102 protein-coding genes, 2 tRNA genes, 3 rRNA genes and 1 pseudogene (2 of these 108 cut by a window edge) are annotated in these 115,093 nt (G+C 60.3%); 33 read left to right on the top strand and 75 right to left on the bottom strand.

What is annotated here, in order from left to right:
* Both C4J91_RS22590 and C4J91_RS22595 read right to left on the bottom strand, forming a co-directional pair.
* Positions 1-369, bottom strand: the 5' end (the start) of a protein-coding gene (locus tag C4J91_RS22590; RefSeq protein WP_124364325.1) for a cell wall metabolism sensor histidine kinase WalK. Its footprint begins 951 nt before the window's first position; only the first 369 of its 1,320 coding nucleotides appear in the window; it begins with the start codon at positions 367-369; its stop codon lies beyond the left edge, outside the window.
* Positions 366-1,076, bottom strand: a complete 711-nt coding sequence (locus tag C4J91_RS22595) for a response regulator (protein WP_124364326.1) — start codon at positions 1,074-1,076, stop codon at positions 366-368. Before C4J91_RS22595 ends, C4J91_RS22590 begins: the two co-directional genes overlap by 4 nt.
* Before the next feature lie 164 nt (positions 1,077-1,240).
* Here C4J91_RS22595 and C4J91_RS22600 point away from each other — a divergent pair, with 164 nt between their 5' ends.
* The 6 genes from C4J91_RS22600 to C4J91_RS22625 all read left to right on the top strand — a co-directional run bounded on the left by C4J91_RS22600 (position 1,241) and on the right by C4J91_RS22625 (position 7,687).
* Positions 1,241-2,029, top strand: a complete 789-nt coding sequence (locus C4J91_RS22600; protein WP_124364327.1) for a VacJ family lipoprotein — start codon at positions 1,241-1,243, stop codon at positions 2,027-2,029.
* A 129-nt stretch (positions 2,030-2,158) separates the two neighbouring features.
* Positions 2,159-2,365, top strand: a complete 207-nt coding sequence (locus tag C4J91_RS22605) for a hypothetical protein (protein ID WP_124364328.1) — start codon at positions 2,159-2,161, stop codon at positions 2,363-2,365.
* Between the two features lie 113 nt (positions 2,366-2,478).
* Positions 2,479-4,371, top strand: a complete 1,893-nt coding sequence (locus C4J91_RS22610; RefSeq protein WP_124364329.1) for an alkaline phosphatase D family protein — start codon at positions 2,479-2,481, stop codon at positions 4,369-4,371.
* Between the two features lie 117 nt (positions 4,372-4,488).
* Positions 4,489-5,502 carry a diguanylate cyclase domain-containing protein gene (locus C4J91_RS22615; protein WP_124364330.1) on the top strand — a complete coding sequence of 338 codons (1,014 nt, stop codon included), beginning with the start codon at positions 4,489-4,491 and terminating at the stop codon, positions 5,500-5,502.
* 105 nt (positions 5,503-5,607) lie between these two features.
* The gene (locus C4J91_RS22620) at positions 5,608-6,858 is read left to right on the top strand and encodes an aspartate aminotransferase family protein (protein WP_124364331.1); all 1,251 of its coding nucleotides are present in this window, start codon (positions 5,608-5,610) and stop codon (positions 6,856-6,858) included.
* 112 nt (positions 6,859-6,970) lie between these two features.
* Positions 6,971-7,687, top strand: coding sequence for a hypothetical protein (locus tag C4J91_RS22625; protein WP_124364332.1), 717 nt, complete (start codon positions 6,971-6,973; stop codon positions 7,685-7,687).
* A 9-nt stretch (positions 7,688-7,696) separates the two neighbouring features.
* Here the strand turns inward: C4J91_RS22625 and C4J91_RS22630 are convergent, their stop codons facing one another.
* The 15 genes from C4J91_RS22630 to hmpA form a co-directional block, all read right to left on the bottom strand.
* Positions 7,697-8,818: an aminotransferase class V-fold PLP-dependent enzyme gene (locus C4J91_RS22630; protein WP_124364333.1), complete on the bottom strand. Its 1,122-nt coding sequence runs from the start codon at positions 8,816-8,818 to the stop codon at positions 7,697-7,699.
* 1 nt (position 8,819) lies between these two features.
* On the bottom strand, positions 8,820-10,022 hold the full coding sequence (locus C4J91_RS22635; protein WP_124364334.1) for an MFS transporter: 1,203 nt from the start codon (positions 10,020-10,022) through the stop codon (positions 8,820-8,822).
* On the bottom strand, positions 10,022-11,272 hold the full coding sequence (locus C4J91_RS22640) for an ATP-grasp domain-containing protein (protein WP_124364335.1): 1,251 nt from the start codon (positions 11,270-11,272) through the stop codon (positions 10,022-10,024). The genes C4J91_RS22635 and C4J91_RS22640 overlap by 1 nt, the downstream gene beginning before the upstream one ends.
* Positions 11,273-11,285: 13 nt before the next feature.
* A complete protein-coding gene (locus C4J91_RS22645; RefSeq protein WP_124364336.1) occupies positions 11,286-12,257 on the bottom strand; it encodes a proline dehydrogenase family protein in 972 nt (323 codons plus the stop codon).
* 4 nt (positions 12,258-12,261) lie between these two features.
* A complete protein-coding gene (locus tag C4J91_RS22650; RefSeq protein ID WP_124364337.1) occupies positions 12,262-13,326 on the bottom strand; it encodes a fatty acid desaturase family protein in 1,065 nt (354 codons plus the stop codon).
* 251 nt (positions 13,327-13,577) lie between these two features.
* A complete protein-coding gene (locus C4J91_RS22655) occupies positions 13,578-14,291 on the bottom strand; it encodes a helix-turn-helix transcriptional regulator (protein ID WP_124364338.1) in 714 nt (237 codons plus the stop codon).
* A gap of 197 nt (positions 14,292-14,488) precedes the next feature.
* On the bottom strand, positions 14,489-15,574 hold the full coding sequence (locus C4J91_RS22660) for a pyridoxal phosphate-dependent aminotransferase (protein ID WP_124364339.1): 1,086 nt from the start codon (positions 15,572-15,574) through the stop codon (positions 14,489-14,491).
* A 414-nt stretch (positions 15,575-15,988) separates the two neighbouring features.
* A complete protein-coding gene (queC, locus tag C4J91_RS22665) occupies positions 15,989-16,687 on the bottom strand; it encodes a 7-cyano-7-deazaguanine synthase QueC (RefSeq protein WP_124364340.1) in 699 nt (232 codons plus the stop codon).
* A 101-nt stretch (positions 16,688-16,788) separates the two neighbouring features.
* Positions 16,789-17,676, bottom strand: a complete 888-nt coding sequence (gene cyoE, locus C4J91_RS22670) for a heme o synthase (protein WP_124364341.1) — start codon at positions 17,674-17,676, stop codon at positions 16,789-16,791.
* 11 nt (positions 17,677-17,687) lie between these two features.
* Complete coding sequence (cyoD, locus tag C4J91_RS22675) at positions 17,688-18,023, bottom strand: cytochrome o ubiquinol oxidase subunit IV (RefSeq protein ID WP_003194051.1); 336 nt, start codon at positions 18,021-18,023, stop codon at positions 17,688-17,690.
* A complete protein-coding gene (locus C4J91_RS22680) occupies positions 18,023-18,649 on the bottom strand; it encodes a cytochrome o ubiquinol oxidase subunit III (RefSeq protein ID WP_057723999.1) in 627 nt (208 codons plus the stop codon). Before C4J91_RS22680 ends, cyoD begins: the two co-directional genes overlap by 1 nt.
* A 3-nt stretch (positions 18,650-18,652) precedes the next feature.
* Positions 18,653-20,671, bottom strand: coding sequence for a cytochrome o ubiquinol oxidase subunit I (cyoB, locus tag C4J91_RS22685; RefSeq protein ID WP_124364342.1), 2,019 nt, complete (start codon positions 20,669-20,671; stop codon positions 18,653-18,655).
* A 3-nt stretch (positions 20,672-20,674) separates the two neighbouring features.
* Complete coding sequence (cyoA, locus tag C4J91_RS22690; RefSeq protein ID WP_124359764.1) at positions 20,675-21,616, bottom strand: ubiquinol oxidase subunit II; 942 nt, start codon at positions 21,614-21,616, stop codon at positions 20,675-20,677.
* A 791-nt stretch (positions 21,617-22,407) separates the two neighbouring features.
* The gene (locus C4J91_RS22700; RefSeq protein ID WP_124364343.1) at positions 22,408-22,914 is read right to left on the bottom strand and encodes a disulfide bond formation protein B; all 507 of its coding nucleotides are present in this window, start codon (positions 22,912-22,914) and stop codon (positions 22,408-22,410) included.
* 223 nt (positions 22,915-23,137) lie between these two features.
* The gene (hmpA, locus tag C4J91_RS22705; protein ID WP_124364344.1) at positions 23,138-24,319 is read right to left on the bottom strand and encodes an NO-inducible flavohemoprotein; all 1,182 of its coding nucleotides are present in this window, start codon (positions 24,317-24,319) and stop codon (positions 23,138-23,140) included.
* A 147-nt stretch (positions 24,320-24,466) separates the two neighbouring features.
* Here hmpA and norR point away from each other — a divergent pair, with 147 nt between their 5' ends.
* On the top strand, positions 24,467-26,011 hold the full coding sequence (gene norR / locus C4J91_RS22710; protein WP_124364345.1) for a nitric oxide reductase transcriptional regulator NorR: 1,545 nt from the start codon (positions 24,467-24,469) through the stop codon (positions 26,009-26,011).
* Positions 26,012-26,105: 94 nt separating this feature from the next.
* Here the strand turns inward: norR and C4J91_RS22715 are convergent, their stop codons facing one another.
* Complete coding sequence (locus C4J91_RS22715; RefSeq protein WP_124364346.1) at positions 26,106-27,008, bottom strand: DMT family transporter; 903 nt, start codon at positions 27,006-27,008, stop codon at positions 26,106-26,108.
* 136 nt (positions 27,009-27,144) lie between these two features.
* Between C4J91_RS22715 and C4J91_RS22720 the strand changes: the two genes are divergently transcribed.
* On the top strand, positions 27,145-28,020 hold the full coding sequence (locus tag C4J91_RS22720) for a helix-turn-helix domain-containing protein (protein WP_124365207.1): 876 nt from the start codon (positions 27,145-27,147) through the stop codon (positions 28,018-28,020).
* On the opposite strand, the gene C4J91_RS22725 is transcribed toward C4J91_RS22720, so the two are convergent.
* From C4J91_RS22725 to C4J91_RS22755, 7 genes are all read right to left on the bottom strand, one after another.
* The gene (locus tag C4J91_RS22725) at positions 28,017-30,518 is read right to left on the bottom strand and encodes a LuxR C-terminal-related transcriptional regulator (protein ID WP_124364347.1); all 2,502 of its coding nucleotides are present in this window, start codon (positions 30,516-30,518) and stop codon (positions 28,017-28,019) included. The two genes, C4J91_RS22720 and C4J91_RS22725, sit on opposite strands and share 4 nt — an antisense overlap.
* A 246-nt stretch (positions 30,519-30,764) precedes the next feature.
* A complete protein-coding gene (locus C4J91_RS22730) occupies positions 30,765-32,123 on the bottom strand; it encodes a DUF1329 domain-containing protein (RefSeq protein WP_124364348.1) in 1,359 nt (452 codons plus the stop codon).
* A 25-nt stretch (positions 32,124-32,148) separates the two neighbouring features.
* A complete protein-coding gene (locus C4J91_RS22735; RefSeq protein WP_124364349.1) occupies positions 32,149-33,930 on the bottom strand; it encodes a DUF1302 domain-containing protein in 1,782 nt (593 codons plus the stop codon).
* A gap of 483 nt (positions 33,931-34,413) precedes the next feature.
* Complete coding sequence (locus tag C4J91_RS22740; RefSeq protein WP_124364350.1) at positions 34,414-35,325, bottom strand: SDR family oxidoreductase; 912 nt, start codon at positions 35,323-35,325, stop codon at positions 34,414-34,416.
* A 130-nt stretch (positions 35,326-35,455) separates the two neighbouring features.
* Positions 35,456-36,358 (bottom strand): alpha/beta fold hydrolase, encoded by a 903-nt coding sequence (locus C4J91_RS22745; protein ID WP_124364351.1) that lies wholly within the window; start codon positions 36,356-36,358, stop codon positions 35,456-35,458.
* Complete coding sequence (locus C4J91_RS22750) at positions 36,358-37,140, bottom strand: class II aldolase/adducin family protein (protein ID WP_124364352.1); 783 nt, start codon at positions 37,138-37,140, stop codon at positions 36,358-36,360. Before C4J91_RS22750 ends, C4J91_RS22745 begins: the two co-directional genes overlap by 1 nt.
* A 189-nt stretch (positions 37,141-37,329) precedes the next feature.
* Positions 37,330-37,785, bottom strand: a complete 456-nt coding sequence (locus C4J91_RS22755) for a flavodoxin (protein WP_124364353.1) — start codon at positions 37,783-37,785, stop codon at positions 37,330-37,332.
* 129 nt (positions 37,786-37,914) lie between these two features.
* Here C4J91_RS22755 and C4J91_RS22760 point away from each other — a divergent pair, with 129 nt between their 5' ends.
* Together C4J91_RS22760 and C4J91_RS22765 are read left to right on the top strand one after the other, a co-directional pair.
* Positions 37,915-38,382 carry a PAS domain-containing protein gene (locus tag C4J91_RS22760; protein WP_124364354.1) on the top strand — a complete coding sequence of 156 codons (468 nt, stop codon included), beginning with the start codon at positions 37,915-37,917 and terminating at the stop codon, positions 38,380-38,382.
* Between the two features lie 57 nt (positions 38,383-38,439).
* Complete coding sequence (locus tag C4J91_RS22765) at positions 38,440-39,045, top strand: hypothetical protein (RefSeq protein WP_124364355.1); 606 nt, start codon at positions 38,440-38,442, stop codon at positions 39,043-39,045.
* 2 nt (positions 39,046-39,047) lie between these two features.
* Here C4J91_RS22765 and C4J91_RS22770 read toward each other — a convergent pair whose 3' ends face one another.
* Positions 39,048-40,007: a MerR family transcriptional regulator gene (locus C4J91_RS22770; protein ID WP_124364356.1), complete on the bottom strand. Its 960-nt coding sequence runs from the start codon at positions 40,005-40,007 to the stop codon at positions 39,048-39,050.
* A gap of 211 nt (positions 40,008-40,218) precedes the next feature.
* On the opposite strand from C4J91_RS22770, the gene C4J91_RS22775 reads away from it, so the two are divergent.
* The 6 genes from C4J91_RS22775 (at position 40,219) to C4J91_RS22800 (ending at position 43,212) form a co-directional block, all read left to right on the top strand.
* A complete protein-coding gene (locus C4J91_RS22775; RefSeq protein ID WP_124364357.1) occupies positions 40,219-40,776 on the top strand; it encodes an antibiotic biosynthesis monooxygenase in 558 nt (185 codons plus the stop codon).
* Between the two features lie 57 nt (positions 40,777-40,833).
* On the top strand, positions 40,834-41,544 hold the full coding sequence (folM, locus tag C4J91_RS22780; protein WP_124364358.1) for a dihydromonapterin reductase: 711 nt from the start codon (positions 40,834-40,836) through the stop codon (positions 41,542-41,544).
* A 19-nt stretch (positions 41,545-41,563) separates the two neighbouring features.
* Positions 41,564-42,124: a GTP cyclohydrolase I FolE gene (folE, locus tag C4J91_RS22785; protein ID WP_124364359.1), complete on the top strand. Its 561-nt coding sequence runs from the start codon at positions 41,564-41,566 to the stop codon at positions 42,122-42,124.
* A 2-nt stretch (positions 42,125-42,126) separates the two neighbouring features.
* A complete protein-coding gene (gene folX, locus C4J91_RS22790; RefSeq protein WP_003194073.1) occupies positions 42,127-42,498 on the top strand; it encodes a dihydroneopterin triphosphate 2'-epimerase in 372 nt (123 codons plus the stop codon).
* A gap of 83 nt (positions 42,499-42,581) precedes the next feature.
* The gene (locus C4J91_RS22795) at positions 42,582-42,878 is read left to right on the top strand and encodes a DUF1244 domain-containing protein (protein ID WP_124364360.1); all 297 of its coding nucleotides are present in this window, start codon (positions 42,582-42,584) and stop codon (positions 42,876-42,878) included.
* Positions 42,871-43,212 (top strand): HopJ type III effector protein, encoded by a 342-nt coding sequence (locus C4J91_RS22800; protein WP_124364361.1) that lies wholly within the window; start codon positions 42,871-42,873, stop codon positions 43,210-43,212. The genes C4J91_RS22795 and C4J91_RS22800 overlap by 8 nt, the downstream gene beginning before the upstream one ends.
* A gap of 125 nt (positions 43,213-43,337) precedes the next feature.
* On the opposite strand, the gene trxB is transcribed toward C4J91_RS22800, so the two are convergent.
* Positions 43,338-44,300 carry a thioredoxin-disulfide reductase gene (gene trxB, locus C4J91_RS22805; protein ID WP_124364362.1) on the bottom strand — a complete coding sequence of 321 codons (963 nt, stop codon included), beginning with the start codon at positions 44,298-44,300 and terminating at the stop codon, positions 43,338-43,340.
* A gap of 294 nt (positions 44,301-44,594) precedes the next feature.
* Here trxB and cysZ point away from each other — a divergent pair, with 294 nt between their 5' ends.
* The gene (cysZ, locus tag C4J91_RS22815; protein WP_124364363.1) at positions 44,595-45,359 is read left to right on the top strand and encodes a sulfate transporter CysZ; all 765 of its coding nucleotides are present in this window, start codon (positions 44,595-44,597) and stop codon (positions 45,357-45,359) included.
* Between the two features lie 54 nt (positions 45,360-45,413).
* Entirely contained in the window at positions 45,414-46,616 is a 1,203-nt protein-coding gene (locus C4J91_RS22820; RefSeq protein WP_124364364.1) for a glycosyltransferase family 1 protein, read from the top strand.
* On the opposite strand, the gene C4J91_RS22825 is transcribed toward C4J91_RS22820, so the two are convergent.
* The 7 genes from C4J91_RS22825 to rplU form a co-directional block, all read right to left on the bottom strand.
* Positions 46,585-47,688 (bottom strand): NADH:flavin oxidoreductase, encoded by a 1,104-nt coding sequence (locus C4J91_RS22825; protein ID WP_124364365.1) that lies wholly within the window; start codon positions 47,686-47,688, stop codon positions 46,585-46,587. The two genes, C4J91_RS22820 and C4J91_RS22825, sit on opposite strands and share 32 nt — an antisense overlap.
* A gap of 218 nt (positions 47,689-47,906) precedes the next feature.
* Entirely contained in the window at positions 47,907-48,389 is a 483-nt protein-coding gene (locus tag C4J91_RS22830; RefSeq protein ID WP_124364366.1) for a glutathione peroxidase, read from the bottom strand.
* Between the two features lie 102 nt (positions 48,390-48,491).
* On the bottom strand, positions 48,492-48,956 hold the full coding sequence (locus tag C4J91_RS22835) for a CreA family protein (protein WP_124364367.1): 465 nt from the start codon (positions 48,954-48,956) through the stop codon (positions 48,492-48,494).
* A 15-nt stretch (positions 48,957-48,971) separates the two neighbouring features.
* Positions 48,972-50,090, bottom strand: a complete 1,119-nt coding sequence (gene proB, locus C4J91_RS22840) for a glutamate 5-kinase (protein ID WP_124365208.1) — start codon at positions 50,088-50,090, stop codon at positions 48,972-48,974.
* 110 nt (positions 50,091-50,200) lie between these two features.
* Entirely contained in the window at positions 50,201-51,424 is a 1,224-nt protein-coding gene (gene cgtA / locus C4J91_RS22845) for an Obg family GTPase CgtA (protein WP_124364368.1), read from the bottom strand.
* Positions 51,425-51,617: 193 nt separating this feature from the next.
* Positions 51,618-51,875: a 50S ribosomal protein L27 gene (gene rpmA, locus C4J91_RS22850; protein WP_003176049.1), complete on the bottom strand. Its 258-nt coding sequence runs from the start codon at positions 51,873-51,875 to the stop codon at positions 51,618-51,620.
* A gap of 34 nt (positions 51,876-51,909) precedes the next feature.
* Positions 51,910-52,224: a 50S ribosomal protein L21 gene (gene rplU / locus C4J91_RS22855; RefSeq protein WP_003176051.1), complete on the bottom strand. Its 315-nt coding sequence runs from the start codon at positions 52,222-52,224 to the stop codon at positions 51,910-51,912.
* A gap of 239 nt (positions 52,225-52,463) precedes the next feature.
* Here rplU and C4J91_RS22860 point away from each other — a divergent pair, with 239 nt between their 5' ends.
* The 3 genes from C4J91_RS22860 to C4J91_RS22870 all read left to right on the top strand — a co-directional run bounded on the left by C4J91_RS22860 (position 52,464) and on the right by C4J91_RS22870 (position 54,379).
* Positions 52,464-53,432 carry a polyprenyl synthetase family protein gene (locus C4J91_RS22860; RefSeq protein ID WP_124364369.1) on the top strand — a complete coding sequence of 323 codons (969 nt, stop codon included), beginning with the start codon at positions 52,464-52,466 and terminating at the stop codon, positions 53,430-53,432.
* A 188-nt stretch (positions 53,433-53,620) separates the two neighbouring features.
* Complete coding sequence (locus tag C4J91_RS22865; RefSeq protein ID WP_017254008.1) at positions 53,621-53,962, top strand: zinc ribbon domain-containing protein YjdM; 342 nt, start codon at positions 53,621-53,623, stop codon at positions 53,960-53,962.
* Positions 53,963-54,121: 159 nt separating this feature from the next.
* Complete coding sequence (locus C4J91_RS22870; protein WP_003194088.1) at positions 54,122-54,379, top strand: hypothetical protein; 258 nt, start codon at positions 54,122-54,124, stop codon at positions 54,377-54,379.
* A gap of 99 nt (positions 54,380-54,478) precedes the next feature.
* Here C4J91_RS22870 and C4J91_RS22875 read toward each other — a convergent pair whose 3' ends face one another.
* Positions 54,479-55,096: an FKBP-type peptidyl-prolyl cis-trans isomerase gene (locus C4J91_RS22875; protein WP_124364370.1), complete on the bottom strand. Its 618-nt coding sequence runs from the start codon at positions 55,094-55,096 to the stop codon at positions 54,479-54,481.
* A 435-nt stretch (positions 55,097-55,531) separates the two neighbouring features.
* Here C4J91_RS22875 and C4J91_RS28215 point away from each other — a divergent pair.
* Both C4J91_RS28215 and C4J91_RS28220 read left to right on the top strand, forming a co-directional pair.
* Positions 55,532-56,413, top strand: a pseudogene (locus C4J91_RS28215) (methyl-accepting chemotaxis protein); the annotation flags it as partial.
* Between the two features lie 198 nt (positions 56,414-56,611).
* On the top strand, positions 56,612-57,316 hold the full coding sequence (locus tag C4J91_RS28220) for a methyl-accepting chemotaxis protein (RefSeq protein WP_372237510.1): 705 nt from the start codon (positions 56,612-56,614) through the stop codon (positions 57,314-57,316).
* A gap of 627 nt (positions 57,317-57,943) precedes the next feature.
* On the opposite strand, the gene C4J91_RS22885 is transcribed toward C4J91_RS28220, so the two are convergent.
* The 4 genes from C4J91_RS22885 to C4J91_RS22900 are packed head-to-tail and all read right to left on the bottom strand — an operon-like array spanning position 57,944 to position 62,042.
* A complete protein-coding gene (locus tag C4J91_RS22885) occupies positions 57,944-58,312 on the bottom strand; it encodes a glyoxalase superfamily protein (protein WP_124364372.1) in 369 nt (122 codons plus the stop codon).
* Between the two features lie 29 nt (positions 58,313-58,341).
* A complete protein-coding gene (locus C4J91_RS22890; protein ID WP_124364373.1) occupies positions 58,342-59,805 on the bottom strand; it encodes an amidohydrolase family protein in 1,464 nt (487 codons plus the stop codon).
* A gap of 1 nt (position 59,806) precedes the next feature.
* On the bottom strand, positions 59,807-60,667 hold the full coding sequence (locus tag C4J91_RS22895) for a MurR/RpiR family transcriptional regulator (protein ID WP_124364374.1): 861 nt from the start codon (positions 60,665-60,667) through the stop codon (positions 59,807-59,809).
* Positions 60,668-60,692: 25 nt separating this feature from the next.
* Entirely contained in the window at positions 60,693-62,042 is a 1,350-nt protein-coding gene (locus C4J91_RS22900; protein ID WP_256681621.1) for a gluconate:H+ symporter, read from the bottom strand.
* A 245-nt stretch (positions 62,043-62,287) separates the two neighbouring features.
* Between C4J91_RS22900 and C4J91_RS22905 the strand changes: the two genes are divergently transcribed.
* On the top strand, positions 62,288-62,662 hold the full coding sequence (locus C4J91_RS22905; protein WP_124364376.1) for a lysozyme inhibitor LprI family protein: 375 nt from the start codon (positions 62,288-62,290) through the stop codon (positions 62,660-62,662).
* 2 nt (positions 62,663-62,664) lie between these two features.
* Here C4J91_RS22905 and C4J91_RS22910 read toward each other — a convergent pair whose 3' ends face one another.
* The 4 genes from C4J91_RS22910 to C4J91_RS22925 form a co-directional block, all read right to left on the bottom strand.
* Positions 62,665-64,110, bottom strand: a complete 1,446-nt coding sequence (locus C4J91_RS22910) for a SulP family inorganic anion transporter (RefSeq protein ID WP_124364377.1) — start codon at positions 64,108-64,110, stop codon at positions 62,665-62,667.
* 197 nt (positions 64,111-64,307) lie between these two features.
* A complete protein-coding gene (locus C4J91_RS22915) occupies positions 64,308-65,201 on the bottom strand; it encodes an NAD-dependent epimerase/dehydratase family protein (protein ID WP_124364378.1) in 894 nt (297 codons plus the stop codon).
* Between the two features lie 103 nt (positions 65,202-65,304).
* Positions 65,305-66,201 carry a LysR family transcriptional regulator gene (locus C4J91_RS22920; protein WP_124364379.1) on the bottom strand — a complete coding sequence of 299 codons (897 nt, stop codon included), beginning with the start codon at positions 66,199-66,201 and terminating at the stop codon, positions 65,305-65,307.
* A 29-nt stretch (positions 66,202-66,230) separates the two neighbouring features.
* On the bottom strand, positions 66,231-66,998 hold the full coding sequence (locus tag C4J91_RS22925) for a sulfite exporter TauE/SafE family protein (RefSeq protein WP_124364380.1): 768 nt from the start codon (positions 66,996-66,998) through the stop codon (positions 66,231-66,233).
* 93 nt (positions 66,999-67,091) lie between these two features.
* Here C4J91_RS22925 and C4J91_RS22930 point away from each other — a divergent pair, with 93 nt between their 5' ends.
* On the top strand, positions 67,092-67,988 hold the full coding sequence (locus tag C4J91_RS22930; RefSeq protein ID WP_124364381.1) for a LysR substrate-binding domain-containing protein: 897 nt from the start codon (positions 67,092-67,094) through the stop codon (positions 67,986-67,988).
* Here the strand turns inward: C4J91_RS22930 and C4J91_RS22935 are convergent.
* Positions 67,934-69,343, bottom strand: a complete 1,410-nt coding sequence (locus tag C4J91_RS22935) for an amino acid permease (RefSeq protein ID WP_124364382.1) — start codon at positions 69,341-69,343, stop codon at positions 67,934-67,936. The genes C4J91_RS22930 and C4J91_RS22935 overlap by 55 nt on opposite strands.
* Positions 69,344-69,498: 155 nt before the next feature.
* A complete protein-coding gene (kynU, locus tag C4J91_RS22940; protein WP_124364383.1) occupies positions 69,499-70,749 on the bottom strand; it encodes a kynureninase in 1,251 nt (416 codons plus the stop codon).
* Between the two features lie 143 nt (positions 70,750-70,892).
* On the opposite strand from kynU, the gene C4J91_RS22945 reads away from it, so the two are divergent.
* The gene (locus C4J91_RS22945; RefSeq protein ID WP_124364384.1) at positions 70,893-71,366 is read left to right on the top strand and encodes an Lrp/AsnC family transcriptional regulator; all 474 of its coding nucleotides are present in this window, start codon (positions 70,893-70,895) and stop codon (positions 71,364-71,366) included.
* Between the two features lie 124 nt (positions 71,367-71,490).
* On the opposite strand, the gene catA is transcribed toward C4J91_RS22945, so the two are convergent.
* From catA to C4J91_RS22960, 3 genes are read right to left on the bottom strand one after another with little or no spacing between them, the layout of a single operon-like run.
* Positions 71,491-72,420 (bottom strand): catechol 1,2-dioxygenase, encoded by a 930-nt coding sequence (catA, locus tag C4J91_RS22950; RefSeq protein WP_124364385.1) that lies wholly within the window; start codon positions 72,418-72,420, stop codon positions 71,491-71,493.
* 41 nt (positions 72,421-72,461) lie between these two features.
* Complete coding sequence (gene catC / locus C4J91_RS22955; protein WP_124364386.1) at positions 72,462-72,752, bottom strand: muconolactone Delta-isomerase; 291 nt, start codon at positions 72,750-72,752, stop codon at positions 72,462-72,464.
* A 12-nt stretch (positions 72,753-72,764) separates the two neighbouring features.
* Entirely contained in the window at positions 72,765-73,892 is a 1,128-nt protein-coding gene (locus C4J91_RS22960; protein ID WP_124364387.1) for a muconate cycloisomerase family protein, read from the bottom strand.
* 114 nt (positions 73,893-74,006) lie between these two features.
* On the opposite strand from C4J91_RS22960, the gene C4J91_RS22965 reads away from it, so the two are divergent.
* Complete coding sequence (locus tag C4J91_RS22965) at positions 74,007-74,882, top strand: LysR family transcriptional regulator (RefSeq protein WP_124364388.1); 876 nt, start codon at positions 74,007-74,009, stop codon at positions 74,880-74,882.
* Between the two features lie 132 nt (positions 74,883-75,014).
* Here the strand turns inward: C4J91_RS22965 and C4J91_RS22970 are convergent, their stop codons facing one another.
* Positions 75,015-76,007: a helix-turn-helix domain-containing protein gene (locus tag C4J91_RS22970; protein WP_124364389.1), complete on the bottom strand. Its 993-nt coding sequence runs from the start codon at positions 76,005-76,007 to the stop codon at positions 75,015-75,017.
* Positions 76,008-76,318: 311 nt separating this feature from the next.
* Here C4J91_RS22970 and antA point away from each other — a divergent pair, with 311 nt between their 5' ends.
* The 4 genes from antA (at position 76,319) to C4J91_RS22990 (ending at position 80,830) form a co-directional block, all read left to right on the top strand.
* Positions 76,319-77,710, top strand: coding sequence for an anthranilate 1,2-dioxygenase large subunit (gene antA / locus C4J91_RS22975; RefSeq protein ID WP_124364390.1), 1,392 nt, complete (start codon positions 76,319-76,321; stop codon positions 77,708-77,710).
* Complete coding sequence (gene antB / locus C4J91_RS22980) at positions 77,710-78,201, top strand: anthranilate 1,2-dioxygenase small subunit (protein WP_124364391.1); 492 nt, start codon at positions 77,710-77,712, stop codon at positions 78,199-78,201. The genes antA and antB overlap by 1 nt, the downstream gene beginning before the upstream one ends.
* Positions 78,202-78,350: 149 nt before the next feature.
* Positions 78,351-79,358 carry an anthranilate 1,2-dioxygenase electron transfer component AntC gene (gene antC / locus C4J91_RS22985; RefSeq protein ID WP_124364392.1) on the top strand — a complete coding sequence of 336 codons (1,008 nt, stop codon included), beginning with the start codon at positions 78,351-78,353 and terminating at the stop codon, positions 79,356-79,358.
* A 71-nt stretch (positions 79,359-79,429) separates the two neighbouring features.
* On the top strand, positions 79,430-80,830 hold the full coding sequence (locus tag C4J91_RS22990; protein ID WP_124364393.1) for an amino acid permease: 1,401 nt from the start codon (positions 79,430-79,432) through the stop codon (positions 80,828-80,830).
* 105 nt (positions 80,831-80,935) lie between these two features.
* On the opposite strand, the gene kynA is transcribed toward C4J91_RS22990, so the two are convergent.
* Together kynA and kynB are read right to left on the bottom strand one after the other, a co-directional pair.
* Positions 80,936-81,808, bottom strand: coding sequence for a tryptophan 2,3-dioxygenase (gene kynA / locus C4J91_RS22995; protein WP_124364394.1), 873 nt, complete (start codon positions 81,806-81,808; stop codon positions 80,936-80,938).
* Complete coding sequence (kynB, locus tag C4J91_RS23000) at positions 81,805-82,455, bottom strand: arylformamidase (protein WP_124364395.1); 651 nt, start codon at positions 82,453-82,455, stop codon at positions 81,805-81,807. Before kynB ends, kynA begins: the two co-directional genes overlap by 4 nt.
* 362 nt (positions 82,456-82,817) lie before the next feature.
* On the opposite strand from kynB, the gene C4J91_RS23005 reads away from it, so the two are divergent.
* Positions 82,818-83,162 (top strand): cupin domain-containing protein, encoded by a 345-nt coding sequence (locus C4J91_RS23005; RefSeq protein WP_124364396.1) that lies wholly within the window; start codon positions 82,818-82,820, stop codon positions 83,160-83,162.
* Between the two features lie 62 nt (positions 83,163-83,224).
* On the opposite strand, the gene C4J91_RS27645 is transcribed toward C4J91_RS23005, so the two are convergent.
* The 4 genes from C4J91_RS27645 to C4J91_RS23020 all read right to left on the bottom strand — a co-directional run bounded on the left by C4J91_RS27645 (position 83,225) and on the right by C4J91_RS23020 (position 86,698).
* Positions 83,225-83,398, bottom strand: a complete 174-nt coding sequence (locus C4J91_RS27645) for a hypothetical protein (RefSeq protein WP_164484565.1) — start codon at positions 83,396-83,398, stop codon at positions 83,225-83,227.
* 39 nt (positions 83,399-83,437) lie between these two features.
* Positions 83,438-83,959 (bottom strand): GNAT family N-acetyltransferase, encoded by a 522-nt coding sequence (locus tag C4J91_RS23010; RefSeq protein ID WP_164484566.1) that lies wholly within the window; start codon positions 83,957-83,959, stop codon positions 83,438-83,440.
* 318 nt (positions 83,960-84,277) lie between these two features.
* The gene (mmsB, locus tag C4J91_RS23015; protein WP_124364398.1) at positions 84,278-85,165 is read right to left on the bottom strand and encodes a 3-hydroxyisobutyrate dehydrogenase; all 888 of its coding nucleotides are present in this window, start codon (positions 85,163-85,165) and stop codon (positions 84,278-84,280) included.
* Positions 85,166-85,180: 15 nt separating this feature from the next.
* Entirely contained in the window at positions 85,181-86,698 is a 1,518-nt protein-coding gene (locus C4J91_RS23020) for a CoA-acylating methylmalonate-semialdehyde dehydrogenase (RefSeq protein WP_124364399.1), read from the bottom strand.
* A 125-nt stretch (positions 86,699-86,823) separates the two neighbouring features.
* Between C4J91_RS23020 and C4J91_RS23025 the strand changes: the two genes are divergently transcribed.
* Positions 86,824-87,771, top strand: coding sequence for a LysR family transcriptional regulator (locus C4J91_RS23025; protein ID WP_124364400.1), 948 nt, complete (start codon positions 86,824-86,826; stop codon positions 87,769-87,771).
* 147 nt (positions 87,772-87,918) lie between these two features.
* Here C4J91_RS23025 and C4J91_RS23030 read toward each other — a convergent pair whose 3' ends face one another.
* From C4J91_RS23030 to mrcB, 20 genes are all read right to left on the bottom strand, one after another.
* Entirely contained in the window at positions 87,919-88,410 is a 492-nt protein-coding gene (locus tag C4J91_RS23030) for an OmpA family protein (RefSeq protein ID WP_124364401.1), read from the bottom strand.
* A 4-nt stretch (positions 88,411-88,414) separates the two neighbouring features.
* A complete protein-coding gene (locus tag C4J91_RS23035; protein ID WP_124364402.1) occupies positions 88,415-89,677 on the bottom strand; it encodes a diguanylate cyclase domain-containing protein in 1,263 nt (420 codons plus the stop codon).
* Complete coding sequence (locus C4J91_RS23040) at positions 89,674-90,240, bottom strand: YfiR family protein (RefSeq protein ID WP_124364403.1); 567 nt, start codon at positions 90,238-90,240, stop codon at positions 89,674-89,676. The genes C4J91_RS23035 and C4J91_RS23040 overlap by 4 nt, the downstream gene beginning before the upstream one ends.
* A 142-nt stretch (positions 90,241-90,382) precedes the next feature.
* Positions 90,383-92,452, bottom strand: coding sequence for an exodeoxyribonuclease V subunit alpha (gene recD, locus C4J91_RS23045; RefSeq protein WP_124364404.1), 2,070 nt, complete (start codon positions 92,450-92,452; stop codon positions 90,383-90,385).
* Positions 92,449-96,120 carry an exodeoxyribonuclease V subunit beta gene (recB, locus tag C4J91_RS23050; RefSeq protein WP_124364405.1) on the bottom strand — a complete coding sequence of 1,224 codons (3,672 nt, stop codon included), beginning with the start codon at positions 96,118-96,120 and terminating at the stop codon, positions 92,449-92,451. Before recB ends, recD begins: the two co-directional genes overlap by 4 nt.
* Entirely contained in the window at positions 96,117-99,569 is a 3,453-nt protein-coding gene (gene recC, locus C4J91_RS23055) for an exodeoxyribonuclease V subunit gamma (protein WP_124364406.1), read from the bottom strand. The genes recB and recC overlap by 4 nt, the downstream gene beginning before the upstream one ends.
* Before the next feature lie 135 nt (positions 99,570-99,704).
* Positions 99,705-99,820: ribosomal RNA gene (rrf, locus tag C4J91_RS23060) — 5S ribosomal RNA — on the bottom strand.
* Between the two features lie 171 nt (positions 99,821-99,991).
* Positions 99,992-102,883 (bottom strand): 23S ribosomal RNA (locus C4J91_RS23065).
* 249 nt (positions 102,884-103,132) lie between these two features.
* A tRNA-Ala gene (locus C4J91_RS23070) sits at positions 103,133-103,208 on the bottom strand.
* Between the two features lie 30 nt (positions 103,209-103,238).
* Positions 103,239-103,315 (bottom strand) — tRNA-Ile (locus C4J91_RS23075).
* 82 nt (positions 103,316-103,397) lie between these two features.
* Positions 103,398-104,934: ribosomal RNA gene (locus C4J91_RS23080) — 16S ribosomal RNA — on the bottom strand.
* The 16S, 23S and 5S rRNA genes sit together here with 2 tRNA genes alongside, the layout of an rRNA operon.
* A gap of 489 nt (positions 104,935-105,423) precedes the next feature.
* Positions 105,424-106,044: a protein-methionine-sulfoxide reductase heme-binding subunit MsrQ gene (msrQ, locus tag C4J91_RS23090; protein WP_124364407.1), complete on the bottom strand. Its 621-nt coding sequence runs from the start codon at positions 106,042-106,044 to the stop codon at positions 105,424-105,426.
* Positions 106,044-107,057: a protein-methionine-sulfoxide reductase catalytic subunit MsrP gene (gene msrP / locus C4J91_RS23095; RefSeq protein WP_124364408.1), complete on the bottom strand. Its 1,014-nt coding sequence runs from the start codon at positions 107,055-107,057 to the stop codon at positions 106,044-106,046. The genes msrQ and msrP overlap by 1 nt, the downstream gene beginning before the upstream one ends.
* Before the next feature lie 63 nt (positions 107,058-107,120).
* Positions 107,121-107,978: a CDP-diacylglycerol--serine O-phosphatidyltransferase gene (gene pssA, locus C4J91_RS23100; RefSeq protein WP_124364409.1), complete on the bottom strand. Its 858-nt coding sequence runs from the start codon at positions 107,976-107,978 to the stop codon at positions 107,121-107,123.
* A 146-nt stretch (positions 107,979-108,124) separates the two neighbouring features.
* Positions 108,125-109,141, bottom strand: a complete 1,017-nt coding sequence (gene ilvC / locus C4J91_RS23105) for a ketol-acid reductoisomerase (protein WP_003212125.1) — start codon at positions 109,139-109,141, stop codon at positions 108,125-108,127.
* 46 nt (positions 109,142-109,187) lie between these two features.
* Positions 109,188-109,679 (bottom strand): acetolactate synthase small subunit, encoded by a 492-nt coding sequence (gene ilvN, locus C4J91_RS23110; protein ID WP_003176102.1) that lies wholly within the window; start codon positions 109,677-109,679, stop codon positions 109,188-109,190.
* A 2-nt stretch (positions 109,680-109,681) separates the two neighbouring features.
* Complete coding sequence (locus C4J91_RS23115) at positions 109,682-111,406, bottom strand: acetolactate synthase 3 large subunit (RefSeq protein ID WP_124364410.1); 1,725 nt, start codon at positions 111,404-111,406, stop codon at positions 109,682-109,684.
* Between the two features lie 431 nt (positions 111,407-111,837).
* Positions 111,838-112,167 carry a YqcC family protein gene (locus tag C4J91_RS23120; protein WP_124364411.1) on the bottom strand — a complete coding sequence of 110 codons (330 nt, stop codon included), beginning with the start codon at positions 112,165-112,167 and terminating at the stop codon, positions 111,838-111,840.
* Positions 112,167-112,901 carry a M48 family metallopeptidase gene (locus tag C4J91_RS23125; RefSeq protein ID WP_124364412.1) on the bottom strand — a complete coding sequence of 245 codons (735 nt, stop codon included), beginning with the start codon at positions 112,899-112,901 and terminating at the stop codon, positions 112,167-112,169. The genes C4J91_RS23120 and C4J91_RS23125 overlap by 1 nt, the downstream gene beginning before the upstream one ends.
* Before the next feature lie 16 nt (positions 112,902-112,917).
* A protein-coding gene (gene mrcB, locus C4J91_RS23130) for a penicillin-binding protein 1B (RefSeq protein WP_124364413.1) crosses the window boundary here: on the bottom strand, positions 112,918-115,093 show its 3' portion. It continues 149 nt past the right edge of the window; only the last 2,176 of its 2,325 coding nucleotides appear in the window; the start codon falls outside the window, past its right edge — the gene reads right to left on this strand; the stop codon is at positions 112,918-112,920.

A 115,093-nucleotide genomic window follows, 5' to 3' on the forward strand; every position in this document is an offset into this window, starting at 1 on the left:
AGGTTCATAGGCCTCCATGGGGCGCGTCGGGCCTTCAAGCAGGTGCTTGAACACCTGCTCGCCCGTGTTGAAATCCGGGTCAGCCAGCACCGGCAGATTAAACGCCGCCCGCTGCGCCGCCCACGTCACCCTGAAGGACCCATCCCCTATCACCTGGGCAAGTCGCGCTCGCTGCGCCGGTTCGGACGCCTCGATCACGCGCACCACCACCGCCACTTTTTCCAGCAGGCCGGTTTCAGCCAACGGCGGCCTGGCCCATACCCCCGCCAGTTGCACGAACAAGGCATTGAATCCCAGCGCGGTGATCATTGCGACCAGCACGGTCAGCGCGATCCAGCGCGCCACCGTGTCGCGCGGACGCTGGATCATGAACGGGTCACGCTGGCGGTGAATTGATAGCCGCCATTGCGCACGGTGCGGATCATCGCCGGGCGCTTGGTATCGAATTCCAGCTTGCGGCGCAGGCGGCTCACCTGCACGTCGATGCTGCGGTCAAAGGCATCATGGCTATGGCCGCGCGCCAGGTTCAACAACTGTTCACGGGTGAGCACGCGTTGCGGGTGTTCGAGAAACACCAGCAGCAGATCGAACTCGCCGGACGACAGCGGAATCATCACCTGGTCGGGCGAGCGCAACTCGCGGCGCATAACGTCCAGTTGCCAGCCGGCAAAACGGATCAGCGGGCGCGCGGCCTCCCCCATCGGCGGCCGGCTTTCACCCGCCCGGCGCAATACCGCACGCACCCTGGCGAGCAGTTCGCGGGCATCGAAGGGTTTGCTCAGGTAATCGTCGGCGCCCATTTCCAGGCCCACCACGCGGTCGCTGAGTTCACCCATGGCCGTGAGCATGATCACCGGCGTAGCGTATTGCTGGCGCAGGCGCTGGCACAGCAGCAGGCCGTTGTCGCCGGGGAGCATCAGGTCGAGGATAATCAGGTCGGCAGGCTGGCGCTCCATGGCGGCCCACAGCTCAGCGCCACTGGCCGCGGTCTCTACCGAATAGCCATGGCGCAGGAAAAATTTCTTCAGCAGGGCGAGGACTTCAAGGTCATCGTCGACGATTAACAGGTTGCTCACCGGCAGGCTTCACTGGACTGGGTCAAGGCGCCATCTAAAACTATTCGACGCGCTCCGTCATATATTTCAATCGTGCAATAAAGCGTCAGCAACGCAATAAAGCAGACATCTTTGCGCAAGGCGGCAATGCCAGCATCGGCCTCCCTTTTGCGGAGACTGTGCCCATGCACGCGTTGACCAACCCACGGCACCTGGCCCGCCACGCCGTGCTGTTACTGACTGTGTCTTACCTGGCGGGCTGTGCGAGCCCTCCACCCGTGACACCCACCACCCGCTGCGCGCAGGTGAACAATCCGGTGTATGACCCTGCCGAACCGGTCAACCGCGGGGTATTTGCGTTCAACCGTGCTGTGGATAACTACGCCCTGGCGCCTGTGGCGCGCGGTTACCGTTACCTGCCGGAATTTTTCCAGGCGGGTGTGCATAACTTCGCGAGCAACTTCAGTGAGCCGCAGGTATTTATCAACGACCTGCTGCAAGGCAACCCGCGGCGTTCGGTCAACACCCTGGGGCGCTTCGCCGTGAACACCACGGTGGGCGTGGTGGGGCTGTTCGATGTGTCGGATCGCCTGGGCATCCCACGCCATACAGCCGACTTCGGCCAGACATTCGGCGTATGGGGCGTGGGCAATGGCCCCATTGTCGAACTGCCACTGCTGGGCACCCACAACAGCCGGGATGCGGCGGGCAAAGTCTTGAGCTTCCTGGTTTCGCCATTGGGCGACAGCGATACGGTGCAGACCCTGGGCACCATCAGCCTGGTCGGCGGTACTGTCGACACCCGCGCATCGCTGTTGCCGCTCACCGACAGCCTGCAAAAACTCCCGGACTACTACAGCGCGTTGCGTAATGTGGTGGCGGAACATCGCGCGGCCTTTGTGCGGGAGGGCGAGGAAGGCGCGACATCTGCGGGAATGGACAACTGCGCTAACCGCCCTGCGGATGACTTCTGAAGACGCTCTTCAGCCACAGTCATATCTTGCAGCAGTGCGTTTATAGCAGCCTCGCTTCTGCCGCGATTAAGGTTGGCCTACTTCGCTCCGATGGGCGAAGTCATCCTCTCCTGATAGAAGGAAACATCCATGGTCAGCGGAATCAACCCCTCACTGGGCAGCTTTCAATACCCACCTCTGCAACAGGATGATGCAGAGCCCCAGCGTAGGAAACGCAGCACCGACACCACACACATGCAGCTCAATGCCGCCGAGCCTGAAGGCATGGCGAACAATGACCGAAGCAAAAACAGAGGCGGCGGGCTCGACAGCCTGGGTCGAGGCAACCTCCTTTAACTAGCCGTGTACGAAGGGCAGTGCACGGCCCTTCGTACATCCCTCCTTAACAAAACCATCACATTCACTCGCTTAAACTCGCCGGTTCAATCCAGCCTGGGGCCACTGCCTGCATGCCGCACTCCGACACACTGCCCGCCGTATTAGCCGGCCCACTGCTGCGACGTCTCGAAGCTCGGCGCCTGGTGTTGTGGCTGGTAGGAAGTCGAGCACTGGCACTGACGCTGAAGCTGCACCTGCCGGCGCAAACACTGGAAATCGCCCTGGACCAGTGCCAGGTGGTACCCGTGGGGCGCCAAGCGTTTATTCATTTGATCGATGTGGCGCTGGACGAAGCGCTGCCTTTGGACGTGGAGATCAGCTACGACCTGCTGTTTGACGACACCGGCATCGCCGACTGGGCACCGCACCTGCTGTACGCGAATGCTCAATACCCCAGTTTCGTGTTGCATAGCCGTATCCATCAGTTGGTGCACGGCTCATGCCGCAAACCCCATCACAGTGCCGACGAAGGATTGCTGTGCGTCGACCGTCTGCTGGCCGAGGCCAAAACCCCGGCCGAACGTCCGGCCCTGTTGATGATGAGCGGCGATCAGGTCTATGCCGACGATGTCGCCGGGCCGATGCTGCGGGCGATTCATGGGTTGATAGCACGGCTGGGCCTGTTCGATGAATACCTCGAAGGCGCTGTGGTCGATGACAGCGCCAGCCTCTATGGGCATCCGGCCAGTTATTATCACCGTGCCGATTTACTGCCGGCCTTGGACAGCAACGAGACCTTGCGCGAGCGCTTCTTTGGCGGCGTGAAAAAGCCGATTTTCACCAGCAGCACCGCCGACAACCATCTGGTGACCTTTGCCGAAGTCATCGCGATGTACCTGCTGGTGTGGTCGCCCACGCCCTGGGCGCTGACCACGCTTCAGGGCCCACCACTGAGCCTGGAACGACAGCAGCGCTACGCCCGCGAAAAGGTCCAGATCGAGCGATTCCGCGACAGCCTGCCCGGTGCCGCGCGGGTATTTGCCCACCTGTCGACCTTGATGATCTTTGACGACCATGACATCACCGACGACTGGAACCTCAGCGCCCAATGGGAAGAAACCGCCTACGGCCACCCCTTCTCCAAACGCATCATCGGCAACGCCCTGCTGGCCTACCTGTTATGCCAGGGCTGGGGCAACCAGCCGGATGCGTTTGTCGAACTGGTGAGCCAGACCCAAGCGTTGATCACCCAGGTCCAGGCCAACCACCTGGACGCAGCCGCGCAGGACGAATTACTCGAGGCGCTGCGTAAATTCCAACACTGGCACTACGTACTGCCTACCACCCCCGCGTTGGTGGTGCTCGACACCCGCACCCGACGCTGGCGCAGCGAGTTCACCCTCAAGCAACCTTCCGGCCTGCTGGATTGGGAAGCCCTGAGCGAATTGCAGCAGGAGCTGCTCGACCACCCTTCGGCCATCATCGTCTCGCCTGCACCGGTTTTCGGCGTGAAGCTGATCGAGACCGTGCAAAAGGTATTCAGCTGGTGCGGTTACCCGCTGCTGGTAGACGCTGAAAACTGGATGGCCCATCGCGGCGCCGCCCAGGTGATTCTCAACATCTTCCGCCATTCCCGCACACCGGGTAACTACGTGATTCTGTCGGGCGACGTGCATTATTCGTTCGTCTACGAAGTGTTGATCCGCCACCGAAACGGTGGCCCCAGGATCTGGCAAATCACCAGCAGCGGCATCAAGAACGAATTCCCACCACGCCTGCTCGAATGGTTCGACCGTCTCAACCGCTGGCTCTACTCCCCACGCTCGCCGCTGAACTGGTTTACCCGGCGCCGCACCATGCAGGTGGTACCGCACATTCCGGAACATGCCGAAGCCGGCGAGCGGCTATGGAATTCAGCCGGGATCGGCCAAGTGTTTTTCAATGGGCAGGGCCAGCCCGAGGCGATTTACCAGCACAACGCGGATGGCAAACCTCGGACGGAAATGATTGCGCCACGCCCCTGAAACAGTCCGCCTGCCCTATTCAAAGCCCGCCAACCACGCTGTACAGTAGCGTCAGCCACGGAGTATCGGCGTCAACGACAGCTGGCCTTGAAAGCCCGCTCATGCAGGAAGCGTGTAATGGACGATACAGCCGACACCGAACCGCTGCGTAATGACCTTGCCGATATCAGCACCGACATGTTGCATGCCATCATGGAACTGGTCAGCGACGGGATATGGGATTGGAATGCCAATACCGGGTTCGTCTACCGCAATCCCGGCTGGTACGAAATGCTTGGCTATCCGCGTCACTCCCTGGAAAACAGCGTATTCACCTGGGAAAGCGTGATCCATCCCGAGGATTATCCCCATGTGATGGCCGGATTTGATGACTATGTCTGCCAACGCGCGCCCCAGTACCGAGCCGAATACCGCTGTCGAAAACACGACGGCACGTTCCTCTGGATCGAGGACCGTGGCTACATCATTGCGCGCAATCCCGACACTTCGGTAGCGCGCATGGTGGGCGCACACCGCGATATACATGCACGCAAATGCTCGATTGAACGTCTTCAAAAGCGTAACCGCTCCCTTGAGACCTTGGTGCTCGAGCGCACCCTTGAATTGTCGCGCGTCAATCAGCAGTTGCAATTGCAACTGGTCGAAAACCGCTCCCTGGCCGAACGGGATGCCCTGACGCGCATCGCCAACCGTTATCGCCTGGAAAAAGTGATGCTCCAGGAATGCGACCGCGCCGAGCGCTTTCGCTTGCCATTGGCGCTGGTGGCTATGGATATCGATGACTTCAAGCCGATCAATGACCGATACGGCCATGGCGTAGGCGACCAGACGCTGATCCAGGTAGTGGAAGGCCTGGAAACCTGCGTACGTGCCGGTAATTTGCTGGCCCGCTGGGGCGGCGATGAATTTATGCTGGTCTTGCCCAACAGCTCTCTGCAGACGGCGAAGGAACAGGCCGAACGTGTGCGCCACACAATCCAGAACCTGTTCGCCGCCGCTGATCCCAAGATAACCCTGAGCCTGGGCGTGGTGGAACGGCGGGTGGGGGAGTCACCGGCAGCCCTGATGGCGCGCGCCGATCAGGCGTTATATCGATCCAAGGCGGCGGGGAAGAATGGAGTCTCGGAATGAATGATCCCGACTTTTAATAATGACCCGGCGACTTTATTTCGTTTGCGGCAGAGGCGCTCACGCAGCTTAGATAAACCGAGCCCATTACTGCCGAGTCAACGATTCATGAGCCGCGAAACGATCAGCCAATCGATTTCCATCGTCCACCCCATCAACCTCAGCCATGGAAAAAACGCTGAGGTCTGGGACACCGCAGGTAAGCGCTATATCGATTTTATCGGCGGCATCGGCGTACTCAACCTAGGCCATTGTCACCCGGCCGTGGTGGACGCGATTCGTGAGCAGGCGACCAGACTCACCCACTACGCGTTCAACGCCGCGCCGCACATGCCCTACATCGATTTGATGGAGCGCCTGACCGCGTTTATTCCGGTGAGCTATCCAGTCAGCGGCATGCTCACCAACAGCGGCGCTGAGGCCGCGGAAAATGCCTTGAAGATTGTGCGCGGCGCCACTGGCCGCACGGCGGTGATTGCTTTTGACGGCGCGTTTCATGGGCGCACCCTGGCCACCCTCAACCTCAATGGCAAGGTCGCGCCGTACAAGCAAAAAGTCGGCGTACTGCCCGGCCCGGTGTATCACCTGCCCTACCCCAGCGCCGACAACGGCGTCACCTGTGCCGAAGCGCTGAAGGCCATGGACCGTCTGTTCAGTGTGGAAATCGACGTCAACGATGTAGCCTGTTTCATCATTGAACCGGTACAAGGCGAAGGCGGTTTCCTCGCCCTGGATACCGAATTCGCCCAGGCCCTGCGCCGTTTTTGTGACGAGAACAACATCCTGTTGATCGCCGACGAAATCCAGTCCGGTTTCGGTCGCACCGGGCAGCGATTCGCCTTCTCGAGCCTGGGCATTGAACCTGACCTGATCCTGCTCGGCAAAAGCATCGCTGGCGGTGTGCCGCTGGGGGCGGTGGTGGGACGCAAGGCATTGATGGACAACCTGCCCAAGGGCGGTCTGGGGGGTACCTATTCCGGCAATCCCATCGCCTGCGCCGCCGCGTTGGCAACCCTCGATGTGATGACCGATGAACACCTGCAGGTATGGGGCTCCCGCCAGGAGGAGGCGATCGTGCGACGTTACCAAGCGTGGCGCGCACAGCACCTGTCGCCGTATCTGGGCCGCCTCACCGGTGTCGGCGCGATGCGCGGCATTGAACTGGCGCATGCCGACGGCACGCCCGCCGCCAAGCAACTGACCCAATTGCTGAGCCTGGCGCGGGCTGCCGGCCTGCTGCTGATGCCCAGCGGCAAGTCACGGCATATCATCCGCTTGCTGGCACCGCTGACCATCGAGCCGGCCGTGCTCGAGGAAGGCCTGGATAAGCTCGAAGCGTGCCTCAAGCAGCTGGACTGATTGCATACGTTCGCTGAGCCGTCTGACGCAGGCGCCTTGACCTGACTCCCCGGCCCCCTGAAAATGCCCGACGCTTTTTTGTCTCTCCGTTTACTGAAGTAGTGAAATTTCAATGTCCGATGCGTACACCGCTGAATCCGCCGAAGCCTCCGTCGTCGTCTCGCACGCCAAAGCCGAGTATGAAAACGCCATCAATCTTTCACAGCATGTGCCAGCGGCCAAGATCATCAGCGAAATGGTGCTGGACGCGTTTCACACTTCCAAGGAAAGCGACCAGATCCGCGAGTTGCGCGTGGCCATTCGTCAGGCCCATGACGCCTTCGACGATGACAAAGCCTACGACCTCATGGGCCAGCTCAAGCAATTGAAGGACGCCGAAGCCGCCGACAACGCTGCCCTGGAAGACCTGAGCAGCAAGTTCTCCATCAGCCGCCTGCTGTCCAGCTTCAAGGACGACCCCGAATTCCAAGAGCTGGTCTACGGCCTGGCCCTCAAGGTGCTGAACCAGTCGCACCAGGCCATCAGCAACCCGAGCGCCGGCAAGGGCAAGGCTGCACGCGCCAAGAAGGACGCCGAGGTGTTTGTGATCAGCAAGGATGGCATCAGCGTCACTCTGCCGCTGCGCACACCGCGTTCCAAGCTCAATGTGGACCGCGAAGCGCTGGAGTTCCTGGGCCTTACCTTTGTAGGTGAAGGCAACGAGGCGGAGCTGGAAAGTGACACCTTCGTTGATAACAGCGGCGTGGAGCAGCCGGTCACGCGCAAGAGCATTGTGACCGCACTGCAACAGCAAAGCGCTTTTGACGGTTACTCCATCGCCGCCCAGTAAGCGCCGAAGCTATAGGCTGCGCAGGATGACCAGCGCCTGCTCGACTTGGGCGAGGGTGATATGCCGGCCCACCGAGGCACGCACGAAGTGGCTGACGCCCAGGTCCTTGAGCAGCAACGGGGTATGGGCGGCAGTGCCTGCCCAGAGGTTGAGCCCCAACGCGCGGGCTTGGTCGACAAATGCCTTGGCCGGCACGTTGTGTGGCACGAACGAGACAATCCCGGTCTGTTCGAACTGGTCACACATCAGCGTTAACTGCGGCAGGCGCCGCAACGCCTGCGCCAGCAGCGCATAGGGCTCCGTGCTCACCTGCCCGCCGCCTACTTGCAGGTATTCCTGCACCGCCGTGTGCAAACCCACCAGGGCCGAAAGGCTCTTTTCTGCGATCTCCAGCACCCGAGCGCCGGACGCATCCACCTGGTTGACCTGACCATCGGTGCTGGCGGCGTGCAGGTCTGCAAAATTCAGCTGCAATTGGCTCAGCAGGCGTGGCGACACATAAGCAATCCCGCTGCCACGGGGCCCGCAGAGAAACTTGCGCCCCGCGCCTGTCAATAAATCACAGTGCATATCACGCACATCCAGCGGCAACTGCCCCAGCGATTGGCACGCATCCACCACATACAGTGCGTTCGAACCCTTGAGCAGCGCACCCAGCGCTTCCACCGGATTGATCACCCCGCAGCACGACGGCAGGTGCGACACGCTGACAAGAAACACATCGTCGTCCAGATGACGCCGCACCCAATCCAGGTCCAGCGGGCTGGTGGCCGTGGTTGGAATCACTTCAACGCGAATCTCACGCGAGAGCTTGAGGTAGTTGAAAAAGATCAGGTTCGCGGCGTATTCCGAGGTCGACACCCACACCCGCTTACCTCGGGGAAATTGTAGCTTGCCGAGAATGCTGGTCCAGGCCTCGGTGGCGCTGCTGAAAAAGCCAATCTGCGCAGGCTCTGCATTCAACAGCTTGGCCACCAGGTGGTACAGGTCGACGTTGAGCAACGCCTCGTAGGCCAGCTCGGTTTCATAGCTGCCCATTTGCGCTTCAGTGGCGGTAAAACCCTGGATCGCATTCAGCGTGGCCGGTGACATCAGGCCCGCACCGGCGGTGTTCAAATGAATCCTGTTCATTTCATGCTTCCTTGTTCCACAAGACAGCCGAGCCTTTCATCACGCCTACCGCCACCGCGAACAGCAGCAATATCGTGCCCGCCAGCAGCCACGGCGAAGGCAGCGAGGGCTGTGACACCAGCATGAACGCCAGCGAAGGCGTGATCATTACGCCAATGTTCACCCCCGCCGAGTAATAGCCGAGGTTGCGGTCCACGGTGTGACGGCTGGAGATACTGCTGACGTAATGGGTGATGCCGGGAAAGATGATCATCTCGCCCAGGCTCCAGAGCACCGTAGCCACCAGCAACAACGCGCCGACCTGGCTGAAGCCCATCAGGAAAAACCCCACGCCGGCTACCAGAAACCCGGCCACCAGCGAGCGGCTGCTCGACAGGTGCGACATACGTTGGTTGATCGGCACTTCGAACAGAATCACCAGCAGTGCGTTGATGAAAAAGATGATCCCGACGTAGTACGCCGGCAACTCGGTGTAATTGATGATGTAGGCCGACAGAAACGTCGGCGGCAGCGCATAGGCCACGTGCACCGGCAATGCCGCCAGCAAAATCACCAGCAAGCGCGAGCGCTCGTGCACTGCGCTCTCCGGCAAGCCGTTGCCCTTGCTGACGACGGCAGCCCCTTGCACCACCGGCACCGCTCGCCCGAACCGCAGGCAGGCAACGAAGGCCACCAGGGACAACGCCGCGTTGAGGTAGAACACCGCGTCGGCGTTACTCAAGAAAATCAGGCTGCCCAACAGCGGCCCGATCGCCATGCCGATGTTGATCGCCAAACGGTTGCAAGAGAACGCCACTTTGCGCGATTCGCTGCTGCTGTGGGTGACCGTTTCGGAGAACGTCGCCGGCGTGAATGCCTCGTAGCAGGCCCCCCACAGAAACGACAGCACAAACAGCAGCGCCGTGTTATCCACCGACGGAATGATCAGCAGCAGCAGCGCGTTAAGCAGCAACGAGCCGAGGATCACCCGATTGGCGGAAAACCGCTTGATCACCCCGCCGATGATCAAGTCCACAAACAGTGCGCCCGCGCCATAAACGCCCACCAGCAACCCTGCGGTTGCCGCCGACACGGCGTGCTGATGAATCAGGTACGCCGCATAGAAAGGGAACGCCATGGTGCCCATGCGGAACACCAGGGTGATCAGGAACAGCAACTGCAAGCGAGCGTTGAGCCCGCGCAACGCGCGATAAGTGCCTATCATCAGCGAATCACATAGACGTTGTCTTTGTACTGGCGGATCTGCTCGTAATCCTGGTCGATAGTGCCCTGGCTATCCGATACCAGAAACACCCGCAGCGGGCTGCTGAGCAGGTCCACGGTCTTTTTCATCAGCTTGCCGGCCTTGTATTTGACGCTTAGCTTATGCACCGAAGGCAACGCCTCGATCCGGTGAATGGCCGATTCATTGAAGCCGGTGACCTCGCCTTGCAGCGTGGTGTCGGTGTTGATGACACAGGCCTCCTTGAGCTTGTGGTAGCGCTTGCCGGCGTAGTTGGCCTTGAACGCCTCACCGTCGCAGTACGCCAGGTAGGTGAGCTGCGCCTGGTTGCCGCCCAGGCTGATGTCATGGAACCTTGGTTCCATGTTGCCGTTCAGGCGAGCACCGACTTCCACCAGCGCGGGGCCGGCTTCGGTGAGGATCACTTCCGAATGAGCCGGGCCGTTATCGATACCCAGCGCCTTGAGCGCCTTCACGATGTAGTCCACCAGCACGTTGGCCTCGGCGCTGTCCGGGGCAATCAGCACGTCACGGTCGTAGATGTTCTTGCCGCCGCTGATTTCACGCTTCACATAGCGCCAGATCCCGCACACGTAAGTCTGCCCATCCCGGCTGACGGTATCGACGATGTACTCCGGGCCCTTGAGGTAGGACTGGCAGAGAATTTCCGTGTTGGGCAGGCCGAAGATATCCGGGTTGGACACCACCTCTTCACAGGCGCGCTTGACGTCCTCGAGGTTGTGGCAGATCGAAACCCCGTCGGTAGATGCCGAACTCAGCGGTTTGATCACGCAGGGAAACACCTGACCGGCCTCGACCCAGGCCAACAGCTCGGCGGGGTCCGAGGATTTGATCTGGCGTGCGGTCAACAGGCCTGCGGCGGCGACTTTGTTGATCATTTCAAACTTGTCGCGGCGAGCGCGTGAGCCTGCACTGCCGTTGGAGGTGGACAGTTGCAACTGTTCACTCAAGTAATCGGCGAATGGCACGCCCGGCTCCTGGCCGGCAATGACGGCGACTACGTTGAACTCACGCAAGCGTCGCACTATATCCTCGGCGTTGTCGTTGAGTGCCAGGTTGTGCTCGAACTCAGACAGGTTCGGCCCGAGCATGCTTGGCATCAGCTCGGGAGTACTCTGTACATGGATCAGGCTGAAACCGGCATCCCGGAAATACTGCGGCAGGAAATTACCGCTCGAGTAGACATCCACCAATGCGACGTACTGCTTCATAAGAATGTCCTTTTCAGTAATGAGTGGCGGTTTCAGAGGCCCGTGGCGAAGCCACGTCATCCAGCGCCAGGAAAATGTTCTGCGGGAACTCAGCCACACGGTGCAACAGGTGCAAGTACCAGTTGGTGCCGTAAACCGCCGACACCCGGGCCTTGACCTGGCCCTGGTCTTTTACCGCCTTGATCAGCTCAGGGCGCACGCCGTGGAGCATCTCCAGCTCACCTCGGTCAGCGATGTGGCTGGTGAGGATTTCTTCAATCAGCAGCGGGTCCTGGGTGGCGAAAGCAAACTGCCCGCGGCCACCATTGATCCGGTCCAGCAGCCCCAGGTAACGCTCGTTGAGCGCCTCGCCACGGGGCAAAGCAATGGCGGCAGGCTCAGCATAGACGCCTTTGACCAGGCGCACTTTGCAGCCGGTTTCCAGCACCGCTCCCAGGTCATCCGGGGTTCGGTTCAACTGCGCCTGAAGGGTGATGCCCACGTTGGGAAAACGCCCGCTCAGGTGCAGGAAGATCTCGAGGATCGAATCCGTCCATTGGGAGCGCTCCATGCTGATGATCACGCCGACATCCTTATCGGCTGCATGGGCCAGGATCTTCGAGCAGTTCTCGACTGCCAGCTCGCGGGAAATGATGGTACCGACGTTCGACAAATCGAACCCCAACTGAGGAGGTTCACCGAGCTTGGGATGCTGGGCGATCAAGTCGATCAGCTGCAGGTATTCATCGGTTGCCGTGGTCACCTCGGCCAGCGTCGTCGCTTCCTCGCCGACGAACTCGACACCGGTGCGATAGCCTTTGGCCAACAGGGCCCCAAGCTTGTCGAGCATCTCCAGGCGATCTTCGGAAATGATGTAGCGAAGCGCCGCAGGTCGCAGGAAATCACGCAGCGTCTCGCTCTCCAGGAACAAGTCACGGTAGGTCTTGTTCGCCGCCAGTTTCTTCAGGGCCAGGGTTGCCAGCAGGCTGTTATCTGTCGTGTTCATGGCATTAAACCCCGTAGGACTGGTTGAGCATGCGACGTGCGAAACTCGAATCGTCGGTGTGGTTGGCGATCTTGTGGGCGCGGAATTTGGCCGCGTAACTGAGCAGGGTTTCCTTGTGGCGGCTATGTCGGTCACGGGTAAAAATCCCCGCCCACAGGTTGTCCCAGCGTGCGTACTCGGGGTGCGACATCAGCAGTTTATGGGCCTTGCGCATGTTCCAGTGGGGAATCGACGGGTGCAGGTGGTGCACAAGGTGGTAGTTATCGTCGTGGCGGCCGAAAAAGAAGTTTTCCAGCGCGTTGCCTTTACGGTTACGGGTCAGCAGCAGCTTTTCGCTTTCAACGGCGGGCAACGGATAGTGCTCGGCCAGCTCGATGATCCAGCCCACAGCCACGGCGGCCGTGAACAGCGGCACGAACCAGAACAGCACCAGTTCAACCGCAAGGCCAAACCAGGCAACCACTGCAAAAATCACTGCCCAGTAGGCCCACATCAGCACGCGTTCCTTGCGGATGCGTGCGTCCTGGCCCTGGAGCCGGTCCTTGACGATGTACTTGATGTATTGAAGGGTGCGGTAACCCGATAACGCCATCACCACGTTCTTCAGGAAGAACTCGCGCTCGCTTTGCTGGAGGTCGTACAGGCCGCACTTGAGATGGAAATTGTAGTCCGGGTCTTTTTCCGGGTGCCCCAGGTGCACATGGTGGTTTTTGACGTGCGAGGTGCTGTAGGACTGGTAAAGATGGAAGATCAGGTACCCCGAGAGAAAGGTACCGGCAAACCAGTTGATCGCCCGGTTTTTCGCCAACAGTTTGTGACTTGACTCGTGCAACACGTTCGCCAGGGCACGTTGAGTGGTGCCGATGAGAAACAGCGAAACGGGATAAAACCAATAGCTGACGCCCACGGACAGATAAATGGCAAAGGCGATGATTGAATAATCCTTACCCAGTGCGATGGCCCAATGGTAGTTATCTTTCTTGCACAGGTGCTTGAGCATCCCGAAGGTTTCACGGGAAATACCCGCAGCGTTTTGGCCACCTGGCTCTTTGTTTTTATCGACCAGCATAATCACTCCATAATTAAGCGGCACGCTGCAACACGCCTATCGCCTAGAGCGACGATGATTTTTTGGGATGTTGCGGCTCTTGTTTTTTTTTGCCTGAGCTAAACTCATTGGCTGCAAAAAAACTAAAGCACCGCTTGAAAGTGAACAAGCTGCCCTTTTAGACAGGTAGCGCCAAATCACACGCGCACGCGCACGCCCGCCGGTAATAAATCATCGGCGGGCGTGGCAATGGAAAAAGAAGTACCGGCGAATCAGGCCTGTTCGCGGATATAGCCCAGCTGCAAGGCTTTGCGAATGGCGGACTTGCCGTTGGGCACATTCAGCTTGCTGAAGATATTCTTCATATGGAACTTGACCGTACGCGGGCTCATTGAGACCAGAAGCGCTATTTCGTTATAGGTCTTGCCCTGACTGGTCCAGGACAACACCTGCGTTTCCCGAGGTGTCAGCACGGTTTCCGGTACAACCGGCGGGAGCACGGTGGTGCTTTCCAACGCCTCGTCGTAAACCGAGACCAGCAGCATCTGCAGTTCACTTTTGTTGGCCAGCACTCGCTCGCGAAACTGTTGATGTTCGCCAAAGCTGCAGAGGTTGAGGATGGAATAGAAGCCCCGGTTACCATGCACGATAAAACTGGCGCCCTCGCCGACGGGGGCACAGGGCCCTGGCACCGGGACCGCGTCTGCAGCGGGCGCAAGGATGTTTTCATCGCTCCAGAAAAACGGTTTTATGCGGCGTTTGGATAAGGACAGCAATTGACCGCGTTGGTAAAAGTCATCTGCAGCGTCACCACGGTCCAGCGCGTCGGGGTAGTTAGTGATGATTTCCGCTTCATCCAGCGTCGGCCCACACTGATAGACCTCGAAATGCCCGAGGCCGCGTCGGCTCAGCTCAACATCGAGCAATTGGCGCACATCGGCGGGCTGCATGAGCGTATTGTTATTGGCTTGACCATCGCTTCGCATGACTATCGTCCCTGATGAGTGACAACGGGTGAGGTTAGCGACCTGACCGGAGTGCTTCAATCCGTAAGCTTCCGATCAAAATCGACCTACACCGTAGGAAAATTCCTCTATATCAGGGAAAGAATGAAACATGCCTACCAACCTTGTCCAGTGCTTCCAGCGCTGAGCCGACCGCGAGCAGGCGCAGCAGTGTCTGGTCAGGCTATCTGTGTCGCAAACACCTCGCGAAACCGCTGCATTTGCTGCTTATTGCCTACCGTCACCCGCACCCACTGCGGCCAATCCTTCCAGACGCGTCCTACCAGCACATTCTGTGCAGCCAGGCGGGCAACCACCTGCTCTGCCGGCTGCTTCACGTCGATCATGAAGCAATTGCTCTGGGAAGCCGTGCAGCTATAGCCCCGGCCCTTCAGCCAAGCGATGGTCTCCTCACGCACATCGGCATTGAGCGCCTTGCGCTGGCCCAGTAGCTTGACGTCTTCCAGGCTGGCATGGGCACCCAGCAGGCTGGCACCGCCCGGGACATTGTCGCCGCCAAACACCGCGAGGCGCTCCAGCAGCGAGGGATGGCCGATCGCCAAACCGAGGCGCGCACCGGCCATGCCGTAAATTTTCGAGAAGGTGCGCAGTACCAGCAGATCGTCATGGTCCTTGATCCAACTCACGCAACTGGGGGCGTCGCAGAAGTCGATATAGGCTTCGTCCACCACCAGCACGCTGCCTTTGGGTTTGTTCTCCAGCGCCTGGCGGATAGCCTCGGTCGGCGTCAGGGTGCCGGTCGGGTTATTGGGGTTGCACAGGTACAGCATGCCGGCCTGGGGATCAGCCGCGAGCATCGCCGGTACATCATGGGCATGCTGGGCATCGAGGCTGACTTCGTGTACCGGCGCCTTGTTTGATTCGGCCGCCTGGCGCGGAACTTCATAGGACGGCGCGGCCATCACCAGGCCACGGGTTGGGTGGGTGAATGCCAACACGGCATAGCGCAACGCGGCCATGGAGCCGGCAAACACCGCCACGTTGTCTTCGCTGATGCCTTGCTGTTGGGCAAACAGCGCAGCCAGCGCGTACATGTGCGGGTAGGGATAACGCCCGGCTGCCGCAATACCACGCTGCATCGCCTCAAGCGCCGCTTTCGACGGCCCATAAGGGCTTTCGTTGTAGTTGAGCAATACATCGTCAGAGGCCGCCGGCGCAGGGCTTGCGACTGCCCAATCGAGATGCCCGAGCACAGGCAAGGCCGCGCCCAGGGCGAGAAGGGATCGACGACTGACGCTGACCATGGTGACTACTCCTTGTAGGCGGACGGGGGATTCGTACGGGTCATACAAAGAGTATGACGAGGAAAATGTCGCCCGATTTAGCACCACCGGGTTAGCCGCCGTTACCGCAGCAACGGATATGTACTCGCTCTGATTCAGCATCCTGGTCGGCTGTCAGGCCGCCATCGGGAGCAAGCCCCCTCCCACATTTGGAACGCGGGGTGTCAGTTAGCGAGGCTTCGACTCCTGAGCCGCCACAGGTTCAGGGCCCTACCGCGAAACTTATGTGGGAGGGGCGGTGCGACGATTCGACTTGCTCCCGATGGCGGTGTGTCAGTTACACAGGCATTCACTGACACTGCCTCATCGGGGCTTGCCCCCTCCCACATTTTGATCGTCCTCTATCAGGTAGACCTCACCTGGCCCTGGATCGAATTACTTCAACTGTAACTTGTGCTTCAGGCTCTGCATCACATCCGCCTTGTTTTGCAGATATTCATTCAGGCCCCGGGCGCGCAGGTTGCACGCATCACACTCGCCACAGCCGGTGCCAATGACGCCGTTGTAGCAGGTCAGTGTCTGCTCGCGCACCAGCTCCAGTTGCCCGTGGTAATCGGCCAGGGCCCAGGTCTCGGCCTTGTTCAGCCACATCAACGGGGTGTCGAGACGCACGTCGTATTCCATGCCCAGCTTGAGGGCCTGGTTCAGTGCCTTGACGAACTCGTCACGGCAATCCGGATATCCCGAGAAGTCGGTTTCGCATACGCCGGTGATGACGGTCTCAGCCTTCACTTGATAGGCGTAGATCGCGGCCAGGGTCAGGAACAGGATATTGCGGCCCGGCACGAAGGTGCTCGGCAGGCTTTCGCCTGAGCTGTTCACGGTCGGCACCGGAATGTTGTCACGGGTGAGGCTGCTGATCGCCAGTTCATTGAGCAGCGACACGTCCATCACTTTGTGCACGGTGGCGCCCAATTGCTTGGCCAACTTCTGGGCCACTTCGATTTCCGCCACATGGCGCTGACCATAATCGAAGGTGATGCAGTGCACTTCGTCATACAGCTTCAGCGCCTGGATCAGGCAGGTGGTCGAATCCTGCCCGCCACTGAACACCATCACGGCTTTTTTAATCATTGCTTTGCTTCCTGCCTTCGAAGAATGGGGAATAGTTTAAAGGCCACTCAATAAAAAACCCCGCGCTCTTTCGAAGGCGGGGCTTTTCACTGCCAGACCACTCAGGGCGCGTACGTCAGCAACAGCTCTTTCGGCACTTGGAAATCCAGGGACATCATCACGCTGAGCGCGGTGATGGTGAAGATCGAGAACACGAACAGCTTGCGCGCCCAGACGGTGTCATCCACCGCCTTGTAGCCGGTCCAGGCCATGTACAACCAGTACATGCCCATGGCCGCGGCGACGGCGAGGTAGCTCATGCCGGCGTAGCCACTGAAGGTCAACATCAGGGTCGCCACGAGGAAGGCCAGGATGTAGAGCAGAATGTGTTTCTTGGCCACCTGGATGCCACGCTTGACCGGCAGAACCGGAATCGACGCAGCCAGGTAGTCATTGAAGCGGAAAATCGCGATGGCGTAGGAATGCGGCATCTGCCACAGGCTGAACATCACCAGCAGCACCAGCGCGGCCATGTCGAAGCTATTGGTTACAGCCACATAACCAATCACCGGCGGCATCGCCCCCGACAGACTGCCCACGAGCGTGCCGTGTACCGACTTGCGCTTGAGGTAGAGGCTGTAGAGGCCGACGTAGATGACAAAACCGATCACGGCAAACAGCGCCGCCAGCGGGTTGGCCACCTTGTACAACAACACCACGCCCGCAACACCCAGGACGGTCGCGAAAATCAGTGCCAGCTTCAGGGAGATAAGGCCCTGGACCAGCACGCGATTCTTGGTGCGCTCCATCTTGACGTCGATGTCACGGTCGATGCAGTTGTTGAACACGCATCCGGAAGCTACCACCAGGGACGTGCCGATCATTGCAGCCAGGAAGATGGCCAGATCGACATGTCCCTTGGAGGCCAGGAAGAAACCGCCCGCCACAGAAAGCACGTTACCGAAAATGATCCCCGGTTTGGTGATTTGGATAAAGTGCTTAAGCGACATCGGGTTTTACCTCACTTCGCCATCATGTAGGTGTGGATGCTGAACATGATCCACAGCGACAGACCAACCAGCAGAACGATCACCAGGCCTGCGAACACGAACGCAATCACGTTCTCGCGCTGCTCTTTGGAACGATCCAGGTGCAGGAAGTACACTAGGTGAACCAGGACCTGAATCACCGCGAACGCCAACACGATCATCAAGGTGATCGACTTCGGCAGGGTTGGGTACATCACCAGGCCGAACGGGATCAGGGTCAGGATGACCGACAGGATAAAGCCGATGGCGTAAGACTTTACGCTGCCGTGGCTTGAATCGTGGCTGTCATGGGAGTGTGCATTAGCCATTACAGAGTCCCCATCAAGTAAACGACGGTGAATACGCAGATCCAGACCACGTCCAGGAAGTGCCAGAACAGGCTCAGGCAGCTCAGGCGGGTCTTGTTGGTGTTGGTCAGGCCGTGTTTATTGACCTGATACATCATCACCGCCATCCACAGCAGGCCGGCGGATACGTGCAGACCGTGGGTACCGACCAGCGTGAAGAACGCCGACAGGAAACCGGAACGGTGCGGGCCGTAGCCTTCGGAGATCAGCAGGTGGAACTCGTTGATCTCCATGCCGATGAAGCCCAGGCCGAACAGGAAGGTCAGCGCCAACCAGCTCAGCACGCCTTTCTTGTTGCCCTTGTAGAAGGCCAACATGGCGAAGCCGTAGGTGATCGAACTGAACAACAGCAAGGCGGTTTCGCCGAGCACGTAAGGCAGTTCGAAGATGTCGTGGCCCGACGGGCCACCCGCTACGTTGTTTACCAGTACCGCGTACACCGCGAAGATCGACGCAAACAAGATGCAGTCGGTCATCAGGTAGAGCCAGAAACCGAAGACGGTTATTGGCCCCGAGTCGTGGTGATGGTCATCGTGCCCATGGTCATCGACATGGGCGTGTCCAGCATTGGTCACTAAGTTCGACATGGTTTAAGCCTGTTCCAACGAGGTTTCTACACGGTTGGCCGGGATCTTCTTCTCGGCTACCAGGCGAGCGTGCTGCTCGGCTTCGATGCGTTCGATCGTTTCGACCGGCACCATGTAGCCTTGATCATCACGGGCAGCGTGAATGATGAAGTAACCGATAGTGCCCACCAGGCTCGCGATTGCCAGCCACCAGATGTGCCAGATCATCGCGAAACCGAACACGGTCAACAGCGCACCCATCACCACGCCAGTGGCGGTGTTGTTTGGCATGTGGATCGGCTCGTAGTGCTTGGGTTGCTGGTACGCAGTACCGTCTTCCTTGGCTTCGGTGAACGCATCGATGGTGTTCGCGGTAGGAATCACGGCGAAGTTGTAGAACGGCGGTGGCGACGAGGTCGACCATTCCAGGGTGTGGCCATTCCATGGGTCGCCCGATTCGCACAGGTTCTGCTTGCGATCACGCACGCTGACATACAGCTGGATCAGCTGGCAGGCGATGCCCACAGCGATCATCACCGCACCGAACATGGCGACGTACAGGTACGGCACCCACTCAGGGTTGGTGGTAGCGTTCAGACGACGGGTCATGCCCATGAAGCCCAGTGCATAGAGCGGCATGAACGCGACGAAGAAGCCCGAGATCCAGAACCAGAATGCAGCCTTGCCCCAACCTTCGTGCAGCTTGAAGCCGAACGCTTTCGGGAAGTAGAAGCTGAAACCAGCGATGTAGCCGAATACCGCACCACCGATGATCACGTTGTGGAAGTGAGCGATCACGAACAGGCTGTTGTGCAGCACGAAGTCAGCACCCGGGATGGCCAGCAGTACGCCGGTCATGCCGCCGATGGCGAAGGTGACCATGAAGCCCAGGGTCCACAGGACCTGGCTGGTCATGCGCAGACGACCGTGGTAGATGGTGAACAGCCAGTTGAATAGCTTCACCCCCGTCGGGATGGAAATCAGCATCGTCGCCAGGCCGAAGAAGGCGTTGACGCTGGCCCCCGAACCCATGGTGAAGAAGTGGTGCAGCCACACCATGAAGCCCAGTACCGAAATCGCGCCCGATGCATAAACCATCGAGTGGTGACCGAACAGGCGCTTGCCGGTAAAGGTCGAGATCACTTCGGAGAAGATACCGAACGCTGGCAGGATCAGGATGTACACCTCAGGGTGCCCCCATGCCCAGAACAGGTTCACGTACATCATTGGATTGCCACCAAGTTCATTGGTGAAAATGTGGAAATCCAGGTAACGGTCAAGCGACAGCAGCGCCATGGTAGCGGCCAGGATCGGGAACGAAGCCACGATCAGCACGTTTGCCCAGGTGCAGGTCCAGGTGAAGATCGGCATGTCCATCAGTTTCATGCCAGGGGCGCGCATTTTCAGCACGGTGGCCAGAAAGTTGACCCCCGTCAATGTCGTCCCGAGTCCTGATAACTGTAGCGCCCAGATGTAGTAGTCCACACCCACGCCCGGACTGTATTGCAGGCCCGACAATGGCGGATACGCAACCCAACCGGTCTTGGCGAATTCGCCGACGCCCAGGGACACGTTGATCAGCACAACGCCGGATACCAGCAGCCAGAAGCTCAGGGAGTTCAGGAACGGGTAGGCAACGTCACGCGCACCGATCTGCAGCGGCAAGGCCAGGTTCATCAAGCCGGTGAAGAATGGCATCGCCATGAAGATGATCATGATCACACCGTGGGCGGTGAAGATCTGGTCATAGTGTTCAGGTGGCAGGTAGCCAGGCGAACCCTCGGTGGCCATGGCCAACTGGGTACGCATCATGATGGCGTCGGCAAAACCACGCAGCAGCATGACCATGGCAACGATGACGTACATGACGCCGATTTTCTTGTGGTCAACCGAGGTCAGCCACTCGGTCCACAGGTAGGTCCACTTCTTGAAGTACGTGATACCCGCAAACAGTGCCAGACCACCCAGCGCGATCATGGCGATGGTAATCATCACAATCGGCTCGTGGAATGGGACCGCGTCCCAACTTAATTTACCAAACATCGTTTACTCCTCTGCCCCAGCAGTTGAATGCGCGCCTGTGTCAGAACCTTCAACCACGGCCACTTCTTTCTTCTCGTGCTTGACCGGCTTGCCTGGCTTCATACCTTCGTACTTGTCGACGATTTTCTGAAACAGGTTCGGCTCAAACGCGGAGTACAGGGCGACAGGGTTGTTCTGGCTTGGTTTGGTCAGGGCGTCGTATTCAGCTTGATCAAGCTGTTTAGGTGCGGCCTTGACTTCGGCTACCCAGGCGTCAAATTCTTCCTGGCTCGTCGAGATCGCTTTGAATTTCATGCCGGTGAAGCCAGCGCCGCTGTAGTTGGCGGAGATGCCTTCCATTTCAGCTTTCTGGTTGGCGATCAGGTGCAGCTTGGTCTGCATGCCTGCCATCGCGTAGATCTGGCCGCCCAGGGCTGGGATGAAAAACGAGTTCATCACGGCGTCGGAGGTGATCTTGAAGTTAAGCGGAGTGTGCTCCGGGAACCGGATCTGGTTCACAGTGGCGATACCCAGGTCCGGGTAGATGAACAGCCACTTCCAGTCCAGCGCGACCACTTCGATGTTGATCGGCTTGACGTCGGATTCCAGCGGACGGTACGGGTCCAGTGCATGGGTGGACTTGTAGGTCACATAACCCAGGGCAATGATGATGAGGATCGGGACCAGCCACACCGCGATTTCGATCTTGGTGGAGTGCGACCACTTCGGCGCGTAGGTAGCGCTGGTGTTGGACGCGCGGTATTTCCAGGCGAAGGCGAAGGTCATGATGATCACAGGGATCACGACCAGCAGCATCAGCAGGGTGGCGGTGATGATCAGGTTTCGTTCATCCAGACCGACCTGTCCTTTTGGGTCGAGCAAGGTCCACTTGCAGCCTCCCAGCATTAACATCATGCCAAGCAGCGGCAAAAAGCCTAGTAATCGGGGGTACCTGTTTTTACTCATCTCACGACCTCTAAAGCAGCTTGCGCAATGCAGTTGGGTTTTGATCGCCAACACTTCACCCTGCCAAGGGTTGGCATTTCTCTTCGATTGAATAAGAGCCTGCCCGTTACGTCATAGCTGTACGTCGCACGGACCTGCGGTGAGTTCTTATTCGATTTCGTGGCTAAAGGCCTTGTTACAGACCAATTCCATTTGGTGCGGAAAGTTGAAAGGCTGCCGGAACCTGGGATCGCACAGAGCCTTCCATCTGCTCCTCGACCGCTCCAATGCTCAAATATTGAACAGCACCGGACATTCAGTGCGGGCGATTGTAGTTAGCTAGCGATGTATAAACCATGTCTGATAAAGAAATAATTTTTATCGATTACAGCAATAATACTTCACCATTCCTGCAAGGGTTCGCGATGTTATCGCGTTCAATTCTCAACAAAAACCACAAAAATTGCGCTGTTATTGGGCAGATTGCCACTCCCCTTACGCTGTGTAAGGGCATGGCAAACGTGGCAAAGTCCCCATAAAACAAGGCATTTGCAGAGCGCTCATGGGCTCAAACCTCACGCGCCCGGCGGTGTCTTTCAAACCACGAATTGACAGCACGTTTTGTGCCCCGGATGCAAATTCAGCGGCCGGTTCGGCCATTCAGAAATGCCCTGCGACAGCCTCCGTGTGACAACATGTCGCACGCTGCGCGCACTATTCATTGCCGCTCGTCACGGCTCTTTCACAAATCCCTACACACAAAAACGCCCCAGCCTTCACTCAAGGAGACCGGGGCGTTTTAGTGAACGGGTTCAGGCTTTGGGGTGACGATTACGATAGATGCACAGGGGCACCAGGATTGCCGTCAGCACGAACGCGACCAACGCCCATTGCGCCAGGGACAGGCCGAGGATCGGCGGATAGGGCGTGCTGCAGAAACCATCGACCTGAAAGCCCAGGGGAAACACTTTGGCCAGGGGCAGGTCATCGACGATCGGCTGCAGCACATCGATGCCGCAGCTGACCTGAGGGAAGAACTGGGTGTACACATGATGACCGGCAGCGGCCACACCGCCCAGGGCGCTGAGGACCACCAGCCCTTCAAAGAACGTGACCGCACCCTTGCTGCGCATGGCAGCGCCGAGGAAGGCGAAGATCGCGATCAACAGCAAGGCATAGCGTTGCAGGATGCACAGCGGGCACGGCGCTTCGCCCAGCACCACTTGCATGTACAGCGCTCCGCCGATCAGCGCCAGGCAGATGATGCCCAGCAACACCAGAAAGCGCCGCTCCCTGCCCAAACGCAATTCGTCACTCATCTCTGGTTTCCTTTGTCTGTTTGCCCAATGGCAACAAGTTTACACACAGGCACCCGTTAAAACAGAGAGGGGTTAACAACGGATTAATCAGGAAAAATGAAGAGCTAAATGTGGGAGGGGGCTTGCTCCCGATAGCGGTGGATCAGTCAGCTTATCTGTCACTGACATACCGCTATCGGGAGCAAGCCCCCTCCCACATTGGTTCACTGTTGCTGTGAAGAACTTACTCCAGCGACGCAGCCGGGCCGAAGAATTCGTAGCGGCTTTGTTTCTCGGGCACACCCAGGGCCTTGAGGTGGCGCTTGATCGCCGCCATGAAGCCTTTAGGCCCCAGGAAGTACGCATCGATGTCGCGCCCCTCGGGCAGCCACGCCGCCAGTTGTTCCTGATTCAACAGGCCGACCTTGTCCGCCGCCGGGCTTACGCCGTCATCCTCGGCATAGCAGTAGAAGCGCTTGAGCTGCGGGTGCCTGGCGGCCAGCGCGTCTACCCAGTCACGGAACGCATGCACCCCGCCGTTACGCGCGCAGTGGATGAAATGCACGGGGCGCTCGGTGGCCAGGGCCGCTTCGAGCATCGGCAGGGTTGGGGTAATGCCCACCCCGCCGCTGATCAGCACCAGCGGCTTGTCGCTGGCGGCCAGGGTGAACTCGCCCGAGGGCGGGAACAGGTCAATACTCGCGCCGACGTGCAACTGGTCATGCAGGTAGTTGGACACTCGCCCACCGGCTTCGCGCTTGACGCTGATGCGGTACAGGCCGTCATTGCTCAGGGCCGACAGGGAATAGTTGCGCCGTACTTCCTCGCCGTCGAGCACCAACTTCATGCCGATGTATTGGCCGGGAGCAGCGCTGAGGATCGGGCCGTTGTCCACCGGGGCGAAGTAGAACGAGGTGATCTCGTCGCTCTCCTCCACGCGCTTGACCAACCGGAACGGCCGCGCACCGCGCCAGCCACCGGGCGCCTGGGCTTTCTCGTCGTAGATAGCCGCTTCGGCACCGATCAGGATATCCGCCAACTGCCCATACGCCGCGCCCCAGGCGCTCATCACCTCAGGGGTGGCAATCTCGCTGCCGAGCACTTCGGAGATCGCCCGCAGCAGGCAGGCCCCCACGATCGGGTAGTGTTCCGGCAGGATCTGCAAGGCCACGTGCTTGTTGATGATTTTGGCCACCAGATCGCCCAACTGGTCCAACTGGTCGATATGCCGCGCGTACATCAGCACGCCATTGGCCAAGGCGCGCGGCTGCTCGCCGCTGGCCTGGTGGGCCTGATTGAACAGCGGGCGAACTTCGGGGTATTCGGACAGCATCATGCGGTAGAAATGGGTGATCAACGCTTCGCCACCGCTTTCCAGCAGCGGCACAGTGGATTTGACGATGGCACGGTCTTGGGCGCTCAGCATGGGAGACTCCTGGGTCTTTTCATTCGTTGCCCTCAAGTACTCAGTAATCGTGCCAACTAATAAATCCAGTTTTTTCAGCAACTTAAATACCGCATAGTCAGAATGACCTCCTGCAGCTTATAGTCATAAGGACTACAAGGAGTCATTATGACTGCACAATCGCTGCTCACCACCCTGCTGCCCCTCGTAGCCGACCTGTCACGGGACTTGCCCGAAGGCGAGCGCTATCGACGCCTGCTGCATGCCATGCGCGCCCTGTTGCCGTGTGATGCCGCCGCCTTGCTGCGTCTGGAGGGCGAATGGCTGGTGCCGTTGGCCGTGGATGGCTTGAGCGCCGATACCTTGGGCCGACGCTTCAAGATCAGCGAACACCCGCGTTTTGCGCTGCTGCTGAGCAGCCCCGGCCCTACCCGCTTTGACAGCGACAGCGAATTGCCCGACCCCTACGACGGCCTGGTGGAGGGCCTGCACGGGCAGCTGGAAGTGCACGACTGCATGGGCTGCCCGTTATTTATCGACGACCAGCCGTGGGGCCTGCTGACCCTGGACGCCCTCGACACCGAGCGCTTCGAACGGGTCGAACTCGACGCCCTGCAAGCCTTCGCCAGCCTCGCCGCCGCCACGGTCAACGTCGCCGAGCGCATTGAGCGCCTGGCATTGCGCGCCGAAGACGAACACCAGCGCGCCGAGATCTACCGCCAGGCCAGCGGCCAGCAGCACAAGGAAATGATCGGCCAGAGCAAGGCGCACAAGCGCCTGGTCGAAGAAGTCAACCTGGTGGGCGGCAGTGACCTGACCGTGCTGATAACCGGTGAAACCGGGGTCGGCAAGGAGTTGGTCGCCCAGGCGATCCACGCCGCGTCTTCCCGTGCCGACAAACCGCTGATCAGCCTCAACTGCGCCGCGCTGCCCGAAACCCTGGTGGAAAGCGAGCTGTTCGGCCATGTGCGCGGCGCCTTCACCGGCGCACTGAATGAGCGCCGGGGCAAATTCGAACTGGCCAATGGCGGCACGCTGTTTCTGGATGAAGTGGGCGAGCTGTCGCTGAGCGTGCAGGCCAAGCTGCTGCGGGTGCTGCAAAGCGGCCAGTTGCAGCGCCTGGGGTCGGACAAAGAGCATCAGGTGGATGTGCGCCTGATTGCCGCCACCAACCGCGACCTGGCTGAAGAAGTGCGCCATGGCCGCTACCGCGCCGACTTCTACCACCGCTTGAGCGTCTACCCGCTGCAAGTGCCTGCGCTGCGTGAACGCGGGCGCGATGTGTTGCTGCTGGCCGGTTTTTTTCTGGAACACAACCGCTCACGCATGGGCCTGGGCAGCCTGCGCCTGACCAGCGATGCCCAGGCGGCGCTGCTGGCCTACGACTGGCCGGGCAATGTGCGCGAGCTGGAACATTTGATCGGACGCAGTGCGCTCAAAGCCCTGGGGCATTGCCGCGAACGTCCGAAGATTCTCAGCCTGAGCGCGGCGGATCTGGACCTGCCTGATGTCAGCGCAGCCGCCATCGAACCACCGGCCGCTGTCGCCCGCGACGTCACCGGCGACCTGCGCCAAGCCACCGAGCATTACCAGCGCCAGATCATCAACGCCTGCCTGGAACGCCATCAACACAACTGGGCCGGCGCCGCCCGAGAACTGGGCCTGGACCGCGCCAACCTTGGCCGTATGGCCAAGCGCCTTGGCATAAAATAGCCAATGTGGGAGGGGGCTTGCCCCCGATGGCAGTGTGTCAGCCAGCACATTTACACCTGACCCACCGCTATCGGGGGCAAGCCCCCTCCCACATTTAGACTGTCTTCACTTTGAAGACCGGGCTCACACCCTTCGGCTTGCGAAACACCAACACATTACCCAACATCACCAGCACCAACCCCGCCAGGGCCGGTGCCGTCCATTGATAACCCTCGGCAAAGGCCGATACGTTCAGCGCCACCACCGGAAACAACACAGTGCAATACGCCGCCCGCTCCGGCCCCATGCGGCCGACCAGCGTCAGGTAGGCGGTAAAGCCAATCACCGAGCCTGGAATCACCAAGTACCACAAGGCGCCGATGTAGCGCGTGCTCCAGTCCATCTCGAACGGAATACCGCGCACTGCGCAATACGCCGCCAGCATCGCCGCACCATAGGCCATGCCCCAGGCGTTGGTGATCAAGGGCCGCAGCCCGGCTTTCTGTTGCAGGCTTGAGAGCATATTGCCCGCCGAAAAACACAGCGTGCCCAGCAAGGCCAGGCCCAGGCCGAGCAGGGTCTGTGGGCTGGCGGCGTGCCCTGCCAATTCGGGCCAGAACAAACAGCCCAGGCCGAGCAAGCCAAGGCCGCCGCCCATTAACACATTGCGCGCGACCCGCTGGCCGAAAAACACCCGGGCATTGAGCGCGTTCCACAAGGTCGCCGTGGAAAACACCACCGCTACCAAGCCGCTGGGAATCCATTGGCTGGCGGTCAGAAAACACATGAAGTTGACGCAGAACAGGCACAGGCCCTGGGCCAGGCAAATCAGGTGCCCGCGCCGGTTCATCACCTGCAGCCGGCGGCTGAGCAGCAACAGCACGAACAGCACCAGGGCCGCCAAGGCGAAGCGGTAAACGATCGACACGGGAATCGCCACCACGCCCAACTGCCATTTGAGCGCGATCCAGGTCGTGCCCCAGATCAGCACAGTGAGTACATACAGGAAAAGGTTCATAGCGGGCTCCGGTGAGTGAGCCACAGTGTCGCGTTTTCCCCGTGCGACGCTCTTGCACATTCTTGCGCTTTTGTCGGGGGCGGGGATCACAGCGCCATGACGGCGGAGTAGGATGCAAAACGTCGGAGAACACACCATGCCAGAGCTGCAATCGCTGCACGTCTTTCAAGCCCTTAACCGCTCGCCCAACGCACGCCTGGAAGCCTGCGCCGAGCTCGGTGACGGACTGTCTGCGGCGTTGTGGAGCAACCACCACGATGCCCAGGATTACCAGGCGCCCAGCCATCACACCTTGTCGTGCTACATCGGCGGCGGCACCGGCACTTTTCGCCGTGACCAACCGGGCACCAAGGGCGGCCCCGACAAACTGTGCATCCTGCCGGCCGAGCACCAATCGGCCTGGGTGATCAATGGCCAGATTCGCCTGGCCCATGTCTATTTCAGCCCCGAACAATTCGCCCTCGGCTGCGTCACCCTGCTCGACCGCGAGCCCCGTGAGCTGCAGCTGCGCGAAAGCACCTTCCTCGAGGACGCCAGCCTGGCCGCACGCTTTCACCAGTTGATCGCCCTCAACTGGCAGGAGCCCGGTGAGCGCCTGCTGACCAGCAGCCTGGCCCATGAAATGCTCAGTCATACCCTGCTCAGCCAGGTCGGCGCCCGCGAAGGCCTGCGCGTCAAAGGTGGGCTGGCCGCGCACCAGCGACGGCGCTTGGTGGAGTACATCGACCATCACCTGCAGGACGCCATCAGCCTCGGCCAACTGGCCGGCCTGTGCGCGCTGTCGGAATATCATTTCGCCCGCATGTTCCGGCAAAGCTTCGGTCTGCCGCCCCACCAATACCTGCTGGCGCGCCGGCTGGCCCGTGCCAGGGCGCTGTTGCGCGACAGCGCCCTGGCCGTGGGTGAGATTGCCTGGCGGTGCGGGTTTTCCAGCGCCAGTCATTTCAACCAGCGCTTCCGCCAAGCCATGGGGGCGACGCCTGGGGACTATCGCCAGGCCTTTCGCACTTAGCCCATCAAGCCCAGCGTCTTGGCCTTGGCCACTGCCTGGGTGCGCCGCTCTACCCCGAGTTTGCTGTGGATACGCCGTGCATGGGTCTTAACGGTGTGCAGGGAGATATACAGGCGCTCGGCAATTTCCAGATTGGAGTTGCCCAGGGCGATCAACTGCAGCACTTCCAGTTCGCGCAGGCTCAGCGGGTTTTGCGTGGCGCCGACTGGCGCGGCCTGCGGTTCCAGCCCCAACTCACTGAGCAACCCCGGCGCACGTAAACGCAACTCGCGCACCGCCTGCTGCACCTGGCAACGCGCCGCCAGTTCCAGGCCGGCTTGCAGGGCCAGTCGCGCCCGCGCCGGCTCGCCCAGCCGCCAGGCCACCTCCCCCAGCACCAGCTGCAGTTCGGTTTCCAGGCAAAGCATGCCGCGTTGGCGGGTGCTGTCGAGCAAAGCGCCAAGCCGCTCGAGCGGGTGTTCGGCGCAGCCCAGCCTGACCTCGGCCAGCACCAACAGGTACTCAAGACGCGGGATCAATTCCAGCGTGGCCGGCGGCGCCTGCTTGGCGCAGGGCCCATGGAAGTGACGCAACACGCGGCGCATCGCTTGCACCGTCAACTCCGCGCGCCCTTGCTGCAACCAAAAATGCGCGCTGACCAACAACAGGACCGCGCGATACACCAGGTCGGGGACATGGCGCTGCTGCATCAGCCGCTCGGCATCGCGCAACTGGATAAACGCCTGGGCGTAATCACCGCGATTCGCCGCCAGCAGCGCCAGCCCGAGAAACCCGTAGAGCACCCGCTTGTCCTGGCTGTGCAGGCAGATGTTCAAACCGGCCTCGAAACACTCGCTTGCCAATGCGTCCTGACCTTGGCGCAAGGCGAGATGCCCGCGTCGCAGGGCGATACGCCCCATCAGCGGCCCAGCCTGCAAGCGCTGCTCGACCAGCATCGCCTGCAGGCTTTCCAACAGGCTCTGCGCCCGGTAAGGCGCGCCGCGTTGTTCCAGCAATTGGGCGTGATCCAACTCAAGCAAGGCCTCCAGCACCAGCGAACCGTGGGCGCGGGCCAGGCACAGCGCTTCGCGATTCAGCGCTTGGGCCACGTCCAGCTCACCGCGCAGCATGGCTTGCTGGGTCAGGCCCGACAGGCACATCAAGCGCGATGTCCAGGCGCTCTCGGGCAAGGCTTGCAGGGCCTCGAGGAAATGCTCGCGGGAACCCTCGGCATCGCCGCTCAGGTGCAGTAACCAGCCGACTTGCGCCTGCCAGCGCGCCACCAGATGACGCTGCGCCGCCGCCGTCGGTCGCGGCGCGAATCGAGCCAACTGGTCGATGCACACCGCCGCCTGCTCGAACCGCCCGGCAAACAGCAATGCCGCCGTGACCAGACCCACCAGCGGTGCCGAGCCGAGCATCAGTTCATCGCCATGCTGCTCATGCAGGCGCAACAGCAGCACCGCATTTTGTCCGCGGAACAAGTCTTCGAAACTGAAGTGCTGCAACAGGCTCACTGCGCCCTCATATTCCTGCGCCAGCAGCGCCTGTTCAAAGGCCGCCTGCCAGTCCTGCTCGGCGCTGAACCACTGGCACGCGCGCCGGTGCCAGGCGCGCTTGGCCGGCCAGGGTTCTTCACGCAGCAAACGCGCCAGGGGCGCAAAAATGTGCAGCCAATCGGTGGTGCCTTCCCAGGGTTGGATAAACGCACCGAGCGCTTGCAGCTCGCGCAGGTACTGGGCGCCGTCACCCGAGCCGAACAGGTGTTCACACAGGCCGGTATTGAAGCGCGGCAGGTTGGCCAGCACCCGCCAGGCTTCGGCCAATTCCGCTGGCAAGCTGCTGAACACTTCGTGTTGCAGATAATCGAGCAGGGTTTTATCGGGATGGCCGTCACCGAGCAGCGCAATACGCACCCCGGCGCACCATCCGGCGCTGAATTGCATGATGTTGTCGACGCTCTGCCCTGGGCCGAGCAACGCCTGGATTTCCGTCGCGCTGAACGAAAGTTCCGTACTGCCGCACTCCAGCAATTCGTCATCGAGCAACAGGCGCGGCCAATTGCACGCCGGCCGCCGCCGCGCGCCCAGCCACCAGGTCAGCGCCGGGCTGCTGGCGGTGAGCAACCGGTCCAGCAAGGCGTCCAATGCAGGCGCGGGCAGCCGGCAAAAATCGTCGAGGAACAGCCACGCCGAGTGTTGCCAACGCCCCAGGTCCAGCAATAACGTCGCTTCATCGGTGTAAGACAGCCCAAGGCTGTGGGCCAGGCGCCGGGAGAAATCCACCGGGCATGCAACTACGCCATTGAGCGCCAACCAGTGAACCTGGCACCCAGGCGGCGCCTGCAACGCGCACTCGGCAAGCAGCGCGCTCTTGCCACTGCCGCCCGGCGCGCACAGCAGCTTCACCCGCGCCGGTGCCGCGAGCAAAGGCGCGGCCAGGCGCGGGCGCAGCAGATGGTGAGCGGACAGCCGGGGCATGAATCCAGGACGGTCCAGGCAGCGTGTCATGGCGGTCATTGCTGCATCCTGCTTTTTTATTGTGATGCAACCCTAGTCCTGTGGCGGGCGGTTGTTGAAGAAGTATTCAGCGGGGTGATTGAAAGACATGCGCAAAACCCAATGTGGGAGGGGGCCCCCGAATGATCATTCCCACGCTCTGCGTGGGAATGCCTCCTGGGACGCTCCGCGTCCCGCCAACCGTCGCGCACAGGTGACGCAGAGCGTCACGGGCTGCATTCCCACGCGGGAGCGTGGGAATGATCTTTAGCGCACGCCTTCGGACCTGAGCGCCGCGGGGGTGTAATCCGCTGCCTTGGCCGCGAAGCCGAAGACGAAGCTGCTCTTCTCCTCGTTCTTCATACCCAACGCGAGATAACGCCCGGCGATCAGGTCGTACAGGGTTTCCACGGTGTAGGCCGGTACCTGGTGGTCGTAATAGAACTGCGCATGGCCTTCGGCGACGCGCCACAGTTGGCCGCGACCGTCGTAGTGGTCCACCAGGGCGACTTGCCAGCTGTCTTCGTCAATGTACATGTGGCGCTTGGCGTAGATGTGGCGCTCGCTCGGCTTGACGGTGCCGACCACTTCCCAGACGCGATGCAGCTCATAGCGGGTCAGGTCCTGGTTGATATGCCCGGCCTTGATGATGTCGTCGTATTTGAGGGTCGGCGAATCGAGCTTGTAGCTGTTGTAAGGGATGTACAGTTCCTTCTTGCCCACCAGTTTCCAGTCATAGCGGTCGGGCGCGCCGGAGAACATGTCGAAGTTGTCGGTGGTGCGCAGGCCGTCGGAGGCGGTGCCCGGCCCGTCATACGAGACCTGCGGCGCCCGCCGCACACGGCGCTGGCCGGCGTTGTAGATCCAGGCCAGGCGTGGCTCCTTCACCTGGTCGAGGGTTTCGTGCACCAGCAGCACGTTGCCGGCCAGCCGCGCTGGCGCCGTGACCGATTGCTTGAAATAGCTCAGCACGTTGGCCGCCTTGGCCTGGTCGATATCGGGGATGGCCTGCGGCACCGCCACTTCCTCTTCGAAGCGGATCGGCGTGTAGCTGCCGTTGGTCTGTGGCGTGGCCTGGGTGATGATGCGGCGCAGGTTGCCGCCGTGGTAACGGGTGATGTGATTCCACAACACCTCCACACCGTTTTTGGGAATCGGGAACGCGTAGTAACGGTTACCTGTGAAGTTCTCCAAGCCGTTGCCGTCGTTGATCGCCTTGACGTTCAGTGCGCTGCGCTTGATCGACTCGTAGATATCCGCCGGCAGGTTGACCGTACGGTGGCTCGGGTACACCGGGATCTTGTAGGTCTCGGGGTAGCGCTTGAACATCGCCACCTGGCCGTCGGAGAGTTTGTCCTTGTACTTGTCGACGGTGGCGGCGGTGATCACGAACAGCGGTTTTTCACTGGCGAACGGATCGGCGAGAAAGCCCTTGCTGTCCACCGCGCCGGCGTTTTTCGGAATGCCGCCGGTCCAGGCCGGGATCGAGCCATCGGCGTTGCCGGCTTTTTCGGCGCCCACCGGGGTCAGGCTGGTGCCGAGCTTGGCGGCTTCTTCCGGCGATACCGCGGCCATCACGTGGGCGGCCAGCAGACTCAGGGCCAACGCTGCAATTGTCTTACGCATAGTTCTTGTCCTTCTTTAAGCCAAGTCAGAAGTTCACGCCGAAGCTGAGGGCGAGGAAGTCACGGTCGGTCAGGGTGTTGTAGTCGCCGCCAAAGAAGTCGGTGTAGCTGAGACTGGCGGTGTAGGTGCTGCGGTAGTCCGCATCCACGCCGACGCTGATGGCCTTGGCGCCTTTGTTGAACAGGCCGTTGGGGCCGTAGCCGGCGACATCATGGGACCAGGACAGGTTGGGCTTGAGGTTCACCCCGGCAATCGCGTTGTTGTAGTCAAGGATCGCCCGCGCGCGGTAGCCCCAGGAGGTGGAGGTGACGAACCCGTCGGTGTCACCCTGGAAACCATAGGCGCCATACACCGAGTCACGGCCGTAACGCAGTCTGGTTTTGTCTTCCAGGCCAGCGACGTGCACGACGGCCGCTTCGCCCACCAGGGTCAGGCGCTCGGCGCCCAGCACCTGGTCGAAGAACTGGGTCATGGTGCTTTGGATCTGGGTGATTTCCTTGCGACGGTAGCCTTTGTTGTCGGCCCCAAACGAACTGCGGATCGGCGACGCGGTGTTGCCGGCAATCGGGTTGACCAGCGCCAGGGTCAGGTCGGTGGTGTTGAGTTGCACGGGCGCATTTGGCCGATAGCTGATTTCGCCGGTCCACGCCGTACCGGTGGGCAAGGTGGTGGAGAAGCTGGCACCGAACAGACGGATATCTTCCGGGTAATCCAGGTAGTACTGGCCACGCCCGAGCATGGTGCTCTGGGCCAGGGCCCCACCAAAGCCCGGCGGAGCGGCGGCGCCAATGGCGCCGATGGTTGCCAGGTTGGTATTGGCGGTAATCGTGCCCACGGTCGGGGTGCGGCTGTGGTAGTTCATGAAGTACAGACCGTATTCGGTGTCGTCACCCAGCCAGCGCAACGCGGCGCCGAACTGGCCGGAGTCACGCGCATCACGGTCCGCAGCGCGCTGCACCACCACACCCTCGCGGGTGACCACAAAGCCTTGGCCGCGTGCCGCTGCAATCGGTTGCAGCGGTGCAATCCCCGGGCTGCCCACCGTGTAGTTACCGGTGCAGCCATCCGCCGCCACGTCACCGCCGAAGAAGGTGCCGCAGTTGTCCAGTACGGTCTGGTCCCATTCCAGTTGGTAGAAACCTTCTACGGTGAGCTGATTGGTCAGGCTCTGGGAGGCGAACAGCATGTTCACCGGGATCAACCCTTCCTTGATCTCGGCCCCCGGACGACGGAACGCCGACACGTCGATCGGGTTGATGCTGTTGATGGAGTTACCGATGAAGGTACTTTCACCCCAACTGACCACTTGCTTACCGGCGCGCACGGTGCCGGGCAGGTCGCCCAGGGAATAGTTGTGGTAGACGAAGGCATCGAGAATCTGCGCACCGCTGGATTTGGCGCCTTCCTTGCGGTTGTGGTCGCTGATCTGCTTGAACTCGCGGTCTTCGTCCTTGAGCTCGAAGTCGTACCAGTACTTGCCGCGCACGAACACACCGGTGTCGCCGTATTTCAGTTCAAGATCATGCAGGCCCTTGAAGATTTTCGAGAAGGTTTCGCCCTTCTTGAAGTTCAGGCGCCCGTCATCCCCGGTGGACGCCTGGCCCGTGCCGCCGTTGACGGTGCCGACCAGGCTTTTGTCGGCATCCCGCGTGCCCCAACTCGCACCGACCGATAGCGAGGAATCGAATTGCCCTTCGATCTCGCCAATATTGAACGAAACAGCGTGGGCCTGGGCACAGCAACCCAAGGCAACCGCAGCGGCCAGCGCCTGTGGCGTGAAGATGGCGCGCATTGTTGTTTTTGTCATGCGTCTTCCCCGGTGAGTGACAGAAGGCCCCACCCTACTGCCGCCCAGGAGGAGCGATAAGCGCACCAAGGAGGTATTCGTGTTGTCGCTCGAAAGGATGACGGGCCGCGCGGGCCATGGGTGCGGCGCGCGTCATGGATTGGATGGATGGTGGCCTATCAGAAGCATCGATGGCATGCGCTCAATTATTGTCGTTTTGGTAACAGTCCTTGTCCTGAACTGCTATTACTCATTCTGTTACAACCGACTATGCTTATTTCGCTTTCAGAGCAAACAGCCCGCTCCGAGGCTCTGGAGAAAAGCTTGAATTCAACGGATTGCCAAGACATTCAATCTGTTACCAGTGTTCACTGACGTTGATTTATCGCTCCTTGATCCAACGTCTTACTTCGGCCGCTGCCTGTGCAGCGGCCTTTTTTATGCCTGGAATAAAAACGGGGCGCCATTGACGCCCCGTTGGATTCACTGTTTTTACGGCAACGATCAGAGGCTGAACTTCTGCAAGTTGGCCATCATCTCCTTCAATGCCTCGATCGTGTCTTTGGGGTGCGCCGCCCCTTCGAAGTCGCAGATCTGCTGCCAGTGCGCCGCCACGTCATCCGGCGAAAAGCCCGCTTCGGGGTCAAAGCCTACGCCCAGGCTGCGCTCCCAGCGGGTTTTGCCGATCCAGCCGCCGCCCACTTCGAACAAACCTGAGGTTTCCTGGCAGGCTTCGCTGCCCAGGTACACCACCAACGGGCTGACCAGTTCCGGCTTGAGACGCTCGAACACTTGCGGCGGGATCAGCCCTTCGGTCATGCGCGTGGCGCCGGTGGGCGCAATCGCGTTGACCAGGATGTTGTTCTTGCGCCCTTCCAGCGCCAGGGTGCGGGTCAAGCCATACAGGCCAAGCTTGGCCATGCCGTAGTTGGACTGGCCAAAGTTGCCGTAGATGCCCGAGGTGGACGCGGTGAAGATCACCCGGCCATAGCCCTGCTCGCGCAGATGCGGCCAGGCGGCGCGGGTGACTTTGTAGGCGCCTTCGACATGCACCCGGTAAACCAGGTCCCAGTCGCTGTCATCCATCTTGTGGAAGGTCTTGTCGCGCAAGATACCGGCGTTGTTCACCACCACATCGATACGGCCGAAGGCATCCAGTGCGTTCTGTACGATTTTATCGCCGTCGGTGACGGAATCATGGTTGGCGTGCGCAACGCCACCCGCTGCGCGGATTTCGGCCACCACCCGATCGGCCGCCGAGGCATTGGCGCCTTCGCCCTGGGTCGAGCCACCGAGGTCATTGACCAGCACCTTGGCCCCGTGCCGGGCGAACAGCAGCGCGTGGGCGCGGCCCAATCCGCCGCCGGCGCCGGTGACGATCACGACCTTATCCTGCAACTGCACTGACTGACTCATACCGAACTCCTTGGGCGACAATGGCAATGGGCAGAGTGTCCGGCACCGGGCCTTGGGTCACAATAAATACGGCCGACGCTGAATGGTGCTCGATAAGGCAGCGGGATGATGCCGCCTGGGGGCGCAAGGCTCAGGAATAGGCCGCACGCGCTGACCGCAGGCCAATACGCTCGCGAAACGCCTGGTAATGCCTGAGCACCTGGACCGGCGCCTCGAGTTGTGGGTAATGGCCGATATCGGCCAGCAAGATCGCATCAGCATTCGGCACTAGCTGTTGATAGCGCTCCACCATATGCGCGCCGGAAATGGGGTCGACCTCACCGTCGATGACCCGCAACGGCACGTCGCCGCGCTGCATTGCCGCCACCCAGCGGTCACGCAGGCGACGGCGCTGGGGAATGTAGTTGATCAGCTTGTGCAGGATGCGCGGGCCGTCGTTGTGTTCAATCAAACTCCAGAAATCATCCAGGGCGCTTTCGCTCGGTAGCGTCCGGGGACCAAAAATCTGGTTAAAACTGTTGGCCAGGCTACTTCGTCCAGAGGCTCGTCCGATCATCCAGCCCAGGGGGCTGAGCAATAACTTCTGCACCAAGGTTGCGCGATGGGTTTCGGGGAACAGCCCACCGTTGAGAAACGCACAACTGGCCATCTGGAACCGCCCTTCGTAATGCCGGGCCAGGAGTTCCTGGGCAACACTGTCGCCATAGTCATGGGCCAATATGTGCACCGGCTCTGCCACCCCCAGGTGTTCAAGCAACGCCTGTTGCAGGTCGGCTTGCTCCAGCAGGCAATACTCGTGATCCAGCGGTTTGGCCGATTCGCCGAAGCCGAGCATGTCGCAGGCGATCACCAGGTTGCGCTGGGCCAGGGGCTGCCACAGGTAATGCCAATCCCAACTGGCCGTGGGAAAGCCATGGATCAGCAGCAGCGGCTCGCCCTGCCCGGCCACCCAATAACGAATGGAGCGGCCGCGAAAGACGAAATCCTGGCCGCGTTTGCGCCAGGCGCTGAGCGGTATTTCGGCAAGTGGCATCAGCTTTTATACCCGGGGTCCTGGTTATCCAATGTGCGCAGCAGCGCCGGCCAGGCCAGCGCACCGCCCATACCTTGGGCGCTTTTTGTGACAGCCGCCACCATCGCCTTGGCACCGGCCAGAATCTGCGGCTCGATGGCAATCAACTCGACAGCGCCGTTCTGCGCCAGTACCTGGATGTCACAGGCGCGCTGGAAAGTGAACATCATCAGAAAGGTGTCGGCGATGGTCGCGCCGCACGTCAGCAGGCCATGGTTGTGCAGCATCAGAAAGTTGTGTTCGCCCAGGTCCGCCTGCAAGCGCGCCTTTTCTTCGTGATTCAGTGCGACGCCTTCATAGGCGTGATAGCCCAGGCTCGACAGCACAAACAGCGATTGCTGGCTGATCGGCAACACGCCCTGCTTTTGCGCAGACACGGCGACGCCGGCGGCAGTATGGGTGTGCAGCACGCAGGTCACGTCGTGGCGCACTTCGTGGATGGCGCTGTGGATGGTGTAGCCCGCGGGGTTGATCTCGTAGGGGCTGTCCATGCGCTTGTTGCCGGCCTGGTCCACCTTGACCAGGCTTGAGGCGGTGATTTCGTGGAACATCAGCCCATAGGGGTTGATCAGGAAATCATCGGTGCCCGGCACCTTGGCGGAAATATGCGTGAAGATCAGATCATCCCAACCGTGCATCGCCACCAGGCGATAGCAGGCCGCCAGGTCGACACGGGCTTGCCATTCGGCCGCGCTGACCTGATCTTTGACATTCTGTGACGATAGAACGGGGGCTAGGCTCACAATAATGACCTCCTTGGCGCATTTATTATTATTTTTTAAGTGATGAGCCAGTCTAGTCAGACGCCCTGGCTTGCGGAGTTGCCTTCGCAGCCAGCTTGATGACTGAGCGAGTCAGCCTGGAGAATAGTACAAACGCTGTCAGAGAAGCGCCGTCAATAAAAACACGCGGACAGCGCCTCACGGGGTCGGTCAGCGCTGCAGTGCAGTAATCAACTCGGCCAGCCACGGCTCGGCGTCGGTCTCCGGGGTCACGCTTTCGCTGGCGTCCAGGCGCAGCATCGGCAGCACTTCGTGCAAGCCCAACTCACTGAATACTTCGCGCATTTGCTCGCCGCCGCCGCAGAAGGTATCGCCGTAGCTGGCGTCGCCCAGGCCAATGACCGCACCGGGCAGGCCGCGCCAGGCGGCGGGCAACTGGTCGCGAATGCTTGAGTACAGCGGTTGCAGATTGTCGGGCAGCTCGCCCATGCCGGTGGTCGATGTGACCGCCAGGAACGCCTCGGGCGCGAAGGCCTGCACGTCGGCCAGCGTGGCACGCGGGTTGTGCCAGGCTTCAAAACCCGCTGCTTTGAGGATTTTTTCGGCGTGGCGAGCGACTTCTTCAGCTGTGCCGTAGACCGAGCCGGAAAGGATGGCGACTTTCATCAATCTGATCCTGTAATTGAGCGAAAGCGTAGGATATTAGCAGCTGGCGCAGATTTCTCAGCGCGCGCCGTGCAACATTCAAGACGTGTCATAAACTTCAGACCTCAACAACAAGCCATGGACCGCTCAATGATCAACGCCAAGCTGATGCAAATGGTCATCAACGCCTCCAACGACGGGATTGTCGTCGCCGAACGAGAAGGCGAAGACAAGCCACTGATCTACGTCAACCCGGCCTTCGAACGCCTGACCGGCTACACTCTGGACGACATCCTTTATCAGGATTGCCGTTTCCTGCAGGCGGGCGACCGTGACCAGCCAGGCCTGATGGCGATTCGCGAGGCGCTCGACAGCGGTGGCGCGTGTCGGGAAATCCTGCGCAACTACCGTAAGGACGGCACGCATTTCTGGAACGAGTTATCACTGTCAACGGTGTACAACGCGGCCGACCAGCAGACGTATTTCGTCGGCGTGCAAAAAGACGTCACCGTCCAGGTAAAAGCGCAGCAACGCGTCGCCCAGCTGGAAGCCCAGGTAGCCGAGCTTAAAGCTGAGCTGGCGGCGCTCAAGGTGACGAGTGGAATTAACAAGCTGTAAAAATGGCGCTCTTTAGAGTGATAATGGCCTTTTAACACCCAACTTTGAGCTATATCCATGCACCGCGATGCTCTTTTGACGCAGGACGAACTGGCGTTTATCCAGGACATGCAGCACAACCCGCAGCTCAACCTGCGGGATGCATGGTCGAGCCTGACGGTGAATGGCGGTGCGCAGATTCGCGATTTGCTCACGCGATTGGCCGCTCACGACCAAGTCACCATCCAGGCGCAGTTCGATAACCAGCAACTGACCTTTCCCCTGCACCTGGTGGAAGATGAGTTTCATGCGGTGCATCTTCGCCTGGGCGTGCCGAGTATCTTTGAAGACGGGCCGATGATCCGCCCGTGGCGCCTGGCCCTTGAAACACCGGTGGCCCTGGAGAACATCAAGGGCTACGCCAGTGCGCTGTGGGTGCACGAAGTGTCATTCAAGGGTGTGCTGGTGGAAGGGCGTGGCCGAGCCAAACCGCCGAAAACCTTTTCTTTGTGGTTCAGTCCGTCCGGTTACGAACGCATTGCGTTGCGTGGCACGCTGGAACGGGAAACCGCACGGGGCCTGTTTGCCTACCGTCTGAATCAGAGTGACGCAGGTGAAATCGAGCGCCTGCGCCAATTCATCCTGCACCAGCATCGTCTGGTGCATCCCCATGTACATGCCTGAGATCAGGTATCCAGACCGCCACTGAGAAACTGCTGCAAACGGCGCTGCATCTGGCGCCCTTCGCTGCCGAGGCAGCCGATGGACGTGCCGGCCAGATCGGCCTGCAACAGGTCCGATGCAGCGCCTGCGAGAAACAGCGGGCAGTCCAGGGTCAACGCCAAGCGGCTCAGCCGTGCAGCCAGGTCATGCTTATGCAAGTGATTGGAGAACATGACCAGCGCCTGGGGGCGGATCTTTTCACAGACCAGGGTCAACTCATCGACCGGCTGGTCCAAGCCCAGCACTTTCACGGGCGAATCCTCCCGGCTCATCAACAGCGCCGCCACCAGTAGCTCCAGTTTGCGGCACTCGCCCGGCAGGGCGCTCAGCAATACCTGGGGGGCGGGCGATGCGCTTGCCACCTGCAGGCGCAGCAACGTCTGCATGCACAGAAAAGAATCGAAAAACAGCCATTCACTGGCCTGGCCGAAACGGCCCTGGTAGCGCAGCAAGTCGCGCCACAACGGCATCAGAATGTCCTGAAACGCAATGCTCAGGGGATAGGTCGAGAACACCTGGCCGTACACGCTCTCCAACTGACGATCGTCGAACGCACTGATGGCATGCATCAGCCGGGCTCGCCACTGCGGCCATTCGCTGTCTTCGGCCGCGTCGCGCTCGGCACGAATTGCTTCGATCTGTTGATCGTCACGCGCCAGAATCTTGCCAACCTTGCTCACCGCTACGCCGCGTTCAGTCCAATCAAGAATACGCTTGACCGTCTCAATATCGGCCGTGGAGTAGAGACGGTGCCCGCTTTCGGTGCGCATGGGCTGGATCAGCCCGTAGCGCCGCTCCCACGCTCGCAGGGTGACCGGGTTTACGCCTGTCAATCTCGAGACTTCCCGAATCGGAAAAAGCTGATCTGAATCTGTCGAAATCAGACGCGAAATGCTATCAATCGGAGCGGTAATCAAGGGCATTGGTGACCAAATGTGGCAATGCTGGCTGAAGGGTATTTAACGCTTATCGACCTGTCTTTTTCAAGGCCGTACTTATCGGACCAACGTCTCTGGTGTATTTCGGCAAAAGAGGAATAATCCTTGCCTGTTTTTTAAGAGAGCGGCCTCACCCGGCCGCCTCTTTGTGCGCCACCTACCCGGTTCAGCGCACCCGTACATTTGGAGATATACCATGTCTACCTCACCCGTCACCTTGATGGTCGCGCGCCGCGTGGCCAAAGGACGCTATGAAGAGCTGATGGCCTGGCTGCGCGAAGGCGAACAACTGGCCACCGACTTCCCCGGTTACCTGGGTTCCGGCGTGCTGGCCCCGCCGCCCAATGACGATGAATTCCAGATCATCTTCCGCTTCGCCGACGAAAAAACCCTGCATGCCTGGGAGTTTTCCGCTTCGCGCAGTGCCTGGCTGAGCCGTGGCAGCGAACTGTTTGCCGACCCTTCCGAGCACCGCGTGAGCGGCATCGATGGCTGGTTTGGCGCCGTGGGAGCCCGCCCACCCCGCTGGAAACAGGCGGTGGCGATCTGGCTGGCGTTTTTCCCGGTGTCGCTGCTGTTCAATTTTGGCCTGGCACCCTTGCTCGGCGAACTGGACCTGTTCAGCCGGGTGCTGGTCAGCACCTTGGCGCTCACACCGCTGATGGTGTACTTCTTTATTCCGTTGTCGACGCACCTGCTGGCGAACTGGCTGCATCCCATGCCACCACGCAAGGCCAGCGAAGCCGCTGCCTGAGTACAGGGCAGACAGGTCGCTGGTATAGTTTCCACCTGCCAGCGACTAGAGCTTCCCATGACTGCAACCAACGCCCCGATCCTGATCACCGGTGCCGGCCAGCGCGTCGGCCTGTATTGCGCCGAACGCCTGTTGGACGCAGGGCAATCGGTCATCTTCAGCTACCGCAGCGAACGCCCAGGGGTGCAGCTGCTGCGCGAACGCGGTGCGGTCGGCCTGTTTGCCGATTTTTCCAGCGAAGCGGGGATTGTGGCGTTCATCACTGAGCTGAAGGCACATACCGACTCGCTGCGCGCGATCATCCACAACGCCTCGGCCTGGATCGCGGAAACGCCTGACGACGAAAGCCACGCCTTTACCGACATGTTCAGCGTGCACATGCTTGCGCCGTACCTGATCAACCGGCATTGTTCACCTCTGCTGCAACGTTCAACACCGGCCGATATCGTGCATATCAGCGATGACGTGGTACGCAAGGGCAGCCGCCAGCACATCGCGTATTGCGCCACAAAGGCCGGGCTCGACAGCCTTACCTTGTCGTTTGCCGCAGAGTTCGCGCCGCTGATCAAGGTCAACGGCATCGCGCCGGCCATGGTGATGTTCAATGAAGGCGACGACGCGGCCTACCGTGCCAAGGTCCTGGCCAAGTCGGCACTGGGCATCGAGCCCGGGCCTGAGGTGATCTACCAGAGCGTGCGTTACCTGCTGGACAACCCCTATGTCACCGGGACCACCCTGACCGTCAACGGCGGGCGGCATATCAAGTAAGCCGTTTTGAGGATGTTGTATGACCTTGTCCCTGCCCCACCATTACCGCGAAATCCTCAAAGGCCTGGGCGAAGACCCGGAACGCGAAGGTTTGCTCGACACCCCCAAGCGCGCTGCCAAGGCGATGCAATACTTGTGTCATGGCTACGAGCAGAACCTGGAAGAAATCGTCAACGGCGCGCTCTTCGCCTCCGATAACGACGAGATGGTGATCCTCCAGGACATCGAGCTGTACTCGCTGTGTGAGCACCACCTGTTGCCCTTTATCGGCAAGGCCCATGTGGCCTACATTCCGACCGGCAAGGTGCTGGGCCTGTCGAAACTGGCGCGCATCGTCGACATGTATGCCAGGCGCCTGCAGATCCAGGAAAACCTCACGCGGCAAATTGCCGACGCCATCCAGGACGTGACCCAGGCCGCCGGCGTGGCGGTGGTGATCGAAGCCAGGCACATGTGCATGATGATGCGCGGCGTGGAAAAACAGAATTCAACCATGAACACTTCGGTGATGCTCGGCGCGTTCCGCGAGTCGAACACCACGCGCATGGAGTTCCTGCAACTGATTGGACGGAGCAAGTAGCAATGCCACAACTTCAACCAGGCATGGCGCGCATTCGGGTCAAGGACCTGTGCCTGCGCACCTTTATCGGCATCAACGAGGACGAAATCCTCAACAAGCAGGATGTGCTGATCAACCTGACCATCCTGTATGCCGCCCAGGAAGCCGTGCGCGATAATGACATCGACCACGCGCTGAACTACCGCACCATCACCAAGGCCATCATTGCCCACGTCGAAGGCAACCGCTTCGCCTTGCTCGAACGCCTGACCCAGGAGCTGCTCGACCTGGTGATGAGCAACGAGTCGGTGCTGTACGCCGAAGTCGAAGTCGACAAACCCCATGCGCTGCGCTTTGCCGAGTCGGTTTCGATTACGTTAGCTGCAAGCCGTTAGCTGCAAGCTTCAAGCTAAAAGCCACACGCATTCCAACTTGCAGCTTGAAGCTTACCCGCTTGAAGCTATCTCGGAGAGATTCCATGAACGACCAACAACGCCTCGAACTCGAAGCCGCCGCCTTTCGCCGGCTGGTGTCACACCTGGACAGCCGCAAGGATGTACAGAACATCGACCTGATGAACCTGGCCGGCTTCTGCCGTAACTGCCTGTCCAAGTGGTACAAGGCCGAGGCCGACGAGCGCCAGATCGAGCTGAGCCTCGATGACGCCCGTGAAGTGGTGTACGGCATGCCGTACGCCGAGTGGAAAGCCCAATACCAGAAAGAAGCCAGCGCCGACCAACATGCGGCGTTTGCCAAAGGAAAAGCCCATGACTGACCTGAACACCCTGCGCGCCAGCCTTAACAGCGGCGAACACGCGTTTGCCGACACCCTGGCCTTTGTTGCCGCAGGTTACGACTACCAGCCACAAGCCTTCACCAACGGCGAGGTGGAAAATGCCGCCGGCCAGAACGAAGGTTCGTGCAAGACACTTGGATTGGCGTTGCTGGAAGGGTTGAGCGATCAGGAAGCGTTGCTGGCGTTTGGCGAGCATTACCGCTCAGTGGTGGCTACGCCTGACGGCAGTGACCATGGCAATATCCGTGCATTGATCAAACACGGCCTGGCCGGAGTGAAATTTGCAGCACAACCCCTGACCCGCAAATCCTGAGCCAAACACAGATCAAAATGTGGGAGGGGGCTTGCCCCCGATAGCGGTGTGTCAGTCAGTACATTGGGTACTGGACCACCGCAATCGGGGGCAAGCCCCCTCCCACATTTGTTTTGCAGTGCTGCTTAGAACGAGGCGTCTTTCAGACCGTCAAGGTAACGCTCGGCGTCCAGGGCCGCCATGCAACCGGCGCCGGCCGAGGTGATAGCTTGGCGGTAGACGTGGTCAGCCACGTCGCCGGCCGCAAAGATGCCGTCGATGTTGGTGGCGGTGGCATTGCCTTCACGGCCGCCCTGCACCACCAGGTAACCGTCTTTGGCTTCCAGCACACCTTCGAACAACGAGGTGTTCGGGGTGTGGCCGATGGCGATGAATACGCCGTCGACTTTCAGCTCGTCGAAGCTGCCGTCATTGTTCTTCAGGCGCGCACCGGTCACGCCCATGTTGTCACCCAGGACTTCGTCCAGCGTGGCGTTGAGCTTGAGGATGATCTTGCCTTCAGCGACGCGGGCGTGCAGCTTGTCGATCAGGATCTTCTCGGCGCGGAAGGTTTCGCGGCGGTGCACCAGGGTCACGGTGCTGGCGATATTGGCCAGGTACAGCGCCTCTTCCACGGCGGTGTTGCCACCACCGACCACAGCCACTGGCTTGTTGCGATAGAAGAAGCCGTCGCAGGTCGCACAGGCGGAAACACCTTTGCCCATGAACGCTTCTTCCGACGGCAGGCCCAGGTAACGGGCGCTGGCGCCGGTGGCGATGATCAACGCGTCACAGGTGTACACGCCGCTGTCGCCCGTCAGGCTGTAGGGCTTCTTGGAGAAGTCGACCTTGTTGATGTGGTCGAACACGATCTCGGTTTCAAAGCGCTCGGCGTGTTCTTTCATACGCTCCATCAGCACCGGGCCGGTCAGGCCGTGGACGTCGCCCGGCCAGTTGTCGACTTCGGTGGTGGTGGTCAACTGACCGCCCGCCTGCATGCCGGTGATCAGCAGCGGCTTGAGGTTGGCGCGGGCAGCGTAGACCGCAGCGCTGTAACCGGCAGGGCCGGAACCGAGAATAATCACTCGCGAATGACGGGTATCAGACATGACTCACTCCTATCGACCGCCCGGACAACAAGACGGCTGGAATAAAAAAGGACCGCGAAGCACTTGGGGAAGGCTTGAACTCGCAGATCCTGAAAATAATGGGTGCAGCGTATAGAGGGGGGCAAGATTAAGGAAATACGGAATAACAATCCAGCTCATAGGTGGTCTCTATGCAGTCGCCCGGTTTTGATCGAACCTCTTGTCCACTCAGGTGTAACCGCTGATGTCGCCACTTTCACCGCCACGGCAAAGCCGGTAAGGTCGGCGCGTTCGCCCTTCTGCTCGGAGTCTTCCATGCCTGCCCCCGCTCTTTCCGGCCCGCAATACCTGCGCGAAGGCCTCAAACTGGTGTTGAGCCCCGGCCTGCGCCTGTTCGTACTGCTGCCGCTGGCGATCAACCTGGTGCTGTTCGTCGGCCTGATCTACTTTGCAGGCCACCAATTCAGCCTGTGGGTCGACCACCTGATGCCCACGCTGCCCGGCTGGCTGAGCTTTTTGAATTACCTGCTGTGGCCGCTGTTCGTGGTGCTGGTGGTGTTGATGGTGTTTTTCACCTTTACCATGCTCGCTAATATCATCGCGGCGCCGTTCAATGGTTTTCTCGCGGAGAAAGTCGAGATCGTGGTGCGTGGCACCGACGACTTCCCGCCGTTCAGCTGGGCCGAGCTGATAGCGATGATCCCGCGCACCCTGGCCCGGGAAATGCGCAAGCTGGGCTACTTTCTGCCACGGGCCATCGGCCTGTTCATCCTGTCGTTCATTCCCGTGGTCAACCTGATCGCCGCGCCATTGTGGCTGCTGTTCGGCGTGTGGATGATGGCGATCCAATACATCGACTACCCGGCCGACAACCACAAGCTGGGCTGGAACGAAATGCTCGCCTGGCTGCGCCAGAAGCGCTGGCAGAGCATGAGTTTTGGCGGGATCGTCTACCTGGTGCTGCTGGTGCCAGTAGTCAACTTGCTGATGATGCCGGCAGCAGTCGCCGGGGCCACGTTGTTCTGGGTGCGCGAGCAAGGTGCCGAAGCGATGGCGGCGCAACAGGTGGCTCGGTCATAAATCCATCATCCCAGTGACACAATGAAGACATGGCCCGCAGCGACACTGTGGGTCATGACGACAGCTTCGCTCCACATCACCCTGATCACCGAAACCTTCCCGCCGGAAATCAACGGGGTGGCCAATACCCTTGGCCGCCTGTGCGACGGTTTGCGCGCGCGCGGCCATCAAATCGAACTGGTGCGCCCCCGCCAAGGCGTCGACCAGAGCCGGCCGAGTGACGATGAGTTGCTGCTGTGCCGCGGCTGGCCGTTGCCGGGGTATCCAGGGCTGCAGTGGGGCCAATCGTCGATGCACAAACTCCTGCGCCGCTGGACCCGCCAGCGTCCGGATGTGTTGTACATCGCCACCGAGGGGCCGTTGGGCTTGTCGGCGTTACGCGCGGCGCGGCGCTTGGGCATCAGCGTGGTCAGCGGCTTTCACACCAACTTCCAACAGTATTCGAACCAGTACGGCTTGAGCCTGTTGAGTCGCCTGGTCACCCATTACCTGCGCTGGTTTCATAACCGGTCGACGTTGACCCTGGTTCCCAGCGCGAGTCAGCGCCTGGAGCTGGAGCGCCGGCACTTCGAGCGTCTTGGGATGCTGTCGCGGGGGGTCGATAGCCAACTGTTCCACCCAGCCAAACGCGATGATGCTTTACGCGCAAGCTGGGGGTTGGAGAACGACGACATTGTGGTGCTGCACGTAGGACGCCTCGCCCAAGAGAAAAACCTCGGGCTGCTCAAACGCTGTTTCGACACGTTGCAGACCACCTATCCATCGCGGCGGCTCAAGCTGGTGATTGTCGGCGATGGCCCGCAGCGCAGCCTGTTGCAGCGCGATTTGCCCGACGCGGTGTTCTGCGGCGCCCAGCGCGGTGAAGCACTGGCGCGGCATTATGCTTCGGGCGATCTGTTCCTGTTTCCCAGCCTGACCGAAACATTCGGCAATGTGGTGCTGGAAGCCATGGCGTCCGGGCTGGGTGTGGTGGCCTACGACCAGGCAGCCGCGACCCAGCATATTCGCCACGGTTACAACGGTGTGCTGGCGATGCCGGGGGATGAGAACGCGTTTTGCGATGCGGCCGTGTGGCTGCTGGAAGAGCGCGAGACGCTGCGCCGAGCGCGGCTCAATGCCCGGCAACACGCCAGTCGCCAAGGGTGGCCGGCGATCATCGAGCAATTCGAGCGTCAGTTGCGCGATGTATGCAAGGACGGGCCTCCGGTGCCCGCCCTGGCGTCGCTTACACCAGGCTCGTCAACGCCTCACGACTGAACGGCAGAATGTCGGCCTCGCGACCTTCGCGCACCTTCACGGCCCAATCCGGATCCACCAGCAGCGCACGGCCCACGGCGACCAGATCGAACTCGTCGTTATTCAAACGCTCCAGCAGGTTCTCCAGGCTGGCCGGCTGCGCGACCTTATCGGTGTTGACCATGAACTGCAGGAACTCACCATCCAGGCCGACACTGCCCACGGTGATCGTCGGTTTCCCCGTCAGCTGGCGGGTCCAGCCGGCCAGATTGAGGTCGGAACCTTCGAATTCCGGCTCCCAGAACCGGCGCGTTGAACAGTGGAAAATATCCACGCCAGCGTCGGACAACGGCTTGAGGAATTCGCCCAACGCCTCGGGGGTTTGCACCAGGCGCGCGGTGTAGTCCTGCTGCTTCCACTGGGAAAAACGCAGGATGATCGGAAAATCCGGGCCGACCGCAGCACGGGTGGCCTGGATCAATTCGATAGCGAAACGTGAACGGTTGGCCAGGCTGCCGCCGTACTCATCGGTACGCTGGTTGCTGCCTTCCCAGAAGAACTGATCGACCAGATAGCCGTGGGCGCCATGGATTTCCACACCGTCCATGCCGATGCGTTGAGCATCTTTGGCTGCCTGAGCGAACGCCTCGATCACGTCCTTGATGTCCTGGCTGGTCATGCCGTGGACGACTACCTTGCCATCCTTGAGCTTCTCCATCGGGCCGTAGGCTGGCACGCTGCCGTCAGGTTCGGTACCGATACGGCGCACGGCGCCCACATGCCACAACTGCGGAACAATCTTGCCGCCCTCGGCGTGGACCGCATCGACCACTTTCTTCCAGCCGGCCAACGCCGCTTCGCCGTAAAAGTGCGGAACGTTGGGGTAGCCGTTGGAGGCTTGATGGCCGACCACGGTGCCTTCGGTAATGATCAGCCCTACACCGGCGGCGGCGCGACGGCGGTAGTACTCGATCACTTGGGCATTGGGCACGCCACCCGGGGAGAACGAGCGGGTCATTGGCGCCATGACCACGCGGGTCGACAGTTGCAGTGCACCGAGCTGGAACGGTTTGAACAAGGCTTGGACGGGCATGGAGCACTCCACATAAGACGGATTTATGATGTGGATAATATGGGCGCCGCTACTTGCTGGATAGCACTATTGATCTGGGTGATTAAGGCGATAAAAGCAACCGAATACCAGTAGGAGCGAGCTTGCTGGCGAAAGACCCGAGGACGCCGCGCATATCCAGAGCACACGCGTTATCGTTGGCGATTTTCGCGAGCAAGCTCGCTCCTACAGGGGCAGGGTTAGCCTAGGGCTTTTTCGATGGCCTGGACAATCGATGGATCTTCCGGTGGCGTACGTGGCGAAAAACGCGCCAGCACGCGGCCATCTTTGCCGAGCAGGAATTTTTCGAAGTTCCAGGTGATATCCCCAGGAAATTCAGCGCCCTCGCCCGCCAGCAGGCGGTAGAGCTGGTGACGCTCCGGCCCGTTCACCTCGAGTTTGCTGCCCAAGGGAAAGGTCACGCCATAGTTGAGGCTGCAGAATTGCTGGATCTCTTCCTCGGTGCCCGGTTCCTGGCCCGCAAACTGGTTGCACGGCAGGCCGAGCACGGTAAAACCCTGGTCCTTGTACTGCTGATAGAGGTTTTCCAACGCCGCATATTGCGGGGTCAGGCCGCATTTGGAGGCCACGTTGACCACCAGCACAACTCGCCCCTTGTAAGGCGCCAGCGGCAGCTCTTGCCCATCCAACGCTTTGAGTTTCAGGTCGTGGAAAGCACTCATGACGAACTCCAGATATCCTATTTTTCTACGCCTCGCGACGCCTTGAGCTTACAACCCGCAAGCCCGCAATTATAGACGCCCGTAACAAAACCCGCCTGCAGGTTACTGAGCGGTCGGCCACGGCAGGATCGGGATCGCCGTCACCGCGTTCTGCGGGCTGCCTTCGATCAGGCGGTCGCTGTAGACCAAGTACACCAACGTGTTGCGCTTCTTGTCGAGGAAACGCACCACCTGCATGGTCTTGAACACCAGCGAGGTGCGCTCCTTGAACACTTCGTCACCGTCCTTGAGCTCACCCTTGAAGTGGATCGGGCCGACCTGGCGGCAGGCAATCGAGGCTTCGGCGCGGTCTTCGGCCAGGCCCAGGCCGCCTTTGACGCCACCGGTCTTGGCACGGGACAGATAGCAAGTCACACCATCGACCTTGGGGTCGTCAAACGCTTCGACCACAATCCGGTCGTTGGGGCCGACAAACTTGAACACCGTCGACACCTGGGCAATCTCTTCGGCCGAGGCCAGCAGTGGCATGGCGAGCAACAGGCCAAGCAATCCCTTCATTACGCGCATCGGGTATTCCTTCGTTTAAACCAGAATGAGGTTATCGCGGTGCACCAGTTCCGGTTCCGCCATGTAGCCCAAGAGTCCGACAATCGCTTCAGACGATTGTCCAATAATCTTCTGCGCCTCCAGGGCACTGTAGTTGGCCAGGCCGCGGGCGATCTCACGACCATCCGGCGCCACGCACACCACCATCTCGCCGCGGCGGAAGCTGCCTTGCACTAACTTGACACCCACCGGCAGCAGGCTCTTGTTGCCCTGGGACAACGCCGACACCGCTCCCGCGTCGAGCACCAGGGTGCCACGGGTTTGCAGGTGCCCGGCCAGCCACTGCTTGCGCGCCGCCAGCATGCCGCGCTCGGGCGACAGCAGCGTACCGATGCGCTCCCCGGCCTTGAGACGGTCCAGCACGCGCTCCAGGCGCCCGCCGACGATGATGGTGTGGGCACCGGAGCGCGCGGCCAGGCGGGCGGCGCGCAGCTTGGTCTGCATGCCGCCACGGCCCAAGGCGCCGCCGACACTGCCGGCCACGGCGTCCAGCGCCGGGTCATCAGCGCGCGCTTCATGGATAAGCTGGGCATCAGGGTTGTTGCGCGGGTCGGCGTCGAACATGCCGTCGCGGTCGGTGAGAATCACCAGCAGGTCGGCTTCCACCAGGTTGGCTACCAGGGCAGCCAGGGTGTCGTTGTCGCCGAAGCGGATTTCGTCGGTGACCACGGTGTCGTTCTCGTTGATCACCGGGATGACCTTGAGCTCCACCAGCGCACGCAAGGTGCTGCGGGCGTTGAGGTAGCGCTTGCGGTCGGACAGGTCGTCGTGGGTCAGCAGGATCTGCGCCGTGTGGCGGCCGTGCTCGGCAAAGCTCGATTCCCAGGCTTGCACCAGGCCCATCTGGCCGATGGCGGCGGCGGCTTGCAGTTCGTGCATCGCGCTGGGTCGCGCGGTCCAGCCGAGGCGGCTCATCCCGGCGGCAACCGCCCCGGACGAGACCAGCACCAACTCCACACCGGCCTCATGCAAGGCCACCATCTGCTCGACCCAGACGCTCATGGCTGCGCGATCGAGTCCCTTGCCATCGGCCGTCAGCAACGCGCTGCCGATCTTTACGACCCAGCGCTGCGCACCTGTCACTTTGCTCCGCATCATCTTCAACCTTAGAGTGAGGGCCGCGCGACCCAGCGCCGCCCATAACGTTATACCCGGATACCAAAACGCCGCTCCAAAGGAGCGGCGTTCAAGTTTATCGCAACGAATCAGTCGCGCACGTAAATGATTTCCGGACCGTCTTCATCATCCACGTCTTCCTCGTCCCAATCATCGTCGCCGATGTCATGCACCGACTTCACGCCGCTGCGGCGCAGGGCACGCTGGTCGTCCAGCGCTTGCAGCTGGGCACGGGCTTCGTCTTCGATCTGCTGGTCGAGCTCGGCCAGTTCTGCCTTGAATACCGGGTCGGCCGCCAGGCGGTCGGCGCGGTCTTCCAGATAACGCATGATGTCGCGGCAAAGGCGCTCGGTGCCTTCTTTGGCGATGGCCGAGATCACGTAGACCGGACCTTCCCACTCCAGGCGGTCGACGATTTCCTTGACGCGCTCTTCGTGCTCTTCTTCAAGGATCTGGTCACACTTGTTCAGCACCAGCCAACGATCACGCTCGGCCAGGGCCGGGCTGAACTTGGTCAGTTCGCTGACGATCACTTCGGCGGCATCGGCAGCATTGGTTTCGTCCAGCGGCGCCATGTCGACGAGGTGCAGCAGCAAACGGGTGCGCGACAAGTGCTTGAGGAAGCGAATCCCCAGGCCTGCACCATCGGAAGCGCCTTCGATCAGGCCAGGAATGTCGGCGACCACGAAGCTTTTCCAACGGTCGACGCTGACCACCCCCAGGTTTGGCACCAGGGTGGTGAACGGGTAGTCGGCGACTTTCGGCTTGGCGGCCGACACCGAGCGGATGAAGGTACTTTTGCCGGCGTTCGGCAGGCCCAGCAGGCCTACGTCAGCGAGTACTTTCATTTCCAGCTTGAGGTCGCGCTGCTCGCCCGGTTTGCCCGGTGTGGTCTGGCGCGGTGCACGGTTGGTACTGGACTTGAACCGGGTGTTACCCAGCCCGTGCCAGCCGCCCTGCACAACCATCAACTTCTGGCCGGCCTTGGTCAGGTCGCCGATCACTTCCTGGGTGGCCGAGTCGATGATCGTGGTGCCGACCGGTACGCGCAGTACCAGGTCTTCACCTTTTTTGCCGGTGCAGTCGGTGCTGCCGCCGTTGGAGCCACGCTCGGCATCGAAGTGCCGGGTGTAACGGTAGTCGACCAGGGTGTTGAGGTTTTCGTCGGCCATCATATAGATGGAACCGCCGTCGCCGCCGTCACCGCCGTTTGGGCCACCGTTTTCAATGAACTTTTCGCGACGGAAACTCATGCAACCGTTACCGCCGTCGCCTGCTTTTACTCGGATGGAAACTTCATCAACGAACTTCATAACAAAACGCCTCTCGCCGCACGGACGAGCTTAAGAAACCAAGACATAAGACTCTTGCAAAAATGAGCGCAGCGACCTCAAGCAACGACTGCAAAACCTGCTGCCCTCGCCATTACAAACAGCTTTGCAAGAGACTCACTCCACAAACGAAAAAGCCCCGTCGCAAGACAGGGCTTTTCCAGCGATCTCGCAATTAAGCTGCGACAACGCTCACGTAACGGCGGTTGAACGCGCCCTTTACTTCGAACTTGATCACGCCTTCGATTTTCGCGAAGAGGGTGTGATCTTTACCCATGCCAACACCGTAACCGGCGTGGAATTGGGTGCCGCGCTGACGCACGATGATGTTGCCCGGAATGATTTTCTGGCCGCCATACATCTTCACGCCAAGGCGTTTGGCTTCTGAGTCGCGACCGTTACGGGTACTACCACCAGCTTTTTTGTGTGCCATGAGTCAATTCTCCTAGTGAGGAATTAGGCTGAAATTAAGCCTGAATACCGGTGATTTTGATCTCGGTGTACCACTGGCGGTGGCCCATACGCTTCATGTGGTGCTTACGACGACGGAACTTGATGATGCGGACTTTATCGTGACGACCTTGGGAGATCACTTCAGCCACAACGGTAGCGCCAGCAACAACTGGAGCGCCGATGTTCACGTCATCGCCATTGGCGACCAACAGAACGCGATCAAAAGTAACGGATTCGCCAGTAGCGATTTCCAGTTTTTCGATCTTCAGGTATTCACCTGGGGCGACCTTGTATTGCTTGCCACCAGTAACAATTACTGCGTACGACATGGTATTTCTCCGATAATCCTGCTCACCCAGCGCTTTATAAGAAGAGGTATTGGCTGGCATGGCTGCATGGGATGGACGTCCCGAATGCAATTGCGTAAGGCAGGTGCTGCCCAGGAAGTTCAGGGTGCGCGATTGTACGCAAGCAATAGACGCGTTGCAAGAGGCCGTCCATCGCGCCTTGACACCCAGGGGCATGGGTCCTAGCATGCCGCGCAACCCTTCTGGAGCGACTGTCGCTGATGCAACCCCAAGCTTTCTACCGCGCGGTCGCGGACGATTTTAGCGCCGTCGACGGCATCATCAAGCAGCAGCTGACGTCTAAAGTGCCGCTGGTCGCCAAAATTGGCGACTACATTACGTCGGCGGGCGGTAAGCGCCTGCGTCCTTTATTAGTGTTGCTGTGCGGCAAGGCCCTGGGCCGCGAAGGCGATGACCTGCGCCTGCTGGCGGCCACCATCGAATTCCTGCACACCGCCACCCTGCTGCACGACGACGTGGTCGACATGTCCGGTATGCGCCGTGGTCGCGAGACCGCCAACGCCATGTGGGGCAACGCCCCGAGCGTGCTGGTGGGCGACTTCCTGTACTCGCGCTCGTTCGAAATGATGGTCGAACTGGGCTCGATGCCAGTGATGAAAATTCTTTCACAGGCCACGCGCATCATCGCCGAAGGCGAAGTGTTGCAACTGTCGAAGGTACGCGACGCCAGCACCACCGAAGAAACCTACATGGAAGTGATTCGCGGCAAGACCGCGATGCTCTTCGAAGCCTCCACCCACAGCGCCGCCGCGCTGTGTGGCGCGACCGCCGAACAAGCCGAAGCGCTGCGCACCTTTGGCGATCACCTGGGCGTAGCGTTCCAACTGGTGGACGACCTGCTCGACTACCGTGGCGACGCCGAGACCCTGGGCAAGAACGTCGGTGACGACCTGGCCGAAGGCAAACCGACCCTGCCGCTGATCTACACCATGCGCGAAGGCACGCCGGAACAGGCCGCCCTGGTGCGCAAGGCGATCCAGAAAGGCGGGATCGAAGACCTGGAAGCCATCCGTGCCGCCGTCGAAGCGTCCGGCTCGCTGGAGTACACCGCACAACTGGCGCGTGACTACGTGGCCCGTGCGATCCAGTGCCTGCAAGCCCTGCCCGCCAGCGAATACCGGGATGCCTTGGTTGAGCTGAGCGAATTTGCGGTGGCGCGTACGCACTAAAATACACCCGGGCCAATGTGGGAGGGGGCTTGCCCCCGATAGCGGAGTGTCAGTCGCCGAATATATCGACTGGCAAACAGCCATCGGGAGCAAGCCCCCTCCCACATTTGAATTTCATACAACCTGCAAGACCACAATCCCCTATATAATGTGCGACTTTTAGCCATCCTGACTCTCAAGGAGCTTTAGTGAGCACGTTGCCACCCTGCCCGAAATGCAATTCCGAATACACCTACGAAGACGGCGCCCAGCTGATCTGCCCGGAATGCGCCCATGAGTGGTCCGCCAATGGCGAGGCCGAAGCCGCCGGCGATGAAACCGTGAAGAAGGACTCTGTGGGCAATGTCCTGCAGGACGGCGACACCATCACCGTGATCAAGGACCTCAAGGTCAAGGGCACTTCCCTGGTGGTGAAAGTCGGCACCAAGGTCAAGAACATCCGCCTATGCGACGGCGACCACGATATCGATTGCAAGATTGACGGCATCGGCCCGATGAAACTCAAGTCCGAGTTCGTGCGTAAAGTCTGATCATGCTGCAACCATCCCACGCCCGCCGTGGGATGGCGTTTCGCCCTCTTGCTTGACCCACCTCAATCTCCACACAGAAAAAAGCGCAAACCGCCAATAGGCACTTGCTATTCTACGAATAAGAATTATTCTCATTGAAACCCATCAAGGAGAACGACCATGACTTATTTGATAGACGCCTGGCTGGACCGTCCACACCCCTACCTGCGGATCCTGCATCGGGAAACCGGCGAAGTCTGTGCTGTGCTGGAAGAAGAAGCGCTGAATGAGCTGCAGGACCAGGGCGACCTGGACGTGAATGGCCTGAGCTCCAGTGAGCCTGGGGTGCTGAAGGAAGTGGTGAGGAATCTGTTTTTGTTCTGCTATGCCCGAGCGTTGCGCCCGGCGACGGAGCTCAATGGCAAGTTCCACCCATGAACCACCCCGCAGAACGCTGTAGGAGCGAGCTTGCTCGCGAAGTCATCGTTGACGTTTTTCGCGAGCAAGCTAGCTCCTACAGGTGATCAACAGCAGGTCTTACAGAACGTCGAGCAGCTCGACGTCGAACACCAGAACGCTGTGCGGCGGGATGCTGCCAACGCCTTGAGCGCCGTAAGCCAATTCGCTCGGCACGTACAGGCGCCATTTGCTGCCGGCATTCATCAACTGCAGGGCTTCGGTCCAGCCGGCAATCACGCCGCCTACCGGGAATTCTGCCGGCTGGCCACGCTCGTAGGAGCTGTCGAATACAGTGCCGTCGATCAGGGTGCCGTGGTAGTGAGTGCGCACCTGGTCTTCACGGGTCGGCTTAGCGCCATCACCGGCAGTCAGCACTTCAAATTGCAGGCCCGAAGCCAGGGTGGTAATGCCGTCACGCTTGGCGTTTTCAGCCAGGAATGCCAGGCCGGCGCCTGCAGCGGCTTCAGCTTTGGCCGCGGCTTCAGCTTGCATGATTTCGCGGATCACCTTGAAGCTGGCCGCCATTTGCTCTTGGTCAACACGGCTTGGCTTGCCGCCGAACGCGTCGGTCAGGCCGGCCAGGATTGCATCGAGGTTGACGCCTGGTGGCGGGTTGTCGCGCAGTTGGTCGCCCAACTGACGGCCGATACCGTAGCTGACGCGGGTTTCGTCGGTGGACAGATTAACTTCGGACATGAAGAGGCTCCGCTGTAGGACAACACGGTTTCCCGTGCCATCCAAAACTAAAAGGGCCCGCAGACTAGCACACAAGACCGGCCCATGATCAGCCCCCTCTCCGGCTCCCAGAGCGCCGGGGCGTAGCTTTGGCATCCGATCATTGTCCCCGTCCTGGCATGGATCGAGCGCCCTTTCGACGGCCAGCGAGAAAAGTATTTCAGAATTGCCCTTTGCCGCCGATACAGCCCTACACATCTTGGCTGGCTCAAACAACAACACCCCGTCCAGCAGACAGACATCACTCTCAAGGAGCTTTCGATGAACAGCTGGTTCGGTAACATCAGCGTCAACCTCAAACTCGGCCTGGGCTTTGGCCTGGTACTGGTCCTCACCTCGATCCTGGCACTCACCGGCTGGACCAGCCTGGGCGGCTTGATCGACCGCAGCAACTGGATGAGCGACATCACCCAGCTCAACGCCTCGCTGACCAAGCTGCGCATCGTGCGCCTGCAATACATGCTGGCCAACGGTGACGAGGCCGTGGCGCAGAACGTACAGACCAGCCTCGACGCCTTCGTCGGCCAGCAACAAAAACTGCTGGACAGCTTCAAGAGCCCGGAAAACCTCAAGCTGCTCAATGAACAGAAAGCCGTCATCACGGCCTATCAGCAGTCCTTGAACAAAATGCGCGAGGCCTATCGCAACGGCAACGCTGCGCGCCAGGTCATGGGCGACAAAGCCGACATCGCCAACGCACAAATCAACGCCCTGGACACCAGCGTGCAGCAGATGCCCGACAGTCCGGAGCGTTTCGCACAGTTCCAGGCCGTGACCAATGCCAAAGAAGAGTTCCTGCTGGCGCGCTACGAAGTGCGTGGCTACACCAACAACGTCAACGCAGAAAACGAAGCCCGCGCCGCTGCACAAATCGACAAAGCCATCGCGAGTTTGAAAAGCCTCAACGCCGTCTTCGGCACCAGCCAGCAAACCGCGCTGGCATCGCTGGACACCGCACTCGGTGCCTATCGCAGCGCCGTGCAGAGCTACAAGGCCGCCAACACCAACATCGTCACCGCCCGTGCCGAGATGACCACCCAAGGCACCGATATCGTCACGATCAGCGACAAGCTGTACGACATCCAACTGGAACGTCGTGACGCCGAAAGCGCCCAGGCCCGTAGCCTGCAATTGATCAGCACCTTGCTGGCCCTGCTGGTGGGCATCATCGCGGCGCTGGTGATCACTCGCCAGATCACCCGTCCGCTGCAAGACACCCTGGCGGTGGTCGAACGCATCGCTTCCGGCGATCTGAGCCACAACATCCAGGTGACTCGCCGTGACGAACTGGGCGTGCTGCAACAAGGCATCCAGCGCATGGGCACCACCTTGCGCGAATTGATCAGCGGGATTCGTGATGGCGTGACCCAGATCGCCAGCGCCGCCGAAGAGTTGTCGGCCGTGACCGAGCAGACCAGCGCTGGCGTCAACAGCCAGAAGATCGAGACCGACCAGGTCGCCACGGCGATGCATGAAATGACCGCCACCGTGCAGGAAGTGGCACGCAACGCCGAACAGGCCTCCCTGGCCGCCGCCGATGCCGACGGTCAAGCGCGCGCGGGCGACAAAGTAGTGGCCGAGGCCATCGCCCAGATCGAACGCCTGGCGGCTGAAGTGGCGCGCTCCACCGACGCCATGGCCCACCTGCAACAAGAGAGCAACAAGATCGGCAGCGTGATGGATGTGATCAAGGCCGTGGCCGAACAGACCAACCTGCTGGCCCTCAACGCAGCGATTGAAGCTGCGCGCGCCGGTGAAGCCGGTCGTGGGTTCGCCGTGGTCGCCGACGAAGTACGTGGCCTGGCCCAGCGCACGCAGAAATCCACCGAGGAAATCGAAGGCCTGGTGGCCGGCTTGCAGAACGGCACCCAACAAGTGGCCAACGTGATGAACAACAGCCGCAGCCTCACCGACAGCAGCGTCGAGCTGACGCGCAAGGCTGGCGTGTCGCTGGAAAACATCACCCGTACCGTGTCGAATATCCAGTCGATGAACCAGCAGATCGCCGCCGCCGCCGAAGAGCAGAGCGCCGTGGCCGAAGAGATCAGCCGCAGCATTGTGAACGTACGCGATGTGTCGGAGCAGACCGCTACGGCGAGCGACGAGACGGCCAAGTCGAGCGTGGAATTGGCGCGTTTGGGCAGCCAGTTGCAGCAGATGGTCAGTCATTTCCGGGTGTAAGAAATCAAAAAAAGCCGCCTCGGGATTAACCGAGGCGACTCCACTTCTCAAACCTTAATGGTCGTCGAAGCTGTCCCGCAGAAACTTCCATACGTGATAAGCACGCAGGCAGTTCACTACGAGGTTCCATGTACGTCGTGCAAACTTAGACATACTCGGCCCTCCGTGAGTTGGGCCTTACCTCCAGCGCACTTACCGGAACATGTGGGCCTTTGGATGCAGGTCAATGCATCTTTGAGGCGGCCGGGTTGATGGGCCTTCCGCTTGAATCCGGCACGGATTACTAGCCCGTGGCGGTCGGTCCGAAAATCGCGCGCATACCCGGCGCACCCAAAAGCGACAAATGCGGAACGAAGGAGAGACTACCCAAAACTCCACGTGAAGGTGTGACAAGCAGTGGCCAAATATCCAGTATTGTTCGTGGGATCTATTGCAGAATTTTTCGACTGAGAGAGAAGTTTGATAATCGATGGGCACTGGCCACCGGTCAATCTTGCGTGATGATAAGACCAAGGTTAATATCCGCCTGCAGGTCAATGCATCTTTGAGATCGCGATCCAGCCACTCACTGGATTGCAAAAAAAACCGCCCTACTAAGGCGGTTTTTTATTGTCTGCAATTTACCTCTCAGCTCTCCCCCTCCTCGACAAATACCAGCCGATTCCCAAACGGGTCCTTGATACTCATCTCCCGCGAGCCCCAAGGTGTTTCCTCCACGCCCGGCTTGGCATAACGGTAGCCCTTGGCCTGCAATTGCTGCTGGTACGCGTCTATCCCCTGCGCCTGGATACGCACCGCTGCGCCCGGCGACGCATCGCCATGATGCTCGGACAAATGCAGCACGCACTCGCCCAGCGACACCTGCAGGTACAACGGAAAATCTGCCTCGAAACGATGCTGCCAATCGACCTTGAACCCGAGGAAGTCGACATAGAATTCCAGCGCCTTGGCCTCGTCGAAAATCCGCAGGATGGGGGTGACTTTTCCTAAGTGCATCGCGATGGCTCCCTGTTTGAAAGCACCCACTATAGAGGCGAAAAACCCCGACGCAAATCCCCGTTGCGCGCCAGGAATCGACCCGACCGCTGCCCAGTCGCCTGCCCTTCGCTGTAGCTCAACACACCGTTGACCCACACGCCATCAATGCCCTCGGCTGCCCGCTGTGGTTCTTTGAAGTCCGCTACATCCCGCACGCGTAACGGGTCGAACAACACCAGGTCAGCCCAGTGCCCTTCACGAATTTCGCCTCGCTCAGCCAGGCCAAAACGCGCCGCCGACAGCCCGGTCATCTTATGCACCGCTGTGTGCAACGGGAACAACCCGACATCCCGGCTGAAATGCCCCAGCACCCGTGGAAACGCACCCCACAAACGCGGATGGGGAAACGGGTCTTCAGGCAACCCATCCGAGCCGACCATCGACAAAGGGTGCGCCAAAATGCGCCGTACATCCGCCTCGTCCATCCCGTAGTACACCGCCCCCGCCGGTTGCAGGCGCCGGGCTGCGTCCATTAACGGAACATCCCACTCGGCGGCAATGTCCTGCAGGTCACGCCCGCCCATTTCAGGATGCGGTGTAGACCAGGTGATGGTGATACGGAACGCATCGGTGACTTGCTTGAGGTCCAGAGTCGAAGAGCTGGCCGCATAGGGATAACAATCACACCCTACCGGATGGGTTTTCGCCGCCGCTTCAAGTGCCGCCAGCAGTTGCGGGCTACGTCCCCAGTTTCCCGCACCAGCACACTTGAGGTGGGAAATAATCACCGGGGCCCTGGCGTGCCGGCCGATCAGGAACGCTTCGTCCATTGCCTCCAGTACCGGCTCGAATTCACTGCGCAAGTGAGTGGTGTACACCGCGCCATAAGCCGTCAGCTCTTCGCTCAGTTGCAGCACCTCGTCGGTGTCTGCATTGAAGGCGCTGGCGTAGGCAAGGCCGGTGGATAAACCCAGGGCTCCGGCCTCCAGACTCGCCTGCAACTGCATGCGCATGCCCGTGATTTCGTGGGCCGTGGCCGTGCGGTGCAGGTCGTCCATATGATTGCTGCGCAGTGCCGTATGGCCGATCAGGGCGGCGACATTGACCGCAGGGTGGGCGCGTTCCACCGCGGCGCGGTAATCGACAAAGCGCGGGTAAGCAAAGGCGTCGGCATTGCCCAGCAGGTTCATCGGGTCGGGCGGATTACAGCGCAGGCTGACCGGTGAGGCGCTGATGCCGCAGTTACCGACAATCACCGTGGTCACGCCCTGGCTGAGTTTGGGCAGCATCTGCGGATGGCGGATAACCACCGTGTCATCGTGGGTGTGCACGTCGATAAACCCCGGCGCCAATACGCGGCCTGTCGCGTCGATTTCATACTCGGCCATCGCTGTGGACAAGTCGCCGATCGCCTCGATGCGCCCATCACGTACGCCCACGTCAGCGACATAACCTGCACGGTTGCTGCCATCAATGATCTGCGCCTGGCGAATCAGCGTGTCGTACTTCATATCAGTCTCCAAGCGGCAGGCTGTCGGGGCCGCCGCGATAGTCGTCCAGGGCCAGCTTGATCCGGCGCAGGCGCTCCTGGTTGGCGTCAGGCATGGCCAGCGCCAGTTCGGTGGCAAGCAGGTCGATAGCCAGCAGCATTCCATAGCGTGCGGCGGTGGGCTTGTAGATAAAACTGGTTTCAGCCGGTTGCAGCGGCAACAGCACATCCGCCAATTCGGCCAGTGGGGAATCGGCCAGGGTGATGGCGACAACGCGTGCGTCGTAGTTGCGCGCCAGCGTCACCACATCCAACAGCTCAGGCGTAAGGCCGGTCAGCGAGCACACAATCAGCGCGTGTTCCGGCCCCAGGGTCGCGGCGGTCACGCGCATCATCACCGGGTCATGGCAGGCTGCAATCGGATAGCCCAGGCGTACCAGGCGCACCTGTAACTCATCGCTGCACAGGCTCGATGGGCCGCCCATGCCGAACGCGTGGATCATCCGCGCCTTGCCCAACAGGCTCACCGCATCGACAAAGCTGTCTTGATTGAACCCCGACAGGTGCTGGCGCAGCGTCGCTTCGATATCCCCGAGAATCTGCCGATGAAACGCCGACTGTTCCGGCAACCCCGCCGGGTCGAGAAAGCGGCTGCCCACGCCGCTGGCCTGGGCCAGTTGCAGGCGCAGGTCACGCAAGTCGCGGCAACCGACACTGCGGGCAAAGCGCGACAGGGTCGCCGTACTGACCTCGGCCCGTTGCGACAACGCTTCCAGGCTGGCCGACGCGGCAAAGCCCACGTCATCGAGCAGCAGCTTGGCGATACGCCCTTCGCCGGCGCTGAAGGACGCCTGGCGGGCGCGGATCTGGTAGAGGATGTCCATGGGGCTCCGAGTGACAGGATGCGGCTTATAAAACCAGAGACAGGCCGTAGGTGAGAGCGAAGGCAACCACCGAAATCAACGTCTCCAGCACGGTCCAGGTCTTGAAGGTCTGGATCACCGTCATATTGAAGTATTCCTTGATCAGCCAGAAGCCGCCGTCGTTGACGTGGGAGAAAATCACCGAACCCGCACCAGTCGCCAGTACCAGCAATTCCGGGTGTGGATAACCCAGGCCCAGGGCGACCGGCGCGACCACGCCGGAGGCCGTGGTCATCGCCACCGTGGCCGAGCCCGTGGCGATCCGCATCAGCGCGGCGAACAACCAGCCCATCACCAGCGGCGACAGCTGGAACGCATTGGCCAGGCCAAGGATTTCGTGGGTGACACCGGCGTCCACCAGGATGCGATTCAAGCCACCGCCCGCGCCCACCAGCAGCGTGATGCTCGCCGTCGGCGCCAGGCATTCATTGGTGAACTTGAGGATCGACTCACGGTTGAAGCCCTGGGCCAGCCCCAGGGTCCAGAAACTCACCAGGGTCGCCACGAGCAGCGCAATCACCGAGTTGCCGATGAATAAAAGGAACTGGTTGAAGCCGGTGCCCGGCGTGGAAATCACATTGGCCCAGCCGCCAATCATCATCAGCACCACCGGCAACAGGATGGTGCCCATGGTCAGCGCGAAGCTCGGCAGACGGGTACGCGGTTCGCGCTCGATGAACTGGCGTTCCAGCGGGTTTTCCGCCGGCAGGTGAATGTGCGGCACGATGAACTTGGCATAGACCGGGCCGGCGATGATCGCCGTAGGAACACCGACCAGGATCGCATACAGCACGGTCTGCCCAACCGAGGCGTTATACGCCAGCACCGCCATCATCGCCGCCGGGTGCGGCGGCACCAGCGCATGCACCACCGACAGGCTGGCGACCATCGGCAGGCCGACCATCAGGATCGACACGCCCACGCGCCGCGCCACGGTAAAGGCGATCGGCACCAGCAACACGAAGCCCACCTCGAAAAACAGCGGCAGCCCCACCAGAAACGCGATGCAGACCATGGCCCAGTGGGCATTGCGTTCGCCGAAACGGTTGATCAACGTGCGCGCCACCTGCTCGGCGCCACCGGACTCGGCCATCATCTTGCCGAGCATGGTGCCCAGCGCCACCACCAAAGCGATATGCCCCAGGGTCTTGCCGACCCCCGCTTCGTACGAGCCCATGATGGTGTCCGCCGGCATCCCGGCCATCAGCGCCAGGCCAATGGAGACCAGCGTGATAACGATAAACGGGTTGAGTCGGTAACGTGCAATCAGCACGATCAAAGCAATGATGGCGATGGCAGCGTATGCCAATAGCCCGAAGCCCGGTGATGCGGCCATGCGGTACTCCTCGGAAAGGGTCACGTCGAATAGGTTGTGAAACTCATAAATCATTACCGAGGAGGATTTTCAAATTATATGAAAGTAATTTTCGCCCAGGGATAAGCGCTGTCGCGGTGGGATATGCCCGACACTGTCGTATGAAAATTCGAGGAGTGTTCTTACATGAGGATCAGAAAAGGCTGGAAACTCAACCCACGCGGTTGAGTCATAGAATGCACATCCACTGCTGCCAGGAACCGAACATGATGCGTTTCACACTTGCCGCCCTGCTGATTACCCTGTGCGGCAGCGCCGCCGCCGCCGATAACCCGGCACTGAAAAAATGCATGGACGGCGCCAACACCACCGCCGAGATGGTCGGTTGCAACGTCAAGGAGGCCAAGGTGCAGGATGCCCGGCTGAACAAGGCTTACAAGACCGCGCTGGCCGCTCAGGAAGGCAACCGCAAGGACCAGTTGCAAGACCTGCAGCGCCTGTGGATCAAATACCGTGACGCCAATTGCGCCTTTGCCGGCAGTGCCACCGGCGGCACCATCGACCAGGTCAACGGCTCCGGCTGCGTACTGGACATGACCCAGACCCGCGCCCAGGAACTGGAAGACCTGGTCGGGCCGTAACCCTAGTCGTGATGAACCTTCGCCCGCTTGAGCAGCTTCTTGCAGCGCTCCGACAAATGCAGCACGCGCACCTGCTTGCCCGCCTTGCGGTAGCGCTCGCGCAAGGTCATCAGCGCGGCAATCGCTGAATAATCGACGAAGCTCAGGTGCCGGCAATCGAGCGTCACCTGGGCCGGGTCGTTGGCCGGGTCGAATTGGTTCAGGAACGGCGTGGTCGAGGCAAAGAACAACGTGCCGTGCAGACGGTAAAGTTTGCTGCCGTCGGCTTCCAGGTGTTCATCGGCATACAGCTCGCGGGCCTGTTGCCAGGCGAAGTTCAGCGCCGCGATCACGATGCCGCACAGCACTGCGGTCGCCAGGTCAGTGAACACGGTGATGACCGTCACCGCCATGATCACCAGTACGTCATTGAGCGGCACCTTGTTGATCACCCGCAACGACGCCCAGGCAAAGGTCTGCTGGGACACCACGAACATCACCCCCACCAGCGCCGCCAGCGGAATCCGCTCGATCAGCGGCGAAAGAAACAGAATGAACAGCAGGATCATCACCCCGGCGAACACCCCGGAAAAACGTCCACGCCCGCCGGAACTGAGGTTGATCACGGTTTGCCCGATCATCGCGCAACCGCCCATGCCGCCGAACAGGCCCGAGACCATATTCGCCGCGCCCAGGGCCACGCTTTCGCGGTCGGGGTAGCCACGGGTTTCGGTGATCTCGTCGGTGAGGTTGAGGGTCAGCAGGGTTTCCAGCAGACCGACCATGGCCATCAGGAACGCATACGGCGCGATGATGCCGAGGGTTTCGAAGGTCAAGGGAATCTGCGGTAGGGCGAAGGTCGGCAGGCCGCCCGCGATGTGCGCCATATCGCCCAGGGTGCGGGTGGGCAGGCCGAGCAGGTACACCGCCAGGCCCACGCCGAGGATCGCCACCAGGGCCGGTGGCACGGCGCGGGTCAGGCGTGGCAGCAGGTAGACGATGGCCATGGTCACCACGACCAGCCCGGCCATCACGTACAACGGCGTACCGCTGAGCCAGGTTTCACCGTTCTTGAAGTGCTCCAACTGCGCCAGCGCAATGATAATCGCCAGGCCGTTGACGAACCCCAGCATCACCGGGTGCGGCACCATGCGCACCAATTTGCCCAGGCGCAACAGGCCGAAAGCGACCATGATCAGCCCGCCCAGCAGCACCGTCGCCAGCAAATATTCCACGCCGTGTTGCACCACCAGCGCCACGATCACCACCGCCATCGAACCGGCTGCCCCCGACACCATACCGGGGCGACCACCGAACAATGCGGTGAGGGTGCAAATGATGAAAGCGCCGTAAAGCCCCATCAACGGATTGAGATGGGCCACCAAGGCAAAGGCGATGCATTCGGGCAGCAAGGCAAATGACGTGGTGAGGCCGGCCAGGGCATCGGCGCGCAGACGGGTGAGCTTCATGGAATACCAGGGAGTTGCGGGGGATAAGGCGAGGAATGGTACGGAATTGAGCGGCGCGGAGCTAGCCTTCGGGACCGAGGCGCGGCCAATCGGGAGCAAGCCCCCTCCCACATTTGACCGAGTACAGCCGGTGCGACGCGGTCTAGTGTGGGAGGGGGCTTGCCCCCGATTAGCCTCACCTCGATATCAAGCGAACATCACACCATCTCGTGGCGAATCCACTCCACCACCGACGTACGCTTCGGCGCCCAGCCCAGCAGCTCACGGGCATGCTTGCCGCGCACCCGGCTGTTGGAGCCCAGGCCGTAGTTGGCCATTTCATAACCCCACTCGGCCTCAGCCTCGGCCAGCGGCCAGTCCTGCGGTTCGCCCAGTTCAAGCGCTTGCGCGATGGCCGTGGTCATGTCGATAAACGAGGCTTCGCCGCTTTCGACGAAGTAGAACGTGCCCGGCACGTTCTTCGTCAATGCCAGCAGGTACAGCGCGACCACGTCTTCGATATGCACGTTGGACCAGATGTTCTGTCCTGGTCCCACGTGGCGTACTACGCCACTCTTGCGGGCCTGCTTGAGCAAGCGTGGCAATTGCACGCTGTCACGCTTCACGCCCAGGCTGTGACCATAGATCAGGGTGTTACAGATCACCGCCGAATTCACACCTTCCTGGGCAGCGGCCAGGATCAGGTTATCGATCGCCACGCGAGCGGCCTTGTCGACGGTCGGCTCCGGCAGGTTGTCCTCAACGTAAATGACCTCACTGGCCTTGCCGCCCGACGCATCGCCAACGATGCTCGAACCGCTGGTGTGCAGGAATACCTTGTTGGAACCTTTCAAGGCAGCCAGCAGGGTTTCGACGGCCGCATGGTGGTCGCTGCTGGCGGCATTGATCACCGCATCGGCGTGCTGCGCCTGCTCGGTCAATACAGCGGCGTCATCCAGGGTGCCGATCACTGGAGTGATGCCCAGTGCCGTCATTTGCGCGGCTTGCTCGGCGCTGCGCACCAGGCCGGTGACGGCGTGGCCGGCCTTGACCAGGCCGGTGGCGATGGAGCCGCCGATAAAACCGGCTGCGCCGGTAACGAATACATTCATGGAGAGTGCTCCTGACTGGGTAAGTGATGACCCAAGTATCAAGCACGCCCTGGCGTCGAATAACCCCGTACAGGCCAATTCACTCTTGCGCGCCAGTCACGAATCACACCGCATAACGTGCCAGCTTGGCCTGGATAAAATCCAGGAAACACTGGATACGCAACGCCAGTTGCGAATTGCGGTAATACACCGCATGGATCGGCTGGCGATAGCCGCTGTTGAATGCTTCCAGCAGCGGTACCAGGCGCCCGGCCTCGATGTCTTCGTGGGTCATGAAGTTGGACAGGCAACAAATGCCCTGCCCCTGCAAAGCCAGATGGCGCACGGTTTCACCGCTGGACGCGGCAATGCCCGGCTGGATCAGCCAGCTATCGCCCTCGCCATGGCGCAGCGGCCAATGGTTGAGAGTGTCGGTCTGGGTGAAGCCCAGCAAGGTATGCTCGGCCAAGTCGGCGACGGTGCTCGGTGTGCCATGTTGCTTGAGATAGTCGGCGCTGGCCAGGATGTGCAGCGGCGTGCTGCCCAGCGCGCGGGCATGCAGGGTCGAGTCGGCCAGGGCGCCGATACGAATGGCGATGTCGGTGCTTTGCTCCAGCAGGTCGATGATCACGTCGTCGCTGTTGAGCTCCAACTGGATGTCTGGGTACAGGTCACGAAACTCGCCGACGTACGGCAGGATCCCGTGCAGCATGAACGGCACCGCCGCATTGATGCGCAGCCGCCCGGCCGGTTTTTTCTGGCGTGACGACAGGCGTTCTTCCAGCGCCTGCATCTGCGCCAGGATCACCTTGGCCTGCTCGAAGAAATACCGGCCCTCCTCGGTCAGGTCCATGCGCCGCGTGGTGCGGTTGATCAGGGTGGTGTCGAGCTTGGCTTCCAGGCGCGACAAGGTGCGGCTGACCGCCGACGGCGTCTGCCCGACCTGCTCGGCGGCGGCGGAAATCGAGCCGCATTCAATCACGCTGACAAATATCTGTAGTTCATCGGATCGGGCTTTCACGGGCGGTCCTGGTTATCGGCTCGGGCTCATTATTGACCACTCAGCAACAAATGGCCTCCCAACAGCGCCATGCCGGTGAAAAAAACCCGCTTGAACCTCAGCGCACTGATGCGCTGGCGCAACGCCTGGCCCAGCCACATTCCCAGCAAGGCCGGCACCAGCGCCAACAACGATGCACCGACTTCGCCGCCGCCGAGTGCACCGCGCCACGCCAGCCCGGCGGCCAACGCCAGGGTCGACACGCTGAACGACAGCCCCAGCGCCTGCACCAACTGATCACGGCCCAAACCTAATGCTTGCAGATACGGCACCGCAGGAATCACAAACACGCCGGTGACCGAGGTAATGAAGCCCGTGATCAGCCCACACAACGGGCCCAACCAGCGCTCGGTTCGCGGCCCGACCTGGAAAGTGGGCAGGCATAATCCACTCACCGCATACAGCAACAACGCCCCGCCCAACGCGCGCACCACCCACGCCCCGGCGTCCATGCCCAGCCACAGCGTGCCCAGGCCGGCACCGAAAAAAATCAGCAACAGCATCGGCCACAGGCGCTTGAGCAAAGTGCCCAAGTGACCGCCCAGCGCCAGCTGCCAGAGGTTGGTGACCGTCGAAGGAATGATCAGCAACGCCGCAGCCTGTGCCGGCAACATAGCCAGGCCGAGCATGCCCATGGCCACGGTGGGCAGGCCCAGGCCGATCACGCCCTTCACCGTGCCGGCCAGCAGGAAAGTGCCGATCACCAGCATGGTCAGGGCCGGGCCGAGGGTTTGGTAGAAAGCCAGTAAAGTCGTCATAAGCAGAATTGTGCGGTTTTGATGAGCGGTTGGAAATTCGCCATATACTGAGGCAGCCTCTTGTTTTGTGTGAGGCAGAGGAAATCTTGAGCCATGCACTTTGACCTGATCGACCTGCGCCTCTACCTGCACATACTGGACGCCGGCAACATCACCGCCGGCGCCGCCCGCAGCCATTTATCCCTGGCCGCCGCCAGCGCGCGCATTCGGGCGATGGAGGCTTCACTGGGCGTCGAATGCCTGGAGCGCGGCCGCCGTGGCGTCACCCCGACACCCGCCGGCAAAGCCCTGGGCCGCCACGCCCGCCTGCTGCTGCAACAGGCCGAGCATCTGCAACAAGACCTGGCTGAATACGCCAACGGCGTCAAAGGCCAGGTGCGCCTGCTGTGCAATACCACGGCCCTGAGCGAATATCTGCCGGAGCGATTGGCGGACTTTCTGTGCGCGCATCCCAACCTCGATATCGACCTGCAGGAGCTGCCCAGCCTGCGGATCACCCAAGCCCTGCGCCAAGGCACGGCCGACCTGGGGATCATCTCCGATGCGGTGGACAGCTCCGGGCTGCAGACCCTGCCCTTTCATGACGATCCGCTGGTGCTGATCATGCCCGTGGAGCATCCGCTGGCAGCCGGCACAGCGAGTTTCATCGACAGCCTGCAACACGACTACGTCGGCCTCGCCGCCAGCAGTGCGTTGGCGGTGTACCTGGAGGAACAGGCGCTGCATGCGGGGTATCGCCTGCAAACGCGGATCCGCGCCGAGGGTTTCGATGGGGTGATTCGCATGGTCGCCCGGGGCGCGGGCCTGGGCATCGTGCCCAAGGCCGCCCTGGACCGCTGGCCGCCGGACGTTCGCATCAAGGCCCAGCCGCTCAAGGAGGACTGGGCCTGTCGCCACTTGGTGCTCTGCGCACGCTCGTTCGACCACCTGCCGAGTTATGCCAGGGCCTTGTTCGATGCATTGGCCCTGCCCTTGCGGAACAACCCGTAGTACACAGCGCTCAGGATCAGCAAAAACGGCACGCCAAACACCAGGGTCATCTTGAACGCCTCGGTAAAATACGTGGTGATCATCACCGCGCCCATCAGCACCAGGCCCAACAGTGTGCTGTAGGGAAACAGGCGCAGCTCGAAAGACAATTTCGCCCCACCGTGGCGCTTGCGGTAGCGCCGAAAAAACAGGTGCGTGAGGAAGATCATGAACCAGGTGAAGATCGCGCCGAACATCGAGATCGCCATCATCAGCGTGAACGAGCTTTCCGGGTACACCAGGTTGAGCAAGGTCGCCAAGGCGATACCGGAGCTGGACAGCAGCAGGGCATTGAGCGGGATGCCGCTCTTGCTCAACGCGCCCATGGACTTGGGCGCAAAACCCGCGCGGGACAGGCTGAACATCATGCGCGTGGTGATGTAGAGCTGGCTGTTCATCGCCGACAACGCCGCGATCAGGATCACGAAATTCATCACCCCGGTGGCACCGGGAATGCCGATGGTCTGCATCACCGTGACGAACGGGCTCTGGGCTTGGCCGGCCTGGTTCCACGGCACGATGGCGAGCATCAGCGCCAGGGTCAGCAGGTAGAACACCACCAGGCGCACGATGGTCGCGCGAAAGGCTTTCTTCACCGCCCGCTCCGGGTCGGCCGCTTCGCCGGCCGCCACCGCGATCATTTCCACGCTCAAGTAGCTGAAGATCGACACGATCACCGCCATCCACATACCGCTTAACCCATGGGGGAAAAACCCGCCGTGGGCCGTGTAGTTCTGCACGCCGTAATCCGGATTGCCGGAGCCGAACACCACGTACACCGCCAAGATGATGAAGCCGACAATGGCGCTGATTTTGATGGTGGAGAACCAGTATTCGAAGGTGCCGAACGTCTTCACGCTGATCGCATTGAGCAGGATCAGCACGCTGGAAAACGACACGATCCACACCCACTCCGGCACGTTGGCGAACCAGTACTTCATGTACATCGCCACCGCCGTGACCTCCGCCCCCACCGCCAACACAATTGCCGCCCAGTAGGCATACCGCACCAGGAACCCGGCCAGCGGGCTGATGTAGAACTCGGCGTAGGCACCAAAGGAGCCGGAGGTGGAATGGGCCACCGTCATCTCCGCCAGGCACCCCATCAAGATCAAGGTAATCAACGCCCCGATGGCGTAGCTCAGCAACACGCTAGGACCGGCATAGCCGATGGCGTAGGCGCTGCCCATGAACAGCCCGGTACCGATAGCGCCGCCGATGGCGATCATGCTCATCTGGCCGGAAGTGAGCTGGCGCCTCAGGCCCAGTTCGCGGTGGGTAATGTCTGCAAAGCCGTTGCTTTCTGGCCTGGTCACGTGGCGTGCCCCTTTATTATTGTGATTGCTGCTGTTGCCACAGATCCCCTGTGGGAGGGGGCTTGCTCCCGATAGCGGTGTGTCAGTCACTGATATGCCTACTGACACACTGCTATCGGGAGCAAGCCCCCTCCCACATTTGGATCTGGGTGTATTCAGGTGACGCTATGGCGAACCTTGAACTGCGGCTGGTCCCAGGTGGTGTTGTCGAGAATGTCAGCGAGGATTTCCACGGCGTCCCACACGTCGGTAAAGCGTGTGTACAGCGGGGTAAAACCGAAGCGCATGATGCGCGGCTCGCGGTAGTCGCCAATCACACCTCTGGCGATCAGGGCCTGGATCACTGCATAGCCTTGCGGGTGTTCGAAGCTGACATGGCTGCCGCGCCGGGCATGTTCACGGGGTGTGATCAGCACCAGGTGATGGGCCGCACAGCGGGTTTCGACCAGGGCGATAAACAGGTCGGTCAGGGCCAGGGATTTGCTGCGCAGGCTGCTCATATCGGTGCGCTCGAAAATCTCCAGGCCGCACTCGACCATGGCCAGCGAGGTAATCGGCTGGGTACCGCACAGGTAGCGGGCGATGCCGGCACTCGGCGCATAGTTGGATTCCATCGCGAACTGGCGGGTATGCCCGAACCAGCCCGACAGCGGCTGGCGCACCAGGTCCACCAACGTCGGGTTGACCCACACGAACGCCTGGGAGCCGGGGCCGCCATTGAGGTATTTGTAGGTGCAGCCAATCGCATAATCGGCGCCGGCCGCGTGCAGGTCGATGGGCACCGCGCCCGCCGAATGGGCCAGGTCCCAGATGCTCAGCGCGCCGCATTCATGGCTCAAGGCAGTGAGCGCACGCATGTCGTACATGTAACCGGTCTTGTAGTTGACGTGGGTAAGCATCACCACCGCCACGTCCTCATCGATGGCCTGGGGCAGTTCGTCCGGGCTGTTGACCAGGCGCAACGAGTAACCCTGTTGCAGCAACTCGGCGAGGCCTTCGGCGATGTACAGGTCGGTGGGAAAGTTGCTCGCTTCACTGACGATCACCTTGCGCGCCGGTTGGCGCTGGCGCTGCACGGTCAGCGCGGCGCTGAGGACTTTGAACAGGTTGATGGAGGTGGTATCGGTGATCACCACTTCGCCCTCCCGCGCACCGATCAGCGGCGCCAGGCGATTGCCCAGGCGCTGGGACAAGTCCGCCCAGCCCGCGCTGTTCCAGCTGCGAATCAAGCCATCGCCCCACTCCTGCGCGATCACCTGTTGCGCCCGCGCCAACGCCGCCACCGGGCGCGCGCCCAGGGAGTTGCCGTCGAGGTAGATCACGCCCTCGGGCAAGGCAAATTCGCGGCGCAATGGCGCCAGCACGTCCTGGGCATCGAGGGCTTGGCAATGGCTTCGGGTGGTCATGGGTGGTCCTGGTTTTTATCGGGAATATGCAGCAAATAATGAACGAACTTTTAGAGAATTTTCGTGCAAAGTGGTGGGCGAAGGGCTATTTAAGCTGTAGGAAATTCGAATTTAACCTGCAAACACGCGGATTTATGCCAACCATGATTCTTGACGCCACCGACCTGCGCCTCCTGCATTTCCTGCAACAGGATGGCCGTATCAGCAACCAGGAACTGGCGGAAAAAGTCGCGCTGTCGCCCTCCGCCTGCCTGCGCCGTTTGCGCCTGCTGGAGAGCGAAGGCGTGATCAGCGGCTACCGCGCGGTACTCAATGCCGAGCAGTTGGGCATTGAGCTTGAGGCCATCGTGCACCTGTCGTTGCGCCAGGATGTGGAAGACTGGCATGAGACGTTCATCCAGAAAGTGCAGGGCTGGCCGGAGGTGGCCAGTGCCTATGTGATCACTGGCGCCAGCAACTATGTGCTGCGGGTACAGGCGCGCAACCTCAAGCATTTTTCGGACTTTATCGTGAACCACCTGAACCGCACGGCGGGGGTGATGGATATCCGTTCGGAGATTGTGCTGCAGAAGATCAAGGATCGGGATGAGGTGCTGGATCTGGTTATTCGCAAATAGCACCTGCAACAAAGTTCAAATGTGGGAGGGGGCTTGCTCCCGATAGCGGCGTGTCAGTTGACCTATTAGTGACTGACACACCGCTATCGGGAGCAAGCCCCCTCCCACATTTTTTTGACCGCGTTCAGTCCTCGAGGGCTCGGACTCGCTGCAGGCGCTGTTGCTCCATCGGCGCCGTGGCGGGCTGCAATTCAAAGTCAAAATCAATCTGCGCAAACCGACCCTCCACGCCAAACTCCCGCGCCAGTTGCGGGTCGTCACTGAAGCGAATTTCGGCGATCAATTCATCGCGCGTGGCGTAGGCAAAGTCATCATGCAGGTACGGGTCGTCCGACAGGTTTATCTGGGTGGTCAGGTGCCGATGCCCCGGCGCCGAAATGAAGAAGTGAATGTGCGCCGGCCGCTGCCCGTGACGGCCCAATTGGTCGAGGAGCTGCTGGGTCGGCCCGGTCGGCGGGCAGCCATAGCCAGACGGCACGATGCTGCGAAAACGGTAGTTGCCCTGGGCGTCGGTCTCGATGCGTCGGCGCAGGTTGAACTCCGATTGCGTCGGGTCGAACCACGAATACGTGCCGCCGGTATTGGCCTGCCACACATCGACAATCGCCCCCGCCAACGGCTTGCCGTCCGTGTCACGCACCTGCCCGCGCATGAACAGCGGTACGGCATCGTCCGTGCCATCATCCAGGCGCGCTTCGTATTTGGACAACGGCGCACCGGCCACGTACAGCGGGCCTTCGATGGTGCGTGGCGTGCCACCGGATTTGCCGGCTTCGATGTCGGCGGCGTCCATCAACAGGTCCAAGTAATGCTCCAGGCCCAGCCCGGCGGCGAGCAAGCCGGCTTCCTGGTGTTTGCCCAGTTCGTTGAGGTAATTGACCGCCTTCCAGAACTCTTGCGGGGTCACTTCCAGGTCTTCGATGATGTTCACGGTGTCGCGCAGGATCCGGTAGATCAGCGCCTTGGTGCGCGGGTTGCCGCCATCATTGAGATTGCCGCTGGCTTGTTCGAGAAACTGCTGGGCGTGGGCCGTCTGGGACAGTCGGATGGACATGGTGCAATCCTCATCTTGTAATTATCGGGTGCAAAAAAGGCTCAGCGGTCGTCGTCATGGATCGACGACGGGTGCCGACACAGCGCATTCACTTCGATGGTCATATAGGGAAACAACGGCAGTTGCATCAGCGTGTCATGCAGGTCTTGCACGCTCTCCACATCGAACACGCTGTAGTTGGCGTAGTGCCCGGCGATGCGCCACAGGTGGCGCCATTTGCCTTCGTGTTGCAGGCGCTGCGCGAGCGCTTTTTCCTCGGCCTTGAGCCCAGCGGCGCGCTCGGGGGGCATGTCGAGCGGCAGGTTCACGGTCATTTTTACGTGGAACAACATGGCAGGCGCCTCTTAGTGTTTATCCCGACGGAAGAACGCCAGGCGCTCTTCATCGATCGCCAGGCCCAGGCCCGGCGCGGTGGAGACATGCAGCTCGAAGTCGCGATACAGCAGCGGCTCGGTGAGGATGTCTTCGGTGAGCAGCAACGGGCCGAACAGTTCGGTGCCCCATGCCAGCGTGCCCAGCGTGAGGAACGCGTGTGCCGAGGCCAGCGTGCCGATGCCGCCTTCGAGCATGGTGCCGCCGTAGAGGCCGATGCCCGCCGCTTCGGCAATCGCCGCCGTGCGCAATACCGCACGCGGGCCGCCGTTCTTGGCGATCTTGAGAGCGAACACCGAGGCCGCGCCTTCGCGGGCCAGGTTGAAGGCATCCTCGACGCATTCAATGGATTCATCGGCCATGATCGGCGCCGGGCTCGACAGGTTCAGCCGCGCCATGCCGCCGCGGTTGTTGCGCGAGATCGGCTGTTCGATCAGGTCGATACCGCTGTCTCCCAGCACCTGGCAGGCGCGCAGGGCCACGGCCTCGTCCCAGGCCTGGTTGACATCGATGCGCACGCTGGCGCGCTCACCCAGCGCGCGCTTGATCGCGAGTACGTGGGCCAGGTCACGCTCGACTGCACCGGCGCCAATCTTCAACTTGAAGACGCGATGGCGGCGCAGGTCGAGCATCTTCTCGGCCTCGGCAATGTCCTGGGCGGTGTTGCCGCTGGCCAGGGTCCAGGCCACCGGCAAGGCATCGCGCACACGCCCGCCGAGCAGTGCGCTGACCGGCAGGTTCAGGCGCTTGCCGAGGGCATCGAGCAACGCGCTTTCGATCCCCGACTTGGCGAAGGTGTTGCCGCGGATGCTGCGCTCCAGGCGCAGCATGGCGGCGTTGATATTGCTCGCGTCCTGGCCGATCAGCAGCGGCGCGAAGTGCTGGTCGATGTTGACCTTGATGCTCTCGGGGCTCTCGTTGCCATAGCTCAGGCCGCCGATGGTGGTGGACTCACCGATACCCTCGATGCCATCGGCGCAACGCAGGCGGATGATCACCAAAGTCTGGTTTTGCATGGTGTGCATCGCCAGCGTGTGCGGGCGAATGGTGGGCAGATCGACGATGATCGTTTCGATCGACTCGATGGGGCAAATCGGCATGGCAATACCCGTTGGGTTCTTTATAGGTTTGCGCCGATTCTGTGCTGCGTGGTTGAAGGGTTCCAATATAGAATTGGTCTGATTCAATACCTTGAAGGTATTAAAGGAGCCAACATGGAACTGCGTCACCTGCGCTATTTCCAGATGCTGGGGCAGACCCTCAACTTCACCCGTGCCGCCGAACGCCTGCACATCGCCCAGCCGCCGTTGAGTCGGCAGATCCAGCAATTGGAAGACGAATTGGGCGTGGTGCTGCTCGAGCGCGGTCGACCGCTGCGGCTGACCGAGGCCGGGCGGTTTTTCTATGAGCACGCCAATGTGCTGCTCGAGCAATTGGGCACGGTGTGCGACAACACCCGGCGCATCGGCCTGGGCGAGAAGACCTGGCTGGGCATCGGGTTTGCGCCGTCGACCTTGTACGGCGTGCTGCCAGAACTGATTCGGCGGCTGCGCACCCATGAGTCGCTGGCGTTGGAATTGGGCTTGTCGGAGATGACCACCGTGCAGCAGGTCGAAGCCCTCAAGGCCGGGCGCATCGATGTGGGCTTCGGGCGGATCCGCATCGACGACCCGGCCATCGTCCAGCGTGTATTGGTGCAAGACCGACTGGTGGCGGTGTTGCCCAGTGATCACCCATTGCTCGGCGCGCCCGCGAGCCTTGCGCAATTGGCCGCCGAACCCTTTGTGCTGTACCCCGGCAACCCGCGACCCAGCTACGCCGACCACGTGATCGCGCTGTTCGACGCCCATGGCCTGAGCCTTAACGTCGCGCAGTGGACCAACGAGCTGCAAACCGCTATCGGCCTGGTGGGCGCCGGCATGGGTGTGACGCTGGTACCGGCGTCGGTGCAGGTGCTGCACCGGGCGGATATCGGCTACGCGCCGATTGTGGAAGCGACCGCGACCTCGCCGATCATTCTCAGCCGACGGGTGAATGATCAATCGCCGGGGCTCAGTCATTGCCTGCAACTGGTTGAAGAGCTGCTCTGAATTATCCCAGTCGCTGCAATTCAAATGTGGGAGGGGGCTTGCCCCCGATAGCGGAGTGTCAGTCAGTACATCTGTCACTGATACACCGCAATCGGGGGCAAGCCCCCTCCCACCTTTGATCCGCATGGTTTTTTAGAGACTGCGCAGGCGCTTGCGTTGCAGGGTTTGGCTAGGGGCCTCATCGAACAGTTTGCGGTACTCCGCCGAGAACCGTCCCAAGTGGGTAAAGCCCCAGCCCAGGGCGATTTCGGAGATGGTACGCGTGGCACCCTGTTCGAGAATTTCCTGACGCACCGCCACCAGCCGGTGCTTCTTCAAATACGCCATGGGCGACAGCGCGAAGTATTTGCGAAACGCATCGAACAGCTTGAAGCGCGACACGCCGGCCACCGCCTCCAGGTCTTCCAGGTGCACCGCCTCGCGCGCATTGTCGTGCAGGTACTGGCGCGCCCGGATCAGGTAGTGCGGCAACTTCACGCCCAACACGTCGCGCAGTTCTTCGGAGTAGTTGTTCGGCTGGGCCAGGATCAAGCCCTTGATCAGCGAGCTTTCCAGGTCCCGGGTAAACGCCGCTTGCTCGTACAACTCGCTACGGTGCTCAAACTCGGCAATGAAGTAGCGTGCCATGCGCCACCACGAGGCCGGGGCGCCGTCCACCGCGTCCATCACCGGTTCGAAGCGCAGCGGCGCCTCGATCGGCCGTTGCAGCAAACCTTCCAGCGACTCGCTCATGGCCGCGCGCGTGATCACCACCTGCAGCTTGCGGCAGTCACCGGAAATCGCCAGCACCTGATGCTCGTTGGGTGCAATGATCACCCCCTGGTCGCGGTTGGAGCTCAGGCGCTCACCGTTCTTGCTCAGCTCCTGTTCGCCGATCAACGGCAGGCTCAGGCTGTAGCTGCTGAAGTGCTCGGCGTCTTCGATGTCGATGGTCACGTCGGTGCCGTATTCGATCACGCCCAGGGTGGTGGCGCGGGACTTGAACACATTGGCGCTGTGGTGAAAGCGCAGGCGCTCCGGCGTGGCCGTCGCCAAGCGATGGGGCCCGCAGATGCCGCACATCCAGCTGCAGGCACCCTCCAGGTCGAAGCGTTGAATACGGATATCGCGTGTCTGGCTATTCATCAGGTGCACCCACGGCGGTCAGGCGTTTGCGCGCTCTGGCGGCGCGTCGTCAGGGGTCGACAGCAAGTTCCAGGCCACGCCAGCGCGATGCTCACTGGGTGGATAGCAAAGGTCGACTAAGTGGATAACGCCCGGCGGTTTTCGGCTCTTACCCGCACTGACAGTAGCGCATCACGTCACCGCTGCGCACCGAGTTGGGTATTTGCCGCCCAACTTTGCGGCCCATCTTCCCCGATTAAGCGGATAGCCCGCACCCTGCACCGCTGCCTCTAATGAATCACCGATTAGCCCCGATCAAAAAGGTGCCTCCCATGAGTGGTGCAAGAAACGTCGAGCAGTGGAAAACCTTTATCGAAAGTTGCCTGGACTTTCGCCCGGCCGATGAAGTGTTCCGCATCGCCCGCGACATGTTCACCGAGCCCGAACTGTTCGACCTGGAAATGGAACTGATCTTCGAGAAGAACTGGATCTACGCTTGCCACGAAAGCGAACTGGCCAATAACCACGATTTCGTGACAATGCGCGCCGGGCGCCAGCCGATGATCATCACCCGCGACGGCGAAGGCCGGCTCAATGCGCTGATCAATGCCTGCCAGCATCGCGGCACCACCCTCACCCGCGTGGGCAAGGGTAACCAGTCTACGTTCACCTGCCCGTTCCACGCATGGTGCTACAAAAGCGATGGCCGCTTGGTGAAGGTCAAGGCGCCGGGGGAATACCCGGAGGGTTTCGACAAAGCCACCCGTGGCCTGAAAAAGGCGCGCATCGACAGCTACAAGGGCTTTGTATTTATCAGCCTCGACGTGAATGGAACCGACAGCCTGGAGGACTTCCTCGGCGATGCCAAAGTGTTCTTCGACATGATGGTGGCGCAGTCTGCCACGGGTGAGTTGGAGGTGCTGCCGGGCAAGTCCGCCTACACCTACGACGGCAACTGGAAGCTGCAGAATGAAAACGGCCTGGACGGGTATCACGTCAGCACCGTGCACTACAACTACGTGGCCACGGTGCAGCATCGCCAGCAGGTGAACAGCGAAAACGGCGCCAGTGCCGGCACTACCCTGGACTACAGCAAGCTCGGCGCCGGCGACGCCAATACCGATGACGGCTGGTTCGCCTTCAACAACGGCCACAGCCTGTTGTTCAGCGACATGCCCAACCCCAGCGTGCGCTCCGGCTACGCCACCATCATGCCGCGCCTGGTGGCCGAACACGGCCAGCAGAAAGCCGAATGGATGATGCACCGCCTGCGCAACCTGAATATCTACCCGAGCCTGTTCTTTCTCGACCAGATCAGCTCCCAACTGCGCATCATCCGCCCGCTGGCATGGAACAAGACCGAGATTATCAGCCAGTGCCTGGGGGTGAAGCACGAGTCCGACGCCGACCGCGAAAACCGCATTCGCCAGTTCGAGGACTTTTTCAATGTGTCGGGCATGGGCACGCCGGATGACCTGGTGGAGTTTCGCGAAGCCCAGCGCGGTTTCCAGGGCCGCCTGGAGCGCTGGAGCGATATTTCGCGCGGCAGCCATCGCTGGCAGACCGGGCCAACACCCAACAGCGAAGCCATCGGTATCCAGCCGGCCATGACCGGCACCGAATTCACCCACGAAGGCCTGTACGTCAACCAGCACCGCAACTGGCAGCAATTCCTGCTCAACGGCCTGGACCAGCAAGCGCTGAAACTGTGGGAGGTGAAGTGATGAATGCGCAGTTGCAGTACCAGATCGAGCAATTCTTCTACCGCAAATCCGCACTGTGTGACGCCCAGGACTGGGATGCCTATGTGCAGCTGTTCGACCCACAGAGCGAATTCCACCTGCCGCAATGGGACTCCGAACATGTCTACACCCAGGACCCCAAGCGCGAGATGTCGTTGATCTATTACGCCAACCGCTCAGGGCTGGAGGACCGGGTATTCCGCCTGCGAACCGGCAAGGCAGCCTCGGCCACGCCGATGCCGCGCACCTTGCACCTGATCAACAACGTGCGCATTGCCGATTTGGCGGGCGGCGAGCTGGACGTGAAGTTGAATTGGCACACGCTGTTCTACCGGCTGGCGACTTCGGAGCAGTTCTACGGGCAGGCCACTTACCGCCTCAAGCCACACGGCGACAGCTGGCTGATCACCCGCAAGCATGCGTTATTGCTGAACGACACCATCAACTCGGTGCTGGATTTCTATCACCTTTGACGGTGACGCCTTCCCCTGTAGGAGCGAGCTTGCTCGCGAAAAACTCAAGTACACCGTGTGCATCCAGGCTGCCCGGCGTCATCGTTGACGTTCTTCGCGAGCAAGCTCGCTCCTACAGGAAATCACACTTAACCCACGGAGCACTGTGGATGAATCACAAAGTGGCCTTCAGTTTCGCCGACGGCAAGACCTTGTTCTTCCCGGTGGGCGCCCATGAACTCCTGCTGGACGCTGCCTTGCGCAACGGCATCAAGATCCCGCTGGACTGCCGCGAAGGCGTGTGCGGCACCTGTCAGGGGCGCTGCGAATCCGGCGATTACACCCAGGATTATGTCGACGAAGAAGCGCTGTCGAGCCTCGACGTGCAACAGCGCAAAATGCTCAGTTGCCAGACGCGGGTGCAGTCCGACGCCACCTTTTACTTCGACTTCGATTCGAGCCTGTGCAACGCGCCGGGGCCGGTGCACGTGCGCGGCACGGTCAGCGAGGTGCAGTTGGTGTCGGCCGGTACGGCAATCCTGCGCCTGCAAGTGGACGCTGCGCTGGATTTTCTGCCGGGCCAATATGCGCGGCTGGCGGTGCCCGGTACCGACAGCTGGCGCTCCTATTCCTTCGCCAACCTACCGGGCGATCAAGTGCAGTTTCTCGTGCGCCTGCTGCCCGATGGGGTGATGAGCAACTATGTGCGCGAATGGTGCCAGGTGGGCGATGAGGTGTTGATGGAAGCGCCGCTGGGGGCGTTCTACCTGCGGCACGTCACCCAACCGCTGGTGCTGATCGCTGGCGGCACCGGGTTGTCGGCGTTTCTGGGCATGCTCGATGAGCTGGTGGCCCGCGGCTGCGATCAACCGGTGCACCTTTACTATGGCGTGCGCACTGAGCAGGACCTGTGCGAAGCCGCGCGCATCAATGGCTATGCGTCGAAGATCGCGAATTTTCGCTACACCGAGGTGCTCAGCGACGCCTCAGCGCAGTGGACCGGCAAGCGCGGCTACCTCACCGAACATTTCGACCTGGCCGAATTACGGGACAGATCGGCGGATATGTATGTGTGTGGCCCGCCGCCAATGGTCGAATCGATCCAACAATGGCTGGCGGATCAGGCACTTGATGGCGTTCAGCTGTATTACGAAAAGTTTACGCAGAGTAATATCTGACCCTCAGCACTTCTGAGGGGCTGATGCGGCCTGCGCTCACCCTTAAGAAAAACAAGTAGAAGGGAACGTTAATGGCGGATGACATGGTTAACCCGGTGGGCCTCAAGCGCGGCCTGAAAAACCGGCATATTCAACTGATCGCCTTGGGAGGGGCGATCGGTACGGGGTTGTTCCTCGGCTCGGCCGGGGTGCTCAAGTCGGCGGGGCCGTCGATGATCCTGGGTTACGCGATCGCCGGTTTTATCGCCTTCCTGATCATGCGCCAGCTCGGCGAGATGATCGTCGAAGAGCCGGTGGCCGGTTCCTTCAGCCACTTTGCGCATAAATACTGGGGCGGCTACGCGGGCTTTCTGGCGGGCTGGAACTACTGGGTGCTCTACGTGCTGGTGGGCATGGCCGAACTGACGGCCGTGGGCAAGTACATCCAGTTCTGGTGGCCGGAAATCCCGACCTGGGTCAGCGCGCTGGTGTTCTTCGTCGCGGTGAACCTGATCAATACCCTGAACGTGAAGTTCTTCGGCGAAGCCGAGTTCTGGTTCGCGATCATCAAGGTGGTGGCGATTGTCGGCATGATCGTGCTCGGCTGCTACCTGCTGTTCAGCGGTACCGGCGGCCCGCAGGCGTCGGTCAGCAACCTGTGGAGCCACGGCGGGTTCTTCCCGAACGGCGGCATGGGGTTGTTGATGTCCATGGCGTTCATCATGTTCTCGTTCGGTGGCCTGGAGCTGGTGGGCATCACCGCCGCCGAGGCCAGCGAGCCACGCAAGGTGATCCCGAAGGCGATCAACCAGGTGGTGTATCGGATCCTGATTTTCTACGTCGGCGCCCTCACCGTGCTGCTGTCGCTGTACCCGTGGGACCAACTGCTGCAAACCCTCGGCGCCTCGGGCGATGCCTACAGCGGCAGCCCGTTCGTGCAGATCTTCTCGCTGATCGGCAACGACACCGCGGCGCACATCCTCAACTTCGTGGTGCTGACCGCGGCGCTGTCGGTGTACAACAGCGGCGTGTACTGCAACAGCCGCATGCTGTTCGGCCTGGCCGAGCAAGGCGACGCGCCCAAGGCGCTGATGAAGCTCAACAAGCAAGGCGTGCCGTTGCGCGCGCTGGCAATTTCGGCGGCGGTGACCCTGCTGTGCGTGGTGGTCAACTACGTCGCGCCGCAAAGTGCCCTGGAGCTGCTGTTTGCGCTGGTGGTTGCCTCGCTGATGATCAACTGGGCGCTGATCAGCATCACCCACATCAAGTTCCGCAAGGCCATGGGCGAGCAAGGCGTGACGCCGTCGTTCAAGACCTTCTGGTTCCCGTTCAGCAATTACCTGTGCCTGGCGTTCATGCTGATGATCATCAGCGTGATGCTGGCCATTCCGGGGATACGTGAGTCGGTGTATGCGATGCCGGTGTGGGTAGCGATTATCTATGTGGCCTACCGCTTGCGGGTCCGAAACACGAAACTCGTGACAGCGCAGTAACCCATGTGGGAGGGGGCTTGCTCCCGATAGCGGTGTGTCAGTCATTGATATGTTTACTGACCCACAGCTATCGGGGGCAAGCCCCCTCCCACATTTGGATTGCGTTTAGAGCGTAGAGCGCACTCGCCACAACTCGGGAAACAGCACCGTATCGAGCATCTTGCGCAAATACCCCACACCTTCGGTGCCACCAGTGCCCGGCTGGAAGCCGATAATCCGCTCGACCGTGGTCACATGCCGGAAGCGCCACTGGCGGAACGAATCCTCCAGGTCGATAAACTTCTCGGCCAATTGATACAAATCCCAGTACCGACTCGGGTCGCGGTACACCTCACGCCACGCGGCTTCCACGGATTCATCGTGCACGGTAGCGGCCGTCGGGTCGCGTTCGGCGCGCTTGGGGTCAATCGCCAGGCCCGCCTTGAGCATCAGGTTGATCGCCTCGTCATACAGCGACGGCGTGGCGATCGCCACCTGCAATTGCAGCAACAACTCCGGACGATGGGCATGGGGCCGCAACAGCGCCGGGCTTTTGTTGCCGAGGATGAATTCGATCTCACGGTACTGGAACGACTGGAACCCCGACGACTGCCCGAGGAACGGGCGGATCGCCTTGTATTCCGACGGAGTCATGGTCGCCAGCACCGCCCAGGCGTGCACCAGTTGGTCGAAGATCCGCGAGACCCGCGCCAGCATCTTGAATGCCGGTGGCAACTCGCCCAGGCGCAAGTGTTCGCGGGCCGCCTTGAGTTCGTGCAGCATCAGCTTCATCCACAGCTCCGAGGTCTGGTGCTGGATGATGAACAGCATTTCGTTGTGATCCGGCGACAGCGGGTGTTGGGCGCTGAGGACTTTGCCCAGGTCCAGGTAGTCGCCGTAGCTCATGGACTCGGAAAAATTCAGCTCAGCGTTGTGCCAATCCTGCGGGGGTTGGTCGCCGGCAGGCTTATAGTCTGGCGAAAAGGGACATTGGCTCATCGCGTGGGCTCCAAAAGCGGGCGCAGGATTGCGCGGACCGGGCTGGCATCCAGGTGGGCAAAGCGCAGCGGCAGCGCGATCAGTTCATAGTCGCCTTCCGGCACGTCATCGAGCACGATGCCTTCAAGGATCGCCATGCCATGGCGCGCCACGGCGTTGTGCGAATCCATGGTCTTGGACTGTTGCGGGTCCAGGGACGGGGTGTCTATACCGATCAGGCGCACGCCAAGGCTGGCGAGCAGCTCGATGGTTTGCGGGGCGATGGCGGTGAAATTTGAATCCCAGTGCGTCACTGGCGCTTGTGGATAAGTGCGCAGCAGGACCCGTTCCGGCAGGTTATCCACACGCCCTTGCAGTTGATGGGGCTGCACCAGAGCACCGCTACCCAGGCAGTGCAATACCCGGCACGGGCCCATGTACACATCCAGCGACACCTCGCCAATCGGCGCGCCGTCGGCGCTGTAATGCAGCGGCGCGTCCACATGGGCGCCGGTGTGCGGCGAGAAGGTCACGCGTCCCACATTCACCGGGCACTCCGGACCGAACTGCCACACGCGCTCTTCTTGGAACGGCGTATCGCCCGGCCAGGTCGGGGTCGCCGCGCTCAAGGGCGGGCTGATATCCCACCACGTTTTTATTGGGTTCATTTCAAGGCTCTCGGCTGTCACTAAGGTGAATGATACGAGGGCCAGCTGTGAATTTTCTTGCGAATTCTGGCGCAAAGCGGGAAATCTTTCGCACTTACTGCGAAGAAACGGTCAATTCAGGCTCGGAAATTCGCAAGATGACCTATGTGGGAGGGGCTTGCTCCCGATGACGGTAGTTCAGGTAATAAACCACTGACTGACACACCGCTATCGGGAGCAAGCCCCCTCCCACAGTTGACTGCAGTGTGCCTGCTGGATCGCCTTGTGCTGCGGTTCTGGACATCCCGATGTCGAGTTCAGACCACTGGCAAACAGCTCGGCGCTATAGGGTTCAACTTCTGTTTCCCTGCCTCGGAGTCACCATGCCCCAGCCGATCACTGTTCTGCGCGACACCCATCCCCTGCCGGTCCTGGACGCCTGCAAATGGGAAAAACTCGAAGGCGACCCGCACACCGTCAACCTCAACGCCTACACCAGTGAAGACGGCAGCAAGATCATGGGCACCTGGATCTGCACGCCGGGCAAGTGGTATGTGGAATACGTGAAGTGGGAGTACTGCCATTTCCAGGAAGGCTACTGCGTGATCACGCCTGAAGGCATGGCGCCGATTCATCTGCGGGCTGGGGATATCTTTGTGGTGGAGCCGGGAATGAAGGGCACGTGGGAGGTGGTCGAGACAGTGCGTAAGTACTTTGTGTTTGCTTGAGCCACGAAAACTGGGTTCATAACGAAAAAACCGCCCTTAAAGGCGGTTTTCTTTTGTGCGAATCAGCGAACTTGACCAGCTAAGGGACCTGCTGGCTCCATGTCCCTGCCGTGCTGAATAGCTACGCTGAAAAATCTTTTTTGATTGGCAGATGCCGACTCACCAAGTTTTTTATTAGCCTCGGCACAAAATATCTCGACCAACTGTGCTCTTGCTTTGCGGGTAGCTGTTTTCATAAGTTCAAGCCTCCGTAAGCCTTGTAGATGCGCCTCATACTAGGTGGCCTCCACTGAAATCACAAGGCGCCGCTGTTCATCATAATTGAAGCCGAGTCGCTCATAAGTGGGCACGGCATCAGGTCGCGGCTCTTGAATTTCGATGCGAGAGCACCCGATGGCACGTGCGTATGCATCGATAGCGCCCAAGGCAAGTGCGGCTATCAAGCCTTTCAAGGGATGTTTACTATCCGAGCAGCCCTCGAGGAGCACGATCTTAATCGTGACTTTACTGTCACGAGGCGTCGCATAACAAAGGCCGCATAGTTGTTCATCATGCCAAATCGACAAATCAAAACCTTTGGCATCCAGCGTCTTCCAGGCAGCAACATCCTCCCATGGAAATTGCGCGTCACCTCCCCAGCGATGACACGCCTCAAGGGCACGGTTATCAATCACGTCGAAACGGACTTTTGTTGCGTCTAGCCATTGGTAGTCCAAGGCAGTCCACTGATCGACGAATGACGCCAGCGCCTTCTTTCTCGATTGAGATTGGAAGATCAGGTACTTGAGGGAACGCAAGTATCGACGTGCCATAACGATTAAAGTCTTACCCGTGCTGTGGAAACATCAGAAAGCCGCGCTTGCAGCGAATGGGCGCAAACGGTAGCAAGGACGGGGGTAGCCTTGGGCCAATGATGAATTCAAGATTTTTCAGCCGATTCGCCACGCACAACGGAGCCACTCCATGACGGCTGACTTCGATAGACGGCGATGAATTCATGCAAGGAAAGGCATCAATCCTGATGCTTACGTGGTGGGATGCTGGCAGGAAAACCAGAAGGCTCGCTGAGCCGAAAAAACCGGGAGCCCACGCATAGCAGGCCCCCGGAGAACGCTCTATTGCGGCTTGCGATAGCTGTTGATAATCGCCGAGAAGTCCTTGCCCCCTTCCCCACGCTGGCTCATCGACTGGTACAACTGCTGGGCCACGGCTCCCAGGATCACGGGTTGCTTGGCCTGCCGCGCGGCTTCAGTGGCCAGGCCCAGGTCCTTGAGCATCAGGTCGGCGCCAAAACCGCCGGTATAGCCGCGCGACGACGGCGCCGTTTCAATCACGCCTGGCCACGGGTTGTAGGTGTCCGAACTCCAGCAGCGCCCGGTGGAGCTGTTGATGATGCCGGCCAGCACCTGGGTATCGATGCCGAGCGCGTCTCCCAGGGCCATGGCTTCACTGACGCCGATCATGCTGATGCCCAGCAGCAGGTTGTTGCAGATCTTGGCGATTTGCCCGGTGCCGACTTCGCCGCAGTGCACAATGTTGCGGCCCATTTGCGCCAGCACCGGTTGCAGGGTGGCGAACAGGTCGGGGGTGGCGCCGACCATGAAGGTCAGCGTGCCGGCTTGCGCCCCGCCGGTGCCGCCGGAGACCGGGGCGTCGGCCATCACCACACCTTGCCTGGCGGCGGCGGCGGCCACATCGCGGGCGGTTTGCGGGTCGATGGTGCTGCAGTCCACCGCGGGAATACCTTCGCCGATGCCCGCGAGCACACCGTCTTCATTCAGCCACACGCTGCGTACATGCGCGGCGGCCGGCAGCATGGTGATCACCAGTTCAGCGCCCTGTGCCGCGTCACGCGGTGAGTCGCTGATGCGGCCGCCCAATTCGGCCAACTCCTTGAGTACGGTCTGGTTCAGGTCGAACAGGTTCAGCGCGTGCCCGGCCTTGATCAGGTTGCGGGCCATGGGTGCGCCCATGTTGCCCAGGCCGATAAATGCAATCTTCATGGTCGTCTCCCGGAGTCAGCGCAGGTTGATGGTGGTGTTGACGCCGTCGTTGACCGTGTCGTCGTCGAACCAGCGGCTGGTGACGGTTTTGGTCTGGGTGTAGAACTGCACCACTTGCTTGCCGTACGGGCCGAGGTCACCGAGCTTGGAACCGCGGGAGCCGGTGAAGCTGAAGAACGGTACCGGCACCGGAATCGGAATATTGATGCCCACTTGGCCCACATCGATTTCGCTCTGGAACTTGCGCGCCGCAGCCCCGCTCTGGGTAAACAAGCCGGTGCCATTGCCGAACGGGTTGGCGTTGACCAGCGCAATGGCCTCATCGAGGGTATCGACCTCCAGCACCACCAGAACCGGGCCGAAGATTTCCTCAGTGTAGATGCGCATGTCGGTGGTCACGCCCGAGAACAGCGTCGGGCCGACAAAATTGCCGTGCTCAAAACCCGGCACCTTGATGTCACGGCCGTCCAGCTCCAGCTTCGCCCCTTGTTTCACGCCGCTTTCGATCAGCTCCAGGATGCGCGCCTTGGCACGCTTGGAAATCACCGGGCCGACATCGGTGCCCGCTTCGCTGCCCGCGTTGACCTTGAGTTTCTGCGCCAGCGCCTTGAGGTCCGGCAACCATTGCCTGGCCGCGCCCACCAGCACCACCACCGAGGTGGCCATGCAACGCTGGCCCGCAGCGCCGAAACCGGCGCCGACCAGGGCATTGAGGGTGTGCTCGCGATTGGCATCCGGCAGCACCACCGCATGGTTCTTGGCGCCCATCATCGATTGCACACGCTTGCCGTGTTTACCGGCCAGGTCGTAGACATGCGTGCCCACGGCGGTGGAGCCAACGAACGAAACCGCCTTGATATCCTTGTGGGTGCACAGCGCATCCACCACGTCCTTGCCGCCGTGTACCACATTAAGCACGCCGGCCGGCACACCGGCCTCCAACGCCAGCTCCACCAGCAGCATAGTCGACAGTGGATCCTGCTCGGAAGGCTTGAGTACAAAGGTGTTGCCGCAGGCGATGGCCATCGGGAACATCCACAGCGGAATCATCGCCGGGAAGTTGAACGGCGTGATGCCGGCGCAGACGCCGATGGGCTGGCGCAGGGTGTAGGTGTCGACGCCACCGGCGACGTTCTCGGCGAATTCACCCATTTGCAGGGTGCCGATGGAACAGGCGTGTTCCACCACTTCAAGCCCACGGAAAATATCGCCCTCGGCGTCGGCAATGGTCTTGCCCTGCTCGGCGCTGAGCACCCCGGCGATGCGCTTGGAGTGTTCGCGGATCAAGGCTTGCAGCTTGAGCATGATGCGCATGCGCGCGCCGATCGGGGTCAGCTTCCAGGTCTGGAAGGCGCGATGAGCAGCGTCGATGGCAGCGTTGACCTCATCGGCCGTGGCGAACGGGACTTTGGCCAGCACCTGCTGGGTAGCCGGGTTGACGATGTCTTGCCATTCGGTGGTCTTGGACTCGACCCACTCGCCGTTGATCAGCAACTTGACCTGTTGGACGGAAATATCGGCAGATGCGTTCATGAGGGTCTCCGGAGTCTTGTTGTTATGCAGAGAGTGAATCGCCTTGAAGAAGGAGGCGTTCGGACTGTTTTTGGAGTATAGATGTGCAAATCTCTAATAAGAACGCACATAAAAGCCGGTCCAATATGCAAAAAAACATCACATCATTGGGCTCCCTGAACTGGGATGACCTGAAGTTTTTCCTCGAAGTGGCCCGCACCCGCAAGGCCAGCGTGGCCGCCAAGCGCCTGGCGGTGGACTACACCACCGTGTCGCGGCGCATCAGTTCATTGGAAGTGTCACTCGGCACCCTGCTGTTCGAAAAATCCCGGACCAACGGTTTTGTGCTCACCGCCGAAGGCCAGCGCTTGCTGGGCTACGCCGAATCCATCGAAAGCACCTTGCACATGGCTTGCGAGCAAGTCTCCGGCTCTGGCGTGGCGCTGTCCGGGCATGTGCGCATGGGCTGCACCGAGGGCTTCGGCAGTTTTTTCATCACCCCGCAACTGAGTCATTTCGTCGATACCTACCCGGCGATCTCGGTCGACATCCTCCCCCTGCCGCACTTCATCAGCCTGTCCAAGCGCGAAGCCGACATCGTCATCGCCCTGGAGCGCCCGGAACACGGGCCCTATGTGTGCTGCAAACTGTGCGACTACAAACTGCAGTTGTACGCAACCCAGGACTACCTCGACCAACACCCGCCGATCCAACGCCCGGCGGATCTGGCCGAGCATCCGTTTATCAGCTATGTGGATGATTTGGCGTTCAGCTCGGAGCTGCTGTACCTGGCAAATGTAGTGCCCGGCGCCAGCGCCAGCCTGCGCAGCACCAGTGTGATTGCCCAGTACGTGGCGGCGCAGCAGGGGCGGTCGATGGCGATATTGCCGTGCTTTCTGGCGGCGCAGGACCCACGGTTGCTGCCGGTGCTGGGGGAGCAGATCGCGATTACGCGGCAGTTCTGGATGTATTGCCGGGAAGATTTGCGCAAGTTGAAGCGGATTACGTTGTTGTGGGACTACATCCGCGAGGTGACGGAGCAGAATCGGGGGTTGTTGATGGGGGAAACGCGGCAGATGCGGTTTGCCGATTGATAGCACCGCACAAGCGCAAATGTGGGAGGGGGCTTGCTCCCGATGGCGGAGTGTCAGTCACCCGATGTAGTGGCTGACATGCCGCAATCGGGGGCAAGCCCCCTCCCACATTTGGAGTGCATTTCAGGTTGAGGTGGGGGAAATGCTTTAGTCCGCGATGACTACGATCGACACGCGACGGTTCTCGGTGCGCCCCGCCGTGGTTGTATTTGCCGCCACCGGCTCGCTGCTGCCCAGGCCGCGCAGTTGGATGTTTTGTTCTTTCATGCCCACCCGGGTCAGCACCTCGCCCACGCTTTTGGCGCGGCGCAGGGACAAGGTCTGGTTGTAGATCTCTTTGCCCGACGCGTCGGTGTGGCCGTCGACGCGTACGCGTTCGATGCCTGCGCCCACCAGGGCCTTGCCGATGCGCTCGACGATGTCGGTGCTGGCCTTGTTGAGGCTTTCGACGTCGCTGCCAAACAGCACCTTGCCAGACAGGCCGAAGGCCCAGCCTTCGTCAGTCAGCTCGAAACCCTGCTGTTTGAGCACGGTGACTTGCGCCGGGGTCAGGCCTTTGGCCGGTGGGGTCTGGCAGCCGCCGAGGGCCAGGCAGGCGACGAGCAAGGTGATGAATAGAACGCGTAGGTTAGAAAACAAGGGATCAGCTCCTGTGTTGGACATTAACGACGGAATGCTCCGACTCCGCCGTTTGCCGGCTGCCCGAGGACAGCCGTTTGGCCTGGTACATCGCCGCGTCGGCGGCATTGAGCAGGGTGCCGGGCGTGGCGCCATGCTCGGGATAAATGGCGATGCCGATACTGAGGGAGGTCACCACCTGAGTGTTGCCGGGCAGTGGGATCGGCGCGTCCATGCTGGCAATGATCTTGTCGGCGATGCGCTGTGCATCTTCGGCTTTGTGCAGCGGCGCGAGCAGCACGGCGAACTCATCGCCGCCCAGCCGGGCCACCAAGTCGTCTTCGCGCAGTTGTGCACGCACGCGCTCGGCGACGGCCATCAGCACCGCATCGCCGGCGGCGTGGCCGAAGTTATCGTTGATGTCTTTGAAACGATCGCTGTCGAGAAACAGCACCGCCACCCGCTCATTGGTCTTGGCGGCGCTGCGCAAGGCACGAATCAACCGGCCTTCGAAGAACGCACGGTTGGGCAGGCCGGTGAGGCTGTCGTGGCTGGCCTGGTGGGCAAGGGTTTCGTTTTCGCTTTGCAGGTGGTTCTGCCAGGCTTCCATCTCACCAAGCAGGGCGTTGAAGTCGCTGCCCAGACTGTCGAGTTCAGCGATCTGCGCCGGCGGCACGCGGCGGTCGAAGTCACGTTCGCTGCGCGCAGCGTGGGCCACGGCGGCGAGGCTTTTAAGCGGCCCGGTGATACCGTTCAACAGGCGCCGCGCCAGGTGCAACGCGACCCAGGCGCTGAGCGCGGTGCAGATCACAATGCCCGCCAGGCCGCTAAGCAGGAAGCGCAGCAGGCTGCCGCCATGCCCGGTCAGGTGGATGCTGCCGACCGTTTGCCCTTGATGGAGGATCGGTTGGCTGATGGGCTGTTCGAGCAAGGCATGCGCCAGCTCCAGCTCAACCCGTGACAACATGCCGGTGTTCGGCCGGACCCACTGCGCCAGTAGCTTGCCATTTGCATCGAAGACTTCGGCCTGGGCCACTTCTTCGGCCTGGGCAATCAGGCTGAGGGCTTCGGTGGCTGCGGCACTGTCGTCGAACACCACCGCCGCTTCCACGGTGTAATTGATCGAGCGGGCGATCAAGTGCAGGTTATGTTCGGCGTACACGCGTAGCGCCAGCACGCCGAGCAGGGTCAGGGACACACTGGCCAGGGTCACCGCCACCAACGCCAGAATCAGGTGCCCCCGGCCGATGACCGAACCCAGGGTCGGCCGCGCCTTAGCAGGCTTCATGGAGCCGGCGCTCGACGGCGCGACAGTTGCAGCACGCTGGGATGAATGCGTACGCCGCTGCGGGCGACGGAGTCCAGGTTCACCTCGAACGACACTTGCGCATCGCTCACCCGCAGGCAGAACAGGCTACCCACGGTGCATTGGTCACCGCCTTCGCTGATGCTGAGCACCGGGTGGCCTATCAATGAGGTAAACAATGCGCTGCGTTCGTCAGCGCTGAGTTTGCCGATGTAAACGGCGTCGCAGGCACTGACAATATCGGGATGGCTCGCCAGCAGGCGGCGCACCGTCACCGGACGGCCGGTCGCCTGGGTGGTGCCTTTGATCAGGTCGTCGGTGTATTGGGTCGGCCCGACGATGCACAAGCGCAGTTGCGCAGGCTCCACCGGCCAGCGGGCGTAACTGAGGATACCTAGCACGACTTGGGTCACCGCTTGGGCGCGCTGTTCAGCCAGGCTGGATGTTTGAGCCCATGCCTGCGGGGCGAGCAGGCATAGCACCGCCACCCGCAACAGGCGTCTCCAGCTCAAACTACGCTCGGTGAGCGAGACAGCCACGTTCATGCAGCAATTCTCTCAAGAAATTTCAAGGTAATGCCGCAACGATAGCACAGCGGCGGAAAATCCCACGACGCACGGGTTTTCGCGGGGCTGACTATTTTTTCAGAAAAATCAGTCATCTGAATCAGAAATCTTACATGACCACTCAGTCAGCTTCTGCGGGCGTGGCGTCCAACTCCAGCATCAGCCCGCTCAAGCGTTTGACCCTGCGCCGTACGGTTTCCTCAAAGACTCCGGCACGGGGTTCGATCAGGCTGAACCAGCGCTTGGCACGCGTGATACCGGTGTAGATGAGTTCTTTGGTCAGCACCGGGTTCAACGCGTCCGGCAGGATCAGCGCGGTGTGAGTGAACTCTGACCCCTGGGATTTGTGCACGGTCATGGCATACACGGTTTCCACGTCGTTGAGCCGGCTGGGCAGCACGAAGCGCACGCCCCCCTGGCCGTCATTGCGCGGGAAAGCCACGCGCAGCACCTGGGGCCCGCCGTCGCTTTCGGGCAATTTCAAGGCGATGCCGATATCACCGTTCATCAGGCCCAGGCCGTAGTCGTTACGAGTCATCAACACCGGACGGCCTTCATACCACTGCTCGTCGCCTTCGATCAGCCGCACCTTGCGCAAGGCGGCGGTGATGCGCAGGTTCAAGCCTTCGACGCCCCACGGGCCTTTGCGCACCGCGCAGAGCAGCTGGAATGCGTCGAAGGCTTGCAGCAGATGTTGCGCCCAGTGGGTCCAGGCGTGATCGTCACGCGGGGTGTCCAGTGCAGGCCGCGCCGACTGCAGCAGATTCAGGTAATAGCGATAGCCCTGGGCGCCGGCGCCCTGCCCGTCCAGTACCAGGCGCTCAAGGGCATGATCATGCTCGCCCTTGAGGCTGAGGCAGAACAGGTCGTCATGACTGCGCGCGGCCAGCAGCTTGCGCGCTTGCTCAGCGTTCTGCTGGTTCACCCAGCGCGCCAGTTGGCCGATGCCGCTGCCCTCGCCGAAACGCCGCGAGTAGCGCAGCATCACCACCTGCTGGGCCAGGGGATGAGTGCCGTCGAGGTCCTCCTGCAAACCGCTGTCGGCGAGATTTTCAGCGCTGACCGCTTGCAGCCATTGGCGCGTGGCCGGGCTGTACCAACCGGCCTCGGCGTCGCGGCACAAATCGCCGAGCACCGCGCCCGCCTCTACCGAAGCGAGCTGGTCCTTGTCACCCAGCAGCACCAGGCGAGCATGGGGTGGCAAGGCGTCGAGCAGGTTGGCCATCATTTCCAGGTCGATCATCGACGCTTCGTCCACCACCAGCACATCCAGCGGCAATGGGTTGCCGACGTGATGACGAAAATGCCGAGTACCCGGGCGACTGCCCAGCAAGCGGTGAACCGTGGTGACCTGGGTCGGGATTTTTTCACGCACAGTGTCGGGCACTTTCAGCGACAGCACTTGCTGGCTGATGGACTCGGTGAGACGGGCAGCGGCTTTACCGGTGGGCGCGGCCAGGCGGATACGCAAGGGATTGCCGCTTTCCACGGCCGGCGCCTGCAACAGCGCGAGCAGGCGCACCACGGTGGTGGTCTTGCCGGTGCCGGGGCCGCCCGTGACGATGCTGAACGCGCCACGGGTGGCCAGGGCACAGGCCAGTTTTTGCCAGTCGATCACGCCATCGGGCGCCGGTTGATCGAACAAACCATTGAGCCGCTGCGGCAAATCGGTGGCGACGCTTTCGTGGCTGGCCAGCCGCAGGCGCAAGGCGCTGTCGATGCGCCGCTCATACGCCCAATAGCGGCGCAGATAGAGGCGTTTTCCGGACAGCACCAACGGACGGCTTCGGGCCGACTCACTGCCATCGACGGCCAGCGCGACCAAGGGGCTGGCAGCCAGGGCATGACACCAGTGGGCGCCGTCCAAACCTTCGAGCAATTGCGACGGCAACAGCATCGCGCCGGTTTGCAGGTCGCCTTCAGGCGGCAGCGACAAGGCAAAGTCCGGCGCCTTGAGGGTTTCGAACAGGTCGAGGCACACATGGCCGTGACCCAATTGGTGGCTGGTCAACGCCGCCGCCAGCAACACCAAGGGATCGGCTTGTGGGTCAAGCTCATGCAGGAAGCCGACGAAGGCTTTGTCCAGGGCCCGTAGCCAACCACGCTCGACCCAACGCTCGAGCAATTGCACCAGGTCGGCGGCGCGGCTGAGAGGTGTCAGCTCGTCCGGCAGTAACGGCGACAGGCTCATAGCAGCACTCCTTGTTCCCAGGCGGGCTCGGCTTTGGGCGGGATCGGCTTGCCTTGGAACAACAGGTCCAGCCCTTCGATCAGTTCTCGCGGTGGCCGGGTGAAATACGCGCCCTGGCTCACCGATTGCGTACCGCGCAGGAACAGGTACAGGGCGCCGCCGATGTGGCGTTCGTAGTCGTAATCGGGCAGGCGCGCCTTGAGTTGGCGATGCAGGGCCAGCAGGTAAAGTACGTATTGCAGGTCGTACCGATGCTCGAGGATCGACTGTTCCATGGCTTCCAGGGTGTAGGCCGAATCGTCAGGGCCGAGCCAGTTGGATTTGTAGTCAGCCACGTAATAACGACCGTCGTGCTCGAAGGTCAGGTCGATAAAGCCCTTGAACATACCGTTGAGCAACACCGGTTCGGCCGCCACGCGGGAGACGCCGTGGTGGGTGTACTGGCACACCAGCTTGTCGAGGGCGAGCACGTCGACTTTATGGCTGGCGAACCAGAACTCCATTTCGATCTGGTACTGCTGCAGGGCGCTGAGGCTGACGCGGGCGTCGTACACAGGCAGCGGCGTTTGCAACACGTGGCCAAGCCAGGCGCTGAGGGTGATGATCCAGCCTTCCCAATGGCGGCGGTTACAGCGGGCGCCGACGGCCTTTTCGATGGCCTCGGGGCTCAGGTTGAAGCCTTCTTCACCGGCCCATTCCAACAAGCCGTGAAGGAAGGTGCCTGGATTGGGACCGCGTGGGAAACGATGAATATCGCCGCCGGACGCCGCCACTTCCCGTGGTGCATCGGGATCAAGGCGTTCGTCATCGAAGAGTTTCTGGGCCTGTGGGCTTTCAGGCGCTTCGAGATTGGCGGCGCTCATGCTATCGCCAATGCGCAAGGCGCTGTAGGAGGCAATCCACCAGTTTTCTGCGGCCTTGCGTTTAGGCAGCAGCGGGGCCAGCAAGGTGGCTTCGTTGCGCGGTGGATGAAACACAGTGTCTTGCGCTTGCGGCACATGGGCATAGCTGATGGTCGGGCAGCCTTCCTGCAGCGCCATCAACCAGCGCGCCAGGTCGGCGGACTCCCCCAGCGGTGCACCGGCGCCGAGCAAATAGCCCAGCGCCGAAAGGTGCAGCACGGAGCTGCTGCTGTTGCCGCGCTTGAGGTCGGCGATACCCAGCCAGCAGGCGTGTTTGGCGCGGGTCAGGGCGACATACAGCAAGCGCAGGTCTTCGGCCAGGCGCTCATCGTCGGCCTGGGCGATCAACTCTGCAGTGGGCCGCAGGCTGACGTGGGATTTACCCTGCTCGTCGTGGTAATGCAGCGGCAAACGCGTGCCGTCCACCGGTTTGGCCGAACAGATGAAGGGCAGGAACACCAGGTCGTATTCCAGGCCCTTGGATTTGTGGATCGTCACCACCTTGACCAGTTGCTCATCGCTTTCCAGGCGCAGGATCTGCTCTTCACCGGCCTGACCCGACAGCGCCAGGTGCTCGGCAAGATGGCGAATCAACGCCTGCTCGCCGTCCAGTTCCGACGCCGCCTGTTGCAGCAGTTCGCTGAGGTGCAACAGGTTGGTCAGCACTCGCTCGCCATCGCTGCGGGCGATCAGGGTTTGCGGCAGCTTGAAGTCATGCAGCAGGCGGCGCAGCATCGGCAGCACGCCTTGGGTGCGCCAGATCGTGCGGTAGCCACGGAACTGCATCACGCGGCTTTCCCACGCCAGTTCGTCCTGGTTCAGACGCTCCAGCTCCGCCAATGACAAGTTCAAGGTGACACAGGCAAGGGCCGCGCGCAGCGGGCGTTCGACGTCCGGTTCGGCGCAGGCCTTGAGCCAGGCCAGCAGGTCGTGGGCTTCCTGGGCGGCGAAGACCGAGTCTTTATCCGACAGGTACACGCTGCGCACGCCCCGCGCCGCCAACTCGGCGCGCACGGCCTGGGCTTCCTTGCCGTCTCGCACGAGGATGGCGATGTCTGACGGCAGCACGCCGTTGAAGGTGTTGTCTTTGACAAAACCCGCGCTGCCTTGCTGCCCGCCATTGAGCAACGCGACGATGTGCGTGGCGCAGGCGGCGGCCAGTTGCTGGCGATACAGCACATTGGAAATCGGCTGGTCGGTGGGCAGGTGCCAAAGGTTCATCGCCGGCAGCGTTTGGCCGTCGACCTGCAACTGTTCCTTGCGGCCCTGGGACAGCACCGGGTGAAACGGCACCGGGTTATGGCCGTCGGGCTCACGAAACAGGAAGGCGCCCCGGCCGGTTTCTGCACGCTGGAACACATGGTTCACCGCCTCGACCATCGCATGGCCGGAGCGGAAGTTGGTGCCCAGGGTGTGGTGGCGCCCGGTGGTGGACTGCCGGGCACGCAGGTAGGTGTAAATATCCGCGCCGCGGAAGGCGTAGATCGCCTGTTTGGGGTCGCCGATCAGGAACAGGCCGCTGTCCAGGTGGTTTTCTTCGATGCGGTAAATGCTGTCGAAGATGCTGTATTGCACGGGGTCGGTGTCTTGGAATTCATCGATCAAGGCCACCGGGAATTGCTCGCGGATCACACTGGCGAGGCGCTCGCCACCGTCGGCCTGGAGCGCGGCGTTGAGGCGGATCAGCATGTCGTCGAAGCCCATTTCGGCGCGGCGCCGCTTCTCTTCTTCGAAGCGCTTGCCCACCCAGGCGGCGGCGTGTTGCAACACAGCGGCGTCCGGGGTGGGCAGTGCGTCAAGGGCGGCTTTAAGGCCGGCCATGGCGTCGATGCCGGGATGCCGTGGCGGCTCGCCTTTCCAGGCTTCGGCCATGCCGTCGGGGGTCAGCCGGGTAAAGCCGGTGCCGATATCCAGTTGTTCCAGGGTTTCGTCGGCGGCCCAGGCGCTGATTTTTTCGAACCAGGGCTCGAAGTAACGCGCCTGCATTTTGCGCCCATCGACCGCCTTGGCAGCAACGGCTTGCAGGCACAGCTCGCGCAGCTCGGCGGCCCATTGCAGCCAAGGCGCCTTGATGCGGGTCAACGCCTCGCGGCGCTCCTGCAGGCAGGCGGTGATCATGTCGGCCGGCTCGCGGCTGTCCTCGGCGGGCCGCTCACTGCCGAACAGCGCGCGTACCCGTGGCATCAACGCGGCCGGGCCACCCCAGTTGTTGCGCACCCAGTTGAGTGCGTCGTCGTGCATCGGGTAGCAGAACAAGCGCCAGTAGTCGCGCAGCACTTCACCGAGCAGGTCGCTGTGATCGGTCTCCAGGGTCTGGGTAAACAGGCTGCCGCTGTCGAAGGCGTGCTCGCGCAGCATACGCTGGCACCAACTGTGGATCGTCGAGACAGCCGCTTCGTCCATCCATTGCGCGGCGATGTCCAACCGATTGGCGCAGGCGGGCCACTGCTCCTCGGGGTATTGATTACGCAGGTCGGCGATCAAGGCGTCAGGCGGCTCGATTTCGCCACGGAAGAACCGCGCGGCTTCGGCCAGGCGGATACGGATACGTTCACGCAACTCCTTGGTGGCGGCGTCGGTGAAGGTCACCACCAGGATCTGCGGCGGCAGCAGTTCGCGGCCGAAGCCGGACTCCTCACCACCGTTGCCGAGGACCAGGCGCAGGTACAAGGCCGAAATCGTGAAAGTTTTGCCGGTACCGGCGCTGGCTTCGATCAGTTGGCTGCCTTTGAGCGGGAAGGCCAGGGCCAAGGGCTTGTTACTCATGCGCCGGCCTCCGCGCTGGACAGTGAACGCCAGGGGGCGCTGATCAGGGGGCGATACAGGGTTTCGCACCAACCTTCGAATTCTTCGCTGGCGACCAGCGTCGCGTAGTCGGGGAACTGACGAGTGAGCGCGGGCGTTTCACGGCGCTCACCGTCGGTGGTGATGCCGTCGCCCTCATAGGCTTTGCTGGCAGCAGCGTGGGCCTTGGCGGGATCGGTCTGGCCGAGCCAGGCAAAGGCGGTTTTTACCGCGACGGGCAGCGGTTTGCTCATGCCGGTGTGCCAGGCGAGCAGCAGGTCGGCGAGGATGTGCTGCGCGGTGGCGGTGTCCAGTGGGGCGAGGAGCAAGGTGTCGTCACTGGCCACCAGCCCGGTGCTCAACGGCACGCCACACGCACAGGCGACCACGTGATTGACCCAAGGTCGAATCAGCCGGTGCCACTTGCGCGTCTTGATCGAACCGATGCTGTTGGGAATGGTGGTCACGCTTAACAATCCGCCATCACTGCGTCGATGCAGGCCGCTGATCCAGCCTTCAAGCTGAATGCCTTGGTACTCGAAACTGATCGGTTCCGCGCCAGCGTGCGGGGTTGGCCAAAGCGCCAGGAGGTGTTGGTAGCGCTGCAACAGATCCGGCAACGGCTCGATCAGCTCATTGCGCAGGCATTCGCCGAAACCGACCATAGGCAGCAGGCCACTGCCTTGCAGGCGTAAAGCTTGGGCGTTGAGGGCCTGATCAAGCTGGTCGGGCCGGGCCAGTGCGGCGCTCAGCAGACTGTCGCTGAGGCTGTAGCGTTGCAGCGCGTCGAGGACGAAGGGCTCTTCGTCGGCCAGTGGTACTTCGGCAGCTTCGAAGAACACTTTCAGGCGTTGGCTGAAGAAATGCTTTACCGGATTGCGCAGGAAATCCTGCAACTGGCCGAGGCTCAGGGGCTCTTCCTGATCGTGCGGTGCCAGCGCGTGGTCGTGGGCCATTGCGGCCGGCGCTTCGTGCAGCAACTGCCATTCGCGGGCGTAACTGAACAGCGGGTCGCCTTCATGGAAGTAGCGGGCGCTGAACGGTTGGAGCGGGTGTTCCTGGGTCATCGCTTCGATCAGGGGTTCTTGGCTATCGGCGTTATGCCAGCCGCTGGCGAGATGGTCGCGCAGTTGGCCGATCAGCACCGAGGCCGGGCGCTCACTGTTGTCGCGAATGCTGCGGCCGACCCAGCTGATATAGAGCTGGTCGCGCGCGGAAAGCAGGGCTTCGAGCAGCAGGTAGCGGTCGTCCTCGCGGCGGGAACGATCGCCGGGCCGGTAGTCGCTGCCCATCAGGTCAAAGTCCAGCGGGGGCTGGGCACGCGGGTAGTCGCCGTCGTTCATGCCGAGCAGGCAGACCAGCTTGAACGGGATTGCGCGCATGGGCATCAGGGTACAAAAATTGACCGCACCCGCGAGGAAGCGCTGGGACAGGCGGCCTTGGTCAAGCCCGGCTAACCACGCCTCGCGAACTACAGTGAGCGGTAACTCGTCCTGCAGGCCAACAGACTCGCAGGTTTCCAGCCAGGTTTCTCTTAACTGTTCGAGTTGACCCAACAGGTAGTCATCGTGCTCGCTGCTGGGCATGAAAAACTGCTGCATCAAGCGTTGCAGACGCTCGCCCCATTCGTGGGGAGGGGCTGGTTGTGACAGCGCTTGATGGGCGTCTTTTAATGCGTCGAGCAAGGCGACCAGTGGGCCGATCAGCGCCGCATCGAGCCCACCGATCTCGTCGTAGGGCTCGATGCCATCGCACGCGACACCGGTGCCGACGGCGTAACCCAGCAGCATCCGTCGCAGGCCGAATCGCCAACTGTTCTGCTCCAGCGCCTCGGGCAGCCCCAGGCCGGCACGCTGCTCGGCGTTGAGACCCCAGCGGATACCCGCGCCTTCAATCCAGCGGTGCAGCGTCGGCAGGTCGCGTTCATTGATGGCGAAACGTTCGCGCAGGGCGGGAACATCCAACAGGTCGAGAATCTCGCTGACGGGGAAGCGGCTGTCGGGGAGCTTGAGCAGGTGCTCGACGGCAATCAGCAGCGGGTCACGACCGCGTTGGCCTTGGTCTGTCAGGGTGAACGGAATGAAGCGTGGGTCGTTTCTTTCCAGTTGGCCGAAAACCGCGCGAATGTGCGGCGCATAGCTGTCGACATCGGGGACCATGACGATGATGTCCCGAGGGCGCAAGGTGGGATCGGCGCTGAAGCGTTGAAGCAATTGGTCGTGGAGAATTTCCACTTCGCGTTGGGCGCTGTGGGCAATGTGAAAGCGAATGGATGAGTCGCGCTTCAGGTCGACTGCAGGCCAGCATTCACGGGTTTCGTCGAGTGGGCGCAGTTCAAGGATATCGTCCTGAAGCTGGTTGAGCAGCGTGGTAGGCTGGCTGTCGCTGAACAGGTCGATACGCCCATCACGGAAGGCGGCGCGGTAGCTGTTGGGGTCGTCGTAACTGTCCAACAGGCTGATGTAGTCACGGCCCTGCTTGCCCCAGGCGGCGAGCAGCGGATGGGCATGTTGGTGCAGGGTTTGTGGGTCGATGGTGACTGGCATGCCCGCTTTGCGCGCTTGGCGCTTGTATTCGTTACGCAGCAGGTCCTTGTCGGCCACGATGTCTGACCAATGATGGCGGCAAGGATTGTGCACGCATAGCAGCACTTGGCTGAAACGGGCCAGGCCCGCCAGGGCTTCAAGCGCTTGGGCGGGCAGTGATGAAATGCCGAAGACGATCACGCGGGAAGGCAGGCCAGGCGGCGCTTGCTCGAGCGTGTTGATGCGCTCGATAAAACGCTGATGAACGCCGGCACGACTCTCGGCCATGCCCTGCGCGCCTACGTCGAGCAGCAACGCGCGCCATAACTCGGCCTGCCAACAGTTCGCAGTGTTAAGGGGTTTGGATTCGCCGCGTCCATTGCGTAACTGATGGCGCCCTGCGGCCCAGTCTTCCAGCCAATCGGCACGATACACCTGGTATTGGTCGAAGAGGTCGGCCAGGCGCTCGGCGAGCTGGTAGCGCTTGCGTAGGTCGGTGTCGTGGGTCAGGAAGCGTTGCAGCGGCTCGAAATGGGGTTGGTCGATAAGCTGCGGGAGCAGGCGCATGAGTCGCCACGTCAGCGGTGCCTTATCAAGCAAAGACTTAGAGGGAATTTCGTCACGACCCAGGACCATGCGATAGAGCTGCCACATGAAGCTGCCGGGCAGTTGCACATCGATTGCCGCTGCAATACCACAGCCGCCCATATCGTCCTCTTGCGGATCTTCGGCCAAGGCGAGCTTGAGCCATTGGGCGATGCCGTTGCTTTGGACCAGAGCGATTTCGTTTTCCAAGGGCGCCAGGGGATAACGACGCATCCAGCTGACTACCAGGCTGCGCAACTCGTCCAGGCGGTTACCGTGAACCACCATGAATCCAGCGCTGAGGGACGTCGCACCCGGCATAACGGTTTCCTTGGGAAAGCAAGAATCGAGGCGTGGACTTTAGCACTGAAGGCCACTGCAATGAGCGTGTTGGCACTTTTCGACCGCCCAAAACAAAACCCCATCTGCTTTCGCAAATGGGGTTCTGGAATTTAATCTTGACGATGACCTACTCTCACATGGGGAAACCCCACACTACCATCGGCGATGCATCGTTTCACTACTGAGTTCGGGATGGGATCAGGTGGTTCCAATGCTCTATGGTCGTCAAGAAATTCGGGTACTGAATCGTGGCCAGATGGCCTCGCTTCAGCAAATTGGGTATGGGATAGAAGTCGGTGTTTTGTGAGCCTCGAACTTTCGGTTCATTGCGTCTTCACACACCGCAATCTGTTGCTTCTGCTTTTTTAAAGTCAGGAGTAGTCAAATTGCTTGGGTGTTATATGGTCAAGCCTCACGGGCAATTAGTATTGGTTAGCTCAACGCCTCACAGCGCTTACACACCCAACCTATCAACGTCGTAGTCTTCGACGGCCCTTCAGGGGACTCAAGGTCCCAGTGAGATCTCATCTTGAGGCTAGTTTCCCGCTTAGATGCTTTCAGCGGTTATCTATTCCGAACATAGCTACCCGGCAATGCCACTGGCGTGACAACCGGAACACCAGAGGTTCGTCCACTCCGGTCCTCTCGTACTAGGAGCAGCCCCTCTCAAATCTCAAACGTCCACGGCAGATAGGGACCGAACTGTCTCACGACGTTCTAAACCCAGCTCGCGTACCACTTTAAATGGCGAACAGCCATACCCTTGGGACCGGCTTCAGCCCCAGGATGTGATGAGCCGACATCGAGGTGCCAAACACCGCCGTCGATATGAACTCTTGGGCGGTATCAGCCTGTTATCCCCGGAGTACCTTTTATCCGTTGAGCGATGGCCCTTCCATACAGAACCACCGGATCACTAAGACCTACTTTCGTACCTGCTCGACGTGTCTGTCTCGCAGTCAAGCGCGCTTTTGCCTTTATACTCTACGACCGATTTCCGACCGGTCTGAGCGCACCTTCGTACTCCTCCGTTACTCTTTAGGAGGAGACCGCCCCAGTCAAACTACCCACCATACACTGTCCTCGATCCGGATAACGGACCTGAGTTAGAACCTCAAAGTTGCCAGGGTGGTATTTCAAGGTTGGCTCCACGCGAACTGGCGTCCACGCTTCAAAGCCTCCCACCTATCCTACACAAGCAAATTCAAAGTCCAGTGCAAAGCTATAGTAAAGGTTCACGGGGTCTTTCCGTCTAGCCGCGGATACACTGCATCTTCACAGCGATTTCAATTTCACTGAGTCTCGGGTGGAGACAGCGCCGCCATCGTTACGCCATTCGTGCAGGTCGGAACTTACCCGACAAGGAATTTCGCTACCTTAGGACCGTTATAGTTACGGCCGCCGTTTACCGGGGCTTCGATCAAGAGCTTCGCGTTAGCTAACCCCATCAATTAACCTTCCGGCACCGGGCAGGCGTCACACCCTATACGTCCACTTTCGTGTTTGCAGAGTGCTGTGTTTTTAATAAACAGTCGCAGCGGCCTGGTATCTTCGACCGGCATGAGCTTACGGAGCAAGTCCTTCACCCTCACCGGCGCACCTTCTCCCGAAGTTACGGTGCCATTTTGCCTAGTTCCTTCACCCGAGTTCTCTCAAGCGCCTTGGTATTCTCTACCCAACCACCTGTGTCGGTTTGGGGTACGGTTCCTGGTTACCTGAAGCTTAGAAGCTTTTCTTGGAAGCATGGCATCAACCACTTCGTCGTCTAAAAGACAACTCGTCATCAGCTCTCGGCCTTAGAATCCCGGATTTACCTAAGATTCCAGCCTACCACCTTAAACTTGGACAACCAACGCCAAGCTGGCCTAGCCTTCTCCGTCCCTCCATCGCAATAACCAGAAGTACAGGAATATTAACCTGTTTTCCATCGACTACGCTTTTCAGCCTCGCCTTAGGGACCGACTAACCCTGCGTCGATTAACGTTGCGCAGGAAACCTTGGTCTTTCGGCGTGGGTGTTTTTCACACCCATTGTCGTTACTCATGTCAGCATTCGCACTTCTGATACCTCCAGCAAGCTTCTCAACTCACCTTCACAGGCTTACAGAACGCTCCTCTACCGCATCACTTACGTGATACCCGTAGCTTCGGTGTATGGTTTGAGCCCCGTTACATCTTCCGCGCAGGCCGACTCGACTAGTGAGCTATTACGCTTTCTTTAAAGGGTGGCTGCTTCTAAGCCAACCTCCTAGCTGTCTAAGCCTTCCCACATCGTTTCCCACTTAACCATAACTTTGGGACCTTAGCTGACGGTCTGGGTTGTTTCCCTTTTCACGACGGACGTTAGCACCCGCCGTGTGTCTCCCATGCTCGGCACTTGTAGGTATTCGGAGTTTGCATCGGTTTGGTAAGTCGGGATGACCCCCTAGCCGAAACAGTGCTCTACCCCCTACAGTGATACATGAGGCGCTACCTAAATAGCTTTCGAGGAGAACCAGCTATCTCCGAGCTTGATTAGCCTTTCACTCCGATCCACAGGTCATCCGCTAACTTTTCAACGGTAGTCGGTTCGGTCCTCCAGTTAGTGTTACCCAACCTTCAACCTGCCCATGGATAGATCGCCCGGTTTCGGGTCTATTCCCAGCGACTAGACGCCCTATTAAGACTCGCTTTCGCTACGCCTCCCCTATTCGGTTAAGCTCGCCACTGAAAATAAGTCGCTGACCCATTATACAAAAGGTACGCAGTCACCCAACAAAGTGGGCTCCCACTGCTTGTACGCATACGGTTTCAGGATCTATTTCACTCCCCTCTCCGGGGTTCTTTTCGCCTTTCCCTCACGGTACTAGTTCACTATCGGTCAGTCAGTAGTATTTAGCCTTGGAGGATGGTCCCCCCATATTCAGACAAAGTTTCTCGTGCTCCGTCCTACTCGATTTCATGACTAAGAGATTTTCGCGTACAGGGCTATCACCCACTATGGCCGCACTTTCCAGAGCGTTCCGCTAATCTCAAAGCCACTTAAGGGCTAGTCCCCGTTCGCTCGCCACTACTAAGGGAATCTCGGTTGATTTCTTTTCCTCAGGGTACTTAGATGTTTCAGTTCCCCTGGTTCGCTCCATACACCTATGTATTCAGTGTAAGGTAACCATCTTATGATGGCTGGGTTCCCCCATTCAGACATCTCCGGATCAAAGTCTGTTTGCCGACTCCCCGAAGCTTTTCGCAGGCTACCACGTCTTTCATCGCCTCTGACTGCCAAGGCATCCACCGTATGCGCTTCTTCACTTGACCATATAACCCCAAGCAATCTGGTTATACTGTGAAGACAACATTCGCCGAAAATTCGATCATACTCAATTAAGAGCGACTCACAAATTTTACCTTAGCCTGAGCCGTTACCAGTGAAAGTAACGTTCAGTCTATCTTTCTATCACATACCCAAATTTTTAAAGAACGAACTAGTCAAAGACTAGAAATCAACATTCATCATCACAACGATGGAATGCTCATTTCTAAGCTTTCTACAAACAGAAGCAGTAGTGGTGGAGCCAAACGGGATCGAACCGTTGACCTCCTGCGTGCAAGGCAGGCGCTCTCCCAGCTGAGCTATGGCCCCGTATTTCTACAGGCGTTTCCCACACAAAATTGGTGGGTCTGGGCAGATTCGAACTGCCGACCTCACCCTTATCAGGGGTGCGCTCTAACCAACTGAGCTACAGACCCAATTTCGGGCTGCTTCTTTTCGTCTTCTTCAATGAATCAAGCAATTCGTGTGGGAACTTATGGAGCAGCTGATGTCGTCGATTAAGGAGGTGATCCAGCCGCAGGTTCCCCTACGGCTACCTTGTTACGACTTCACCCCAGTCATGAATCACACCGTGGTAACCGTCCTCCCGAAGGTTAGACTAGCTACTTCTGGTGCAACCCACTCCCATGGTGTGACGGGCGGTGTGTACAAGGCCCGGGAACGTATTCACCGCGACATTCTGATTCGCGATTACTAGCGATTCCGACTTCACGCAGTCGAGTTGCAGACTGCGATCCGGACTACGATCGGTTTTCTGGGATTAGCTCCACCTCGCGGCTTGGCAACCCTCTGTACCGACCATTGTAGCACGTGTGTAGCCCAGGCCGTAAGGGCCATGATGACTTGACGTCATCCCCACCTTCCTCCGGTTTGTCACCGGCAGTCTCCTTAGAGTGCCCACCATTACGTGCTGGTAACTAAGGACAAGGGTTGCGCTCGTTACGGGACTTAACCCAACATCTCACGACACGAGCTGACGACAGCCATGCAGCACCTGTCTCAATGTTCCCGAAGGCACCAATCCATCTCTGGAAAGTTCATTGGATGTCAAGGCCTGGTAAGGTTCTTCGCGTTGCTTCGAATTAAACCACATGCTCCACCGCTTGTGCGGGCCCCCGTCAATTCATTTGAGTTTTAACCTTGCGGCCGTACTCCCCAGGCGGTCAACTTAATGCGTTAGCTGCGCCACTAAGAGCTCAAGGCTCCCAACGGCTAGTTGACATCGTTTACGGCGTGGACTACCAGGGTATCTAATCCTGTTTGCTCCCCACGCTTTCGCACCTCAGTGTCAGTGTTGGTCCAGGTGGTCGCCTTCGCCACTGGTGTTCCTTCCTATATCTACGCATTTCACCGCTACACAGGAAATTCCACCACCCTCTACCACACTCTAGTCAGTCAGTTTTGAATGCAGTTCCCAGGTTGAGCCCGGGGATTTCACATCCAACTTAACAAACCACCTACGCGCGCTTTACGCCCAGTAATTCCGATTAACGCTTGCACCCTCTGTATTACCGCGGCTGCTGGCACAGAGTTAGCCGGTGCTTATTCTGTCGGTAACGTCAAAACAATCACGTATTAGGTAACTGCCCTTCCTCCCAACTTAAAGTGCTTTACAATCCGAAGACCTTCTTCACACACGCGGCATGGCTGGATCAGGCTTTCGCCCATTGTCCAATATTCCCCACTGCTGCCTCCCGTAGGAGTCTGGACCGTGTCTCAGTTCCAGTGTGACTGATCATCCTCTCAGACCAGTTACGGATCGTCGCCTTGGTGAGCCATTACCTCACCAACTAGCTAATCCGACCTAGGCTCATCTGATAGCGCAAGGCCCGAAGGTCCCCTGCTTTCTCCCGTAGGACGTATGCGGTATTAGCGTCCGTTTCCGAACGTTATCCCCCACTACCAGGCAGATTCCTAGGCATTACTCACCCGTCCGCCGCTCTCAAGAGAAGCAAGCTTCTCTCTACCGCTCGACTTGCATGTGTTAGGCCTGCCGCCAGCGTTCAATCTGAGCCATGATCAAACTCTTCAGTTCAAACATCTTTGGGTTTTTAAGAAACCCTAAACTTGGCTCAGCAATCGTTGGTTACATCTTTGATTTCTCGCGGAGTAACTTGTGATGCTGATAATCTTGTTGACTATCAGTCTGACTCCACAAGCACCCACACGAATTGCTTGATTCAGTTGTTAAAGAGCGGTTGGTTAAGAGCTATTCGTCTCAACCGAGGCGCGCATTCTACAGCAGCCTCATTTGCTGTCAAGTGGTTATTTTCAGAAGCTTTCGAAGATTTCTTCAACAACTTCAACCACTTGCGCTTGCGATCTCTCGTAAGCGGGAGGCGAATTCTACAGCGTTACACGCTGCTGTCAACACCTCTTTTTCAACTTCTTTTTGGCTTCGATGGACTGAAGCAACTTGCTGCCGAAAACTACTTAACTCATTGTTTACAAATAAGTTTTCCGTTTCGACTGCGCCGGAAGTGGGGCGAATTATAGGCGCACAGAATCTGCCGTCAAGGGTTAATTACGCTTTTGTTGCTGGCGATGCTTTTTTAGTAATAAGACGCGGGATCCGACGCATCACTGGAGGTAAGCGCAGCAACAGAAGCAGTGCACCTATGGAAGCATAGATAGCCCACTCCTTAAGATCAGCCCGCACTATCCACAGCATGTGCAGCAAACCGAGCCCTAGAATCACGTACACCAAGCGATGCAATTTCTTCCAGCGACTGCCCAGCCAGCGCTGACTGTAACGATTGGAGGTCAGAGCCAAAACCAGTAGAGACAAAAACCCCAAGGCGCCGACAATTATGTACGGACGCTTACGCAACTCCACGCCCAGTTGCGACCAGTCAAGCCCGAGGACAAATACGCAATAAGCCGCCAGGTGCAGCACCACATAGGCAAAGCACCACAAACCCAGCTGCCGGCGCACTGCGATCCACCCCGCCCAACCGCTCAGCTTCTGCAACGGCGTCATCGCGAGCGTGATCAACAACAGGATCAAGGTGCCCAGACCCAGGCGATCCACCAGCACCTTGCCCGGGTCGGGCCCCAGGGCAAAACTCCAGGCTTCATAGAGCCAGAACAACGGCCAGACAGCGGCGGCTATAAAGACGCCGATGCGCCAGATCGGATAGCGCATCAGTAGTTCTTCTTCAGGTCGAGACCTGTATAGAGAGCAGCGACCTCATCCGCGTAGCCATTGAACATCTGCGTCTCACGCACGTTCGGGCTGAAAAGGCCGCTCGGTAGACGACGCTCCCGTGCCTGGGTCCAGCGCGGATGGTCAACCGTAGGGTTCACATTCGCATAAAACCCATACTCATCGGCTGCAATACTCTGCCAGGTCGTTTTAGGCTGCTCGCTGACAAGACTGATCCGCACAATCGACTTCACACTCTTGAAGCCATACTTCCAGGGCACGACCAAACGCAGGGGCGCCCCGTTCTGGTTAGGCAACTCCCGCCCGTACATGCCCACGGCAAGGATCGCCAATGGATTCATCGCCTCGTCCAGACGCAGCCCTTCTATATAAGGCCAGTCGATCAAGCCGAAACTGGAGCGCTGCCCCGGCATGCTCTTTGGATCCTGTAGGGTTTCGAAGCGGATGAATTTCGCCTTTGAAGTAGGCTCAACCTGCTTGAGCAAGGCGGAAACAGGAAAGCCGACCCACGGAATCACCATCGACCACGCTTCGACGCAACGCAGCCGGTAGACGCGCTCTTCCAATTCGTAAGGTTTCATGAAGTCTTCCAAGGCGTAGCGACCCGGCTTCGCAACTTCACCATCAATCACAACACTCCAGGGCTCAGTCTTGAGCGAACCCGCATTTGCCGCCGGATCGCCCTTGTCTGTGCCGAACTCGTAGAAGTTGTTGTAGTGGGTTGCATCCTTGAACGGCGTGATGGCCTCGCCCTTGACCGTCACAGCCTGCCACTTGGTGCCTGGAAGCTTTTGCGTAAACCAGTCAGGCGCCCTGCCCGGCTCGACATCGGCATAACGTGCCGCCTCTTCGGCACTGGCCCAACGTGGCAAGCTGCTCGCGGCAATACCGGCAAGCGCACCACCGAGCAAGCTGCGGCGAGAGAGGTAGAACGATTCAGGCGTGACATCCGATTCGTGGCAATCGGACGCTTTGGGGATCTTGATTAACATGGCAACTCCGCAGCATTGGAGGACAGGTGCACCAATAGACTGCGGAGTATGGGGGAAATTACATTAAGGCAATGTTTTGTCCCGGCGAAGATGCAGCAGGTACTGCACCGGCCCGGAAGCGGCGTAGACCAGGAAAGCTAACAATAGAATTCTCGGCGGGTCGCTGAACACCACCGCAAACACCAGCACCACCACAAGAATAGCCACGAAAGGCACACGCCCCTTGAGGTCGAACTCCTTGAAGCTGTTGTACTTGATGTTGCTGACCATCAGCATGCCGGCTGCCGCGACCATCAAGGCGACCAGGAACGACATCTTCGAACCCTGGATGCCGTAGTCACTGAACGCCCAGACGATACCCGCCACCACACCCGCCGCCGCTGGGCTGGCCAGGCCAATGAAGTACCGCTTGTCGGCAGTACCGACCTGAGTGTTGAAGCGCGCCAGACGCAACGCCGCGCCCGCCACATAGATAAAGGCCACCATCCAGCCGACCTTACCCATGTCACCCAGCGCCCAGGCAAACGCCAGCAGCGCCGGGGCGACACCAAAGGCAACCATGTCCGACAACGAGTCGTACTCGGCACCGAAGGCGCTTTGAGTATTGGTCATGCGCGCGACACGACCATCCAGGCCATCAAGCACCATGGCGACGAAGATGGCGATGGCAGCAAAACCGAAGTACTTGCTGGCACTTACGGCATCACCCGCCGCCAATGCGCTCTGGGCACTCATCGAGTTGATGATGGAATAGAAGCCGGCAAACAGGTTCGCCGTGGTGAACAGGTTGGGCAGCAGATAGATGCCACGATGCCGGACTTTGCGGCCTTCCGCGTCATGCCCTTCTTCGACATGTTCATCGATCGGCAGCAGGCTTTCGGCGTCAGAAGCCTGGCTTGGCTCTTCGGGACGTTCGCTCATGGACTTTACCTTGCAACGGTGTGAAAAAAATTCGACAGATACTTGCGGCGAGTGTTCGCCCGCAAACGATGCAGCTTTATACCAGAACCCGCTTACCCAAACGAAAAAACGCGGCCGAAGCCGCGTTTTCCCTTGATACGTGCGACTTAGTTCTTGGCTTTGTCGACGATCTTGTTGGCACCGATCCACGGCATCATGGAACGCAGTTGCTCGCCGATGATTTCGATACCGTGGGCGGCGTTGTTACGACGCTTGGCGGTCATCGAAGGGTAGCCGGTAGCGCCTTCGCTGATGAACATCTTGGCGTATTCGCCGTCCTGAATACGTTTCAGGGCGTTGCGCATCGCCTGACGGGACTCGGCGTTGATCACTTCCGGGCCGGTCACGTACTCGCCGTATTCGGCGTTGTTGGAGATCGAGTAGTTCATGTTGGCGATACCGCCTTCGTACATGAGGTCAACGATCAGCTTCAGTTCGTGCAGGCATTCGAAGTAGGCCATTTCCGGCGCGTAGCCAGCTTCAACCAGGGTTTCGAAACCGGCTTTCACCAGTTCAACGGTACCACCGCACAGTACGGCTTGTTCGCCGAACAGGTCGGTTTCAGTCTCGTCCTTGAAGGTGGTTTCGATGATGCCAGTACGACCACCGCCGACACCGGCAGCGTAGGACAGTGCAACGTTCTTGGCGTTGCCCGAAGCGTCCTGGTAGATCGCGATCAGGTCAGGGATACCGCCACCCTTGACGAACTCGGAACGTACGGTGTGGCCCGGAGCCTTCGGCGCGATCATGATCACGTCGAGGTCAGCGCGCGGCACAACCTGGTTGTAGTGGATCGCGAAACCGTGGGAGAAGGCCAGGGTGGCGCCCTTCTTGATGTTCGGCTCGATTTCGTTCTTGTACAGCGCGGATTGGAATTCGTCCGGGGTCAGGATCATGACCAGGTCGGCGGCCGCCACAGCGGAAGCCACGTCGGTCACTTTCAGGCCATGGGCTTCAGCCTTGGCAACGGTCGCCGAGCCTTTGCGCAGGCCAACGGTGACGTCAACGCCGGAATCTTTCAGGTTGCACGCTTGAGCGTGGCCCTGGGAGCCATAACCGATGATGGCGACTTTCTTGCCCTGGATGATCGACAGGTCACAATCTTTATCGTAATAAACTTTCATGAGGTTCCTCTATATATCCAGGCCGTAAGGCCATTCGCTAATTGGGTTAGATGCTGAGTACTTTGTCGCCACGGGCAATCCCGGTGACACCACTGCGTACGGTTTCCAGAATCGAGGCCGTCCCGATCGACTGGATGAAGCTGTCCAGCTTGTCGCTCGTACCGGTCAGTTGAACGGTATAAACGCTGGCGCTCACATCGACGATCTGCCCGCGATAAATATCGGTAGTGCGCTTGATCTCGGCACGCTGGGCACCTGTGGCCTTGACCTTGACCAGCATCAGCTCACGCTCGATGTGGGCACTTTCCGACAGGTCGACCAGCTTGACCACTTCGATCAGCTTGTTGAGGTTCTTGGTGATCTGCTCGATCACCTCATCGTGGCCCACGGTGGTCAACGTCAGGCGCGACAAGGTCGGGTCTTCGGTCGGGGCCACGGTCAGGCTTTCGATGTTGTAGTTGCGTTGCGAAAACAGGCCGACAACACGAGACAGAGCGCCGGGTTCGTTCTCCAGAAGCAGGGAGATAATGTGCCGCATGATTAAGTACGCTCCGTCTTGTTCAGCCACATGTCGCGCATAGAGCCGTCTTTGATCTGCATCGGGTAGACGTGCTCGCTGGTATCCACCTGAATATCGATGAACACCAGGCGGTCCTTCATGGCGAACGCCTCTTCCATCTTCGGCTTCAGATCTTTCAGATCGGTGATGCGCATGCCGACGTGGCCATAGGCTTCAACCAATTTGACGAAATCCGGCAACGATTCCATGTAGGAATGGGAGTGACGGCTACCGTAGCTCATGTCCTGCCACTGGCGAACCATGCCCAGCACGCCATTGTTCAGGCAGACGATCTTCACCGGAAGGCCGTACTGCAGGCACGTTGACAGTTCCTGGATGTTCATCTGGATGCTGCCTTCACCGGTGACACAGGCAACGTCGGCATCCGGAAAGCTCAGCTTCACGCCCATGGCCGCCGGAAAACCAAAGCCCATCGTGCCCAGGCCACCGGAGTTGATCCAGCGGTTAGGCTTGTCGAATTTGTAGTACTGCGCGGCGAACATCTGGTGCTGGCCCACGTCGGAGGTCACAAAGGCGTCGCCCTTGGTCACTTCGCAGAGGGTTTCGATCACGGTTTGTGGCTTGATGATGCTGCCGTCGCCCTTGTCGTACGGGAACAGGCCGCGGTCACCGCGCCATTCGTCGATCTGCTTCCACCAGCTGGCAACGGATTCCTTGTTCGGCGTTTCGCCGATGTCCTTGAGCGCGGCGACCATTTCAGTCAGCACGCTTTCCACCGGGCCTACGATTGGCACGTCGGCCTTGATGGTCTTGGAAATGGACGCCGGGTCGATGTCGATATGGATGATCTTGGCATTCGGGCAGAACTTGCTCGCGCCGTTGATCACGCGGTCATCGAACCGTGCGCCGACCGCCAGAATCACATCGGCGTGGTGCATGGCGAGGTTGGCGGTATAGCTGCCGTGCATACCGAGCATGCCGACGAATTGACGGTCCGAACCTGGGAATGCGCCAAGACCCATCAAGGTATTGGTGACCGGCAGGTTGAGCAGCTTGGCCAATTCTGTGAGCGGTGCGGAGCCGCCCCCCAGAATCACGCCGCCGCCGGAGTACAGCACCGGGCGCTTGGCCGCGAGAAGCATTTCCGCCGCCTTGCGGATTTGCCCCGAGTGCCCACGCACGGCCGGGCTGTAGGAGCGCAGCTTGGCTTTCTTCGGGAAAATGTATTCGAATTTCTCGGCCGGGTTGGTCATGTCCTTGGGAATATCCACCACGACAGGGCCCGGGCGACCGGATTGTGCGAGGTAGAACGCCTTTTTCATGATTTCCGGAATTTCCGACGCGTGCTTGATCATGAAGCTGTGTTTCACGATCGGGCGGGAGATACCGATCATGTCGGTTTCCTGGAACGCGTCGGTACCGACCATGGTGCTGGCGACCTGGCCGGAAATGATCACCATGGGAATGGAGTCCATATAAGCAGTCGCGATGCCAGTGATGGCATTGGTTGCGCCTGGGCCGGACGTTACCAGTACCACGCCGGCTTTACCGGTGGCACGGGCATAACCGTCAGCCATATGGGTTGCGGCCTGTTCGTGGCGAACCAGGATGTGGGTAACAGCCGGTTCCTTGAACAGCGCGTCGTAGACATGCAGCAGAGCACCACCTGGGTACCCGTAGATATAGTCGACGCCTTCGTCACGCAAAAAGCGGACGAGCATCTCACCGCCAGATAAAAGCTCCACGTTGTTCACCTCTAAAACGCCAGAATACCGTCCGTTAAAAACCGACGGGTCTTAATAGGTTTACTTCTCAACAGAGCATGAGCGACGGTGGTCGCCGACTACGTCAGCACTGACTGAGCAAGTATTGGGATCGTCCCAAGTGTTGCGGGCTTTTCCCACCCAGCGCGAGGTAACGCGTTGCGGGTGTTACAGGTCGGCGCGGGTGTGCGCCTCATGATCTGCCGAGCGGGCCTGCTTCTGGCAGTCCCGATACAGCGGACTTTGGATTCTTCTGTTTCAGGCCCTTCAAGTCAAGCAATAATTGCGCTTTTTTCCAACTAAGCGCATGAGAACGCAGGAGAAAGGCCTGTGAGGAGGGATAAAACTCGCCTGAATGTCGTCAAGCGGTAGAAATATGCGCAAGACTGCCGGAAAAACCGACAGTCAGGCAATTAACCAGCGTCAGCGATCAGTTGGTCGAACTTTTTCAGCGCATTACGCAAGCCAAGGCTCTCTCGCGGACGGTCGGCATAGACCATCTCGGCCATTTCCAGAATTCCAGAAGCGTTGGGCAGAGGCAGGTCCTGTTCGAGGATCTGCTTCATGCGTACCAGGAATATCCATTGCAGCCATTGGTGAAAATCCAATGTGTCGACCGAAAAAGGCTCGACGCTGCTGAGCGCTTCGGCGCTGGGGGGCACTTCATCCCACCAGCCCTGCACGCGCAATTCTCGCTCGATCAATAACAACTGCTCGGCAATCGCCGGGAACCGCCCATCCATCAGAGGCTGACCTTGGCTTTTGCCCGAGCCTGGGCAGCGCCGGCAGCGTCGCCTTGGGCGGCACGCGCGTCACCGATCAACCCCCACAGGCTGGCTTGCAGGTCGGGGCGACCGTTGGCCAGGGTCAAACCACGGCGAGCGAACTGCTCGGCTTGCGGCGCATCACCCTGGGCCAGGCGTACCTGGGCCAGGCGATACAACACTTGTGGTTCGCGAGGAGCAACGCGTTGAGCACGCTCGAGGCTCGACGAAGCGCCATTGAGATCACCGCCGGCCTGCTGTTGCTGGGCGGTGGTAAGCAGCGCCAGTACCGGGCCATCCAGTTGTTCGTCAGCCGACAGGCCGCCGGCGCTGGACGACGAAGGAATACCGCTCGGCGTCGATGGCATGGTGTAAGTGCCCTGGTTGACCGGCGCCGTCTGGATCGGCGTGGAATCGATCGGCGCCGAAGTGCCTGGGCCTGGTGTCCAGGGTTCGGCGCTGATCGGGGCTGCGGTTGCAGCGCCACTGCCAGGCACCATCACCACCACGCCCGAATCCTGTGGCATTGCCTGAGGCTTGGCCTGTGCCGGGCGGTTGGTCACGGTTTGACGAAACCCGCCATTGGCCGAAATCCGGTCGTTATTGGAGACGTTAGTACTCGAATCCACCACCGGAATCGAGCCGCGTTGCACGCTGGAGCAACCGCCGAGCAAAGCCAGAACGGTAATCGCTGGAATCCACAACTTGTTCACTTGAAACCCTCTTTGCTTAATTCATCCAGCCCTTGACCCAATCCATCACCGAGTCCGCGTCAGCAGGGGCGCTGCCCCCGCATGCGGCACCGGGTGGTGGCTCGCTGCCGCGAATATACGGCATCTGCACCGCTCCCGGGCAGTTGGCATCCGAACCTTGGCCGGTGTGCGGATCAATCCAGGCCTGCACGATATTGTCCGGCTGCGGCATGTTGAGTGGTAACGGGTCTGCCTTGCGCATGAAGCTGGTCCAGACCTGCAGCGCACCGGTCGCTCCGGTGAATGGCGTCTTGCCATTGTCGTCACGGCCCAACCACACCACGGCCAATACGTCCTGGCCAAAACCTGCGAACCAACTGTCGCGCGAATCGTTACTGGTGCCGGTCTTGCCCGCCAGCGTCAGGTTCGACGGCAGCACGCTGTAGACCGAGCGCCCGGTACCTTCACGCATCACGCGCTGCATGGCGTTCTGGATCAGGTAGATGGAGCCCGCGTCGAAGCGTTGCTGGATCTGGAACGGGTAGCGCTTGAGCGGTTCGCCCTCGGCGGTCAGCACGCTGCGAATACCGCGCATCGGCGTATTGAAGCCACCGTTGGCCAAGGTCTGGTACATGGTGGCCACTTCCATCGGGCTCATGGCCGCCGCGCCCAGGAGCATCGAGGGGAACGCCGGGAACTCGCGCTCGATACCCAGTCGCGCCAGGGTTTTCAGCACATTCGGCACACCGACTTCCAGCCCCAGGCGCGATGTCGAGATATTGTAGGAATGCGCCAGCCCCTGATACAGGAACACGGTGCCGTGCGAGCGGCGGTCGAAGTTCTTTGGCGTCCACACCTGGCCATCGGCGCCTTTGATCGACAGCGGGTCATCCGACAGCCAACTGGTCAGTGTGTACTTGCTCGGTTTTTCCAGGGCGGTCAGGTAGACCGCCGGCTTGACCAGCGAGCCAATCGGGCGCACGGCATCCAGCGCGCGGTTGAACCCGGCGAAGCTGGCCTGACGGCTACCGATCATGGCTTGGACCTCGCCGGTTTCCGGGTTGGTCACCACCATCGCGGCTTCTACTTCATCGGAGCCTTTGCGGCCTGTCAGGCGCTTGAAGGTGTCATTGACCGACGCTTCGGCTTTCATCTGCAGGATGGGGTCGAAGCTAGTGAAGATTCGCAGGCCTTCCTCGGTCAAGTCTTCGTCGCGATAGTCTTCGCGCAGTTGGCGTTTGACCAGGTCGATAAAGCCAGGGAATGAGCTATCTGCCAGCTTGCCGCGGGTGGTGACACCCAGCGGCATTTTCTTCGCGGCCGCGACCTGCTCGGCCGTGGCGACGCCCTGCTGTTCCAATACATCGAGTACCAGGTTGCGGCGCTCGAGCGCACGCTCAGGGTTGCGACGCGGGTTGTAATAGGACGGCCCCTTGACCATCCCCACCAGCAACGCAACCTGATGCAGTTTCAATTCCGACAACGGCTGCCCGAAGAAGAACTGGCTGGCCAGGCCGAAACCGTGCACCGCACGCTGACCATCCTGGCCGACGAAGACTTCGTTGAGGTACGCCTCGAGGATTTCCTGCTTGCTGTAATGCAACTCCAGCAGCATTGCCATCATGGCTTCGGTGAGCTTGCGGGTGAGGCTGCGCTCATTGGTCAGGTAGAAGTTCTTCACCAATTGCTGGGTGAGCGTGCTGCCACCCTGGGTCATCTTGCCGCCGGAAGTATTGACCCACACTGCGCGGGCAATCGATTTGGGCGAGACGCCCCAGTGGCTGTAGAAGTCGCGGTCTTCTACTGCTACCAGGGTTTCCAACAAGTACGGCGGCGCCTGATCGAGCTTGATCAGGATCCGGTCTTCAAGATTCTTCGGGTAGATACCGCCGATCATCAGCGGCTCGAGGCGTACCACCGGCAGCTTGGCGCCGTTGAGCGACGACAACTCAGCCACGTAATCGCCGGAAAAACGCACGCGTACCGGCTGGGCTTTTTCCAGGCCTTCGTAGAACTGGAAGCCGCGGGTGTTCAGGTCGACGGTATTGCCGCTGACGGCCGCCGCGCCTGGGCCGTTGCTCACGGGTTCGCGGCGATAGCCCAGCGCATCGAGTTCGGTGAGGAAGTCCTCCTTGCTCAACTTCTGGCCGGCGAACAATTCCAGCGGGCGTGCGTACACCTTGGCCGGGATGGTCCAGCGCTTGCCGGAGAAT

Origin of the sequence: Pseudomonas sp. R3-52-08, assembly GCF_003851745.1 — a bacterium.
In the GTDB taxonomy this organism is placed as follows: domain Bacteria; phylum Pseudomonadota; class Gammaproteobacteria; order Pseudomonadales; family Pseudomonadaceae; genus Aquipseudomonas.

Coding starts and splice junctions, on each gene's coding strand:
- C4J91_RS22600 (WP_124364327.1), top strand. CDS start 1,241: ATGCACGCGTTGACCAACCCACGGCACCTGGCCCGCCACGCCGTGCTG.
- C4J91_RS22605 (WP_124364328.1), top strand. CDS start 2,159: ATGGTCAGCGGAATCAACCCCTCACTGGGCAGCTTTCAATACCCACCT.
- C4J91_RS22610 (WP_124364329.1), top strand. CDS start 2,479: ATGCCGCACTCCGACACACTGCCCGCCGTATTAGCCGGCCCACTGCTG.
- C4J91_RS22615 (WP_124364330.1), top strand. CDS start 4,489: ATGGACGATACAGCCGACACCGAACCGCTGCGTAATGACCTTGCCGAT.
- C4J91_RS22620 (WP_124364331.1), top strand. CDS start 5,608: ATGAGCCGCGAAACGATCAGCCAATCGATTTCCATCGTCCACCCCATC.
- C4J91_RS22625 (WP_124364332.1), top strand. CDS start 6,971: ATGTCCGATGCGTACACCGCTGAATCCGCCGAAGCCTCCGTCGTCGTC.
- C4J91_RS22630 (WP_124364333.1), bottom strand. CDS start 8,818: ATGAACAGGATTCATTTGAACACCGCCGGTGCGGGCCTGATGTCACCG.
- C4J91_RS22635 (WP_124364334.1), bottom strand. CDS start 10,022: ATGATAGGCACTTATCGCGCGTTGCGCGGGCTCAACGCTCGCTTGCAG.
- C4J91_RS22640 (WP_124364335.1), bottom strand. CDS start 11,272: ATGAAGCAGTACGTCGCATTGGTGGATGTCTACTCGAGCGGTAATTTC.
- C4J91_RS22645 (WP_124364336.1), bottom strand. CDS start 12,257: ATGAACACGACAGATAACAGCCTGCTGGCAACCCTGGCCCTGAAGAAA.
- C4J91_RS22650 (WP_124364337.1), bottom strand. CDS start 13,326: ATGCTGGTCGATAAAAACAAAGAGCCAGGTGGCCAAAACGCTGCGGGT.
- C4J91_RS22655 (WP_124364338.1), bottom strand. CDS start 14,291: ATGCGAAGCGATGGTCAAGCCAATAACAATACGCTCATGCAGCCCGCC.
- C4J91_RS22660 (WP_124364339.1), bottom strand. CDS start 15,574: ATGGTCAGCGTCAGTCGTCGATCCCTTCTCGCCCTGGGCGCGGCCTTG.
- queC (WP_124364340.1), bottom strand. CDS start 16,687: ATGATTAAAAAAGCCGTGATGGTGTTCAGTGGCGGGCAGGATTCGACC.
- cyoE (WP_124364341.1), bottom strand. CDS start 17,676: ATGTCGCTTAAGCACTTTATCCAAATCACCAAACCGGGGATCATTTTC.
- cyoD (WP_003194051.1), bottom strand. CDS start 18,023: ATGGCTAATGCACACTCCCATGACAGCCACGATTCAAGCCACGGCAGC.
- C4J91_RS22680 (WP_057723999.1), bottom strand. CDS start 18,649: ATGTCGAACTTAGTGACCAATGCTGGACACGCCCATGTCGATGACCAT.
- cyoB (WP_124364342.1), bottom strand. CDS start 20,671: ATGTTTGGTAAATTAAGTTGGGACGCGGTCCCATTCCACGAGCCGATT.
- cyoA (WP_124359764.1), bottom strand. CDS start 21,616: ATGAGTAAAAACAGGTACCCCCGATTACTAGGCTTTTTGCCGCTGCTT.
- C4J91_RS22700 (WP_124364343.1), bottom strand. CDS start 22,914: ATGAGTGACGAATTGCGTTTGGGCAGGGAGCGGCGCTTTCTGGTGTTG.
- hmpA (WP_124364344.1), bottom strand. CDS start 24,319: ATGCTGAGCGCCCAAGACCGTGCCATCGTCAAATCCACTGTGCCGCTG.
- norR (WP_124364345.1), top strand. CDS start 24,467: ATGACTGCACAATCGCTGCTCACCACCCTGCTGCCCCTCGTAGCCGAC.
- C4J91_RS22715 (WP_124364346.1), bottom strand. CDS start 27,008: ATGAACCTTTTCCTGTATGTACTCACTGTGCTGATCTGGGGCACGACC.
- C4J91_RS22720 (WP_124365207.1), top strand. CDS start 27,145: ATGCCAGAGCTGCAATCGCTGCACGTCTTTCAAGCCCTTAACCGCTCG.
- C4J91_RS22725 (WP_124364347.1), bottom strand. CDS start 30,518: ATGACCGCCATGACACGCTGCCTGGACCGTCCTGGATTCATGCCCCGG.
- C4J91_RS22730 (WP_124364348.1), bottom strand. CDS start 32,123: ATGCGTAAGACAATTGCAGCGTTGGCCCTGAGTCTGCTGGCCGCCCAC.
- C4J91_RS22735 (WP_124364349.1), bottom strand. CDS start 33,930: ATGACAAAAACAACAATGCGCGCCATCTTCACGCCACAGGCGCTGGCC.
- C4J91_RS22740 (WP_124364350.1), bottom strand. CDS start 35,325: ATGAGTCAGTCAGTGCAGTTGCAGGATAAGGTCGTGATCGTCACCGGC.
- C4J91_RS22745 (WP_124364351.1), bottom strand. CDS start 36,358: ATGCCACTTGCCGAAATACCGCTCAGCGCCTGGCGCAAACGCGGCCAG.
- C4J91_RS22755 (WP_124364353.1), bottom strand. CDS start 37,785: ATGAAAGTCGCCATCCTTTCCGGCTCGGTCTACGGCACAGCTGAAGAA.
- C4J91_RS22760 (WP_124364354.1), top strand. CDS start 37,915: ATGATCAACGCCAAGCTGATGCAAATGGTCATCAACGCCTCCAACGAC.
- C4J91_RS22765 (WP_124364355.1), top strand. CDS start 38,440: ATGCACCGCGATGCTCTTTTGACGCAGGACGAACTGGCGTTTATCCAG.
- C4J91_RS22770 (WP_124364356.1), bottom strand. CDS start 40,007: ATGCCCTTGATTACCGCTCCGATTGATAGCATTTCGCGTCTGATTTCG.
- C4J91_RS22775 (WP_124364357.1), top strand. CDS start 40,219: ATGTCTACCTCACCCGTCACCTTGATGGTCGCGCGCCGCGTGGCCAAA.
- folM (WP_124364358.1), top strand. CDS start 40,834: ATGACTGCAACCAACGCCCCGATCCTGATCACCGGTGCCGGCCAGCGC.
- folE (WP_124364359.1), top strand. CDS start 41,564: ATGACCTTGTCCCTGCCCCACCATTACCGCGAAATCCTCAAAGGCCTG.
- folX (WP_003194073.1), top strand. CDS start 42,127: ATGCCACAACTTCAACCAGGCATGGCGCGCATTCGGGTCAAGGACCTG.
- C4J91_RS22795 (WP_124364360.1), top strand. CDS start 42,582: ATGAACGACCAACAACGCCTCGAACTCGAAGCCGCCGCCTTTCGCCGG.
- C4J91_RS22800 (WP_124364361.1), top strand. CDS start 42,871: ATGACTGACCTGAACACCCTGCGCGCCAGCCTTAACAGCGGCGAACAC.
- trxB (WP_124364362.1), bottom strand. CDS start 44,300: ATGTCTGATACCCGTCATTCGCGAGTGATTATTCTCGGTTCCGGCCCT.
- cysZ (WP_124364363.1), top strand. CDS start 44,595: ATGCCTGCCCCCGCTCTTTCCGGCCCGCAATACCTGCGCGAAGGCCTC.
- C4J91_RS22820 (WP_124364364.1), top strand. CDS start 45,414: ATGACGACAGCTTCGCTCCACATCACCCTGATCACCGAAACCTTCCCG.
- C4J91_RS22825 (WP_124364365.1), bottom strand. CDS start 47,688: ATGCCCGTCCAAGCCTTGTTCAAACCGTTCCAGCTCGGTGCACTGCAA.
- C4J91_RS22830 (WP_124364366.1), bottom strand. CDS start 48,389: ATGAGTGCTTTCCACGACCTGAAACTCAAAGCGTTGGATGGGCAAGAG.
- C4J91_RS22835 (WP_124364367.1), bottom strand. CDS start 48,956: ATGCGCGTAATGAAGGGATTGCTTGGCCTGTTGCTCGCCATGCCACTG.
- proB (WP_124365208.1), bottom strand. CDS start 50,090: ATGCGGAGCAAAGTGACAGGTGCGCAGCGCTGGGTCGTAAAGATCGGC.
- cgtA (WP_124364368.1), bottom strand. CDS start 51,424: ATGAAGTTCGTTGATGAAGTTTCCATCCGAGTAAAAGCAGGCGACGGC.
- rpmA (WP_003176049.1), bottom strand. CDS start 51,875: ATGGCACACAAAAAAGCTGGTGGTAGTACCCGTAACGGTCGCGACTCA.
- rplU (WP_003176051.1), bottom strand. CDS start 52,224: ATGTCGTACGCAGTAATTGTTACTGGTGGCAAGCAATACAAGGTCGCC.
- C4J91_RS22860 (WP_124364369.1), top strand. CDS start 52,464: ATGCAACCCCAAGCTTTCTACCGCGCGGTCGCGGACGATTTTAGCGCC.
- C4J91_RS22870 (WP_003194088.1), top strand. CDS start 54,122: ATGACTTATTTGATAGACGCCTGGCTGGACCGTCCACACCCCTACCTG.
- C4J91_RS22875 (WP_124364370.1), bottom strand. CDS start 55,096: ATGTCCGAAGTTAATCTGTCCACCGACGAAACCCGCGTCAGCTACGGT.
- C4J91_RS28220 (WP_372237510.1), top strand. CDS start 56,612: ATGACCGCCACCGTGCAGGAAGTGGCACGCAACGCCGAACAGGCCTCC.
- C4J91_RS22885 (WP_124364372.1), bottom strand. CDS start 58,312: ATGCACTTAGGAAAAGTCACCCCCATCCTGCGGATTTTCGACGAGGCC.
- C4J91_RS22890 (WP_124364373.1), bottom strand. CDS start 59,805: ATGAAGTACGACACGCTGATTCGCCAGGCGCAGATCATTGATGGCAGC.
- C4J91_RS22895 (WP_124364374.1), bottom strand. CDS start 60,667: ATGGACATCCTCTACCAGATCCGCGCCCGCCAGGCGTCCTTCAGCGCC.
- C4J91_RS22900 (WP_256681621.1), bottom strand. CDS start 62,042: ATGGCCGCATCACCGGGCTTCGGGCTATTGGCATACGCTGCCATCGCC.
- C4J91_RS22905 (WP_124364376.1), top strand. CDS start 62,288: ATGATGCGTTTCACACTTGCCGCCCTGCTGATTACCCTGTGCGGCAGC.
- C4J91_RS22910 (WP_124364377.1), bottom strand. CDS start 64,110: ATGAAGCTCACCCGTCTGCGCGCCGATGCCCTGGCCGGCCTCACCACG.
- C4J91_RS22915 (WP_124364378.1), bottom strand. CDS start 65,201: ATGAATGTATTCGTTACCGGCGCAGCCGGTTTTATCGGCGGCTCCATC.
- C4J91_RS22925 (WP_124364380.1), bottom strand. CDS start 66,998: ATGACGACTTTACTGGCTTTCTACCAAACCCTCGGCCCGGCCCTGACC.
- C4J91_RS22930 (WP_124364381.1), top strand. CDS start 67,092: ATGCACTTTGACCTGATCGACCTGCGCCTCTACCTGCACATACTGGAC.
- kynU (WP_124364383.1), bottom strand. CDS start 70,749: ATGACCACCCGAAGCCATTGCCAAGCCCTCGATGCCCAGGACGTGCTG.
- C4J91_RS22945 (WP_124364384.1), top strand. CDS start 70,893: ATGATTCTTGACGCCACCGACCTGCGCCTCCTGCATTTCCTGCAACAG.
- catA (WP_124364385.1), bottom strand. CDS start 72,420: ATGTCCATCCGACTGTCCCAGACGGCCCACGCCCAGCAGTTTCTCGAA.
- catC (WP_124364386.1), bottom strand. CDS start 72,752: ATGTTGTTCCACGTAAAAATGACCGTGAACCTGCCGCTCGACATGCCC.
- C4J91_RS22960 (WP_124364387.1), bottom strand. CDS start 73,892: ATGCCGATTTGCCCCATCGAGTCGATCGAAACGATCATCGTCGATCTG.
- C4J91_RS22965 (WP_124364388.1), top strand. CDS start 74,007: ATGGAACTGCGTCACCTGCGCTATTTCCAGATGCTGGGGCAGACCCTC.
- C4J91_RS22970 (WP_124364389.1), bottom strand. CDS start 76,007: ATGAATAGCCAGACACGCGATATCCGTATTCAACGCTTCGACCTGGAG.
- antA (WP_124364390.1), top strand. CDS start 76,319: ATGAGTGGTGCAAGAAACGTCGAGCAGTGGAAAACCTTTATCGAAAGT.
- antB (WP_124364391.1), top strand. CDS start 77,710: ATGAATGCGCAGTTGCAGTACCAGATCGAGCAATTCTTCTACCGCAAA.
- antC (WP_124364392.1), top strand. CDS start 78,351: ATGAATCACAAAGTGGCCTTCAGTTTCGCCGACGGCAAGACCTTGTTC.
- C4J91_RS22990 (WP_124364393.1), top strand. CDS start 79,430: ATGGCGGATGACATGGTTAACCCGGTGGGCCTCAAGCGCGGCCTGAAA.
- kynA (WP_124364394.1), bottom strand. CDS start 81,808: ATGAGCCAATGTCCCTTTTCGCCAGACTATAAGCCTGCCGGCGACCAA.
- kynB (WP_124364395.1), bottom strand. CDS start 82,455: ATGAACCCAATAAAAACGTGGTGGGATATCAGCCCGCCCTTGAGCGCG.
- C4J91_RS23005 (WP_124364396.1), top strand. CDS start 82,818: ATGCCCCAGCCGATCACTGTTCTGCGCGACACCCATCCCCTGCCGGTC.
- C4J91_RS27645 (WP_164484565.1), bottom strand. CDS start 83,398: ATGAAAACAGCTACCCGCAAAGCAAGAGCACAGTTGGTCGAGATATTT.
- mmsB (WP_124364398.1), bottom strand. CDS start 85,165: ATGAAGATTGCATTTATCGGCCTGGGCAACATGGGCGCACCCATGGCC.
- C4J91_RS23020 (WP_124364399.1), bottom strand. CDS start 86,698: ATGAACGCATCTGCCGATATTTCCGTCCAACAGGTCAAGTTGCTGATC.
- C4J91_RS23025 (WP_124364400.1), top strand. CDS start 86,824: ATGCAAAAAAACATCACATCATTGGGCTCCCTGAACTGGGATGACCTG.
- C4J91_RS23035 (WP_124364402.1), bottom strand. CDS start 89,677: ATGAAGCCTGCTAAGGCGCGGCCGACCCTGGGTTCGGTCATCGGCCGG.
- C4J91_RS23040 (WP_124364403.1), bottom strand. CDS start 90,240: ATGAACGTGGCTGTCTCGCTCACCGAGCGTAGTTTGAGCTGGAGACGC.
- recD (WP_124364404.1), bottom strand. CDS start 92,452: ATGAGCCTGTCGCCGTTACTGCCGGACGAGCTGACACCTCTCAGCCGC.
- recB (WP_124364405.1), bottom strand. CDS start 96,120: ATGAGTAACAAGCCCTTGGCCCTGGCCTTCCCGCTCAAAGGCAGCCAA.
- recC (WP_124364406.1), bottom strand. CDS start 99,569: ATGCCGGGTGCGACGTCCCTCAGCGCTGGATTCATGGTGGTTCACGGT.
- msrQ (WP_124364407.1), bottom strand. CDS start 106,044: ATGCGCTATCCGATCTGGCGCATCGGCGTCTTTATAGCCGCCGCTGTC.
- msrP (WP_124364408.1), bottom strand. CDS start 107,057: ATGTTAATCAAGATCCCCAAAGCGTCCGATTGCCACGAATCGGATGTC.
- pssA (WP_124364409.1), bottom strand. CDS start 107,978: ATGAGCGAACGTCCCGAAGAGCCAAGCCAGGCTTCTGACGCCGAAAGC.
- ilvC (WP_003212125.1), bottom strand. CDS start 109,141: ATGAAAGTTTATTACGATAAAGATTGTGACCTGTCGATCATCCAGGGC.
- ilvN (WP_003176102.1), bottom strand. CDS start 109,679: ATGCGGCACATTATCTCCCTGCTTCTGGAGAACGAACCCGGCGCTCTG.
- C4J91_RS23120 (WP_124364411.1), bottom strand. CDS start 112,167: ATGGATGGGCGGTTCCCGGCGATTGCCGAGCAGTTGTTATTGATCGAG.